The 115,343-nt window shown below is 39.7% G+C and carries 108 protein-coding genes, 1 tRNA gene, 3 riboswitches and 3 other annotated features (1 of these 115 running past the window's edge); of the genes, 74 read left to right on the top strand and 35 right to left on the bottom strand.

Annotation, left to right across the window (positions count from 1 at the left end):
- Positions 1–57: 57 nt before the first annotated feature.
- From dnaA to dnaB, 13 genes are all read left to right on the top strand, one after another.
- Positions 58–1,410 (top strand): chromosomal replication initiator protein DnaA, encoded by a 1,353-nt coding sequence (gene dnaA, locus GQR93_RS00005; RefSeq protein WP_035444178.1) that lies wholly within the window; start codon positions 58–60, stop codon positions 1,408–1,410.
- 193 nt (positions 1,411–1,603) lie between these two features.
- Positions 1,604–2,743: a DNA polymerase III subunit beta gene (gene dnaN / locus GQR93_RS00010; RefSeq protein ID WP_003550991.1), complete on the top strand. Its 1,140-nt coding sequence runs from the start codon at positions 1,604–1,606 to the stop codon at positions 2,741–2,743.
- A 371-nt stretch (positions 2,744–3,114) separates the two neighbouring features.
- Positions 3,115–3,345 (top strand): S4 domain-containing protein YaaA, encoded by a 231-nt coding sequence (gene yaaA / locus GQR93_RS00015; RefSeq protein WP_035444180.1) that lies wholly within the window; start codon positions 3,115–3,117, stop codon positions 3,343–3,345.
- Entirely contained in the window at positions 3,342–4,463 is a 1,122-nt protein-coding gene (gene recF, locus GQR93_RS00020) for a DNA replication/repair protein RecF (protein ID WP_003550995.1), read from the top strand. Before yaaA ends, recF begins: the two co-directional genes overlap by 4 nt.
- Before the next feature lie 12 nt (positions 4,464–4,475).
- Entirely contained in the window at positions 4,476–6,419 is a 1,944-nt protein-coding gene (gene gyrB, locus GQR93_RS00025; RefSeq protein ID WP_003550997.1) for a DNA topoisomerase (ATP-hydrolyzing) subunit B, read from the top strand.
- Between the two features lie 90 nt (positions 6,420–6,509).
- Positions 6,510–9,062 carry a DNA gyrase subunit A gene (gene gyrA, locus GQR93_RS00030; protein ID WP_003550998.1) on the top strand — a complete coding sequence of 851 codons (2,553 nt, stop codon included), beginning with the start codon at positions 6,510–6,512 and terminating at the stop codon, positions 9,060–9,062.
- Between the two features lie 146 nt (positions 9,063–9,208).
- On the top strand, positions 9,209–10,318 hold the full coding sequence (locus tag GQR93_RS00035; RefSeq protein ID WP_003551000.1) for a lactate oxidase: 1,110 nt from the start codon (positions 9,209–9,211) through the stop codon (positions 10,316–10,318).
- Positions 10,319–10,550: 232 nt separating this feature from the next.
- Positions 10,551–10,847, top strand: a complete 297-nt coding sequence (gene rpsF, locus GQR93_RS00045; protein ID WP_003551004.1) for a 30S ribosomal protein S6 — start codon at positions 10,551–10,553, stop codon at positions 10,845–10,847.
- Between the two features lie 35 nt (positions 10,848–10,882).
- Positions 10,883–11,404, top strand: coding sequence for a single-stranded DNA-binding protein (gene ssb / locus GQR93_RS00050; protein WP_003551006.1), 522 nt, complete (start codon positions 10,883–10,885; stop codon positions 11,402–11,404).
- A 40-nt stretch (positions 11,405–11,444) separates the two neighbouring features.
- Positions 11,445–11,681, top strand: coding sequence for a 30S ribosomal protein S18 (gene rpsR / locus GQR93_RS00055; protein WP_003551009.1), 237 nt, complete (start codon positions 11,445–11,447; stop codon positions 11,679–11,681).
- Positions 11,682–11,878: 197 nt separating this feature from the next.
- Complete coding sequence (locus GQR93_RS00060) at positions 11,879–13,891, top strand: DHH family phosphoesterase (RefSeq protein WP_187117497.1); 2,013 nt, start codon at positions 11,879–11,881, stop codon at positions 13,889–13,891.
- Positions 13,892–13,928: 37 nt separating this feature from the next.
- On the top strand, positions 13,929–14,381 hold the full coding sequence (rplI, locus tag GQR93_RS00065; protein ID WP_003551013.1) for a 50S ribosomal protein L9: 453 nt from the start codon (positions 13,929–13,931) through the stop codon (positions 14,379–14,381).
- Positions 14,382–14,541: 160 nt separating this feature from the next.
- A complete protein-coding gene (gene dnaB, locus GQR93_RS00070) occupies positions 14,542–15,921 on the top strand; it encodes a replicative DNA helicase (protein WP_003551015.1) in 1,380 nt (459 codons plus the stop codon).
- Between the two features lie 136 nt (positions 15,922–16,057).
- On the opposite strand, the gene GQR93_RS00075 is transcribed toward dnaB, so the two are convergent.
- Positions 16,058–16,130: transfer RNA gene (locus GQR93_RS00075), tRNA-Lys, on the bottom strand.
- Between the two features lie 225 nt (positions 16,131–16,355).
- Between GQR93_RS00075 and yycF the strand changes: the two genes are divergently transcribed.
- From yycF to GQR93_RS00135, 11 genes are all read left to right on the top strand, one after another.
- A complete protein-coding gene (gene yycF, locus GQR93_RS00080; protein ID WP_003551019.1) occupies positions 16,356–17,072 on the top strand; it encodes a response regulator YycF in 717 nt (238 codons plus the stop codon).
- A 40-nt stretch (positions 17,073–17,112) separates the two neighbouring features.
- The gene (walK, locus tag GQR93_RS00085) at positions 17,113–18,966 is read left to right on the top strand and encodes a cell wall metabolism sensor histidine kinase WalK (RefSeq protein WP_003551021.1); all 1,854 of its coding nucleotides are present in this window, start codon (positions 17,113–17,115) and stop codon (positions 18,964–18,966) included.
- On the top strand, positions 18,956–20,257 hold the full coding sequence (locus GQR93_RS00090) for a YycH family regulatory protein (protein ID WP_003551023.1): 1,302 nt from the start codon (positions 18,956–18,958) through the stop codon (positions 20,255–20,257). The genes walK and GQR93_RS00090 overlap by 11 nt, the downstream gene beginning before the upstream one ends.
- Before the next feature lie 22 nt (positions 20,258–20,279).
- Positions 20,280–21,116: a two-component system regulatory protein YycI gene (locus tag GQR93_RS00095; protein WP_003551025.1), complete on the top strand. Its 837-nt coding sequence runs from the start codon at positions 20,280–20,282 to the stop codon at positions 21,114–21,116.
- A gap of 20 nt (positions 21,117–21,136) precedes the next feature.
- Entirely contained in the window at positions 21,137–21,940 is an 804-nt protein-coding gene (locus tag GQR93_RS00100) for an MBL fold metallo-hydrolase (RefSeq protein ID WP_375711575.1), read from the top strand.
- 87 nt (positions 21,941–22,027) lie between these two features.
- Positions 22,028–23,290, top strand: a complete 1,263-nt coding sequence (locus GQR93_RS00105) for a S1C family serine protease (protein ID WP_003551029.1) — start codon at positions 22,028–22,030, stop codon at positions 23,288–23,290.
- A 649-nt stretch (positions 23,291–23,939) separates the two neighbouring features.
- Positions 23,940–24,419 (top strand): 23S rRNA (pseudouridine(1915)-N(3))-methyltransferase RlmH, encoded by a 480-nt coding sequence (rlmH, locus tag GQR93_RS00115; protein ID WP_035444182.1) that lies wholly within the window; start codon positions 23,940–23,942, stop codon positions 24,417–24,419.
- Between the two features lie 24 nt (positions 24,420–24,443).
- Positions 24,444–25,025 (top strand): uracil-DNA glycosylase family protein, encoded by a 582-nt coding sequence (locus tag GQR93_RS00120; RefSeq protein WP_003551032.1) that lies wholly within the window; start codon positions 24,444–24,446, stop codon positions 25,023–25,025.
- Between the two features lie 158 nt (positions 25,026–25,183).
- A riboswitch (TPP riboswitch) is annotated at positions 25,184–25,273 on the top strand.
- A gap of 106 nt (positions 25,274–25,379) precedes the next feature.
- Entirely contained in the window at positions 25,380–25,967 is a 588-nt protein-coding gene (locus GQR93_RS00125; protein WP_003551035.1) for an ECF transporter S component, read from the top strand.
- An 8-nt stretch (positions 25,968–25,975) separates the two neighbouring features.
- Positions 25,976–26,066, top strand: a riboswitch (TPP riboswitch).
- A gap of 55 nt (positions 26,067–26,121) precedes the next feature.
- Positions 26,122–27,507, top strand: a complete 1,386-nt coding sequence (allB, locus tag GQR93_RS00130) for an allantoinase AllB (RefSeq protein ID WP_003551036.1) — start codon at positions 26,122–26,124, stop codon at positions 27,505–27,507.
- Positions 27,504–28,826, top strand: a complete 1,323-nt coding sequence (locus GQR93_RS00135; RefSeq protein ID WP_003551039.1) for an NCS1 family transporter — start codon at positions 27,504–27,506, stop codon at positions 28,824–28,826. Before allB ends, GQR93_RS00135 begins: the two co-directional genes overlap by 4 nt.
- A gap of 104 nt (positions 28,827–28,930) precedes the next feature.
- On the opposite strand, the gene GQR93_RS00140 is transcribed toward GQR93_RS00135, so the two are convergent.
- Both GQR93_RS00140 and GQR93_RS00145 read right to left on the bottom strand, forming a co-directional pair.
- Positions 28,931–29,749, bottom strand: a complete 819-nt coding sequence (locus GQR93_RS00140) for a hypothetical protein (protein ID WP_035444184.1) — start codon at positions 29,747–29,749, stop codon at positions 28,931–28,933.
- 87 nt (positions 29,750–29,836) lie between these two features.
- Positions 29,837–30,481, bottom strand: coding sequence for a hypothetical protein (locus tag GQR93_RS00145; RefSeq protein ID WP_223800571.1), 645 nt, complete (start codon positions 30,479–30,481; stop codon positions 29,837–29,839).
- A gap of 155 nt (positions 30,482–30,636) precedes the next feature.
- A riboswitch (Fluoride riboswitch) is annotated at positions 30,637–30,702 on the top strand.
- A 41-nt stretch (positions 30,703–30,743) separates the two neighbouring features.
- Between GQR93_RS00145 and GQR93_RS00150 the strand changes: the two genes are divergently transcribed.
- From GQR93_RS00150 to GQR93_RS00160, 3 genes are read left to right on the top strand one after another with little or no spacing between them, the layout of a single operon-like run.
- Entirely contained in the window at positions 30,744–31,145 is a 402-nt protein-coding gene (locus tag GQR93_RS00150; protein ID WP_003551044.1) for a fluoride efflux transporter FluC, read from the top strand.
- Positions 31,139–31,498 carry a fluoride efflux transporter CrcB gene (gene crcB, locus GQR93_RS00155; protein WP_003551046.1) on the top strand — a complete coding sequence of 120 codons (360 nt, stop codon included), beginning with the start codon at positions 31,139–31,141 and terminating at the stop codon, positions 31,496–31,498. Before GQR93_RS00150 ends, crcB begins: the two co-directional genes overlap by 7 nt.
- A gap of 54 nt (positions 31,499–31,552) precedes the next feature.
- Positions 31,553–32,416 (top strand): YitT family protein, encoded by an 864-nt coding sequence (locus tag GQR93_RS00160; protein WP_003551048.1) that lies wholly within the window; start codon positions 31,553–31,555, stop codon positions 32,414–32,416.
- A 159-nt stretch (positions 32,417–32,575) separates the two neighbouring features.
- On the opposite strand, the gene GQR93_RS00165 is transcribed toward GQR93_RS00160, so the two are convergent.
- Positions 32,576–33,313 carry a glucose 1-dehydrogenase gene (locus GQR93_RS00165; RefSeq protein ID WP_003551050.1) on the bottom strand — a complete coding sequence of 246 codons (738 nt, stop codon included), beginning with the start codon at positions 33,311–33,313 and terminating at the stop codon, positions 32,576–32,578.
- 213 nt (positions 33,314–33,526) lie between these two features.
- On the opposite strand from GQR93_RS00165, the gene GQR93_RS00170 reads away from it, so the two are divergent.
- Both GQR93_RS00170 and GQR93_RS00175 read left to right on the top strand, forming a co-directional pair.
- The gene (locus GQR93_RS00170; RefSeq protein WP_003551052.1) at positions 33,527–34,513 is read left to right on the top strand and encodes an aldo/keto reductase; all 987 of its coding nucleotides are present in this window, start codon (positions 33,527–33,529) and stop codon (positions 34,511–34,513) included.
- Between the two features lie 109 nt (positions 34,514–34,622).
- Positions 34,623–35,249 (top strand): NADPH-dependent F420 reductase, encoded by a 627-nt coding sequence (locus tag GQR93_RS00175; protein WP_003551054.1) that lies wholly within the window; start codon positions 34,623–34,625, stop codon positions 35,247–35,249.
- Between the two features lie 86 nt (positions 35,250–35,335).
- Here the strand turns inward: GQR93_RS00175 and GQR93_RS00180 are convergent, their stop codons facing one another.
- Positions 35,336–35,866: a DUF308 domain-containing protein gene (locus GQR93_RS00180; protein ID WP_003551056.1), complete on the bottom strand. Its 531-nt coding sequence runs from the start codon at positions 35,864–35,866 to the stop codon at positions 35,336–35,338.
- A 189-nt stretch (positions 35,867–36,055) separates the two neighbouring features.
- Between GQR93_RS00180 and sfsA the strand changes: the two genes are divergently transcribed.
- The 10 genes from sfsA to GQR93_RS00230 all read left to right on the top strand — a co-directional run bounded on the left by sfsA (position 36,056) and on the right by GQR93_RS00230 (position 46,050).
- Positions 36,056–36,808 carry a DNA/RNA nuclease SfsA gene (gene sfsA / locus GQR93_RS00185; RefSeq protein ID WP_003551058.1) on the top strand — a complete coding sequence of 251 codons (753 nt, stop codon included), beginning with the start codon at positions 36,056–36,058 and terminating at the stop codon, positions 36,806–36,808.
- Between the two features lie 22 nt (positions 36,809–36,830).
- Entirely contained in the window at positions 36,831–37,862 is a 1,032-nt protein-coding gene (locus GQR93_RS00190; RefSeq protein WP_003551060.1) for an SDR family NAD(P)-dependent oxidoreductase, read from the top strand.
- A 161-nt stretch (positions 37,863–38,023) separates the two neighbouring features.
- On the top strand, positions 38,024–38,716 hold the full coding sequence (locus tag GQR93_RS00195; RefSeq protein ID WP_003551062.1) for a glycerophosphodiester phosphodiesterase: 693 nt from the start codon (positions 38,024–38,026) through the stop codon (positions 38,714–38,716).
- Between the two features lie 428 nt (positions 38,717–39,144).
- Positions 39,145–40,236: an ABC transporter ATP-binding protein gene (locus GQR93_RS00200; RefSeq protein ID WP_003551064.1), complete on the top strand. Its 1,092-nt coding sequence runs from the start codon at positions 39,145–39,147 to the stop codon at positions 40,234–40,236.
- Positions 40,229–41,191, top strand: coding sequence for a carbohydrate ABC transporter permease (locus tag GQR93_RS00205; protein ID WP_003551067.1), 963 nt, complete (start codon positions 40,229–40,231; stop codon positions 41,189–41,191). The genes GQR93_RS00200 and GQR93_RS00205 overlap by 8 nt, the downstream gene beginning before the upstream one ends.
- Positions 41,191–42,021, top strand: a complete 831-nt coding sequence (locus tag GQR93_RS00210; RefSeq protein ID WP_003551069.1) for a carbohydrate ABC transporter permease — start codon at positions 41,191–41,193, stop codon at positions 42,019–42,021. Before GQR93_RS00205 ends, GQR93_RS00210 begins: the two co-directional genes overlap by 1 nt.
- Entirely contained in the window at positions 42,018–43,388 is a 1,371-nt protein-coding gene (locus GQR93_RS00215) for an ABC transporter substrate-binding protein (RefSeq protein WP_003551070.1), read from the top strand. Before GQR93_RS00210 ends, GQR93_RS00215 begins: the two co-directional genes overlap by 4 nt.
- Before the next feature lie 80 nt (positions 43,389–43,468).
- Entirely contained in the window at positions 43,469–44,161 is a 693-nt protein-coding gene (locus GQR93_RS00220; protein ID WP_003551073.1) for a glycerophosphodiester phosphodiesterase family protein, read from the top strand.
- A gap of 574 nt (positions 44,162–44,735) precedes the next feature.
- A complete protein-coding gene (locus GQR93_RS15220; RefSeq protein WP_166427825.1) occupies positions 44,736–44,882 on the top strand; it encodes a hypothetical protein in 147 nt (48 codons plus the stop codon).
- A 322-nt stretch (positions 44,883–45,204) separates the two neighbouring features.
- The gene (locus GQR93_RS00230) at positions 45,205–46,050 is read left to right on the top strand and encodes a hypothetical protein (RefSeq protein WP_003551079.1); all 846 of its coding nucleotides are present in this window, start codon (positions 45,205–45,207) and stop codon (positions 46,048–46,050) included.
- Between the two features lie 84 nt (positions 46,051–46,134).
- Here GQR93_RS00230 and GQR93_RS00235 read toward each other — a convergent pair whose 3' ends face one another.
- Positions 46,135–47,109, bottom strand: a complete 975-nt coding sequence (locus tag GQR93_RS00235; protein WP_003551081.1) for a helveticin J family class III bacteriocin — start codon at positions 47,107–47,109, stop codon at positions 46,135–46,137.
- Positions 47,110–47,600: 491 nt separating this feature from the next.
- Here GQR93_RS00235 and GQR93_RS00240 point away from each other — a divergent pair, with 491 nt between their 5' ends.
- The 4 genes from GQR93_RS00240 to GQR93_RS00255 all read left to right on the top strand — a co-directional run bounded on the left by GQR93_RS00240 (position 47,601) and on the right by GQR93_RS00255 (position 51,341).
- A complete protein-coding gene (locus GQR93_RS00240) occupies positions 47,601–48,932 on the top strand; it encodes a dihydrolipoyl dehydrogenase family protein (RefSeq protein WP_003551083.1) in 1,332 nt (443 codons plus the stop codon).
- Between the two features lie 69 nt (positions 48,933–49,001).
- Positions 49,002–49,271 (top strand): hypothetical protein, encoded by a 270-nt coding sequence (locus GQR93_RS00245; RefSeq protein ID WP_003551084.1) that lies wholly within the window; start codon positions 49,002–49,004, stop codon positions 49,269–49,271.
- Positions 49,272–49,541: 270 nt separating this feature from the next.
- Positions 49,542–50,387, top strand: coding sequence for an oxidoreductase (locus tag GQR93_RS00250; RefSeq protein WP_003551086.1), 846 nt, complete (start codon positions 49,542–49,544; stop codon positions 50,385–50,387).
- A gap of 171 nt (positions 50,388–50,558) precedes the next feature.
- Positions 50,559–51,341 (top strand): CPBP family intramembrane glutamic endopeptidase, encoded by a 783-nt coding sequence (locus tag GQR93_RS00255; protein WP_035444187.1) that lies wholly within the window; start codon positions 50,559–50,561, stop codon positions 51,339–51,341.
- Here the strand turns inward: GQR93_RS00255 and GQR93_RS00260 are convergent.
- From GQR93_RS00260 to GQR93_RS00320, 13 genes are all read right to left on the bottom strand, one after another.
- Positions 51,338–51,973: an SAP domain-containing protein gene (locus tag GQR93_RS00260; RefSeq protein ID WP_003551090.1), complete on the bottom strand. Its 636-nt coding sequence runs from the start codon at positions 51,971–51,973 to the stop codon at positions 51,338–51,340. The genes GQR93_RS00255 and GQR93_RS00260 overlap by 4 nt on opposite strands.
- Before the next feature lie 139 nt (positions 51,974–52,112).
- Positions 52,113–52,820: a sirohydrochlorin chelatase gene (locus GQR93_RS00265; RefSeq protein ID WP_003551092.1), complete on the bottom strand. Its 708-nt coding sequence runs from the start codon at positions 52,818–52,820 to the stop codon at positions 52,113–52,115.
- Positions 52,821–52,832: 12 nt separating this feature from the next.
- Entirely contained in the window at positions 52,833–53,291 is a 459-nt protein-coding gene (locus GQR93_RS00270) for a flavodoxin domain-containing protein (RefSeq protein ID WP_003551094.1), read from the bottom strand.
- On the bottom strand, positions 53,288–54,913 hold the full coding sequence (locus GQR93_RS00275; protein ID WP_035444188.1) for a nitrite/sulfite reductase: 1,626 nt from the start codon (positions 54,911–54,913) through the stop codon (positions 53,288–53,290). The genes GQR93_RS00270 and GQR93_RS00275 overlap by 4 nt, the downstream gene beginning before the upstream one ends.
- Before the next feature lie 15 nt (positions 54,914–54,928).
- On the bottom strand, positions 54,929–56,620 hold the full coding sequence (locus GQR93_RS00280; protein WP_035444189.1) for a sulfate adenylyltransferase subunit 1: 1,692 nt from the start codon (positions 56,618–56,620) through the stop codon (positions 54,929–54,931).
- 269 nt (positions 56,621–56,889) lie between these two features.
- Complete coding sequence (cysD, locus tag GQR93_RS00285) at positions 56,890–57,690, bottom strand: sulfate adenylyltransferase subunit CysD (RefSeq protein WP_035444190.1); 801 nt, start codon at positions 57,688–57,690, stop codon at positions 56,890–56,892.
- Between the two features lie 16 nt (positions 57,691–57,706).
- A complete protein-coding gene (locus GQR93_RS00290; protein WP_003551102.1) occupies positions 57,707–58,030 on the bottom strand; it encodes a 4Fe-4S dicluster domain-containing protein in 324 nt (107 codons plus the stop codon).
- The gene (locus tag GQR93_RS00295) at positions 58,020–59,699 is read right to left on the bottom strand and encodes an adenylyl-sulfate reductase subunit alpha (RefSeq protein ID WP_003551104.1); all 1,680 of its coding nucleotides are present in this window, start codon (positions 59,697–59,699) and stop codon (positions 58,020–58,022) included. The genes GQR93_RS00290 and GQR93_RS00295 overlap by 11 nt, the downstream gene beginning before the upstream one ends.
- Positions 59,700–59,715: 16 nt before the next feature.
- Positions 59,716–60,795 carry an ABC transporter ATP-binding protein gene (locus GQR93_RS00300; RefSeq protein ID WP_035444191.1) on the bottom strand — a complete coding sequence of 360 codons (1,080 nt, stop codon included), beginning with the start codon at positions 60,793–60,795 and terminating at the stop codon, positions 59,716–59,718.
- Positions 60,796–60,800: 5 nt separating this feature from the next.
- Positions 60,801–61,619 carry a sulfate ABC transporter permease gene (locus tag GQR93_RS00305; protein WP_159298614.1) on the bottom strand — a complete coding sequence of 273 codons (819 nt, stop codon included), beginning with the start codon at positions 61,617–61,619 and terminating at the stop codon, positions 60,801–60,803.
- A 6-nt stretch (positions 61,620–61,625) separates the two neighbouring features.
- Entirely contained in the window at positions 61,626–62,450 is an 825-nt protein-coding gene (gene cysT, locus GQR93_RS00310; RefSeq protein WP_003551113.1) for a sulfate ABC transporter permease subunit CysT, read from the bottom strand.
- Between the two features lie 180 nt (positions 62,451–62,630).
- Positions 62,631–63,695, bottom strand: a complete 1,065-nt coding sequence (locus tag GQR93_RS00315) for a sulfate ABC transporter substrate-binding protein (RefSeq protein ID WP_003551116.1) — start codon at positions 63,693–63,695, stop codon at positions 62,631–62,633.
- A gap of 70 nt (positions 63,696–63,765) precedes the next feature.
- Positions 63,766–64,022: a binding site (T-box leader), on the bottom strand.
- A gap of 168 nt (positions 64,023–64,190) precedes the next feature.
- A complete protein-coding gene (locus GQR93_RS00320) occupies positions 64,191–65,096 on the bottom strand; it encodes a LysR family transcriptional regulator (RefSeq protein ID WP_003551118.1) in 906 nt (301 codons plus the stop codon).
- A gap of 597 nt (positions 65,097–65,693) precedes the next feature.
- Here GQR93_RS00320 and GQR93_RS00325 point away from each other — a divergent pair.
- From GQR93_RS00325 to GQR93_RS00360, 8 genes are all read left to right on the top strand, one after another.
- On the top strand, positions 65,694–66,689 hold the full coding sequence (locus tag GQR93_RS00325) for an NAD(P)/FAD-dependent oxidoreductase (RefSeq protein ID WP_003551121.1): 996 nt from the start codon (positions 65,694–65,696) through the stop codon (positions 66,687–66,689).
- Positions 66,690–66,752: 63 nt separating this feature from the next.
- Positions 66,753–66,989: a binding site (T-box leader), on the top strand.
- Between the two features lie 65 nt (positions 66,990–67,054).
- On the top strand, positions 67,055–68,464 hold the full coding sequence (gene cobA, locus GQR93_RS00330; protein WP_003551123.1) for a uroporphyrinogen-III C-methyltransferase: 1,410 nt from the start codon (positions 67,055–67,057) through the stop codon (positions 68,462–68,464).
- 29 nt (positions 68,465–68,493) lie between these two features.
- Entirely contained in the window at positions 68,494–68,952 is a 459-nt protein-coding gene (locus GQR93_RS00335) for a precorrin-2 dehydrogenase/sirohydrochlorin ferrochelatase family protein (RefSeq protein WP_035444192.1), read from the top strand.
- Between the two features lie 5 nt (positions 68,953–68,957).
- Positions 68,958–70,298 (top strand): glutamyl-tRNA reductase, encoded by a 1,341-nt coding sequence (hemA, locus tag GQR93_RS00340; RefSeq protein ID WP_003551126.1) that lies wholly within the window; start codon positions 68,958–68,960, stop codon positions 70,296–70,298.
- Positions 70,288–71,199, top strand: a complete 912-nt coding sequence (hemC, locus tag GQR93_RS00345) for a hydroxymethylbilane synthase (RefSeq protein ID WP_003551128.1) — start codon at positions 70,288–70,290, stop codon at positions 71,197–71,199. Before hemA ends, hemC begins: the two co-directional genes overlap by 11 nt.
- Positions 71,200–71,224: 25 nt before the next feature.
- Positions 71,225–72,205, top strand: a complete 981-nt coding sequence (hemB, locus tag GQR93_RS00350) for a porphobilinogen synthase (protein WP_003551130.1) — start codon at positions 71,225–71,227, stop codon at positions 72,203–72,205.
- Positions 72,206–72,211: 6 nt separating this feature from the next.
- Complete coding sequence (hemL, locus tag GQR93_RS00355) at positions 72,212–73,507, top strand: glutamate-1-semialdehyde 2,1-aminomutase (protein WP_003551132.1); 1,296 nt, start codon at positions 72,212–72,214, stop codon at positions 73,505–73,507.
- An 83-nt stretch (positions 73,508–73,590) separates the two neighbouring features.
- Positions 73,591–74,301 (top strand): uroporphyrinogen-III synthase, encoded by a 711-nt coding sequence (locus GQR93_RS00360; RefSeq protein ID WP_035444194.1) that lies wholly within the window; start codon positions 73,591–73,593, stop codon positions 74,299–74,301.
- A gap of 51 nt (positions 74,302–74,352) precedes the next feature.
- On the opposite strand, the gene GQR93_RS00365 is transcribed toward GQR93_RS00360, so the two are convergent.
- From GQR93_RS00365 to GQR93_RS00375, 3 genes are all read right to left on the bottom strand, one after another.
- Complete coding sequence (locus GQR93_RS00365; protein ID WP_003551137.1) at positions 74,353–74,751, bottom strand: hypothetical protein; 399 nt, start codon at positions 74,749–74,751, stop codon at positions 74,353–74,355.
- A 65-nt stretch (positions 74,752–74,816) separates the two neighbouring features.
- Positions 74,817–75,659, bottom strand: coding sequence for an aldo/keto reductase (locus GQR93_RS00370; protein WP_003551139.1), 843 nt, complete (start codon positions 75,657–75,659; stop codon positions 74,817–74,819).
- A gap of 22 nt (positions 75,660–75,681) precedes the next feature.
- Positions 75,682–75,999, bottom strand: coding sequence for a hypothetical protein (locus tag GQR93_RS00375; protein WP_003551141.1), 318 nt, complete (start codon positions 75,997–75,999; stop codon positions 75,682–75,684).
- 223 nt (positions 76,000–76,222) lie between these two features.
- Between GQR93_RS00375 and hemH the strand changes: the two genes are divergently transcribed.
- The 5 genes from hemH to GQR93_RS00400 all read left to right on the top strand — a co-directional run bounded on the left by hemH (position 76,223) and on the right by GQR93_RS00400 (position 81,629).
- Positions 76,223–77,206: a ferrochelatase gene (hemH, locus tag GQR93_RS00380; protein WP_003551143.1), complete on the top strand. Its 984-nt coding sequence runs from the start codon at positions 76,223–76,225 to the stop codon at positions 77,204–77,206.
- On the top strand, positions 77,175–78,500 hold the full coding sequence (locus GQR93_RS00385) for an Nramp family divalent metal transporter (RefSeq protein WP_003551145.1): 1,326 nt from the start codon (positions 77,175–77,177) through the stop codon (positions 78,498–78,500). The genes hemH and GQR93_RS00385 overlap by 32 nt, the downstream gene beginning before the upstream one ends.
- A gap of 16 nt (positions 78,501–78,516) precedes the next feature.
- On the top strand, positions 78,517–79,323 hold the full coding sequence (locus GQR93_RS00390) for a flavodoxin family protein (RefSeq protein WP_003551147.1): 807 nt from the start codon (positions 78,517–78,519) through the stop codon (positions 79,321–79,323).
- A gap of 177 nt (positions 79,324–79,500) precedes the next feature.
- Entirely contained in the window at positions 79,501–80,430 is a 930-nt protein-coding gene (locus GQR93_RS00395; RefSeq protein WP_003551149.1) for a nucleoside hydrolase, read from the top strand.
- Positions 80,431–80,435: 5 nt separating this feature from the next.
- Entirely contained in the window at positions 80,436–81,629 is a 1,194-nt protein-coding gene (locus tag GQR93_RS00400) for an oxidoreductase (RefSeq protein ID WP_446197586.1), read from the top strand.
- Positions 81,630–81,636: 7 nt separating this feature from the next.
- Here the strand turns inward: GQR93_RS00400 and GQR93_RS00405 are convergent, their stop codons facing one another.
- From GQR93_RS00405 to GQR93_RS00430, 6 genes are all read right to left on the bottom strand, one after another.
- Positions 81,637–82,326 carry a GTP pyrophosphokinase gene (locus tag GQR93_RS00405; protein WP_003551152.1) on the bottom strand — a complete coding sequence of 230 codons (690 nt, stop codon included), beginning with the start codon at positions 82,324–82,326 and terminating at the stop codon, positions 81,637–81,639.
- A 129-nt stretch (positions 82,327–82,455) separates the two neighbouring features.
- Positions 82,456–83,373, bottom strand: coding sequence for an aldo/keto reductase (locus GQR93_RS00410; protein ID WP_003551154.1), 918 nt, complete (start codon positions 83,371–83,373; stop codon positions 82,456–82,458).
- Between the two features lie 145 nt (positions 83,374–83,518).
- Complete coding sequence (locus GQR93_RS00415; RefSeq protein WP_003551156.1) at positions 83,519–83,998, bottom strand: Dps family protein; 480 nt, start codon at positions 83,996–83,998, stop codon at positions 83,519–83,521.
- Between the two features lie 149 nt (positions 83,999–84,147).
- The gene (locus GQR93_RS00420) at positions 84,148–85,476 is read right to left on the bottom strand and encodes an MFS transporter (protein WP_003551162.1); all 1,329 of its coding nucleotides are present in this window, start codon (positions 85,474–85,476) and stop codon (positions 84,148–84,150) included.
- 269 nt (positions 85,477–85,745) lie between these two features.
- On the bottom strand, positions 85,746–86,438 hold the full coding sequence (locus GQR93_RS00425) for a YjjG family noncanonical pyrimidine nucleotidase (protein WP_003551164.1): 693 nt from the start codon (positions 86,436–86,438) through the stop codon (positions 85,746–85,748).
- Positions 86,435–86,884 (bottom strand): MarR family winged helix-turn-helix transcriptional regulator, encoded by a 450-nt coding sequence (locus GQR93_RS00430; protein WP_003551167.1) that lies wholly within the window; start codon positions 86,882–86,884, stop codon positions 86,435–86,437. Before GQR93_RS00430 ends, GQR93_RS00425 begins: the two co-directional genes overlap by 4 nt.
- 116 nt (positions 86,885–87,000) lie before the next feature.
- Here GQR93_RS00430 and alsS point away from each other — a divergent pair, with 116 nt between their 5' ends.
- The 3 genes from alsS to GQR93_RS00445 all read left to right on the top strand — a co-directional run bounded on the left by alsS (position 87,001) and on the right by GQR93_RS00445 (position 91,212).
- A complete protein-coding gene (gene alsS, locus GQR93_RS00435; protein WP_187117498.1) occupies positions 87,001–88,677 on the top strand; it encodes an acetolactate synthase AlsS in 1,677 nt (558 codons plus the stop codon).
- An 18-nt stretch (positions 88,678–88,695) separates the two neighbouring features.
- Positions 88,696–89,406 carry an acetolactate decarboxylase gene (gene budA / locus GQR93_RS00440; RefSeq protein WP_003551172.1) on the top strand — a complete coding sequence of 237 codons (711 nt, stop codon included), beginning with the start codon at positions 88,696–88,698 and terminating at the stop codon, positions 89,404–89,406.
- 417 nt (positions 89,407–89,823) lie between these two features.
- Complete coding sequence (locus GQR93_RS00445) at positions 89,824–91,212, top strand: sugar porter family MFS transporter (protein WP_035444198.1); 1,389 nt, start codon at positions 89,824–89,826, stop codon at positions 91,210–91,212.
- Between the two features lie 139 nt (positions 91,213–91,351).
- Here the strand turns inward: GQR93_RS00445 and GQR93_RS00450 are convergent, their stop codons facing one another.
- A complete protein-coding gene (locus GQR93_RS00450; RefSeq protein WP_003551177.1) occupies positions 91,352–91,642 on the bottom strand; it encodes a hypothetical protein in 291 nt (96 codons plus the stop codon).
- A 21-nt stretch (positions 91,643–91,663) separates the two neighbouring features.
- Positions 91,664–92,350 (bottom strand): type 1 glutamine amidotransferase domain-containing protein, encoded by a 687-nt coding sequence (locus GQR93_RS00455; protein ID WP_003551180.1) that lies wholly within the window; start codon positions 92,348–92,350, stop codon positions 91,664–91,666.
- A gap of 263 nt (positions 92,351–92,613) precedes the next feature.
- Between GQR93_RS00455 and GQR93_RS00460 the strand changes: the two genes are divergently transcribed.
- The 4 genes from GQR93_RS00460 (at position 92,614) to nrdG (ending at position 97,301) form a co-directional block, all read left to right on the top strand.
- Entirely contained in the window at positions 92,614–93,525 is a 912-nt protein-coding gene (locus GQR93_RS00460; RefSeq protein ID WP_003551181.1) for an ABC transporter ATP-binding protein, read from the top strand.
- A 6-nt stretch (positions 93,526–93,531) separates the two neighbouring features.
- Positions 93,532–94,305, top strand: a complete 774-nt coding sequence (locus tag GQR93_RS00465; RefSeq protein WP_003551183.1) for an ABC transporter permease — start codon at positions 93,532–93,534, stop codon at positions 94,303–94,305.
- Between the two features lie 241 nt (positions 94,306–94,546).
- Entirely contained in the window at positions 94,547–96,736 is a 2,190-nt protein-coding gene (gene nrdD / locus GQR93_RS00470) for an anaerobic ribonucleoside-triphosphate reductase (protein WP_003551185.1), read from the top strand.
- Entirely contained in the window at positions 96,714–97,301 is a 588-nt protein-coding gene (gene nrdG / locus GQR93_RS00475) for an anaerobic ribonucleoside-triphosphate reductase activating protein (RefSeq protein WP_003551187.1), read from the top strand. The genes nrdD and nrdG overlap by 23 nt, the downstream gene beginning before the upstream one ends.
- 89 nt (positions 97,302–97,390) lie before the next feature.
- On the opposite strand, the gene GQR93_RS00480 is transcribed toward nrdG, so the two are convergent.
- Positions 97,391–99,094 carry an MFS transporter gene (locus tag GQR93_RS00480; protein ID WP_003551188.1) on the bottom strand — a complete coding sequence of 568 codons (1,704 nt, stop codon included), beginning with the start codon at positions 99,092–99,094 and terminating at the stop codon, positions 97,391–97,393.
- Positions 99,095–99,276: 182 nt separating this feature from the next.
- On the opposite strand from GQR93_RS00480, the gene GQR93_RS00485 reads away from it, so the two are divergent.
- The 4 genes from GQR93_RS00485 (at position 99,277) to GQR93_RS00500 (ending at position 101,962) form a co-directional block, all read left to right on the top strand.
- Entirely contained in the window at positions 99,277–99,801 is a 525-nt protein-coding gene (locus GQR93_RS00485; RefSeq protein WP_003551191.1) for a TetR/AcrR family transcriptional regulator, read from the top strand.
- Positions 99,802–99,834: 33 nt separating this feature from the next.
- The gene (locus GQR93_RS00490; RefSeq protein ID WP_003551194.1) at positions 99,835–100,287 is read left to right on the top strand and encodes a DUF3290 domain-containing protein; all 453 of its coding nucleotides are present in this window, start codon (positions 99,835–99,837) and stop codon (positions 100,285–100,287) included.
- Entirely contained in the window at positions 100,287–100,931 is a 645-nt protein-coding gene (locus GQR93_RS00495; protein ID WP_003551196.1) for a DUF421 domain-containing protein, read from the top strand. The genes GQR93_RS00490 and GQR93_RS00495 overlap by 1 nt, the downstream gene beginning before the upstream one ends.
- A 296-nt stretch (positions 100,932–101,227) precedes the next feature.
- A complete protein-coding gene (locus tag GQR93_RS00500) occupies positions 101,228–101,962 on the top strand; it encodes a helix-turn-helix transcriptional regulator (RefSeq protein WP_003551198.1) in 735 nt (244 codons plus the stop codon).
- Between the two features lie 5 nt (positions 101,963–101,967).
- Here the strand turns inward: GQR93_RS00500 and GQR93_RS00505 are convergent, their stop codons facing one another.
- A complete protein-coding gene (locus GQR93_RS00505; RefSeq protein WP_003551200.1) occupies positions 101,968–102,492 on the bottom strand; it encodes a helix-turn-helix transcriptional regulator in 525 nt (174 codons plus the stop codon).
- A 287-nt stretch (positions 102,493–102,779) separates the two neighbouring features.
- Positions 102,780–104,189, bottom strand: coding sequence for an amino acid permease (locus GQR93_RS00510; protein WP_003551202.1), 1,410 nt, complete (start codon positions 104,187–104,189; stop codon positions 102,780–102,782).
- A gap of 441 nt (positions 104,190–104,630) precedes the next feature.
- Here GQR93_RS00510 and GQR93_RS00515 point away from each other — a divergent pair, with 441 nt between their 5' ends.
- Together GQR93_RS00515 and GQR93_RS00520 are read left to right on the top strand one after the other, a co-directional pair.
- On the top strand, positions 104,631–105,806 hold the full coding sequence (locus GQR93_RS00515; RefSeq protein ID WP_003551204.1) for an aminotransferase class I/II-fold pyridoxal phosphate-dependent enzyme: 1,176 nt from the start codon (positions 104,631–104,633) through the stop codon (positions 105,804–105,806).
- A gap of 119 nt (positions 105,807–105,925) precedes the next feature.
- Entirely contained in the window at positions 105,926–106,558 is a 633-nt protein-coding gene (locus GQR93_RS00520; RefSeq protein WP_003551206.1) for a sugar O-acetyltransferase, read from the top strand.
- 82 nt (positions 106,559–106,640) lie between these two features.
- Here the strand turns inward: GQR93_RS00520 and GQR93_RS00525 are convergent, their stop codons facing one another.
- Entirely contained in the window at positions 106,641–108,077 is a 1,437-nt protein-coding gene (locus GQR93_RS00525) for a DHA2 family efflux MFS transporter permease subunit (RefSeq protein ID WP_003551208.1), read from the bottom strand.
- Positions 108,078–108,460: 383 nt separating this feature from the next.
- On the opposite strand from GQR93_RS00525, the gene gdhA reads away from it, so the two are divergent.
- Entirely contained in the window at positions 108,461–109,807 is a 1,347-nt protein-coding gene (gdhA, locus tag GQR93_RS00530) for an NADP-specific glutamate dehydrogenase (protein WP_003551212.1), read from the top strand.
- A 96-nt stretch (positions 109,808–109,903) separates the two neighbouring features.
- Here the strand turns inward: gdhA and GQR93_RS00535 are convergent, their stop codons facing one another.
- Positions 109,904–111,211 carry a M20/M25/M40 family metallo-hydrolase gene (locus tag GQR93_RS00535; protein WP_003551213.1) on the bottom strand — a complete coding sequence of 436 codons (1,308 nt, stop codon included), beginning with the start codon at positions 111,209–111,211 and terminating at the stop codon, positions 109,904–109,906.
- Between the two features lie 212 nt (positions 111,212–111,423).
- Between GQR93_RS00535 and GQR93_RS00540 the strand changes: the two genes are divergently transcribed.
- The 4 genes from GQR93_RS00540 to GQR93_RS00555 all read left to right on the top strand — a co-directional run.
- A complete protein-coding gene (locus GQR93_RS00540) occupies positions 111,424–111,975 on the top strand; it encodes a LemA family protein (RefSeq protein WP_035444201.1) in 552 nt (183 codons plus the stop codon).
- Positions 111,976–111,997: 22 nt separating this feature from the next.
- Positions 111,998–112,999 (top strand): M48 family metalloprotease, encoded by a 1,002-nt coding sequence (locus GQR93_RS00545; RefSeq protein ID WP_003551217.1) that lies wholly within the window; start codon positions 111,998–112,000, stop codon positions 112,997–112,999.
- Positions 113,000–113,383: 384 nt separating this feature from the next.
- The gene (locus GQR93_RS00550) at positions 113,384–114,562 is read left to right on the top strand and encodes a trans-sulfuration enzyme family protein (RefSeq protein ID WP_003551220.1); all 1,179 of its coding nucleotides are present in this window, start codon (positions 113,384–113,386) and stop codon (positions 114,560–114,562) included.
- A gap of 26 nt (positions 114,563–114,588) precedes the next feature.
- Positions 114,589–114,825: a binding site (T-box leader), on the top strand.
- A 57-nt stretch (positions 114,826–114,882) separates the two neighbouring features.
- Positions 114,883–115,343, top strand: the 5' portion of a protein-coding gene (locus GQR93_RS00555; protein ID WP_003551222.1) for an ABC transporter substrate-binding protein. Its footprint extends 586 nt past the window's final position; 461 of the gene's 1,047 nt are visible here — the first part of the coding sequence; it begins with the start codon at positions 114,883–114,885; its stop codon lies off the right edge, out of view.

Genomic DNA, 115,343 nt, shown 5'->3' on the forward strand with positions numbered 1-115,343 from the left:
ATGCTAGAATTAATTTGCATTTCTTATAACGACTATTTAATTAGGGGGGATTTCAAAGTGTTAAATAAAGATTCACTGTGGCAAAAATTAAGCACAGAATTTCGAAAAAATACCACTGATCTTACATATGATACGTGGATTAAACCTGTCACACCCGTTGATTTTGATGGATCAACTCTTACTTTATCCCTTCCTTCTGAATTACACCGAGATTATTGGAAAGAACAACTGGCTCCTAATTTAATTGAATATGCCTTTGTCATTACAAAGGGAAATATTGAACCAAAATTTATTCTAGACTCGGATATCAAAAAGGAAGCACAAAAAAAAGAACCGGCCAAAGCCGACTCTACAGCTGACGATCAAGATGAAACTTTTTCATTTAGTAAAGAAACTCATCTCAACCCAAATTATACATTTGATAACTTTATTATCGGTAAAGGAAATCAGATGGCACACGCAGCTGCATTAATCGTTTCTGAAGAACCTGGAAAATTATATAATCCACTTTTCTTTTACGGCGGCGTTGGACTTGGAAAAACCCACTTAATGCAAGCTATCGGTAATAAACGACTTGAGGACCATCCAGAAACAAACGTCAAATATGTTACAAGTGAAGCATTCACCAACGATTTTATTAATGCCATTCAAACCAATAGAACAGAAGAGTTCAGACGTGAATATCGGAACGTTGATTTATTAATGGTTGATGATATTCAATTCTTCGCCCAAAAGGAAGGAACCCAAGAAGAATTTTTCCACACTTTTAATGATCTATATAATAACGACAAACAAATCGTTTTAACATCAGATCGGGTACCACAAGAAATTCCTAAGCTTCAGGAACGTTTGGTATCACGGTTTGCATGGGGACTACCTGTAGATATTACGCCCCCAGATTTAGAAACCCGGATTGCTATTCTAAAAAGTAAGGCCAAACTTGATAACTTAACAATCCCAAACGAAACACTATCATACATTGCTGGCCAAATTAATTCCAATGTCCGTGAACTCGAGGGCGCGCTTTCAAGAGTACAAGCTTATTCGAAACTAAAAAATGAACCAATCACTACGGACTTAGTTTACGAAGCACTTAAAGGATTAAAGCTTGCAAAAGCAAATAACGAATTATCAATTATGGACATTCAAAACAAAGTTGCAAGTTATTTTCATGTGACTATTAGTGATTTAAAAGGAAAAAAACGAATGAAATCCATCGTTATTCCAAGACAAATCGCAATGTATCTTTCACGAGAAATGACAAGCAATTCCCTTCCTAAAATTGGAAAAGAATTTGGTGGTAAAGATCATACAACCGTTATTCATGCGTGTGACAAAATTGCAGAAGTCATCAAAATCGATGCTGACATTCGTAAAGAAATCTCAGATATCAAAACCGCACTAAGCTAAATGGTATAATGGGTTGTGGATAATTCTTGAAAAAGTCAATAAGTTATCCACAACTTTATCCACAGGATCATCCTCAATAGCATCAGCAGAATTAATAGTTATCCACAAATCCACAGGGACTACTATTACTGCTTTTTTGTTTATTGATTTATTAATTTAATTAATATAACTCTCCGGGAGGTTAACTATCAGTATGAAATTTACAATTAGCAGAACAGAATTTACAAAGGCATTAAACACAGTTTCCAGAGCAATCTCCACAAAAACAACCATTCCAATTTTAACGGGTTTAAAATTACAAGCTACACAAACAGGACTTATCCTGACTGGAAGTGACGCTGATATTTCTATCGAAACAACCATTAAAACAGACAATCCTGATAATTTATTAGCTATTGAATCGGAAGGTGCCATTGTGTTACCTGCAAGATTTTTCACCGATATCGTTAAAAAACTTCCCGAAGAAACACTCACAATAGAAGTAGGTGAGAATTTTCAGACAATGATTACATCAGGTCCTTCATCATTTACGATTAATGGTCTTGATGCTAACAATTATCCACACCTACCTGAAATAGAAACAACAAATTCAATCCCATTAGCTGGGGACTTGCTAAAACAAATCATAAGCCAAACAGTTATTGCTGTTTCAAATCAAGAAAGCCGTCCCATTCTAACTGGTGTTCACTTTATATTATCGGACACCAACTTTTTAGCAGTCGCTACAGACAGTCATCGATTAAGTCAACGTAAAGTTATCTTGGAAACCCCAATCAACGGTTCGTTCGATTTTGTCATTCCTGGAAAAAGTTTGGTTGAATTATCTAGAATGATTGACGACAATAAAGAAGACATCATTTTATCTGTTACAGAGAATCAGGCATTATTTACAATTGGAGATACTTTGTTCTACTCCCGTTTGCTTGAGGGTAACTATCCTGATACATCACGACTAATTCCAGATTCACACGATACAAGGATCTCTTTCGATGCACCGGAGTTACTCGCTTCAATTGAACGTGCTTCACTGCTATCACATGCTTCCCGGAACAATGTAGTCAAGATTACAGTTAAACCTGAAACAAAGACAGTTACTATTTATGGTAATTCGCCAGATGTCGGTAATGTTGAAGAAGATATGGAACCAAGGAGTGTGGAAGGAAATGAACTGGAAATTTCTTTCAATCCGGATTATATGAAAGATGCATTACGGTCGTTCAGTCAATCAACAATTAATCTAGATTTCACTTCATCGTTACGTCCATTTACCCTAACACCAACTGAAGATAGTGATAGCTTTGTACAATTAATTACACCTATCCGGACATTTTAATCATCAATATCTAAAAGTTGTTTTATAGTTTTTAATATAGGGACTCAAAAAGTTTCAGCATAACCCATAAAGGGTTAAGCTGGAATTTTTTTTACTTCTAAAACAAGTTGAAACGTGCTTAAGAAATACATTATCAACTAATAAATTCAATCTTTATTTAATGCTTATAATCACTTTATCTCGGTCAAAATAAAAAAATACGTATTTTCAACATATTTGCTCATATACGTGTTTCTTAGAAGTTTTTACGCTTTTTTGACAAAAGTGCCTAAAAATTAAAGAACAGCTCAGAGTGCGTATAAACAGCCGCAGCCGTATACTTTTACGTAAAAATGGCGTATAATATGTATGTGTAAAAGGTGGGTGAAATTGTGAAAAAAGAAATTTTCATTGATAGACCTTATATTACTCTGGGCCAATTACTTAAAGAGGAATCGATTATCAGTAGTGGTGGTCAAGCCAAGTGGTATTTAAGAGAACATACTGTAAATATCAATGACGAGCCTGATAATCGCCGTGGTCGCAAGCTATACGCTGGAGATAACGTTGAGGTTCCAGATGTTGGCTTATTTTTTATTCGCTCAAAGCAGGATTCTGAATGAAGTTGAAAGATATTTCGCTGCATAATTTTCGGAATTATATTGATCAAACACTGCAATTTTCAGACGGAATTAATGTATTTCTTGGCGAAAATGCACAGGGGAAAACAAATTTGCTTGAGGCCATCTACGTTTTAGCACTTACAAGGAGTCATAGAACGTCAAATGAGAAAGAATTAATTAATTGGCAAAGCCAAACTGCTCAATTAAAAGGTACAATTCAGAAACAATTAGGAAAAGTTCCAATAGAACTGGATTTAGGAACAAAGGGCAAACGTGCCAAGATTAATCACTTAGAACAAGCAAAATTATCAAGTTATGTTGGTCAATTGAACGTTATTTTGTTTGCTCCCGAAGATCTTTCAATAGTAAAGGGTGCACCACAAGTGCGACGTAAGTTTATGGATATGGAATTTGGCCAGATGAGTAATCGTTATCTATACAATTCCACCCAGTATAAAAAAATTTTAAGACAACGAAATCGATATCTACGGGATCTTCAACATAAAATTCAGTCAGATAGGGTATATTTAGATGTTTTGTCGGATCAATTATCAGCATATGGTGCTGAAATTATTTATCAGCGGATACAGCTATTAAAAAAACTTGAAGGATTTGCAAAAAATGTTCATACAGAGATCTCTCAAGGAAAAGAAGCACTGACGTTTCTTTACCAGACTGCCGTACCTGACGAACAATTAACATCTATTGAAAATATTTATCAAAATCTACTAAAACAATTTGCAGATATCAAAGAAAAGGAAATTCAGCGCGGTACCACTCTCTTAGGGCCACATCGAGATGACCTTAAGTTTGCTATCAATAAAAAAGAAGTTCAGTCCTTTGGCTCACAGGGGCAACAGAGGACAACCGCACTTTCAGTTAAACTTGCAGAAATTGATCTTATGAAAGAACAAACAAATGAATATCCAATTTTGCTATTGGATGATGTTTTGTCTGAATTAGACGATTATCGACAAACACATTTATTAACAGCAATCCAAGACAAGGTACAAACATTTTTGACAACGACAAGTTTAAGTGGTGTTCAACAGGAACTTCTTAGCAACCCAAAGATATTTAGAATTGCAAACGGCAAAGTAAATTTAGAAGAATCGTAAAGGAGACAGAACATGGCTGATCAAAAAGAAACAAAAAAAGAACTTGCAAATGAATATGATGCCAGTCAAATTCAAGTTCTTGAAGGACTGGAAGCTGTTCGTAAGCGTCCAGGTATGTATATTGGAACCACATCTTCTCAAGGCCTTCACCATCTTGTTTGGGAAATCGTCGATAACGGAATTGATGAGGCTCTAGCTGGATTTGCGACAAAGATTACTGTAACAGTTGAAAAAGATAATAGTATTACCGTGACTGATGACGGTCGTGGAATTCCTGTGGATATCCAAAAGAAAACAGGTAAACCTGCTCTGGAAACGGTGTATACGATTTTGCATGCCGGTGGGAAATTCGGCGGCGGCGGGTATAAAGTTTCAGGTGGTCTACACGGTGTTGGTGCTTCCGTTGTTAATGCCCTTTCAGAAGAATTGGACGTTGCTGTTACACGAAATGGGAAAGTCTATTATATGGACTTTTCACGTGGACATGTTACCACTCCAATGAAAGTGATCGATCATGTGTCAGATGATTTACATGGTACTAAGGTTCACTTTTTGCCGGATCCTGATATTTTTAGGGAAACAACGACTTTTGATATCAAAGTATTAACAGCCCGTCTTCGCGAACTGGCGTTTTTGAATAAAGGACTTCGGATTATTGTCCGAGACATGCGGCCTGAAAAACCAACAGAACAAGATTTCCTTTATGAGGGAGGTATTCGACACTATGTCGAGTATCTTGATAAAGATAAAGAAACATTGCTTAAAGAACCAATTTACGTTGAAGGCATGGATAACGGGATTACCGTTGAAGTGGCCATTGATTATTCTGAAGATTATCATAGTACACTTATGACCTTTACAAACAATATCCATACTTATGAGGGAGGTACTCATGAGGAAGGATTTAAGCGTGCTTTAACACGAGTTATCAATGATTATGCTCGTAAAAACAACTTGCTTAAAGACAATGAAGCTAACCTTTCTGGGGAAGATGTTCGTGAAGGAACAACTGCCGTTGTCAGCATTAAGCATCCTGATCCTCAATTTGAAGGACAAACTAAAACTAAGCTTGGAAATTCAGATGCTAGGACTGTTACAGATCGAATCTTTAGCGATCATTTTTCAAAGTTCTTAATGGAAAATCCGAAGTTGGCACGAAAGATTATTGACCGTGGGCTTTTAGCTTCTAAAGCGAGATCTGCTGCAAAGCGTGCTCGTGAAGTCACTCGTCGTAAAAGTGGCCTTGAAATTAGTAGTTTGCCCGGTAAGTTAGCTGACAATACCAGTAAGGATCCGAAAATATCCGAGTTGTTCATCGTCGAGGGTGATTCTGCCGGCGGTTCAGCTAAGCAGGGGCGTGCACGATTAACGCAGGCAATTTTACCAATTCGAGGGAAAATTTTAAATGTTGAAAAAGCAAGTATGGATCGAATTCTTGCTAACGAAGAAATCCGCTCCTTGTTTACTGCAATGGGAACTGGATTTGGTGACGATTTTGACTTATCAAAAATAAATTATCATAAGTTAATTATTATGACCGATGCGGATGTTGACGGTGCGCATATTCAGACGTTGTTATTAACCTTGATCTATCGTTATATGAGACCATTAATTGACGCAGGGTATGTATATGTTGCGCAGCCGCCATTGTATCAGGTGCGTCAAGGAAAAATGCAACGTTATATTGATTCAGATGACGATCTGAATCAATTCTTAGGAACCCTACAGCCATCACCTAAACCAGTTATTCAGCGATATAAAGGATTAGGCGAAATGGATGCTGAACAACTTTGGGATACGACAATGAATCCCGAAAATCGTCACCTTCTAAGAGTTGAGTCTTCGGACGCAGCAGAGGCCAACCACGTATTCTCAATGTTGATGGGAGATAAGGTTGAACCACGACGCGAGTTTATTGAAGATAATGCAACGTTTGTTGAAAATCTTGATATTTAATTAATCATAGAAATGTCCGTTCTTAACGATGATTGCGTGACATTTACTAAGATAATGTTTCATGTGGAACATTACTGCTCTTAATTTTGAATGGAGGTAAAAAGTTTGGCTAACGAAACTAACCAAGGTGGGGATTTTCCGGGGAGAATCACGAATGTTGATTTGTCCAAAAAGATGCGAACATCATTTTTGGACTATGCAATGAGTGTTATTGTTGCCCGGGCACTTCCGGATGTCCGTGATGGATTGAAGCCTGTTCATCGAAGAATTCTTTACGATATGAATGAATTAGGCGTTACTCCTGATAAGCCATACAAAAAATCAGCCAGAATTGTTGGAGATGTTTTGGGTAAGTATCATCCCCATGGTGATACGGCTGTTTATGAATCAATGGTCCGAATGGCACAAACTTTTAGTTATCGATATATGTTGGTTGATGGTCATGGAAACTTCGGTTCTGTTGACGGCGATGGTGCTGCAGCTATGCGTTATACTGAAGCCCGGTTAAGTAAAATCGCAATGGAAATGCTACGCGACATTAATAAAAATACAATCGATTTTGTTCCAAATTATGATGGTACCGAAAGAGAACCAAGTGTTTTACCATCACGTTTTCCGAACCTCCTTGTAAATGGTGCCTCCGGAATTGCAGTGGGAATGGCAACGAATATTCCGCCACATAATCTTTCTGAAGTTATCAGTGCTATTCATGTATTAATGGATAATCCGGATGCTACAACAGCAGATTTAATGGAAGTGCTGCCAGGACCTGATTTTCCTACCGGCGGAGTTGTCATGGGTAAGTCTGGTATTCGAAAAGCTTATGAAACTGGCCGAGGTTCAATTATTTTACGTGCAAAGGTTGAAATTGAAGGTGAGGCGAGTGGCAAACAACGGATTATCGCTACTGAGTTGCCTTATATGGTTAATAAAGCCAAATTAATTGAACGAATTGCTGAATTAGCAAGAGATAAGCGAATTGAAGGTATTACAGATATCAATGATGAATCTGACCGAGAAGGAATGCGGGTTGTGATTGATGTTCGAAGGGATGCCAGTGCCGAAGTTATTTTAAATAATTTATATAAATTAACGTTGATGCAGACATCTTTTAGTTTTAATATGCTTGCAATTGTTAAAGGGACACCAAGAATCCTGAGCCTAAAAGAAATTCTTCAGTATTATCTGGAACACCAAGTTGAGGTTATTACAAGGCGAACAAAATATGAATTGCAAAAGGCCCAAGCAAGAGCTCATATTCTGGAAGGATTACGAATTGCCCTTGACCATATTGATGAAATCATCAAAATCATTCGAGGATCTCAGACTGGTGAAGTTGCTAAAAATCAATTAATTACGGGTTTTGGCTTAAGTGATAAGCAGGCCCAGGCTATTTTGGATATGCGATTGGTTCGTTTGACTGGCTTGGAACGCGAAAAAATTGATAAAGAATACAATCAGTTAATGAAAGACATCGAAGATTTTAAAGCGATTTTATCCAGTCGTGATAGAGTTAACCAAATTATTTATGAAGAATTGTTAGAAATTCAGAAGAAATTCGGTGACGAACGTCGAACCGAACTCTTAGTGGGTGAAGTTCTTAGTCTTGAAGATGAAGACTTGATCGAGGAAGAAGACGTCATTGTTTCGCTCACTCATAACGGATATATCAAACGATTACCAACGACAGAGTTTAAAGCTCAAAATCGCGGTGGTCGTGGTGTTCAAGGAATGGGTGTTCATGATGATGATTTTGTTGAACAGTTGGTTTCAACTTCGACACATGACGTACTGTTGTTCTTTACCGATGCAGGTAAAGTTTACCGTATGAAAGGGTATGAAATCCCTGAATATGGTCGTTCTGCAAAAGGAATCCCAATTGTTAATTTATTGAATATTAATTCTGGAGAAAAGATCGAAGCGGTTATTAATGTTTCTGATCGCAAAAATGATGTCCAAAAAGATCTTCTCTTTGTGACATTGTATGGAACAGTTAAGCGTACGCCTGTTTCTGATTTTGCAAATATTAGAAGTAATGGTTTAATTGCTATTCACCTTAAAGAGGGTGATCAATTAATTAATGCTTTGATTATTGATCAAAATCAAAACGTCATTATTGGAACCCATCTTGGATATGCAATGAGCTTTAATGCATCTGATGTTCGCTCAATGGGTCGTTCAGCTACTGGGGTTCGGGGTATTCGCTTGCGTGAAAATGATTACGTTGTCGGTGCCGATGTTTTGAATCCTGACAGTGAAGTCTTTATTATCTCTGAAAAAGGGTTTGGTAAACGAACGCCAGCTGCAGACTATCCGATTAAGGGTCGTGGCGGAAAGGGTGTCAAAACTGCCAATATCACAGAAAAGAACGGACCTCTTTCAGGATTAACAACTGTTAGTGGCAACGAGGATATTATGTTGATCACTGATAAAGGGGTTATGATTCGATTTGGAATAGAAGACGTTTCACAAACCGGTCGTTCTACTTTGGGGGTTCATTTAATCAGAATTGATGAAGATTCAAAAGTATCAACGATGGCCAAGGTGGAGAAACAAGAAGACGAAGCTAGCAGCGATGCTTCGAAGGGCAACCTTATGAGTAGCAATGGTGATACATCTGAAGATTCAGATTCAACTAACTAAATTAATAGACCGTTTTTAAGAAAGCAAAGTAAGTATTGGGATAATTCCATTATTTACTTTGTTTTTTTAGATAAAAATCATTGACTTACTTTTTGTAAGTGATATTCTGAAATCAATAACTTTACGAAAAAGCGGAGGATTTTAAAATGGTTGTTGTAAATGGATACAAACAAAATGAAAATGAAAAGAAACTGAATGTTTTGAATTTAGATCAGTTGGAAAAACAGGCAAAGGAAATAATTCCAACCGGTGGTTTTGGTTATATATCCGGTGGCTCTGAAGATGAATGGACATTACGAGAAAATCGTCGTGCATTTACACATAAGCAAATTGTGCCACGAGCATTGACAAATATTGAGAAACCGGAACTGGAAACAAATGTATTTGGAATTCCACTAAAGACACCTCTTTTCATGGTACCGGCAGCTGCTCAGGGCCTTGCACATGCAAAAGGAGAAGTTGATACTGCTAAAGGTGTTGCTGCTGTGGGTGGACTAATGGCGCAGAGCACCTACTCTTCAACCTCAATTGCTGATACTGCCGCGAGTGGAAATGGTGCGCCTCAGTTTTTCCAGCTGTACATGAGTAAGGATTGGGATTTTAACGAGGCGCTTTTGGATGAGGCGAAAAGAGCAGGGGTTAAAGGCATTATTTTGACAGTAGATGCAACTGTCGATGGGTATCGAGAAGCTGACATTATCAATAACTTCCAATTTCCAATTCCTATGGCTAATCTTACTAAATACAGCGAAGGTGATGGTCAAGGTAAAGGCATTGCTGAAATTTATGCTTCAGCTGCTCAGAAAATCGGTCCGGATGATGTTGCACGAATCGCAAATTATACGGATTTGCCTGTTATTGTTAAGGGAATCGAGTCTCCAGAGGATGCACTTTATGCAATTGGTGCAGGTGCATCAGGCATTTACGTTTCTAATCATGGTGGCCGCCAATTAAATGGTGGGCCGGCATCGTTTGATGTATTGGAAGATGTTGCCAAAGCAGTTAATGGGAAAGTACCTGTTATTTTTGATTCCGGTGTTCGTCGCGGATCCGATGTTTTTAAGGCACTTGCTTCCGGTGCAGATTTGGTTGGAATTGGGAGACCAGTTATCTATGGATTAGCACTTGGTGGTGCTCAGGGCGTTCAGTCTGTATTTGAACATTTGGATCATGAGTTAGAGATTATTATGCAGTTGGCGGGTACCAAAACGATTTCTGATGTTAAAAATGCTAAATTGTTAAATATTCGATATTAACTCAACAAAATTTTTACGAATTCAAGTTCACATCTGACTTGAATTCATTTTTATTTATTTGAAGAAACAAATTCATTATTGCCGTATATAATTAATGTATCGTAAATCAATTTAGGCATATTGATCTTTTATCGGAAACATGTTACTATTCTTATTTGTGAGTATCTGAGTAAAAACAGAAACTCTCCTTGCTCTCGGGAAGGGAGCCATAAGTCCATAAGGAGGTGCAATCATGGAAGAAAAGAAATACGAAATCACTTACATCATCCGTCCTGATATCGAAGAAGCAGCAAAGTCTTCACTTATCGAACGATTTGACAAAATCGTTACTGACAATGGTGCTAAGATTCTTGACTCAAAAGACTGGTCAAAACGCCGTTTCGCATACGAAATCGGTGGCTACAATGAAGGAACTTATCATATTATCACATTAACAAGTGATAATGATACTGCCTTGAATGAATTTGACCGTTTATCAAAGATTAATGACGATATTTTACGTCATATGATCGTTGTTCGCGATGACTAATAAATCATTCTAACTATGAGAGGAGCAGATTCAGCATGCTTAATCGTGCAGTTTTAACGGGACGCCTAACCCGTGATGTTGATTTACGATACACACAGAGCGGAACGGCTGTTGGTACTTTCTCGTTAGCAGTAGATCGGCAATTCACTAACCAAAAAGGTGAACGTGATGCCGATTTCATTAACTGTGTAATCTGGCGTAAATCCGCTGAGAATTTTGCCAACTTTGTTCATAAAGGATCTCTTGTTGGAATTGATGGTCGTATCCAAACTCGGAATTACGAAAATCAACAAGGACAACGGGTCTATGTGACTGAAGTTGTTGTAGAGAACTTTGCTTTGCTTGAACCGCGTTCAGCACGGAACAACAATGCAAGTAATCAGCAAAACGGTAATGCTCCTCAACAAAATAACGGAAATAGTAATCCATTCGATAATAATAATTCGAACCCTAATAGTAGCAGTAACAATAATGGTGGCAATAAGAGTAATCCTAATGACCCATTTGCTAACTCAGGGGACTCGATTGATATTTCCGATGATGATTTGCCATTCTAAACTAGAAATGGTGAAGAGACTTTCATGAGGAGGAACTAACATGGCTCAACAAAGACGTGGCGGCCGTCGTCGCCGTAAGGTCGATTTTATCGCTGCTAATCACATCGAATACATCGACTATAAAGATGTTGATTTGTTGAAGCGTTTTGTTTCAGAACGAGGAAAAATTCTTCCTCGTCGTGTAACTGGAACTAGCGCTAAGAATCAACGTAAACTTACAATTGCTATTAAACGAGCACGAATCATGGGCTTAATGTCCTTCGTTGCTGAAGACTAATAGTGTTTTATTAGGAGGTCTGGATAAAACTTCGGTTTTATTTGGACCTCTCTTTTATATTCATAAAGAAATACCATGCAACCATTATTGAAGATAAATGCGATAGATAATTGCATTTTGAAATTCTTCAGAAAAATTTAATCTTTATTTTATGGTAAAATAAAAATATTAAGCATAGTAATTCAAGAGGATAAAAAATGAAAAATTGGTTTTCTCGTAATAGTGGTGAACTACCACCATTTGTTCATAATCGCCGTTTGCGACGAATAATGTTATTTATCGCACTTATCGTAATCTATGGTGTGGTTATCTCATTTTTATATAATATCGTGGCTTCAGCCATTCTTGTTATCATTAGTATTATGGGACTCATCTATACAATTGTGATGATGAATGAGATGAGCACGGATACAAATAGATACATTTCGGACTTGTCCTATCGGATTCATCGCGGTGAACAGGAAAGTTTGTTGGAAATGCCTATCGGTGTCATGATTTTAAATGAAAATGGATTGGTAGAGTGGACAAATCCATATTTTACTAGATATTTTAATAATGAAAATATTCTTGGAAAACGAATTGAAGATGTAGATCATGACCTACAACAGTTAATGATGAAGTATGGAGATTCTGATGAATTTCATACTGTTACTTGGCGTGATCATAAGTTTACAATGCTGATTCAAAGTGAGTATCATTCTATTTATATGCTTGATATCACTCGGTATGCAAATTTGGAGGAACGATATGAAGAAGAACAGATTTCAGTTGGGCAAATATTTTTAGATAATTATGATGAAATAACCCAGTCAATGACTGATCAGGAAATTTCTAATTTGAGTAATTATGTGACAAACGAATTAGCAACCTGGTCTAAAAAATACGGTATGTATTTGAAACAAATTGATGATGATCACTTTTTCTTATTGGCATATGCCAAATCGTTGACCCAGATTGAAAATGATAAATTTAATATTTTGGATATCGTTCGTGAAAGTACATCTAAGCAAAATTTCCCATTAACACTTAGTATCGGAATCTCGTATGGAGAAGATGACTTAAATAGTTTAGCTGATCAAGCACAAAGCAATTTGGACTTGGCACTTGGCCGTGGTGGTGACCAAGTTGTCGTCAAATCTTTGGATGGTACGGCTAGATTTTATGGTGGTAAAACCAACCCAATGGAAAAACGGACTCGTGTCCGTGCACGAATGATTTCTCAAGCGTTAAATGAATTGATGGGGGATGCTGACCAGATATTCGTTCAAGGCCATACACGTCCCGATATGGACTCTTTAGGTGCTTGTATGGGGATTCGCCGAATTGCTCAAATGAATAATAAAAAATGCTGGATTGTTTTGGATAAAGAAAAAGTTCATTCTGATATTCAGCGACTTCTTGAGGCAGCAAAAAAATATCCGGAAATCAGTGATGCCATCATCACGCCAGCTGAAGCACTTTCCAAGGTGACAGATAGTAGTCTTTTAATTATGGTTGATCATTCCAAACCATCAATTAGTATTTCTCCGGATCTGTATCAGCGTATGACCCAGAAAGTGGTTATCATTGATCATCATAGGCGGGGAGAAGAATTCCCTGAAAACCCAATGCTGGTTTACATTGAACCTTACGCTTCTTCAACTTGTGAATTGATTACCGAAATGTTTGAATATCAACCACACGAGGAAGAACCCATTAACCGTATTGAAGCAACGGCTATGTTGACTGGGATCTTTATTGATACGCAATCATTCTCAATGAGAACTGGTACCAGAACATTTGACGCTGCTAGTTATCTTCGTTCAGCTGGAGCTGACTCAGTGGAAATGCAGCAATTAATGAAAGAAAACATTGATAACTATTTGCAACGTAATCACCTTATTTCAATGGTTGAATTCTTCCATAAAGATATGGCCATGATTGTGGGTGAAGAAGATCGGGTTTATGATCCGGTAACGGCTGCTCAAGCTTGTGATTCATTGCTTACGATGTCAGGTGTTGATGCATCATTTATTATCACTAAGCGTTCAGACGATAAAATTGGTGTTTCAGCTCGGAGTACCGGCTCAATAAACGTTCAAATCATTATGGAACGAATGGGCGGTGGTGGCCATCTTTCAAGTGGAGCTACCCAGATTGAAGATAAATCGATTGCGGAAGTCAAACAATTACTGCTTGAAACGATCGACTATATCGATGATAATGAATAGAGAAACCAAATTTTGAGGATAGTAGGAGTGATCTGTTGTGAAAGTTATTTTTCTAGAAGACGTCCGTGGTAAAGGTAAACGCGGTGAAGTTAAAGAAGTTCCAGACGGCTATGCTCAAAACTTTCTGATTAAAAATGGCAAAGCAAAAGCAGCTTCCCGTCAGGCAATGAGTCAGTTGAAGGGTCAGCAACGGGCTGAACAAAAGCGTGAAGAAGAAGAGCTTGAAGAGGCTAAGGCCGTTAAAACAAAGTTGGAAGATGACAAGACAGTCGTTGAATTAAAAGCCAAGTCGGGAACCGATGGCCGTTTATTTGGTTCAATTCCAAGTAAGCAGATTGCATCGGCTTTGGATAAACAGTATGGCATTAAGCTCGATAAACGAAAAATTGAGTTGGGCGAACCAATCAAGGTTGCCGGATATACTAATGTGCCGGTAAAATTACATTCTGAAGTAACTGCACGAATCAGAGTTCATGTATCAGAAAAATAATTGATAGGTTTGCAAAATGGGCTGGGAGCAAAACGATTAACATCATTTGTCTCCAGTCCCTTTTGTTTGGACAGTATTTAATTTTTATGTTAGAACAATATGATTGATGTTTTTAAAACTACTAGAAAACCTGGGTTTAAGATTAAATTGGTGACTATTAATGAACAATGATTTAGTAAATCAGGTGCCACCTCAAAATATTGAAGCTGAAAAAGCGGTACTGGGATCAATCTTTCTGAGTACCGACGCTTTAATAGATGCGATGGAATACCTTGATCCAAATGATTTTTACAAGCATTCCCACCAGATTATCTTTCAGGCAATGGTTAAGCTAAATGATGATGACCAAGCCGTAGATGGTATTACGGTGACGGATACGCTTAAAGATCAAAACAATTTAGATGATGTTGGTGGATACCAATACATTACAGAACTGGCAAATGCAGTGCCAACAGCGGCAAACGTCACTTATTATGCAAAGATTGTCAAGGACAAAGCCATTTTAAGACGTTTGATTCAGACGGCTACAAACATTGTGACAGATGGTTATAATACCGATGAAGACGTTACAACTGTTTTGGATAACGCTGAACGTGATATTATGAATGTCGCGGAGGATCGTAATCAGTCCGGTTTTAAAGCGATTAAAGATGTTTTGAACTCGGCGTTTAATAAGATTGATGAATTATCGCAGGAAGGTGAAACCGTAACTGGGCTTTCTACCGGATATCCTGAACTTGATAAAATTACGACCGGACTGCACAATGATGAATTAGTCATTTTAGCTGCTCGGCCGGCCGTTGGTAAAACGGCGTTTGCATTAAATGTGGCTCAAAATGTCGGAACCAAAACAGATAAAACTGTTGCTATTTTTAGTTTGGAAATGAGTGCGGAATCCTTGGTAGACCGGATGTTATGTTCTGAGGGCAGTATTAATGCAAACCATTTGAGAACAGGCCAATTAACCGAAGATGAATGGCAAAACCTTGTTGTTGCAATGGGGAGTTTATCACGAGCCAATATTTTTATCGATGATACTGCGGGCATTAAAATGTCCGAAATTCGTGCTAAGTGTCGTCGGCTGGCTAAAGAAAATGGTAACTTAGGACTTATTGTAATTGATTATCTTCAGTTAATTGAAGGTGGTCAACAAGAAAACAGACAACAAGAAGTTTCATATATTTCTCGGCAACTAAAAAAATTGGCTAAAGAATTACACGTGCCGGTTATTTCTTTATCACAGCTCTCTCGTGGTGTCGAGCAGCGTCAGGATAAGCGACCAGTACTATCGGATATTCGTGAATCGGGTTCTATCGAACAAGATGCCGATATTGTTGCTTTTCTTTATCGTGATGATTATTATGAGCGAGATGATGATGACGATAGTGATTCTCAGGGTGCTGACGATGAAAATGATGTTGGTGAAGTTGAGGTCATTATTGAAAAAAACAGATCGGGTCCACGGGGAACGGTTAAACTATTATTTGTGAAATCTTATAATAAGTTTTCTTCCATCTCTTATGCACAAGATGGCGGATAGTTATTTTGTCGTTGTTAGTCAAAAACAAAGAAAGACCGGGGCGAGCGTCCCAGTCTTTCTTTATCATCAGTATAAAAAAATAACAACCACGGCATTGAAGCGGCGTGGTTGTTATTTAGTGGTTTATGTAATATAGTGGGCAGTCAGGGGTTCGAACCCTGGACCCACGGATTAAGAGTCCGTTGCTCTACCAACTGAGCTAACTGCCCATCACTAACCGACTTAAATATAATAACATGGTGAAAAAACTTTTGCAATAGCAATTTTAAAAATTTACTTACAAGGCAGTGGTAATATTGATTTAAAGGCAGAGTGGTTTGGTCTTTTGAACCAATCCGGCCCACTTCATACACTGTGTTATAATAGCATCATGTTGGCGTGTGCAAATTTTGAAATAATAACAATATTAAAATCCATGTTAGGAGAAATTGTTAATGGCTAAAAAAATATTGGTAGTAGACGACGAAAAACCGATCGTCGACATAGAGAAGTTCAATTTAACCAAAGAAGGTTATGAAGTTTTTGTAGCCTATGATGGTGAGGAAGCTTTAAAACAAGTAAATGAAGTTGATCCAGATCTCATCATTCTGGATTTAATGTTACCGAAGATTGATGGTCTCGAGGTTGCTCGAGAAGTTCGTAAAACAAAAGATACCCCAATTATTATGGTAACTGCAAAGGATTCTGAACTCGATAAAGTTCTTGGACTTGAATTGGGAGCCGATGATTATGTTACCAAACCGTTCTCTAATCGTGAATTAGTAGCGAGAGTAAAGGCTAATTTACGTCGTCAGGGCACTTCAAGCGGAAACTCAAGTGAAGGCGACGAAAATAAAGATATTAAGATTGGCGATTTAGTTATTCATCCAGAGGCATATTCAGTTTCTAAACGCGGTGAAAATATTGAATTGACACATCGTGAATTTGAGCTTTTGCATTATTTAGCTCAACACATCGGTCAGGTTATGACGCGGGAACATCTTTTACAAACTGTTTGGGGTTATGACTATTTTGGCGATGTTCGAACCGTTGATGTAACGGTCCGAAGACTTCGTGAAAAAGTTGAGGATAGTCCTAGTCACCCAACTTGGTTAGTGACACGACGTGGCGTAGGGTACTACCTTAGGAATCCTGAAAGTGATCAACAGTAAGTTTGAGAGAAGATAAGAATGTAAGGGGTATTAACTGGTTGTGAATAACCGAATCAAATTTTACCAATCAATTAAATTTAAAATAGCGCTGGTTTTCGCCCTCGTTTTGTTAGTAACTCTGGAAATTGTTGGTGCCGTATTTGTGAGGCAATTGGAACACCAAAACCTCTCAACCTTTACCAACCAGGTGCAGTTACAGTCTTACGTGAAGAACTCATTGATCACTGAACTTTCCCGTTCCAATAAGACGTTGGCTAATAGGCGGATCAAAACAATTTTAAATGATTCTGACAGTAGCAACGCTGCACAAATTCAGGTTATTGATAATAAAGGAACCATTCGTGGAACCAATCAAGTTAATAATCAAGCAGTAGTTGGTCAAAAAACGACTGATAACGATGTTAAGAATGCAATTTATAACAGTCATAAAATTGAAAAGAACACTTATGATTCATCGAGTAATACGAGATATTACACGTTGATCTCACCTTTGATAAAAAGTTCGGGAAATAGCAGTACGCTTGTGGGTGTCGTTTATACTAAAGCCAATTTGGACACAGTATACCGAAACATTAATAGCATCACTGTCATCTACTTGTTTGCGGCCTCAATTGCGATCATCTTGGGCCTTTTAATTTCAATCGTGATTTCTCGAGCAATTACGCGACCGATTGAAGAAATGAAAAAGCAAACGATTCGAATTGCACGTGGTGATTATTCAGGTCAGGTTCATGTTTACGGAAATGATGAATTGGGCCAACTTGCCAGTGCCGTCAATAATTTGTCCGTTAGGGTTGAAGAATCCCATGAATCAACAGAATCCGAGCGTCGCCGTTTGGACTCTGTTTTGGCTAATATGACAGATGGCGTTCTGGCAACGGATCGTCGGGGTAACGTCATTATTATTAATGAAACGGCTGCTAGTTTCCTTGATCTTGATGAAAATCAGGCAATGGGAAAATCAATTTTAGATGTTTTGGATATTCGTAAAGATTATAGTCTGCGGGATTTGCTTGAAAAGCCGGATGAACTGATTCTTGATTTTTCAAGTGATGATCACAGTCTCATTTTGCATGCCCATTTTTCATTAATTCAAAGAGAATCGGGGTTTATCAGTGGATTAGTCTGTGTTCTGCGGGATATTACCGAACAACAGCGAATTGACCAAGACCGGAAACAATTTGTTTCCAATGTTTCTCATGAGCTGAGAACGCCGTTAACAAGTGTTCGATCATACATCGAAGCATTGCACGATGGTGCTTGGAAAGATCCTAAGTTGGCACCCAAGTTTCTAAAAGTCACCCAGGATGAAACTGATCGAATGATTCGAATGATCAATGATCTATTGACATTATCACGAATGGATTCAGGCACTCAAAAAATGGAAGTTGAACTTGTTAATATTAACGAGTTGTTCAATTACGTATTAAATCGATTCGATATGATTCTTAAAAAAGATGAACATCCTGAAAAAATGTACACCATTAAGCGTTATTTTACCAAAAGAGATCTATGGGTCGATCTGGATACGGATAGATTCACGCAAGTTCTTGATAATCTAATGAATAATGCGATTAAATATTCTCCAGATGGCGGTGTGATTACCTGTCGGTTGTATGAGACACGTAATAAGGTCATTTTAAGCGTCAGTGATCAAGGCCTTGGAATTCCACGTAAAGATATTCCACATATTTTTGATCGTTTCTACAGGGTTGATAAAGCTCGTTCTCGCCAACAAGGCGGAAGTGGTCTTGGCTTAGCAATTTCTAAAGAAGTTGTTGAAGCATTGCATGGTCAATTATGGGCGGAAAGTGTCGAAGGAAAGGGATCGACTTTCTATATTGCGTTGCCATATGAACCGCTAGAAGAGGAGGACTTATGGGATGAGGTTTAGTAAATACTTGATACCAATCGCACTAACCATTGCGGTGATCATTAGTCTGACGCTTTCAGTTGTCATTTGGACAAACCCTGCCAATTATAAAAATCGGCAGAATTCATCACAAAATACGCAAAATGAAGAAATTACTAAGCCGAAACGTTATGTTTACGCACCAACTCAGGCTATCCATACTGATAGTAATGGCAATCAAACCATTTTAGTTAATCGATTGGTTAATTCGGTAGCTGAAATTCAAAAAACGATGCATGGCTATAAAAATGTTCATTTAAAAACACTGAGCATTAAATCTCAGGATAAGTATTTTCAGATTGCTAATCGGCCCAATTCGATTATGTTAAATTACGTAAGTCCGGTTTCGATTAGAGTTATTAGTGATGTTACAAACAAATATTTTGAAAAATTACCGAATCATCAAGTTTCACGAATTGTCTTGCCGACAAATAATTCAACGAGGATCTATTTGCTGAATGATAAAAATTTTGCGGTTTATCAAATTAAAGTTAAAAAACATAGTTTGAAAAACTTAAACAAGGTTTTGAATATGAATATTCGGCGAGTACCTGCCTCTCTTCAACTATTTAACGGACAGCCAATGATTTACGTTAAAAGTCAAATTCAGATGCAACCCTACAAGTACCTAATTGATCGTCAGTCTGAAGATTATTATGTAAGCCGACTATTAAATAATAGAGATTCACAAAGTAATGTCACCGTTAAACGCCGGAAAAACCTAGTCACCTATAGTGATCAGAATACGCTTCAATTGGCATTTAATTCGCGAACCAGAATGGGAACCTTTTCTGATTTTAGAAATAATAGTGATCAGCAAAGTGTGACTTCAGTACTTGATGATTCATACGAGCAATTAGTGGATTTGGGATTGCCATTGGACAGTGTTCGATTTTTCAATTATGATACAAATTCGCGAACCGTTTCGTATAGAACCTTTGTTGAAGGATTTCCCATTTATAGAGCAAATGGGTTTGGGACAATTTCCACTCAGACCTTGAATGCCAACGCTAAACGGTTGCAGTTTTCACTGGATAACCCGGAAGTACCAATTCCAAGTAAACAGGGGTATAGCACATTGCCAGCAACTGAGACTGCTATTCGGCGTTTGATTGCAAAGGGATATCATGCAAAAGATATTCGTGATTTACGAATTGGCTATGGTTGGCAAAAAGATAAATCATCACAATTGCTGATTAATTTGATACCGGATTGGTACGTTAATTATAAAGGCACTTGGCGCAGTTATTCATCGTTGATTAACCGATATTGATAGTGAAAGGAGGGGGAGCCGTTTGAATTTTAGGCGAATAGAGATCATTTTCCTGGTAACGTTTATTGCAATTGATATTTTTTTGTTTGGAATGTTTGAGCAGAATATGAATATGCAAACCGAAAACGTGTCTCAGGGTGATTCTGATTCAAAAATTATCAAAGAAATGAAAGATGACCAGATTAAAGTGGGTAGCCTTTCTAAAAAGAAAAATTTTGCGTATTACCTTTCCGGTACGCAAAACGATACCTTACGTAACCAGATGGGTCAGCTGTTAAATCAGACTCCCCACTATGTTGGCTATGAACTGGATAGTGAATTTAAGGATCCTGTTAAAGTTAATAAGGATAATCCACAGCAATCTATTAATAAGTTGTTGATGGACCCAACCTTCGTTGCTTTTGGCGATCAATATCAATATAGTAAAGACTTATCGACACCGCGAAGTATCGTCTATATTCAAAAGGCAATGGGTGGTTTAATGTATTCGACTGAAGCGCAAATCAGGTTTACGCTGAATGGTCGTTATCAAATCGTGAGTTACACACAGTCTTACTTGCAGGATATTAAAAGTTTACGTGAAAAATCGGAGACAATTTCGGAAACTCGTGCTTTAATATGGTTATACCAATACAATGAGATTCCAAATAACACAAAGGTAGCCTGGGCAAAACTAGGTTATACTAAATTGTTATCCATTGATGATGATCGCGTTTTTATTCCGACTTGGATTATCGCAATCAAGCCCCAAAACTCACCACAGGTTCAGCTTAAAAAGATTAATGCCTTTACCGGTGGTATCATAAAAGAAACGAATGAAAACTTGAAAAACAGTCAAAGTATCTCTGGAGTTAATTAATGTTGGAAAGAAGAAGCACTATGGAAAATGATGATATGCAAATCAGTGTACTTGCCAGTGGAAGCACCGGCAACGTTACATATGTTGAGACTCCGCAGCATAAAATTCTTTTAGATGCGGGATTGAGTGGTAAAAAAATTGCAAACCTGATGCGTTCAATTGGACGTGACATTAACGATGTCGATACACTCTTGGTAACTCATGAACACTCGGATCATCGGCAAAGTGTCGGTGTTTTAGCACGAAAATATGATTTGAATGTGTATGCTAATCAAGGCACATGGGATGCTATGCGATCACGAATAGGCAAAATTCCAGAAGAAGAAATTAATATTTTTCCACCAGACACAGTTATGGATTTTGGTGATATTGATATTGAGAGTTTTTCAGTGTCGCATGATGCAGCTGAACCACAGTTTTATGTTTTTCATCATCGTAACAAGTCATTTGTTGTTTTAACCGATACCGGATACGTTTCAGATCGGATGGAGGGGGTTATCAAAGATGCAGATGGTTATCTTTTGGAGTGTAATCACGACATCGAGATGTTAGAGAATGGTGAATATTCATGGCCGTTAAAACAGCGGATTTTGGGTGATCAGGGTCATCTTTCAAATGAAGATGGTGCCAATACGATGCTGGATGTGATTGGTCATCGAACAAAGAAGATCTTTCTGGGACATCGAAGTCAGCATAATAATATGAAATCACTTTGTCATTTAACTGTTGCGTCAATTTTGGCTGATCATGATTATGGTGTAGGTAAAGATTTTAAATTGTATGATACGGAACCGGAAACGGCATCTTCTTTAATGATTATTTAGATTTCCTTTAGAATTTTATAACTTTGAGAACACACTTTTTTCAAGAAAAAAGTATATACTTTAAAGAAAACGAAGGGGGAACACTCATTGGCACAAAAAAATGGTTTTGGAAAAATTATTGTAACAGCTGTTATCGCCGGTGCTCTTGGCGGTGGAATAACTTATGGTGGTATGTCATACTTCAACAATAGTGATAGTGGCACTGGCACATCTTTGGTTTCGACCAATAAAAATGGCAATACCAAGATCAGTAATGTGAAGGTGAACCTCAATACACAAGCAGAGAAAGCTTTTAATGCAACTAAAAACACGGTTGTTTCCGTTATTAATCTTCAAAGAGAAAGCTCAAGTGATAATACGCTGGCTGGTATTCTTGGTGGCCTTGAGGGTGGATCAGGAAGCAGTGGAAGTAGTAAGAAGAGTGGTGAACTTGAGGCTTCTAGTGAAGGCTCAGGTGTCATTTACAAAAAGAGTGGCAACACAGCTTACATTGTGACTAATAACCACGTTGTTTCCGGTGCAAACGCATTGGAGATTATTCTGAGTGATGGTTCAAAAGCGTCAGCTAAAGTGGTTGGTAAGGACGCTGTTACTGATTTAGCAGTTATTAAGATTACTTCGAATAAGGTCAAGGATGTCGCTCAATTTGGAGATTCTGATAACATTAAAGTTGCTGAACCTGTTCTTGCGATTGGCTCACCACTTGGTTCTCAATATGCAACTTCTGTTACTCAGGGTATTATTTCTGCTAAGAAGCGTGAAGTACCACAAACTTCAGAATCTGGTGCTCAAGTTGGCAATGCAACGGTTATTCAAACGGATGCGGCAATTAACCCCGGAAACTCAGGTGGTCCTTTAATTAATTTTGCGGGTCAGGTTGTTGGTATTAACTCTATGAAATTAGCACAGGATCAACAAGGAACCAGCGTCGAAGGAATGGGATTTGCCATTCCAAGTAATGAAGTTGTTACAATTATTAATCAATTAATCAAGAGCGGGCAAGTTGTTCGTCCGGCTTTGGGAATTGGCTACACTGATCTTTCCAATATTTCAGAAGAGCAACAACGCTCAGTTCTAAAATTACCAAAGAGTGTTACCCAAGGTGCGGTAGTCTTGAAAGTGAATAGTGGCTCTCCTGCTCAACGTGCCGGTATTAAGAAGTATGATGTTATCACCGAATTGGACGGCACTAAGATCACACAACAGAGCCAATTACGTGATGTCTTGTACAAGCATAAGATTGGTGATAAAATTTCTGTTACGTATTATCACAAAGGAAATAAGGAAACAGGATCCATTACTTTAAGCCAAAAGGCAACGAATAAAGTGTTAAGTGAAGCAAGTAAATAGGAACAATCTCTAGCTAGCAACACCGATAGTTAAAGATGTTATCTATTGTATGAAAAGAGCGAGTAATCGTAAGGTTGCTCGCTCTTTTGTTAAATACTGGTTAGAAGGATACACAGATAAACTGAACGATGACTTAATGTAAATTAGTGGGTTTAATGGGTTTCCGAACGGTAAGCGGATTAAATAAGAAAAATAAGGATAGTTAACGGATAAATACGAACTTCATGAAGATTATTTTTTAAAAGATTCAGTACTGATAAAAACAAACCAATTTTGTACACATTTCTCCTGTGGATAAACCTGTGGACAATCCACAAGGTGAATTGAATTCACTGGTATATTACCGTTAATAAGTTATCCCCAGATTTTAAAAGTTATCCACACTTTCTGTGGATAACTTTTTTTAGAAATAAATTCTTGTTTGTTCGGTTTCCAAAATGCTGATATAATAGGGTTTGCGAAGTGAATTTGCGAACGGGTGTTGTCCACAATTATGTGGACAACTAAAAGGGTACTTGACATATTTTAAAAAAATGCTGTGGTAGAAGAAACCGGTTTAAGTTATCAACCTGTGGATAACTATGTGGACAACTTGTTTATAAGCCTCTTTTTTTACACAGGCTAAAAATGGAATTAGGAGAAAATGAGATTGAATATTAAATTAGTCGTTGTAGGAAAATTAAAGGAAAAATATTTTAAGCAAGGGATTGCTGAATATGCAAAACGTTTATCCCGTTTTTGTAAGTTTCAAATTATAGAAGTTTCCGATGAAAAGGCACCTGAGTCGTTAAGCCAAGCCGAAATGAATGAAGTTATGAATAAAGAAGGTTCGCGAATTCTAGATAAAATAAAAGATCGTGAGTACGTCTATGCGCTTGCGATTTTAGGAAAAGAGCGATCTTCTGAACAGTTTGCAAAGGAAATTGCTGATCTGACGACCTATGGTCATTCCGATATTACGTTTGTGATCGGAGGCTCTTTAGGGTTATCCAAGCATGTTTTGGATCGCGCAAACACGCAAATTTCGTTTGGAAAGTTTACGTTGCCTCATCAATTGATGAGATTGGTTTTGACTGAACAAATTTATCGAGCATTTATGATTAATGAGGGAAGTCCATACCATAAATAAGTGTAATCGAAAAGAGGCTATAGAATGCAAACGGCAATCGATATTTTCAATGCTATCCAACGTGATCCGCAAAATAAGATTTATACTGACAAGGGTGTGTTGCCGCTTTATCATATTGAGCCAAACGCCAAGATCCTTATTATTAGTCAGGCACCAAGTCGGAAAGCACAGGAATCGATGGTCTTTTGGAATGATCCAAGCGGCGATCGGTTACGCGACTGGATGGGGATTGATAAGGATCGGTTTTATCATTCAGGTAAAATTGCCGTGATGCCTTTGGATTTTTACTATCCAGGTAAGGGAATACATGGTGATTTGCCACCCAGAAAAGGGTTTGCGGATAAATGGCATCAACCCTTATTATCATTGATGCCAAACGTCCAGTTAAAATTGTTAATTGGTCAGTATGCGCAAAAGTACTATCTTCAAAAAAATCGACAAAAAAATTTAACAGAAACTGTTCGCTGTTTTGAAGATTATTTACCGGAGTATTTTCCATTGGTGCATCCCTCACCTTTAAACTATGGGTGGATGAAACAGCATCCCTGGTTTATAAAAGAAGTCGTGCCGGAATTGCAAATTCGAGTTAAGAAATTGATGAATTAATCGGGTTTATTATAGTGTTAAACAGGGATGCTACAATGTATAGCCTGATTCTTTTGATTATTAAATTGCGATTACGCTGTTTAGCCGGTTTAACATGAACACTTAATAATCAACTTGCTTTTCTTCACCATTTAAGTAATAATTAAGATGTCAAAATCGAATATTGTCTGGGGTGCCTCTTTGGCTGAGAAATACCCATTGAACCTGATGCAGTTCGTACTGTCGGAGGAAGACAACAAGCAATTACCTATCTCGTGCACAGTTAACTATGTAGGTAAAGACTCCTCTCTCTGTAATTTCAGGGAAAGGAGTTTTTTTGTTGTTTCACAGATAATTCCCTTTTGAATACTTTAGATGTTGATCATCATATGGAAAGGAAGAAATATTGTGAAAAAGAAATTTCATTTGCAGGATGTTATTTTGATCGCATTAATTGCGATTGCGTTTGGTGCTATTTTTGTTGGAACGGACTGGATATATAATGCTTTATATCTGGTAATCGGGCCCTTTGCCAATGAAGCTTTATTTGGGCTTTGGATCATGGCTGGACCGTTGACGATGTATTTAGTACGGGTTCCCGGTTCCGCGATTATCGGTGAAACCTTGGGAGCTGCAGCTGAGGTTTTATTTGGAGGCACGTTTGGTGCTGCAGCGCTAATTTCCGGGATTGTTCAAGGCTTTGGCAGTGAGTTGGGCTTTACATTTTTACGCTATCGCAATTGGGGATGGGCAAGTCTTCTGACATCTTCCATTACGACAACCGTTGTGGCTTTTGGCTACGAGCTGTTTAGGTTAGGCTATGTTAAATATTCGGTTCCGATGATTATTGCATTATTTACTGTTCGTTTGATCTCTGATATTGTTTTTGGTGCGGTTTTGGTCAAAATGATTTTCTCACTTGTTGAGCGATCATCAGTCCTGCATTTTAACGTTTCAAAGTAAAAGCTTAATAAAGATGTCTGGGGTGCTTTTATAGCTGAGATGATACCCATTGAACCTGATACAGTTTGAACTGTCGAAGGGAGACTAAGCCGGTTATTCTGAATAAGAAGCCGTTTGATCTTTTCTTCGACTGTTTTGAAGGAAGGATTTTTTTATGGAATATTCGTTAGTCATTACAAATGGTCATATTGTGACACCAACTAAAGTTGTAAACGCCGATTTAGCGATCAAGGGCGGAAAAATTGCCGCCATCGGAAGTGGTTTGGCCGATCAAGCGGATAAAGTAATCGATGCCAATGGCCAAATCGTGTTACCGGGGATGATTGATTCACACGTTCACATTAATGAACCCGGAAGAAGTGACTGGGAGAACTATCATACCGGTTCACAAGCATTAGCGGCCGGTGGGACGACCACAATGTTGGTTATGCCTTTGAATGCCTTACCTGCTCGGACCACAGGGGAAGAATTTAAACGACAAAAAGAAATTGCCGAGCATAAATCCTATGTCGATTTTGGATTATATGGCGGCCTGGTTCCGGGAAATCTGACTGAAATTCAAAAAATGGCAGACGAAGGTGCAATGGGTTTTAAAGCATTTATGGCAACGACCGGCTCAGATCTTCCCGGGGATTTTAAAAACGTTGATGATTATCAGTTACTAAAAGGGATGCAGGCTATTGGTAAAACGGGATTGCCTATCCTGGTACACGCTGAGAATGCAGCCATTACTGATGGTTTAGCTGCTGAGAAGATTGCCGAGGGGAAAACAGACATTCAGGACTACGTCGATTCAAGACCACCATTTGTTGAAGTCGAAGCAGTTCGCCGAGCCATTTATCTTGCCAAACAGACTAATGTTCATTTGCACTTTGTCCATTTGTCTACACCTGAATCCGTTGATCAAGTGACCCAGGCTCGACAGAATGGGCAGAATGTGACGTGTGAAACTTGTCCACATTACCTGATATTGGATCGTAATCAATTTGAAAAAATTGGACCGTTGGCTAAATGTTCACCGGCACTGAGAGATCCTGAAATTGTTAAAGGACTTTGGAAGAAAGTGTTTGCCGGCCAAGTTGATACAATTGGTTCCGATCATTCGCCGGCTCCAATGTCGATGAAGGAAAGCCCAGAGCATAATATTTTTGATATTTGGGGTGGTGTGAGTGGCTGCCAAAATAATGTCGATTTGCTTTATGATGAAGCAGTTAAGAAACGGGGGTTGCCTGTTACAGATTTCGTGAAGCTCACGGCTGAAACGCCGGCAACATTATTTGGAATTGTCAATAAGGGAAAGTTACAGGTTGGCTATGATGCTGATATCACGCTTTTAGATCCTAATCAAAGCTATGTTTTGAAAACAAAGGATTTGTATTATGAAAACAAAATTAGTGCTTATACCGGTTTTAAAATTAACGATCGAGTCACAACGACCATTCTTCGGGGCCAGATTATTTACACTTTGAAACAAGGCTTTGTGGGGCAACCAACCGGCCGGTTTTTAACAAAACAGCGTGCTGGAGTTGAGTCATTATGAACACATCAAAGGCGCTTTCAATTTCACCCGATTTAAAGCCTCGAACCCAAGCCGATAGACATATTGGCCAACTTTCGTATATGGCAATGTGGCTGGGAGACGGGTTTAATATTGGTAACGTCACTTTAGGTTCATCGATTGTTGTAGCTGGTGTCGCAACGATGAATCTGCTGCAAACGATTCTTGCTGCGGGAATGGCGATCGCAATTATCACCATTATTTTTGTACTGAACGATCATTTTGGGTACTATACCGGTTCGCCATATGTCATACAGTTACGAATGACATTTGGCATTTTAGGATCAAAATTAGCCAGTTTATTAAGAGGGATTCCCGCAATTGTATGGTATGGGTTTCAGAGTTGGACCGGTGGGTTAGCATTAAATCAAATTTTTAAAATTACTAGTGGTTATGATAATCCTGCTACGTTTTTTGTGGCGTTATTAGTTGTGCAGACTTTAATTTCCATACGAGGGTTTAAGTCAATCAAGGTTGTTGCAACCTGGATCTCTTTAGTCATGGCTGTTTTATTGATCGGAATGCTAATTTATTTAGTTACTCAGAGGACAGCAGCTTTTTCCAATCGGATGATTAACGTCAAAGGCACTTGGGGCCCAATTTTTTGGGGATTCGTAGTTGCATTTTTAGGAAATTATACGGCTGTGTTTGAGTCTGCGGCTGACTATTCACGAGAATTACAAGCGGGTTTGTCAAACAAGCGTCGGGCAGCACTTTATTTTCTGCCAATTTTCATTGCCTATGGCATTACAGTTTTAACCGGAGCATTATTGGCTGTTGTAACCGGTATTTCAAGCCCGGTTCATGCAATGGCGCATCTATTTAACAATAATCTGGTTACCGTTGTGGTGTCTGCATTCATTGTTTTAGGAACAATTACGACAAATTTGGTTGCAAATATTATTCCGCCGACTTATGTATTAAATGCATGGTTTAATTTATCGGAGCGTAAATCGTTAATTATTGTGGCACTATTGGCCAGTTTAAGCTTTCCCTGGTTACTAGTTCAAGATAGTTCTTCTACGGGTTTAACGCTGTTTATTAAAACTTATTCCGCTTTTTTAGGTCCAATGACGGCAATTATTTTGAACGAGTATTATGTCAAACGACGTAAAAGAGTTGATGTGGCTGATTTATATAATAATCAAAAGGTAAAGGCCTCAATCCAGCCTATTATCGCACTGTTTGTTGGAGCAGCTCTGGCATTGATGGGAGTGAATCTTAGTTGGCCGATTGGGTTCGTCACGTCATGGCTAGTATTATGGTTGTTAGGTTATGATAAGCGACGAATACAGGAGTGAATTTTTTAAAAGGTTTAGGGAAATAGTTTAAGGCACCTCCCAAAGGTAAAGTCTTTTTATCTCCGGGGAGTGCCTTATTTATGTTCTTACCATTCTTAATTTGGTTAATTTTTAATGCCCATATAGACAAGATCTAAAGACAGTGTTCCATTGGATGCACTGCCTGATAAGTTAAACCATAATCCGTATCGAGTTGTGTGGTTAGCCTTTAGAAAGTTTTCGATCTGGGCTGTAACAGTATTTCCCAATTCACCATTTCCAGTGTCTTCAAGTAAGATATCACCTGTATTAGGATCAATCATTTTTGTGAGATCAGATACAGGATATTCAAAAATGCCCACTAAATTAGTCGGGTCCAAAGTCATATTTTCCGACATGATGGCATCTTTGAATGGTGTGTTTAAATTATTTGTGTGTCGAGTGCCATAATATTGTGTCAATTTCATTAAATCCGGTTGAGCCAGGTAACCATCAGCGGAAAGTTTACCGTAAATATAATTCCCCAACATTGAAAAATCGCGTGTATTAGCCGGATCAGACAGGTTCAAGCCGTCAGCATTTGAGTCTTCATGGTATTGATAAGGGCCGCCCTTTAAGAAACCATGCCAAACCCAACCGCTAAATTGACCGGTTCTGTCTGTCACATTGAAATATACGGCTTTTTTACCATTGTGTGAAAGGATTGCAACCCGCTCTAAAGTCCAGGTTGTCGTAGAAAAATTCTCTAAATTATGTAATTTTATTGTATGAGAAAGATTCCATATATAGTGCGACTCGTTATTTGCGTTGTGGTACGGAGCCACCCGACTTGCCGATTGATTTGAGATAACCTGATAGCCAGTTGTTTGGGCGTTTGCTTTTATCGTTCCAAACAGAAAAGCAGAAAATAAAGATGTTGTTACCAAAATAACCATTTTATTCAATTTACTCACCCTCTTAAATTGAGTATAGCACTTATACAATTAATGCGGTTAGAGGATTTATGGTTGAGTCGAGTCCTTTCGATCATATTAAGAATCGGTTTTAGATGAGTCTTGGTCCAGCGTTTTAAAATTATGCTTAAGACCCGGCCAAATATATTTATCTGCAGTTTGAATGATTAAGCCGTTAAAAAGTATTGAAAAAATTGTGCCAATATTAACTGCGTACAAATTCTTTGTGACAGCAAATGAAATAATCATTGCGGCAATAGGCGGCACAAAGTCGAGCAATTGAGCTGCAACCGCACTTTTACGTAAATAAAAGAATCTCAAGATGTTAGTGGTATCGTCATTTGGATGCATAAGAATGTTTGCACGTTGATACAGTGAAATAGCTGTGCAGAAGAATACAATTCCCAGACATGATAAAACGGCCCGAATCACAATTGGCAGAGTCCCGATTCCAAGTGAATTAAGTAGGTTGACAAATAGGCTTACAAAATAACTAAAGAAACAAACATAAGCGATTTCACCAATAAATCGTGGCCAATCCCAGTATTTAATTAGAATCTGGTTTGTGACTGTATTAAGAAATCCAATAATGAATAGCAGGACTCCGACATTTACGTTGAACCAATGACTGTAGTTAACTGCAGAAGCAGTCCAGACCGCACTTCCCATGTTTGCTGAAATGGTTAGTGCGTTTCCGAAGGCGTTTAATATAAGACCTGATATGAGACCAATCCAGCGTTGTTTGAGTGAATTTTTGATAGTAATGCCCCCCTTAACACCATTAGTGTATCATAGTCATTTATATTGAATCATGAAAAGAATGAAAATAATTGAAAATCAGAATTGTGCTCTTTCATCATTTTTGATATACTTTCTTTAATTAATATGGCGATGACGTTCGCCTATACTCGTTTAATAAAAGAGTTGATGACGTCTACCTTTATTTGGAAAGGTAGGCGTTTTTTCGTCGAGAGGAGGAAAGGTCATGAAAGTAGATTGGTATAGAATAGGGCAATTTTCTTCGGTTTTTATTGGTGGCATGATTGGCGGGGTTGCCAGATATGAGGTTGGTAACTGGTTAAGCGCGAATACATTTGCAGGGACAACTTTTGTGAATGTTGTCGGGTGTTTCTTTTTGACAGTCACCATTTATGGGTTGGACTTAGTGATTGATCTTCCAGAATGGATAATCTTGGGATTTGGAACGGGGATTATAGGAGCGTTTACGACCTTTTCTACTTTTGCACTGTTGTTTGCTCAAAATATTCAGCAACAGCCTATTGAAACATTATGGTTTTTAGCGATTAATTTGATTGGTGGTTTTATCACAGCCATTCTTGGTTATTTGACAGCACGGCTAATGGATCGAGGTAAAAAGATATGGTAATTGTATGGGTGGCACTGGGTGCTGGAATTGGTGCAATAGTACGATACTTGATTACAATAATTGGTAAACACTATTGGCCAAAATTACCTCTTGCGACATTGATCATTAATGTAGTCGGGGCCGTGATTGCCGGCTTCTTGGGTGGTGTTCAAATTTCGGGAACCGGTTCATTATTCTTGTTAACGGGGATTTGTGGTGGTTTCACAACTTTCTCGACGTTTACAACCGATACATTTGTTTTATTACGAAATAGGCGCTGGCTGACTGCGTGCGCGTATTACTTTGGGACGATTGGACTTGGCTTTTTAGCCGTTTACTTGGGATTGTGGTTGGGCCAGCTTATGGTCTCTTAGGGCTTTCACTTAAAGTGCGTTAAAATAAATAAGTTACGTTTGTAGGTCATATATTTGAAAGGAACGATTTTAATTACATCTAAACAATTAGTGATTTTAAAAAATGGCAGCTTGATTATACTGGGCGCTTTTATATACGCAATTGCAATTAATGATTTTCTGATCCCGCATCAAATTGGTGAGGGCGGTGTGACAGGATTAACGACGATTGGTTACTATGCATTACATATACCACCATTTTTGACTAATTTGTTTTTAAACGGTTTCCTGCTTGTAATCGGGTTTCGATTTCTGGATCAAAAAACGGTCTGGTATTCACTGTGGGCTGTATTATGGATTTCAATCTTTTTGAAATTACCAAGATTATTGCAATATCATACATCACAAACAATTATTCCGGCAGTCGCTGGCGGTGTCTTAATGGGGGTTGCCATGGGGATTATTTTTCGCGGCGAAGGCACAATTGCCGGCAGTACTATTTTGGCAAAAATTATGAATCGTTATTTTGGTATGATGACCGGGACTGCAATGCTACTGTTTGATTTAATTGTCGCAATTCCCTCCGGCTTCGTTATTGGATTACAAAATATGATCTTAACGGTCATTGAACTATATGTAAGCGCAGTTGTCCTAAATAACCTTCTATCCCGATTCGGGGCTAAAAAATCGGTCACGATTATAACGAATCAAACTGACAGAGTAACAGCTATCCTGTCGGAAAAACTCAAACAGGGTATTACCCTTGTTGATGCAAAGGGATATTATCATCAAGAAAAACGGCCAATGATTTATATCATTTGTACAAAACCCCAATTAGCTGAAATCGTACCTTTGATCTCTGAAATTGATCCAAAAGCTTTTGTTGTAGTTGAGGATGTTCATAGTGTGAACGGCAAATTATTGGATAAAATCTTGTAGATTGGGCATTATAAATGTTTCACGTGTAACATTTAAGCTAATGACGATAAAACTAATGTAGACCATTGTAAAATAAAACGCGTGATAGGAAGTAGTTCCATGACTTCTTACCACACGTTTTTTATTAATTTTTAAAGCTTGCTTTTGTTTCCCCTAATTTTATTGAGCTGTATAACCGCCATCTACAACGAACTCGCTTCCGGTTGAAAATGATGATTCATCGGATGCTAAATAGAGTGCCATATTAGTGATTTCTTCCGGTTCTCCTAATCTGCCAACCGGATGAAGTGCTTCCAGAGAATGTCTCATTTCTGGGTACTTATCAACCATTGGTGTGTGAACATAACCTGGGTGAATTGAATTGATACGAATCTTATAGCCTTTTTCCGCACAATACAAAGCGGCAGATTTAGTCAGCATCCGAACGCCACCCTTTGCGGCATTATAGGCATAAAGATTTGGAATCCCAATTAAACCTGCGATTGAAGAAATATTGACGATTGAACCACCATTTTTTTTCATTGCTGGAATTGCTTGCTTAACGCCCCACATAACGCCGTCTAAATCGACCGATAGGATTTTATGCCACATATCCCCGTCTATTTCTTCGGCATTATTAAATTCAAGAATCCCCGCATTATTCACAAGGATGTCGACTTTACCAAAACGTTTTTCAGCTTCCGCAAATACTTTTTTCCATTCTTCTTCTTTTGAAACATCGTGACGAATAAAGATAGCATTATCCCCGAGTTTGGAAATGTTTTCTCTCCCCGTTTCTTCATCAACGTCGGTTCCAATCACTCTGGCACCTTCATTAACAAATCGTTGGGCACAGGATAAACCGATTCCTTTTGCAGCTCCAGTAATAATAGCAACTTTGTTGTCCAGACGACCCATAAGTCATTTCCCCTTTCATAAGTTCAAGGTGAAGAAGCAATTATCTATACTTTAAGTATAACGCTATGTGAAAAAAATAACAGCGTAAATCAGTTATTTTTGTTTGCGCTTACAAGCACTGAAAAACATTGATTTAATTCGTGAATGAAAGGTCTTTATTTGATATAATATTAGTAGTGTTTGTTCTGAAATTCACAATCAGTATGGAGGTAAATGATGACTCAAAAACTGACTAAAATTGGTAAAACTGATATTTTATCTACGCCGCTTGGATTGGGAACTAATGCCGTGGGTGGCTACAACCTTTTTCCGGATTTAAAGGATGAAACCGGGTTGGAAATTGTCAGAGCAGGATTGGAAAACGGTATTACGTTACTGGACACAGCTTATGTATATGGATTAGGGCATTCCGAAGAATTGGTTGGACAGGCGATGAAAGATTTTGATCGTAGTCATATTATTTTGGCAACCAAGGGTGCCCATGATTTTTCGACAGGTGAAGAAGTCATTAAGAATGATCCGAAGTTTTTGACTGAACAGGTTGAAGCCAGTCTTAAACGGTTGAAAACGGATTATCTTGATATTTATTATATTCATTTTCCGGATAAGACAACACCTAAAGCTGAAGCAGTGGGTGCGCTTCAAAGGCTTCGTGAGCAAGGGAAAATCAAAGCAATCGGGTTATCAAATTTCAGTTTGGATCAAATTAAGGAAGCTAATGCAGATGGGTACGTTGATGTTGTTGAAGATGAATTTAGTTTACTCCATCAGGATAATACTCAAACAATGATGCCTTATCTAAAGGCAAACCAAATCAGCTTTGTGCCATATTTTCCACTTGCATCGGGACTGCTCACCGGCAAATATGACCAAGCAGTTTCGTTTGCAGGTGATGATATTAGAAGCCAAATTGCAGATTTTAAGAAACCGCGTTTTGATGAGGCGTTAAAAGCGATTGATAGAATTCGACCAGTTGCACAAGCATATGACGCAACGGTCACACAAATTGTGTTGGCATGGTATATGCAGAATCCACTTATTAGTGTTGTTATTCCGGGAGCCAAACGCCCCACACAAGTTATCAACAATGCAAAGGCAATGGCGATTGATCTTACAAAAGATGATTATCAAAAAATCGATGATGCTTTTTCTTGGTTCAAAGATGAAGAAAGCGGTAAATCCTTGGCAGATCCTGATTAACTGTTTAATAACCTCTTTTGACTGATCCTTCATGTTACTTGAAATAACCTGGACAATTAAGTTATGCTGTTGGTAACTTAAGATTAGTCGAGAGGAAGGGTTGGACGAAATGAAAATTGGATTTATTGGATCGGGGAATATTGGCCGTAATCTTGCCAGGTTAGCCGTTAAAAATGGTTATGATGTTATCATGAGCAATTCTCGGGATCCAGAGACACTTAATGATTTGGTTTCAGAGCTTGGTCCCCACGCAAAAGCTGCTTGGGCAAAAGATGCTGCAGAGCAGGGAGACCTTGTTGTCGTCACAATTCCGTTGAAAAATTATCGTCAGGTACCCGTTAGGCCACTAAAAGGCAAAACGGTTATTGATACAATGAACTATTATCCTTCTAGAGACGGGCATATTTCAGAGCTCGATAGTGGCAGTACAACCACAAGTGAACTTTTACAGGCTCATTTACCCGAATCAAAAGTTGTCAAAGCGTTTAATTCGATCATTGCCGGTGAATTGATTTCAACGTCGTTGTCGGAGAGTAACCCAAATAGGCGGGCGTTACCAATTGCTGGCAATGATTCAAAGGCAAAAGAAACGGTAGCATCATTAATCAATCAGTTTGGATTTGATGTTTACGATGCCGGGTCATTGCACGAAGGCTTTCGTTTTCAAAACGGGACACCTGCTTATGTTATCAGGGCAAATAAGAATCAGCTGATCGCAGCTTTAAAGAAAGCTTAAAGACAACTATAAAACAGTTGAGGTAAATATAAAATTTACTTCAACTGTTTTATAGTTGTCTTTTTAAATTTTAATAACGCATTTTTTTATGCTCGCCATTTCCATGCACCCACAACTTCAACAATTGCAGTTACAACCAGCATAGCACCAAAGAGTTGTAAGACAAACAGGACGGTACCAAATGGATGAAATACCAGCACGCTTCCCAGAACGATTAGCACAAGGCCATACATGATAAATGGTAATGGGGAAACATTGACAAATTCGCGATGCCCGATTGCGTCAATAACTTGGATAAGCCCAACTAAGATCAGGACAATTCCAATGACTAATGGTAATGCTGCCAAAATTGGTTTTGCAAAAATTAATATCAGAATTGCCAAAATAAGCTGAAAGATACCAACGGGTAAACTATAATCGAGTTCGTCTCCTTTATGACGTTGAACAAACCATGAAATGAGATTAATAATACCAAATAACGCAAAAAAGCTTGAAAGAACAGCAATGAAAACGTTAATCGTCGCTTCCGGTTCAAATAGGAAGAATAAGCCAAAAATAATATAAACGATACTCTCAAGCCAGATATATTTACGAATTTGACTAATAAATTGATACATACGATCACCCTCACAAAACAGATTAGTAGAATGATAAACCTATCTTTATCATACAAGGAGAAATGCCAAAGCAACAGTATTTGAACAGATATTTGGCAAATACATTAAAATAGCGTGTTTTATGACTAATGATGTATGTTAAGATGTCAAAAAAAGGATAATAATTAATTTTGAAGGGAAGGTATTCCGATGCAATATCCAAATTTTCATCTTGCACGTTTTATTGACCGGCCTAATAGATTCATTGCTCATTGTCGACTAATTGAGACCGGTGAAATTGTGACAGTGCATGTTAAGAATACCGGGCGGACAACCATCTTACAGCCGAATGTGACAACATCCTTGGTTGAAAGCCATAATCATGCTCGGAAAACAAAGTATGATTTAGTGGCAGCCAAAAAGTATGACCGATTTTGGATCAACATCGATTCCCAAGCACCTAATAAAATAGTTAAAGATGGATTGGCCAACAATGATATTAAATTACCCGGAATTAATCAGATTACACAAGTTACGCCCGAAGTGCCGTTTTTAGATTCAAGATTGGACTTTTCAGGAATTGGTGATCATCAAAAAAACTTTTTCTTAGAGGTGAAAGGCGTTACATTGGAAAACGGTGGTATAGCAGCGTTTCCAGACGCACCCACAACTCGGGGACTAAAACATGTGAAAACTTTGCAAAAAGCGCTTGACAAAGGGTACCTTTCCTATCTATTATTTATTATTCAGATGGAGAAAATAAAAGCTATGACAATTGACATAGATATTTTTGAACCCCTCGCGTTTGAGATTTCCAAGGCTCAAAAAAGAGGGGTTCATGTTATAGCCTATGATTGCAGGATAACGCCGGATTCATTGACGCTGAACCAACCGGTTCCATTTGATTTAAACCAAAAATTCATTAGTGACGGATTGCCATCGTCAATCCAAAAGAGAACTTGAAACTATAAGAGGTAATAAATTAATGCTCCAAACATCAAAACAAGAACCAATTGATAGCCCATTTAATCGTACAACCACTGCTGAAAGAGTTATGAAGGGCGTTGATCTTAAGGGAAAAAACGTGATTGTAACGGGTGGCTATAGTGGCATCGGATTAAAAGTAACGGAAATGCTGACACAGGCGGGTGCACATGTTATCGTACCGGCCAGAACTGTATCAAAAGCATTACCTGTCGTAGAACATCTAAAGAATGCCGAACTCGGATTATTGGATTTAATGGATCCTGATTCGATTGATCGTTTTGCCAAGGGTTTTTTAGCTTCTAATCGACAGTTGGACTTGTTGGTTGAATGTGCCGGTATCATGTTTCCACCATTAAAGCGTGACAGTCGTGGAAATGAATCCCAGTTTTCAACTAATTTTCTGGGACATTTTCAATTAACTGCTAAACTGTATCCGGCTTTAAAGAAAGCCGGTCATTCGCGTGTCATTTTAATGTCGTCACGGGCACAGAGTTGGAATGGCGTTGACTTTGGGGATCCAAACTTTAATCGGCGTAAATATGATCCCCGTACAGCCTATGCCCAATCAAAGGCGGCTGATGCTCTCTTTGCCGTGGAACTTAATAAGCGCGGTCAAAAAAATGGCGTACATGCTTTTGCGGTTCACCCAGGACTAGTCCCAGGAACTGAACTCAGTCGATATGTTAATCACGAGCCTTTGAAAAGAGCCTCTTCTTTTGCATTGAATCAACTTGAATTAACACACATTATTAATGCAGGACACTCCATTAAAGCACGTTTTCACCGCCAGTCCGAATATGATTATTTCAAAACGGTTAGTCAGGGCGCCGCAAGTACATTATGGGCAGCTACCAGTGATCAGTTGACTGAGCGGGGCGGCGTCTTCATAGAAGATTGCAATATTAGTCACGCTGTTTCTGCTGACAGTCAATCAAAAGTCGGTGTCCGACCATGGTCGATTGACACCGATGATGCTGCTAAACTCTGGCATTTGGGTGAGAAATTAACCGAAACGGTTTTTCCCATTTAAATCTGTTCATTTGTTATAATTAGTAAACAAAATGTTACAAACAAATTCTTATTTAAACTTGAAACTTTCAGATAAGGTGCTAACATGTACCGTAACAACGTGAAAATCTATGAAAATGATTAATAAAACTTGTTTTTGGAAGGAAGCAAATTATAAATACTATGTTAAAGAAAACATTGATCTTCGGTCACCGTGGCTATCCCCACAAATTCCCGGAAAATTCATTAGCCGGGTTTAAATATGCGATTAACCATGGAATTGATGGGTTGGAATTTGATGTCCATTTAACCAAGGACAACGTTCCTGTCATTATGCACGATGAAAAGATTGACCGGACCACAAACTGTGCCGGTGAAATTCGCTCATATACATTCTCTGAATTACGTCAGTTCCAACTTAGTGATGGCCAACGGGTTCCAACCTTAAAAGAGTTGTTGGATCTTGCTGATAAGCAACCGGTTCATCTCAACTTGGAATTTAAGACCAATGAAATTCATTATGAAAACATTGAAAAAATCGTGTTGGATATGGTGAAAAACTATGATTTGGTATATCCGGTTATTTATTCATCGTTTAACTTGGATTCACTTAAAATCGCTTATAAGATTGATCCAACTCAGCAGTATTGCTTTTTGTCAGAACATGACATCAAGAATCCTCGTGAGCTGGTCACTAAGGAACACTTGGTGGGTCTTCATTTAAGCCATTATGTGCCAATGAAAAATATTAAAGAGCGGATCTGGACTGTTGATGATCCAAAGATTCAAAAGCATTTGTTCGCGCAAAACGTTGCCGGGATTTTTACCAACAACTTTGAAGCTGCTGAAAAAGTACAATCGGGCTCACTTGCTTAATTGAATAATGATTTTAAAAAAGCTAAGGCAAATTAGATTTTTGCTTTAGCTTTTTTGTGTCATTTGTTTTGCTTTACACACTGGATTAGGACTGTTCCTCAAAGCAGCATTCTGCACGTAAGGGATTCCTTCCAGAAATCCAAACCCGGGATTTCCGAAAAGAACGCCTTACGCTCCGAATGCTAACCGCTTTGTTGCACACACTGGATTAGGACTGCTTCTCAAAGCAGCATCGCTCCGCATAAGGGATCAAATTGAAAAATCCAAGTTCAGGATTTCCCAATTTGACGCCTTATGCTCCGGATGCTAACCACTTTGATCCGCACACTTGTATATTTACATCACTTTTACACTCCTTCAACACAGGTTTTACATTGAACTGCCACAATAGCTGTGTAGTCAAAATAACTAAGTTGAGGTGAGCGGATGTGTCAATTTCGTTAAGAAATGTTCGAAAGGATTATGATCAACAAACCAAGGTGTTGGAAAGTGTTTCAGCTGAAGTACAGACCGGCGAGTTCTTCGTGATCGTTGGTCCCTCCGGCTGTGGTAAAAGTACATTGTTACGGATGGTTGCCGGGTTAACCCCAATCACGGATGGTGAGGTTCGAATAAACAATCAAGTTGTCAATGAATTACCACCGAAGGCTCGTAAATTAACGATGGTTTTTCAAAACTACGCATTATATCCATTTTTGAGTGTCTGGGACAATGTTGCTTTTGGGTTAAAAGCCCGTAAGCTTAGTCAATCCGATATTCAGCATCGAGTCGATAATGCCTTAAAAATGGTTAGTCTATCTGATCTTAGTAAGCGTAAGCCACGTGAATTATCCGGTGGGCAACGACAGCGTGTTGCCTTGGCCCGTGCGGTTGCCAGTGATGCAGATATTTGTTTAATGGATGAACCATTATCAAACTTGGACGCACAACTAAGAATTAAGATGCGTCAGGAAATTTACAATTTACAACGCAAATTAGGTCTCACATTGATCTATGTTACCCATGATCAAGTTGAAGCAATGACCATGGCTGATCACATTATGGTTTTAAACGACCAGCATGTTCAGCAAATTGGTACGCCGTCTGAGATTTATCAACATCCCGCCAATGAATTTGTGGCACAATTTTTTGGAACACCGCAAATTAATATTCTGCCCGCAAAACGTTCCACTCAAAACAATCATATTTTGACCTTTGCGACAAATAATATGCAAGTTGCTTTAAACGAAGAGATCCCGATTGACAGTCTGCGGATCGGTGTTCGCCCTGATGAACTAACCGTTGCGCGAGCAGAATCCGTTGATTCAAATGCAGTTGTTAAAAATACTGAATTTTTGGGTAATGAAACAATTATTTACGCAACTTTAAATAGTGGGGATGATGTTCGGGCCGTCTTGCCCGGACAGGTTAGTTTCAGAGGATATGAACCAATTAAAATTGGGATTGGGTCGCATCTCTTATTCTTTGATAATGATGGGAAACAAATTGCTTTAACAAAGGAGGAAGCTGTCCATGCTTAAATCACCAGCAACGCACTCTTCCACAGCGCCAGTCGCTGCAGATCATACAAAGTCAAAAGCTGAAAAAAGCGAAGCCGGTTTTTGGTTAAATGCAAAAGATAAATACTATGCTTGGATTTTTCTTGGTCCGTCATTATTGATTCTGAGTGTTTTCATTTTTTATCCAATGTTTCGGACACTCTACCTAAGTTTATTTTTAACAAATACGGTCGGTAAGCCGACAGTGTTTGTTGGCTTGTCAAATTATATCAATCTGCTTACTTCAGCTGACTATCTCTCCAGTCTAGGAGTAACGATGGTTTATGTATTAGCAGTGACGGCTATTACCATTGTACTGGGATTGGTTTTAGCTAATTACGCCAGTAAACAATTGGCAGGAATTGGTATTTTTCGAACGTTATTCTCGGCTACAATGGGTGTCTCGGTATCGGTTGCCGCAATCTTTTGGTTGTTTATTTTCAATCCTTCTACTGGATTCCTATCACTTGTCAGCACCTGGCTTCATCTACCACAGATTAATTGGTTGACGGATCCTGTTTGGGCCATGCTGGCTGTGATTATTACGACTGTTTGGATGAACCTGGGCTTTACCTTTTTAATTCTACTGGGCGCGATGCAGTCGGTTCCGACAACTTTATATGAAGCGGCCAGCATTGAGGGTGCGACACCTCGCTATCAGCTATTTCACATTACGATTCCAATGATTTCACCAACGCTATTCTTTGTATCAATTATTACTTTAATTGAAGGGTTTAAGAGTTTTGGATTAATTGACTTGATGACTAAAGGTGGTCCAACCAACGCTACCAACATGCTGGTTTACCGAATTTATAAAGATGCCTTTTACAGTGGTAACTATGCACAAGCAAGTGCCGAATCACTCATACTAACGGTTATCATTGCAATTTTCACCTTGATTCAATTTAAAGTATTGGAAAAGCGGGTGAACTACTAATGGAAATTGTTGCCAAACAAAAATTGTCACACAAAATTTTAAATTATGTTTTGCTAATTATTTTGACCGTGGTCGTGTTAGGACCGTTCTTAATCGGGCTTTGGACCAGTCTGCTGCCGACGATGGATATTGCAAAAGGGAATTTCCTAAGCCTACACATTTCCCTGACAAATTACGTTGACGCATTCACACAAACACCGATTTTACAATATTTGGGAAATAGTTTATGGATTTCAATTGTGACAACCATTGCGCAATTAATTTTTTGCTCAATGAGTGCCTATGCTTTTGTTTTTTTGAAATTTAAAGGCCGAAAAGTATTATTTATTCTGTTTTTGGCAACCATGATGCTGCCGTTTGAAGCCGAAATTATTCCCAACTTTATGACCATTAAGGCGATGGGCCTTCTAAATACGTATTCTGCTATGATCGTTCCTTTCCTGACATCGGCATTTGGCACGTTCATGCTTCGCCAATCTTTTATGCAGATGCCAGATGAATTAAAGGAAGCGGCCGACATTGAAGGATTGGGACATTTTCAATTCTATTGGAAAATTGTCATGCCATATAATCGAATCAGTCTCATTACCTTAGGAGCCTATAGTTTCTTGGGAGCCTGGAATCAGTACCTATGGCCAATGTTAACCACATTCAGCAATGCCTTTCGACCGGTTCAAAATGGGCTTCGGCAGTTGCAATCAGAAGAAACTTTTAATGATTGGGGCATGATTCAGGCAACAGCTGCAATCGTCGTGATTCCAACTTTGATTGTGTTATTTGTTGGTCAACACTACTTCAAGTCCGGTATGAATGAAGGTGCTGTTAAATGATTAAGAAACTCGCAGCCTTTTTACGCGCTCACATTTTACCGGCCATTGCAGTTGTGGTGGTTGTGGTTGGTGCAGTTGTATTTACATCGGCTCATAAACAAACCTCAGCCAAAGCCGGAAGGACCCCCGTTGTTTTATGGCACGAAATGGGCGGGCCTGCAGAGGTTGCTTTGGATCAAATGGTGGATAAGTTTAACAAATCGCAAAGTAAGTACGAAGTTATTCCGCAGTATCAGGGTGCCTATGATGAAGCGGTTCAAAAAATCATTCAAAGTCATGGCTCCAGTGCATCACCCGCGTTGTTCCAGTCCTTTGATATTTCAACCGCTCAGATGATGCACAGCAAGTACACAACACCTGTCCAGAAATTTATCGATGAAGATAACTATGATGTTAGTGATATTTCACCGGTTGCTCGTTCCTTCTATTCTAATAAGGGGAAACAACTGGCAATGCCGTTTAATACATCACAACCGGTTCTTTATTACAATGCCAGTTTGCTGAAGAAATATCATATTACCCCACCTGCCAAATCACCAAGTTATAGTGATGTTACTCGGGTAGCTGAACAGCTATACAAACGATCACATCACCAGGTAAAGGGAATGACAATGGAGATTTATGGCTGGTTAATGGAAGAAGCGTTAGCCAATGCTAAAACGTCATTGGTTAATCACGGGGATGGCCATGTCGGTAACCCAACTAAAATTGATTTAAATAATCCGACAACTGTTAAATATCTAAAATGGATCCGAACGAATATTAAGTCTGGTGATTTTGTCAACTATGGTTCCGGTGCAAGTGCCGAGACAAATGAGATTGCGGCATTTTTGGCCGGTAAATTGGGTATCTTTGTTCAGTCATCAGCCTATATTGGTCAATTAACAACCGGTAACAAAAATAAGTTGGGTATTTCATACTTCCCACATCCAAATGGTCAAAAAGCCAATGGTGTGGGAATCGGAGGAGCCGCATTATGGATTTCCAATGATAAACCGACAAAAGTCCAAAAGGGCGCATTTGAATTTATTAAATACGCTGAGAGGCCGGATAGCCAGGCCAACTGGCAAAAAGCGACCGGGTATTTGGCGTTGAACAGTCAATCTCAGAGTCAGCCTGCTTTGAAGAGTTTATATGCGAAACAGCCTGAAGCCAAAGTGCCCGGCGAGCAGTTGGCCGCTGCCAAGCCAAATGATACAAACTCGGGAATCTTAATGGAGGGGATGCAACTTACTCGGGAAATGGAAGAAACAGCGATGGAGACGGTTTATGACGGCGGTAGTATTCCAAAGGCTTTATCAACAGCGAGTCAAGGGATGAATACAAACCTGAAGACAACAAATAGAGCAAACGGGGATTATAAGTAGTGTGCGAACCAAAGCGGTTTACGTTCGGAGTGTAAGAGAGAAATTGAGTAAAGGTTGATTAAAAAAGGAGTATCCTCAAAATGACAAACGAAACTTTGATTTTTGGACATCGTGGTTATCCATATAAATTTCCGGAAAATTCGTTGAGTGGTTTTGAATATGCGATCGAACATGGCGTAGATGGACTGGAATTTGATGTTCATTTAACAAAAGACAATGTGCCTGTTGTGATGCATGATGAAAAAATTAATCGAACAACTAACGGTCGGGGGAAAATCCGGGAATATACCTACCAGGAATTACAACAGTTCCAATTGGAAAATGGTGAAGCCATTCCTAGTTTGAAAGACTTGTTGTCACTGGCAAGACAGAAACCGGTTTATTTGAATCTGGAATTTAAAACCAACAAGATTCATTATCCAAATATTGAACAAATTGTTTTGGATATGGTCGGTAATTATGACTTGGCCCATCCGGTGATTTATTCCTCCTTTTCTCTACAAACTTTAAAGGACGCTTATCGAATTGATCCCAACCAACAATATTGCCTGCTTTCCAACCATATTCTGAGACATCCAAGGGAACTCATGATTGATGCTCACCTATCAGGCCTGCATCTTAGTCACTACCAACCACTGAGAAATATCAAAGAGCGAATTTGGACGATTGACGATCCTAAAAAGCAGCGTGCGCTTTTAGCGGACCACGTTGCTGGAATTATTACTGATAATTTTGAAATGGCCCGGGATGTTAAATCTAGTGTGTTGGTTTAGAAATTGATAATTAGGTGTTGAGTTTTTGTTAATTTTAAATTCCCTGTCAAAAATCTGATGTAGAAAAACTCATTCTTCTTAGTGTAGGAGGTCTGGACAAAAGTAAAAACAGTATTATAATATTCTTACTCCAAAGCGAAAATCCGATAAAATCAGCGTTCTCTGTAAACTGATTTTATCGGACTTTTTAAAATAATGTTTTTTCGACTTATATTTCAGTCTGTTTTGCTATACTGTTGAATCTGAGCCATCAAAAGCATATTCTAAAACAAAAGAGCGCTTTTAATTGTATAAAATTAATAAGTTTGACAAAATAAAGGGCTTTTATAGGAGTTCAGAGGATGGAAAGCAATTTTCATACTACCTACAAACGGAACTACAAAAGCAGTTAAAGAAACATGCTACCATGGAGGACAAATCATTTAGCAAAGCTTTAGAAGACCTATTGCTAGATCACTACTTAATTGATCAGGAAATTAAGCAAGCGTACAATGAAGGTTATGATAAACGTAATTTGTTGAAGTGATAGAAAGCACTGATAACACTGGTGTTTTAGTGGTTAAGGAGAATGAAAATGCCAAACAAAGAAGAGTTGAAAACAGTTAGAATTGCCAGTTCTATTCTTAAGGATATCAAGATCATTGCAGTAAATGATCATAAAACAATTCAAGAAGTAGTTGAAAAAGCATTAACCAGATATATTAAAGAGAATGGATATTAAATTCCTAACACCATCTTTTTTTGAAATACGTAAAAAAGTAAAAATCGATTACGGTAGCTTTTACTGCTTTCTAGAGAACGTTTGTTGTCTATAATGTATCAAAACATGGTTTTGAAATATTTACTTTGTCTCAACCAGTAATCAAAATCATGAGTGATTGCCTGAAATAACATTGACTCAAAGATAATGTCATTTTTGCTCTTATGTGTTTTAAGAGATCAATTAAATATTTATATACGTATTTTATTGGTTTGAAGATATATAACTCCAAGGGATTTTTTATCAGAAATGCAAAGAGTATCGAAAGAAGGAGGAAATTATTTTGAAAAGGACAGCAGGTTTAATTGCGATATTTAGTTTTACTTTATTCGTAACCTTAGCTTTTTCATCAAATAAATTAGCTTTGGCTAAGGAAATCGGACTTCGCAGAGTTACCAGCAGCTATATCAATAGAATCGGTGAACAACATCAGTATTATCGATTTAATCAAAATACAACGTTTAAGTACGGAGGGAGAAAAGTTACACTGCCCAAAGGAACGATTGTTAATGGGGAAGTCGTTTTGGGGAGTACAAAGAAAGTTTTAATGTCTGGTTGGGTTGGGGTCAGCTATGCTTTAAAGAAGAAATTAAACCTTAAAGAACCAACCAAAGAGTTCGGAGTTTATCTTTCATATTCGCCGAAGAAGTATACACTGATTAAGCGGCCTGCCTATACTTTACCGTATGGCAACAACATTCTTTATTCCGGGGGTGTAAGCACTTTTAAGGATCGGGCGGTTAAATATTATCACGATTCATCGTTTCCTAGTAATGCTTTAAGAGTTACATCAGATGGATATCTGGAGTTTTATAAATATGGTCATACCCCTTTGGGCGACGGAGGACTTGAGTGGAGTTACGTACAAAAACCAACAAGTTACGTCAAAATTAATTATGTACTGAATAAGGGGTCAAAAAAGTACTTATATTTTCAACGAAAACTTTCAGGAGTTAAGGCAACTCGTTTAAGTGGCGGTAGATATCGTTATCGCTTAACAATCAACAATCTGCATACCCCATACAAATATACTGGTAAATCATATGATATGGTAGCCAGTTTTTATACGGTTGGAGGCGTTAAGTATTTCGAAGCACCCGCACAGTCAAATAATTATGGTTCTGATTAGAAGCTAATAGTTGTTTGCTTTCTGATCATGAAAAAATCCCATAAGGGTAGTGGTGTACTATCCTTACGGGATTTTTTAGCTAATTTACTCAGCTGAAAATTTAGTGTTTTCTTTGGTTATTAATTTAATTAGTGAATGATTTTTTGGAATACTATAAATGTAATGTTCATTCAGTTTTCCACTATCGGGAGTCTTTTCTTCAACACCAAAATAAACATAATCTCCATATAACTGAGGGGACTCGGTTTCATGCTTGTGACCACCTAAGTCGTTAATGGATGCTGTTATGTTTTGAGGTGCCGGAGATTGGAAATTCCAAGGGGCACGAGCAATAACAGTTGGGTCCTCAGATTGACCACTAGTCAGATAGACCCAGTTATAACCTGCATTGGTCCGGTTAGATAGTTCCATTCCTTGCCATGATCCTTGGGGGTAAGAATAACTATTAATTGGACGGCTTGATACATAGGCCTGACCACCCTTTGCCAGGCGATCATCAGTACACTTAATATTGCCTTGGGCGTCCATGATCTGATTTAGTTCATCGGTCTTAAAAGCTGTCACTCTTTTTTTGGTCCCAGTTTGACCCTCTTGAGTCCAAACTGCTAGGCGAGTTTCATCAGCCCGATATAAAGTCATATTTTTATCCTTACCGGTTCCCATATAGTTTAGATAAGTGATGGAGTTTACATCAGCTGGTGTCTTGGAGGTGCCATCAATTGGTAAACGAGCGACTCGAGTGGCCCAGTAATCGCCATCAGTACTAGCGTTTGATCCAGTGTAAGTCATAACCCAAGCATACAACTGATTATTCCAAGTAAACAACTCAAAGGTTTGACCATGGCCGAAATTAGTTAAATGCATCTGAGTCGAATTATTAGAGAGATTAATTTCGGATTCATCGGGGTCAAAGCCACCATATGTTAAGGTCATGTCCTTGTGACTGCGAGCGGTCATTTGAAGAAAATAAGCTACCTTGTTATTAAAGTCTAAATAAAATTTTTGAATTACTTTACTACTTGGTAAAGTAACGTGATAGTTACGTGTTGCAGTTGTCATAATAATTACCTCTTTCTGAATTTAAAGTTTTTTGATTTGAATCTTCTAACTCCGGAATTAAAATATTTTTTTGTATCAAATCGATTTGACGCTTATAGCTTATCGTGAAATTCAATATAAAAACTGCCACTTAGCTGTCAATTTAGTGCCAATTTACTGACAGGTTTTTAACGCAAAAGTCCCATTAATCATTAATACTAAGATTAACGGGACTTTTGTATTGTTTTTTGGAATTAACAATAAATAGGCAGTAAAGTGGAGGCCATTCTTTTATATGGTTAATTTAGGGAACTATGGAACCTTCCTCACAAAAATAGTGGTAGGAAATCAAAAAAATCAGAAACGCTGATTTAACATGGATATAATTTAGATATATTTAATTTTTGTATCTTACTCTTCAATAGCTTACAATTAAAGAGTAAATTAATTGTGTGCAATAGAATGGTACTTATATTTGATTGATTTTTAATTTTAAGACTGGAGGCAATTTTATGGCAAATCAATACGATTATGATGTTTTATATCTCGGCAGTGGTCATGGGACTTTTGATGGAGCGATCCCCCTTGCGCATTTCGGTGTCAAGGTTGGTATCATTGAAGAAGATATGATTGGCGGTACCTGTCCGAATTATGGCTGTAACGCAAAAATCACATTGGATGCACCTGTGGCATTGACTAGGGAAGTTGAACGGCTTCAGGGCGTTGTTGAAGGACAATTGTCCATCAATTGGACCAAGAGTGAGGCTCACAAGCAGGATGTCATTAAGGGCTTGCCAGGAATGATTGGCGGCTTACTTAAGGATTCCGGTATTGACGTGATTCATGGGAAAGGGACCTTTAAGGATTATCATACGGTATTAGTTGACGGGCAACCGAAGACAGCTGAAAAAATTGTCATTTCAACCGGATTGCGTCCACACCGTTTAGATATTCCAGGAACCGAATTGGCTCATGATAGTCGTGCATTTATGAGTTTAACCAAATTGCCGAAACAGATTGCTATTATTGGTTCCGGGTACATTAGTATGGAATTTGCGACTATCGCCAATGCCGCGGGCGCCGATGTTACGGTTCTCATGCATGGTGATCGGGCACTTCGAAACTTCTATCACCCTTATGTTGCCCAAGTTGTCAAAGATTTGGAGAAACGAGGGGTTAAGTTCGTAAAAAATGCCGGCGTTTCTTCGTTTAAGAAATCCGGTGATCAAGTTGAAGTCCATTACGGGGATGATCATGCCCTAACTGTTGATTGGATTCTGGATGCAACCGGCCGAATGCCAAATGTTGAAAAAATTGGTTTGGACGAAATCGGGGTTAAATACAACCGACACGGAATTGAAGTCAATGATTATTTACAAACCAGCGTTGATAACATCTATGCTTCAGGAGACGTGATTGATAAAGCACAACCTAAGTTAACGCCAACGGCCATTTTTGAATCGACTTACTTATCTAAGCGTTTTTCAGGGCAAAGCAATGATCCGATTAACTATCCGGTTATTCCATCCGTTGTCTTCACGTCACCGCGAATTGCCAAGGCAGGCCTTTCCGTAGAAGATGGTAAGGAAAAGGGTTATCAAATTGAAACTAACTACTTACCGGATGATTGGTATCGTCAAGTTGATAATGAGACCATGGGTGATAATTCATTGGTCTTTGATAAGCAACATCATTTGGTGGGCGTGACAGAGGTTAGCGAACAGGCTGAAAATGTCATTAATACGTTATTGCCGGCAATTGAATTTAAGTTTGGACCGGCAGAACTGGGTAGACTGGTCTACTTGTTCCCATCAATTGGTTCCTCTGCATGGGCACAATTGTAATGAGGTTGATGTCAACTACAAGAGGAATTAGTTAGGCCTTTTTCTTAACTTGGAAAGGAAGTTGTGGCGATGGCACTATTTGATAATCGTAGGGTTGATGGGATCATGGCAGATCGTGGATTAAGCGATCTGAGTGAAGAAACTGAAACTCATGTTGAAGCGATTTTAAGCGAACTCGATAGTAAAAAATTATTGCGAGACAGTGACACTGCTAATTTTACCGATCGCTCAAATCAAGAAAAAATTGGTTTTTTACGTGCAATTATGGAACAAAACTGGATTTTGATTGCGCAGAACGAAAAGCTTTTGAAAGTATTGAATAAAGGTAAAACAAGTTAATAAAACCAGAACAAAAAGCTGCCGGTGATTAACGCCAGCAGTTTTTTGATTGAAAGACTGATGATTATAAGAAATAGTGGTTATTAGCGGACTTCTTTAATGACATATAACAGTTTCCGCCCTTTGATAGTAAATTAAACTTAGAGATAAAATATGACGGGCAAAGTAAGGGATTACCCTCAACCTCTTTTCTTTTGTTTAAGCCTATAGGCAGTTCTCACAATATGCGGTACACTTCTTTTAACTTATTATAGAGGGAGTTGGCAAGTCTTGGCACAAAAAGTGTGGTTTATAACCGGAACTTCAACAGGTTTTGGAAAGAGTCTGGTGGATGAGTTGATTGCTCAAAATGAATTGATTGTAGCGACTGCTCGAAATAGTCAAAAAATCGATCAGTGGCAGGGTAATCCAAATGTTTTAATCGCTCAATTGGATGTGACCGATCAAGCATCTATTCAACAGGCAGTGAATAAAGTAGTCTCAAAATGGGGTCATATTGATAATCTGGTTAATAATGCCGGGTGGGGTTATTTCGGGTCTGTGGAGGAGTCCAATGAAGATGATGTTCGCCAGATGATGGAAACCAATTTCTGGGGAACGTCGGCGGTTACTCATGCGGTCTTACCATTAATGCGAAAACGGCATAGTGGCCATATTTTCAACATTACGTCCATGGCTGGCATCACCGGTGTTCCGGGATTCGGCTATTATTGTGCGACTAAACACGCAGTTGAGGGTTTAATGAAGGCGTTAAGTCAGGAAGTTGCACCGCTTGGCATTAAAGTAACCAACATTGAACCGGGTCCTTTCAGAACCGATTGGGCCGGTCGTTCACACAAGGCTGCTACTCGGCATATTAAGGATTATGACCAAACAGCCCATGCCAATGACGAACAAATTGAAGAAAAGTCCGGAAAACAAATTGGATCACCGGAATTATTGGCAAAAGGGATCGTGACATTAAGTCGAACGGCAAATCCGCCACTGCATTTTTTAGCTGGTGAAAAATCAGTTACTCGCGCATTGGCTGAAGTTGCTGACCAACAGCATGATTTTGAAACGTGGCAACAGTTATCTGCCAGTTTGGATTATGGCCACGAGGATGATTGGAAATAACTTAAATTTTGCGATTCGTGGGTTAATGGGTTATGACTAGCGGCAATTAATTTGCGGCCCTTTTTGTAATTTCAAATCAATTTGAATAAGAAAATACTGTTACTTATTTCTTAATTAATCACAAAAGCGGTAAAATTTAAGCAAGTAAATTAGAAAAGAATGTGACTCGTAGTGAAAAAAAAGAATTGGGTTAATATCATCATTATAATCGGCATGATGTCATTGATAATAATCGCTTTACCAATATTAACTCGGCCGTTAATGCACCAACTTCAAGCTTTGGATTGGTTTTGGCTGGTAGGTTTACAGGAGATGCCAATAGTTATTATTGCGTGGATACTTAACCGATTCTACATAAAACAGGCTGTTTTTTATCGGCCTTCCGGGTCCCTTAAAAGTCTCACTTTTATTTCAAGTCCCATTTTGATCCTTCTTCTAGCCATTACTTTGTCAATCACGTTTTTCTATCAAATCTCTTTTAAGTCTTTAATAGCATTGTGGCATATTCTAATCGGGACCACCTTTATTGGTATTTCTGAAGAATATCTCTTTAGAGGACTCATTTTTCCCCAAATTCTTAAGGCAATCGGCACTTGGACACATAAGGATCTCTATTCAGCCATTGGTATCTCCAGCCTCTTGTTTGCCCTTATCCACGTTTTGAATTTAACGGGTCAGGATCTAACTGCCACGGTTATTCAGATGGTTAATGCTTTTTCGATAGGGTGTCTGTTTTGTGCCATCTATATTCGATCGGGTTCACTATTATTGCCGATTATTTTTCACAGTCTTTGGAATTTTGGTATTTTCGGTTTAGACGGCGCGATATTGACACCGAGATCTATTTTCTGGATGATTATCTTTAACACCATTTTATTAGCCATTACGGCATATGATTTGCGTGAACAAAAGTTGAGTCAACGTGATATCTGGATTGAAAAACTGGTGAGTTAATGATTCTTTATATGATAAGGCTTAATATCTTCAGAAAACTGATCCAATAAGCGGTCATGATACTGTTTGGACCCTGTAGAATGCTTAACGTGATGCCAAAGAATGGCTGCAACTTTCATTTTTTTATTAAATTCATGGCTTTTCGAGCTGTTACAGAAGTCCTTAACAAAATTATTCCATTGATAAGTCTGTTCTTCTGGAAGGTCCTTTAACCAAGTTTGTTTTGAATCCGTCATTTCTTTAGCCCGATTAATCAGGTCACCTACTGTGATTGATAAATTGTGATCCGCTTCGGCTTTTCGTTTAATAACAGCCATTTCTTTTGTGAACGAAAATTTTTTGACATTAAAGTAGGTCGCAAAAAATTGTCGAGCCTCATTGTTAAATGAAAATCCGGACCCAACCAGTGGTGTATCCAGGCTGATTTCAGACATTTTAAGCGAAGGCGCTTTTTGATAAGTTCTTGCTGGCTTTATCTGGTTAGCAGGGATGCCAGATAAGAAGCAATCAATGTAGTGATTTAGTTCAGCCTTAGTTCCTTGGGTCGGCAACCCGTAGTTTCGACAAATCCTCACCAACTCAGCTTTATAAAAATAAGTCTCTTTAAATTTTTTGTGTGTGAGTTTGGTCATAATATCCTTTCAACTAATGATTGGCTTAACAGTGTTGATACCCTATTATAGCTTTTTCAACAGCACAAAAAACCAGGAATCCGAATAAAACGGGTTCCTGGTTTTAACACAAATTGGATAATCTGATTGATAAAGTAGACTATTTTTGATTAATAATCGGACGGGTTTCGTTTAAGCGTTCTTCAATGGCTTCTGTGATAACGGGGTGGTCCTCAAGCGTTGGCAGAAAGGTACTATCCGGTTGTGCTTTTAGCACGTTGGTTTTGATACGATTAGCCAGACGGCCATCGGTCAAGAAAAGTCGTTGCACAATTAACGCTGCCGATTCATCTGCTAAAACATCGGGTACCAAGTGATGACCAATATGATTGGCGCAAATAATCGGTACCTTAACGACCTCCTGTAATCGCTTTGCCAGTGCTGTCAGCTGTTCATATGGTTCAGGAAAATGGGGAGTTCCATGAGCGACAATCAAGATTTTTCGATTTGGATAAGTCTGAATTGCCGATTTGAGCGTTTGATTTAAGTAATTAAAAACAGCTTCGGTTGTTGCCAACGGTTTTAATACTGTAAACGAGACACCCGCTTCAAGCACATCATTAATTCTGCGGGGAATATCCCAACGAATGTGGGTCGCTGAAAACAAGAGAACCGGTACCACAATAATATGCTTGGTTTTTGATTGTAAATACTGAATACCTTCCTCGAGTGTCTGTTGCTGCCCCTCCAGAAATCCGATGATTGACGGGTTATCTGAGCGTTTCATATAAGTGTGTAATAAGTCAATATTTGATTTTGGGATTTTTCCGCGTCGACCATGCAACACGTAAATAATACCTTCTGTCATAATGATTTCCCCTTATTCAGTTACTTCGGTCGTCAATTTCTGAGCCAGCTTTTCAAGGTCGGCGATAGCGTCATCGTCTGGTGAATTTTCAATTTTTAATGACGGGGCGATAAGCGTTGCATTGTCATCACGGATCTGTTTTTCCAAAATATCAACGGCACCACAGAATTCATCGTAGCTTGAATCACCGGTACCGATAACAACCACTTTCTTACCGGATAGATCATAATCATCGAGATCATCTGAAAAGTCAATAATCCCGTCTGGCAATTCACCATTATCACCGTCACTATAGCTTGCAAGCACGTAAGCATCTGCGTCAGTGAAAAAGTTATCAACTTCAATGCCGTCTTCACTGTCCAAAACCTCCACGTCAGCCCCTAAATCTGTTAGGGAATCTGTCAGGATATCGACGGCCTCTTGGGTGTTACCGGTTAAACTGGTATAAATAATTTTAATTTTAATTTTCATTTTAATGCCTCCTGTAGTTGTGAAAGATATTGGTCAACCAACTCCTGAAAATGAAACCTTCCCTGACGTGAAAAATAGTCATAGAAAGTTTCTTCAAGCTTTTTTTGGTCCTGGTAATCTTTCAAAATAACTGCCAATGCGTCAGCTAGCTGATCTTTTGATAATTTTCCCTTTAATGCTTCGGTAAAGTGACCGCCGTTTAACAAACTACCACCAACGGATAAAACATAGCCTTCAGCGTGATCACCGGTCTGGGTTCTGGCTTTAACACCTTCGATACCGATATCGGCAATACTTCGGTGGGCGCAATTATTACCGCAGCCTGTCAGGGTAATTGTGACAGGCTTTTCAAAAGTGAAACGCTGATCCAGGTTATTCAGTAACGGTTTGAAAATTTCCTTTGTGTGAGCGTTGGCTAAATTACAGTATTCGGCACCGGTACAAGTCGTTCCGAAGTCCAATAATTGATGGGGGGTTGTTGAAAAACGATTGAAAATATCTGCCGATTTAACGGTTTCCAAATCCTTTTCAGCGATGTATGGAATGATCAGATTTTGTCCATGATCAAAACGAAGTTCATCTTTACCGTATCTCTTTGCAAGATCGACGAAAGCTTGAAAATCGTCTCCGGAAATCCTTCCTGCCGGTATACTAACGCCAATGTAGTAATACCCCTTTTGACGTTGAGGGTGAATGCCAAGGGCAGTCCCATTTGACCAACCAACAATTTTACTATTGCCCGCTGTTTGAAGCCCAGGTACTTTTTCACGAAGAGCATTTTCAAACTTTTGAACACCCCAGTCCTGAATCAAGAACTTTAGCCTGGATTTCGATCGGCTTCGACGGGGACCGTTATCACGATATAAAGCGACAACAGCTTCGGCAACGTCAGCAACTTGACCCGGTGTGACGAAGATGTTCATTGCAAGTCCCAAATAGGGTAACATGCCTAAACCGCCACCGATTTTAACGTTAAATCCCTGAACGCTTTGGCCATTTATTTCCTTGATTGCCGGTGTAAAAGCCAAATCATTAATTTCAGCATTTCCTGCGTTATAGATATTACTGTTAATTGAAATTTTAAACTTTCGTGGTAGGTTTGAATAATCACGGTTGCCTTGGAATCGTTTGTAAACATCCAAGACAGTTTGGCGAGTATCAAACAGTTCATTTGCGTCAATACCGGATAATGGATTATCTACCACGTTTCTTGTAATATCTCCCTCGGCACCGGCCGTTGTGAGACCGACGCTAGCAATACCGTCAAAAATATCGGGTAGTTTTTCAAACGGAATCCAGTGATATTGGACGGCTTGACGTGTTGTTAAATCAACGATTCCGCGGCCATATGTTTTGGCGATCCACGCAATATGGTCGGCCTGTTTCAAATTAATCCGACCACCGGGAATCTTAATTCGCATCATAAAGTATCCTTTATCTTGGGGCTTTTGAACCGTTAAGCCAGCGAATTTAAAATACATATAGTAGCTTTTGTCGATTTCTGAGAAAGGGTGCTTGACCAATTCTGGAAGATCTTTAAAAACATCCAGTCCATCTTCTTTTAATTTTGCCTTTTCGTTTTTATTAATCCGTTGGTCGGCCCACGTTACTTTATAGCTCATTATCATCCCTCAATTCTAGATATTTTCAATCAAAACCTGATGATAAGCATTGAAATCAAGCCATTTCTGGTAGAAAGCAGCTTTGGTCTTATCATTTAAAGTTTCCTGCTCATTTAAGAATTCTTGTAAATCTTCCGGCTGGTTAATGTTGACTTTGGCACCGATATTATTAATAGTAGGGATCTGCCAATCCAAATCATCGTCCAACGCTACCACGTCTCTAAAACGACCGTCTTGGACAAGTAAGACCCGATCCTGACGCGGCAGAATGATGTTGAAGCTACTTGGATAATGGTAACCTTTGCCTGCCAACGGTATTTTTTCGTTCAGTGCAAATTTACCTTGGTATTCGTCCGTTTCAATTCGGCCGCCGCCCGTTAAGCTATAAGAATCAAAAATATTAATTTGGTAATGATTCAGATTATCAGTGAAATCGCCACCTTTTAAAGCAACTTCTCCCTGATAATTTTCGGTAATGGTGCCGCCACCGGCCACATCATAACCATCAACGACTACAAATCGCCCAGTAACATGTTGTTGATCAAAGAAATCATAGACCAGAGGCTGTTCGGTTTGAAAAACAACTTCTGCCACGTCATTTAAGTTAACCTGGCTGGCATCTTCTTTTGCTGCTAAAGTGCCGGCATCCGTTACCTTTAAAATTTTAAGAACTTTTGCGTTCACTTGTTGGGTCGCAATCTTAAGTTTATAAACTTTTCCGGGTACCAATGGCGCCTGGCCCATCCAAAAGAGGTTGGTTTGTAAGATATTGGTAACAGCCGGAGCTGCTGTTTGGTCCTCTGTCTTGGTAATAATTTCACCGCGCTGGTTAAAGAACTCATCTTTGACCATGACACCAACGGACTGGCCGGCAGCAGCCTTGGTTTTTGCATCTTTGGGCACCCAGTTGGCAAAAGCCGTTACTTCTGTTTGCCGGCCACTGGGATAGATCGTAATTTGATCACCGATTTTAAGTGTGCCGGCTTCGATTCGACCAGCAATAATTCGCCGGTCATCGAATTTAAAGACATCTTGAATCGGTAATCTGAGTGGCTTATCTACAGGTTGATCGGCGGCTTCGATACTATCCAGTGTTTCAATGAAACTTTTGCCATGGAACCAAGCTAATTTGTCAGAAGCCTTAAGTAGATTTTCGCCATAATAAGCGGAAATCGGCAAGTATCCAGATGGCTTAACGTGTAATGTATTCAAGAAATCGGCTACTTGTTGTTTAACTGCTTCAAACTTGGCTTGTTGGTAATCAACTAAATCCATTTTGTTAATCAGGATGTATATTTTTTTGATTCCCAACAATTTAAGGATGTAGGCGTGACGTTTGGTTTGTTCCTCAACACCTCTAGCGGCATCAACAATCAAGAAAGCTACTTCTGCATTTGAAGCGCCTGAAATCATATTCTTTAAAAATTCTTGGTGTCCCGGTGCGTCAATGATGACATACTCACGTTTATCGGTTTTAAATTGAAGTTGAGTCGTATCAATTGTGATACCCTGCTTTTGTTCTTCTTCAAAGGCATCCAATAGATAAGCATATTCAAAAGGTTTTCCGGTTTCTTTTGCAATTCGCTTAACTTTATCAAAGGTACCTTCCGGCAATGCCTTGGTATCATATAACAGGCGACCGATGACGGTTGATTTACCGTGATCGACGTGACCAACCATGACAATGTGTAGAGCTGGTTCTTTCATAGTGAAACTCCTTTCGTGCTTTTGTGTTGTAGGACCGCTTCTCAAAGCAACGTTCTGCATGTAAGAGATGCCTTTCAAAAATCCAAAATCGGGATTTCCGAAAGGAACGTCATACATTCCGACCATTAGCCGCTTTGATCCGCGCACTGATTAGGACAGCTACACAAAGCAGCATCACGCCACATAAGGGATCAAATCGAAAAATCCAGACCCGGGATTTCCTGATTTGACGCCTTATGCTCTGGATGCTAAGCGCTTTGTTTCGCTCACTACATATATCCCGACTGTCTCAATTTTTGCATTGCGTACGCGTCTTCTTTATCTTGTGCCCGTCCGGCTCTTTCACTGACCTTGGTTTTCTTTAGTTCTTCTATAATTTCAGCCACGTTTTTTGCGTCTGATTTTACCGATCCGGTACATGGTGCACATCCTAAACTTCGGTATCGCCTATGATTCTTTGCGAAGTACAGATCAATAATCGGGACATTTTCGCGTTGAATATATTCCCAGATGTCTAATTCGGTCCAGTGAAGCAGGGGATGGACTCTAATATGATTTCCCTTTGGAAAATCGGTTTTGAATTCGTCCCATAATTCTGGCGGCTGATTGGTGTAATCCCACTTATCTTGTTTAGTTCGTTCAGAGAAAATCCGCTCTTTTGAACGAGAGCCTTCCTCATCTTGACGGACACCGACAATGAGGCCGTCAAATGAATATTTGTGGACAACTTGATTCAACGCAACAGTTTTTAATGCGCCGCAACAAAGCAATCGTCCCAACTTGGGATTCATCCCCTCATCAAGGGCTTTTTGATTTGTATAAACGATTAAATCAAGTCCCAATTCTTTTGCAATTCGATCCCGGTAATCGATGACTTCCGGCATTTCAAAGCTGGTATCGACGTGAATAAACGGAAAAGGTGTCTGACCGTAAAATGCTTTTTTAACTAACCATAAAAGTACAGTTGAATCTTTTCCAATCGACCATAGTAATCCTAATTTTCCTAAATTTTTGTAGGCTTCGCGGAGAATATAAATACTTTCCGCTTCCAGTTCATCCAAATGATCCATGTAAGCATCCCTTCCACTAATATTTATTAGCATCTTTTCGTGACGTTATGATTTTTTCCAAAATACAACCTTCCTTGCAGGCAGTCCAATCAATTTCTTTATGGTTGGTTTCAGCGATTAAAACCGTTCCTTTACCGCCAATATCGTCTCCTAAATAAAATTCGATTGCGTGCTTTGGGCAAATTTTGACACAAGACATGCATCCCCAACATTCATCAGGATAGGCCATTTCTGCTTTGCGATTTTTTCCTTTGCCAACCATTTTAATAAGGTTTCCCGGACAAATATCTGCACACAGGCCACAGCCATTGCATTTTTCCTTGTCAATTTTAATGCTCATAGTACTCATCTCTTTTCACTAATTCCCGATAAATTATATTGACTTGACCATTCCGGTAAACTGAATTGATGTATTTTTGAAAATGTTGATTATCCGGTTCCGGATAGTCCAAATTTTCAGCGAAGCTATGCCACCGGGTTTCTTTTCGTGCTCCCAAGTGCGCGATGACACATTGGCAAACCAATAATCGTTCCCGCACTTCATACAGACTCATCAGTTCATGCATGTTATGGGCACATGCAAGTTCAATCTGCTTTTGAAGCTCCTCAATCTTGGTTTCGGCGATTGCCAACTGCGCAGTTGTATAACCATAATATTGTGAAATACCACCGGCATCTTGATCCATTACCGTTTGCATGGTAGTTTCAATCTCTTGGATTGACGGTTGATCATCGGTATGATTTAAATACTGTTCGGCTTGTTTAACAATTGCTTTAGCCTTCGCATCAACACTGGTCGGAATTGAATCGGGGTGCTTCTGGATTTGTTTAACGGCAGCTTCCGCCGCAATTTCACCTTCGGCTAATGCACCCGTCACATATTTTTGTGGCGCACCACCGGCAACGTCACCCGCTGCAAATAAATGATGAACCGTTGTTTCGCGATCGGTATTAACCCAATAACCGCTTGCTGAATGACCGCCAACGATATAAGGCTCGGTTCCTTCGATTTCAACGTTTTGCTCACGAGGACCGCCATTTTCCAACCAACGCAGCGTTTGTCCCGGTGCCATATTCAAGTAAGCATGATAAAGATCTTGTTCCTGCTGCCGGGTAATGCCGGTTGTCTTTAAATAACATGGTCCGCGGCCCTCTTGATTTTCTTTAACGGTTCCATAAACCCGTTCCGAAGTTCGCAGGCCGTACTTGGTTTCGTAAACGTCACCCAAAGCATTGACCTGCTTGGCACCGACGCCTTGTGCAATGGTTCCGGTGGGCGCAATCGTGTCCTTACAGCGAAGCGCAATGAACCGCATTTCAAAAGTCGTCATTTCTGCACCTGCTCGCATTCCCATTGCGTAACCGGCGCCCGTGTTAAATGGGGAATACCACATTTTGTGCTTGGAAAATCCGGGATTGTTTGGTTTGTAAAGTCCCGAAGCACCACCAGTTGCGATGATCACGGTCTTTGCGTGAAAAACGTAGGCGGCTGATTCCAAGAGACTGAACCCCACTGCACCATATATGCGGTTATGATCAACCAAAAAATCAACGATATTGACGTGATTGATGATTTTGACGTGTCGTTGACGACGAGCGGCTCTTGCCAGTAATGGTTTGATATTTTCACCGTTAATTTTGATGTTTCGGTTACCGCGTGCAACATAGTCACCATTTTCGTCCTTAAGGATAACCAAACCCATTTTTTCCAAATCTGCTGTGACTTTATTTAATCGTTGACTCAGTGTCAGTAATAAATCTCCGCGGACAATTCCGTCAGCGTCATTCGTGGCATAATCGACGTAAAAATCCGGAGTCTTTCCTTTTGTGATATAGGCATTTAGGGCATTTACACCGGATGCCAGACAACCACTTCTTCTGATATCCGCTTTTTCGGCAATGACAATGTTTAAATCAGGATTTAATTTTGCTGCTGTCTTTGCTGCGTAACAGCCAGCCGTGCCGCCACCGATAATCAACAGGTCGGCTTCAACTGTATTCTGTTCCATTGAGTATGCCCTCCCTTCAATTAATGGCGTACGATTTTAAGGGTGCTGCCGTTGTTGCAGGAGACTGATTTTTCTTAAGTGTACTGGTATCCTGCTTAAAGAGAACAAGTTGTTCAATCAGCACTGAAACGTGTTCGCCAATCACCAGTCCAGGTTTAAGTGATGACCGATTGGCCAGTAACGACTGACCATGTAAATCCAATGTGACTGTTGTCGTAGCACCTCTGAAAACAACGTCTTTAACCGTTGCAGATTCCAAAGTACCGGGGGTAGTAGTTGACTCATCTTTTTTAAGTACCTGAACACGTTCGGGTCTGATTTGCGTAACAAATGGTTTCTCCGGTAACATAAATCCGGCCAGGTTGGGGGAACTTAGGACACTCGAACGACCAATGAATTCGGCGACAAATTGACAGTTGGGTTGATTATATATTTCATTGGGTGTGCCGATTTGTTTAACATAACCCTCATTCATGACGACAATTTCATCAGCCGTTTCTATTGCTTCTTCGTGGTCATGGGTAACGAAAATGCTGGTGATTCCCAGTTGATGGATGAGCCTTTTGAGCCATATACGAAGTTCTTGGCGAATCTGCTTATCCAAAGCCGCAAATGGTTCATCCAAAAATAAAACTTTTGGGTGTGGAGCGATTGCTCTTGCAAAGGCTACCCGCTGTTTTTGTCCACCCGATAATTGGTTAGGATATCGGTTTTCGAGGTCGGTTAACCCGGTTAGTTTAAGTAGTTCTGTCACGCGTTTTTTAATTTCATTGGCGGGCTGATGCTGGGTTTTTAGGCCGAAGGCGATGTTTTGATAGACATTCAGATAGCGGAAAAGGGCATAGTTTTGAAATACAAACCCGATGCCGCGATTCTGGGGAGCGACCGATTCAATTGCGTGCCCGTCAATACTGGCGTTTCCCGATGTAGCTGTTTCAAGCCCTGCTAAAATCCGAAGCAGTGTCGTTTTGCCACTGCCACTTGGACCGAGTAGCGCAGTTAAACTGCCTTTTTTGACACCAAAACTAATATCGTGAAGGACATTTTGACCTTTCTTTTGAAATGCTTTTGAAATGTGATTGATCTGAATATACATAAAAGTCATCCTTTCTGAAATTGCTTTGGACCAATAAGAAGTCGTTGAAGAAATACGATTAAGAAAGTGAAGATTAATAAAATGGTTGCAACAGCGAATGCATCAGGAAATTTGAATTGGTCGTATAAGGACTGGACAAGTAGAGGCAGCGTCAATGTTTTTCCGGGAATATTACCTGAAACGACTGCGACAGCGCCAAATTCACCCATTGCCCGAGCAGTTGCCAATACCATCCCTGTCAGTAAAGGGGTCTTTATTGCAGGAAATGTAATTTGCATGAAAATATCTTTTAAGTTGGCACCAAGAAAGGCAGCCGTCTGTTCTTCCTCCCGGCCCCTTGCCTCAAGAACCGGAATCAATTCCCGGGCGACAAACGGAAAGGTAACAAAGATAGTTGCCAGAAAGATTGCCGGTGGTGCAAAGATAATTTGAATATTCAATGATTGAAGAACCGGGTAAAACCAACCGGTTCGGCTAAACGTTAAAATAAAAATCAGACCGGCAATAACGGGCGAAACTGAAAACGGTAGATCAATGAGTGTGTTCAACAGCCGTTTTCCCGGGAAGTCGTGAAAGGCAATAATCCAAGCAGCGGAAACGCCGATGATTAAGTTAACAAAGACTGACACAACTGTGGCCGCAATTGTTAAATTGATCGCGTGAAGTGTATTTGGACTGGCCAAAACAGTTAAATAATGGGAAAATCCGGTTGAAAAAGCCTGGGTGATAACTAGCGCAATTGGCAGAATGAGCAAAATGATCATGAATCCCCAAGCGATCAGGACTAAAGGCCATTTAATTTTTTTTGATTGAAATAGTTGCATTAAAATCTATCCTTTCTGTCGCTGAACGTGACGCTGAAGTGCGTGAATCGCAAAGATAAAGCAAAAGGAAAATACCAACATGACAAGCGCAATGACGGTAGCACCAGTGTAGGAGTGGGCTTCCAGTTGAAACATGATCATCAATGGCGTGATTTCGGTTTTAAAGGGTTGATTACCCGCGATGAAGATGATACTGCCATATTCACCGATGCTTCTGGCAAAAGCTAAGCCAAAACCTGAAATCAGGGCTGGTAGAATTTCAGGGAAAATAATTTTCCGAAAAACAGTCCATGGACGAGCACCCAATGTGAGCGCTGCTTCCTGATACGTACTATCAAGTTGCTCCAGCACGGGCTGAACCTCTCGAACGACAAAGGGGATTGTGACGAAGACCATTGCGATGACGATGCCGCTGAAAGTATAGGAAATTTGAACGTGCATAGGGGCTGCCAACCTACCAAGCCATCCTTTATTTGAAAACAGGTAGGCGAGGGCAATTCCGGCGACGGCTGTTGGTAAGGCAAATGGTAAGTCCAATAAGTAATCCAGTAATTGTCTACCCGGAAATTGATAAAATGTCAGTACCCATGCAAGGATTAAACCTAATAAGGCGTTAATCAGGGCAGCTAACAAAGCCCCTTTCAAACTGACGGCATAGCTGGCTAGAACGCGGTCGTTTGTTGCTTGAAGCCAGAATTTCTTAAAACCAACATCCAAGCCTTGCACGAGTAAGGAACAAAATGGAATGACCACAATAAGAAGCAGGCCGACAAACGTGATGCTAAGGCCAAGTCGATAGCCGGGAACAAGTCGATTGGAAACTTTTTGCATGGTGATACCTCCTTTTATATAAGTGTGCGGAACAAAGCGGTTAACATTCGAAATGTAAGGCGTCTTTTTCGGAAATCCCGGGTTTGGATTTTTGAAAAAGATCCCTTACATGTAGAATGTTGCTTTGAGGAGCAGTCCTGAAATAGTGTGCGGAACAAAGCGGTTAACACCCGGAATCATCTATTTTTGATATATTTGATCAAAAATGCCCCCGTTATCAAAATGTTTCTTTTGAACTTTGTTCCAGCCGCCAAAGATTGGATCATTAATTGACACGCGCTTAATGGTTGGGAATTGGTGCTTGTATTTTTTGGCGACCTGTTTATTGGTTGGGCGATAGAAGTTTTGAGCTTCAATTTCCTGAGCCTTTTTTGAGTAAAGGTAGTTAATATAAGCTTTTGCGATTTTGGTTGTGCCACGTTGTTTAGCAACTTTATTAACAATGGCAACTGGTGGTTCGGCCTTCATACTGATACTTGGGGTTACAATTTGATATTTTCCGGGATGTTCTTTCATGGCAAGCAGTGCTTCATTCTCCCAAGCCAGTAAGACATCACCCTGACCGTTTTGAACGAAGGTCGTTGTTGCATCCCTGGCACCGGAATCTAAAACCGTGACGTTATGATAAAGTTTCTTAAGGAAGGCTTTATCAGCGGTTTGACTATGATGGTATTTCTTGTCCGCAAAAGCCCATGCCGATAAATAATTCCATCTGGCGCCGCCCGAGGTTTTAGGGTTGGGCGTGATAATTTTGACACCCGAACGGATAAGGTCGGACCAATCTTGAATATGTTTAGGATTGCCCTTTCGGACGAGGAAAACAATTGCTGACGTGTAGGGGGCAGAATTGTCAGAGAACTCTTTTTGCCAACCAGCGTTTATTAGGCCGGCTTTTTGAATACTGGTGATATCCGATGCGACAGCCAAAGTCACAACATCGGCTTTGTTTCCTTCAATAACTGAATTGGCTTGTTTACCGCTACCGCCATTTGAGACATCAATGTTGACCTTTTTACCGGTTTTCTTTTGCCAATAAGTTTGAAAGGCTTTGTCATAAGCGGCGTAAAGCTCTCGGGTCGGATCATAAGAAACGTTGGTTAACGTGACTGTATGATCACTGCTGCCACTGGCTTTCTTAGATTGACTGATTTGATGTGAGTAAAATAGCCAATAAGCAATAATTAATAATAGAAAAATGCCAAGTACAATCCATAATTTCGTGTGGTGACGTGGTTTTGTGTCCATGTAGGTCCCTCTTTTCTTCCTAGTAAACAATATTGCTAAATAGTTAAAAAGCGTCCTCTCCCGGTAATCGGGAAAGGACGCTTTGCGTGGTACCACCTTTTATCATTTTAGCCTTACAGTTAAAATCTTATGGACACCATTAATTAAACATAGTGCCCGCACGTTAACGAGTGCTGTCGTTGATTGCTTACACTTGAACTGATCATTATCAAGGCTCACAATCAAAGCTCAAAGACCATCTTCCAAGCTTTCAATTGATCCCGTTTCATCAAAGGGGGACTCTCTTTACAATCGAAATACCTGTACTCATCTTTTCGTTGCTGAATTCAGTTATTAATGTCGTATCATAGAGGCTATTAATGCGACTGACAAGGGGTTTTACATAGTTATTCTTTATCAATTTTTTTAAAATTAGGGGATTTCCCCTAAACAAAATTGATGATCATTCCTGCAACAACGCGGTTAGAGGATCATAGTTCTTTTCTATCAGAGGCCTTAAAATGTGACTTGCTGATGAAGATGCGATTTAACCTCTTTAATAAAATACTGAGCAATTTCCGACAACGAATGATTGGTTCGCTTTAGTAGAATCATGCTGTTTTTAGGTGAGTCCTTAAGTGGGCGTGCAATTAATCCCTGTTGCTCCGGCTTTTCCAAAATGCCGGATCCTGAACCGTAGGCGTCAGTTTGATTAACGATTTTACTAAGCGTTGCTCGGTCACTGGTAGCAATGACCGGTCCGTTACTAGGTGGTGCCAGTGGATCCTCTGCTAGTTCGGAATAGGTTGCTTCTTGCGTAAAACGAACCTGTGGGTAAGGCGCCAGATCTGCTAATGTAATGACTGTTTTAGATGCCAAAGGATGGTTGGTTCGCATAAAAATATGGGTTTGAAAGTTCCCGAGTTCTTCATAAATTAAATTGTTTTGATCAAAAAGACTGAGTAGACGGGATTGATTAACTTCGTTGATAAAAATAATCCCAATTTCACTACGAAACTCTGCAACATCTCGAATAACCTTCATGGTGGTACTTTCAAAGGCCCGAAGGTATTGGTAATCAGGATATTTCTGCATGACTCGGCACAGTGCACTGGCGATAAAATCATAATGTTGCCCGGCAATTGAAAAATAACGGGTATGCAAAGGTTCATTAGTAAAGTAGCGATGAAGGTTTTCAACATCACCGATGATTTTTCTAGCCTGGCGAACGAAGGCAACTCCGGAATTAGTCAAAAAATTACCTTGACGGGTTCGCTCAAAAAGCTGGGTACCGAGTTCGTGTTCGAGCTCCTTGATACCATGAGATAAACTCGGCTGTGAAACATACAATTTCTTAGCGGCCTCGTGGAAACTACCGTTATCCGCGACTGCAAGGACATAACGCATTTGTTGAATATTCATGACATTCACCTGATTTCTATTTATTGCCAATTGCGTGCAGAAGCCATTCGAAGTGATTACCGAAATGTGTACAAAAAAACGCCCCTTCACAGTTTTTACCGTAAAGGGACGATTACCCGTGTTACCACCCAAATTTGTGCCATAAAGAATGACACCTCTTATTCGGTACCGATTGATACCTAGTCATGTAACGATGACAATCGTCCAAATAGCGTGAACCATTCGGCTACTCCGAGCTCATTTTCTCTGTCGTGATGATGATCCCTTTTCCACTGACCGGGTTCGCTGGCATCTGTTTTGACAGTTACTTATCTCTTCAACATGTTTGATTATTAGAATTGAATTAAATTGTTGTAAGTTTACAAGCGTTTACTAAGACTTGTCAAGATTTTTTTTACAAAAATCGTGTTAATTAAGGTAAAACTGATTCACCATAATCCCATCATATTAAAAAGTGTTCTTGACAGATAAAAATTATGATGGTACTTTTAGTGAAATCTTGTTTGAAAATAAAAATTATAAAGTTGATATGCGTTTTCAGTATATTAGAATAGCATGACAACTGAGAAATAAACATACTGGGAGGTACTGATTAATATGGAATTTGATGAACATCTTTACGATTTAACAGTGATTGGCGGTGGTCCCGTGGGGATGTTCGCCACTTTTTATGCGAGTATGCGGAATTTGGATACTCAATTAATCGAAAGCCTACCAGAGTTGGGCGGCCAAGTTGCCGCTCTGTACCCTGAAAAAGTTATTCACGATGTTGCGGGTTTTGTGCCTGCCAAGGGTGCGGAGCTAATTTCAAACCTAAAGCAGCAGTTATTTGAATTTAAGGATAAACTGGTGATTCGTTGTGATGAAGAAGTTTTAGAATTGGAAAAACAGCTCGATGAGACGTTTGTCTTAAAAACGTCAAAAAGAATGACCCATACCAGAAGTGTATTGGTAGCAATCGGTAGCGGTGCATTTGCCCCACGACCATTAGCAGTCGGTTATGATCATGGTTTGGATAATCAAAAAGTTTTTTACTTTGTTAAACAAGTCGCTGATTTTGCCAATAAAGAGATTGCAATCGCTGGTGGCGGCGATGCAGCGATTGATTGGGCATTAACGTTGGAACCCGTTGCTAAGAGGGTTCACCTTATTCATCGTCGTAATAAGTTTCGTGGACTTGAAGCCAGCGTCGATAGACTAAAAGCTTCTTCAGTTGATCTGGTAACACCGTATAATATTAAACAAGTCATTGATGGACCGGATACTGGATTGAATTTAAACCTGCAGTTGGCAAAAAGTGAAGAGGTACGAACGTTGACGGTCGATTCCCTGTTGGTAAACTACGGTTTTACCTCTGACAATCATATTTTAAAAGAATGGGGATTACCGCTTGAACGGCGATCACTGGTTGTTGATGAAAATATGGAAACAGCTATCTCAGGTATTTACGGAATTGGTGATGCAGTGACTTATCCGGGGAAAGTGAAATTGATTTCAGCGGGTTTTGGAGAAGCGCCCACGGCCATTAATCATCTTGCAGAAGCACTTTATCCGGAACGAAAGCAACCGTTGCATAGTACATCAATTGCTTAAGATTGGGCAAAACCCTAATTGACAATCCAAAAAAAGTAAGATAAATTTTTGAGTAACTTTATAAATATCGCGTTGATGAGATGAGTAGCTGATTTTAATGACTAAAGAGAGTGTCCGGTTGCTGAGAGGACATAAAGTTAATGTCAGTGAAGATGAGCTCGGAGTATTAGACAGGTTAAGGCTATGTCTACGATCAGCATTCGTTACGATGCTCGACTTCCTTGATGGATTCAAGTGAGTTTTGAGGCAATCCTTTTCGATTGTAAACATAGGTGGCACCACGATTAAATCGTCCTTGTACAAAGATTATTTCTTGTACAAGGGCGTTTTTAATTCTTAAAAGGTTTTGAAAGGGGTTATTAAAGATGGGTGGTTTTGTATCTTTGGTTGGTGCAGGTCCGGGGAATCCCGAGCTATTAACTATTTTGGCAAAAAGGCGGTTGTCAGAGGCGGATGTTGTTGTTTATGATCGTTTAGTTAATCCGGCTTTGATGGCACCCTTGGCAGCAGAAAAAATTGATGTTGGTAAACTGCCACAGCACCATAAAGTGAGCCAGTATCAGATTAATGACCTGCTGGTTGAACAGGCACGAAAGGGAAAACGAGTGGTTCGGCTAAAATCAGGGGATCCCTATGTTTTTGGGCGTGGCGGTGAGGAAGGCCAATATTTGCAACAGCAGCGGGTCGCCTTTGAGGTCGTTCCTGGCATTACCAGTGCCATTGCCGGTTTGGGTGCAGCAGGGATTCCGATTACCCACCGCGATTTTGCCTCCAGCTTTCATGTCATTACGGGTCATCACAAAGCAGACGGCACCCAATTGGATTGGGAAAACATTGCCCATCAGGAAGGTACTTTGGTTTTTCTAATGGGAATGGGTGAACTAGGCCACATTGCTGAACAACTCATTAAAAATGGGCGAGCAAGTTCAACGCCGGTGGCGGTCATTCAATGGGCAACCCATTGGAATCAGCGGTCGGTTAAAGCAGATTTAGGTACGATCGAAACGGTTGTGGAGACACATCACATTGGCTCACCGGCCCTAATCGTCGTTGGAAATGTGGTTTCGCTTATGGATGAGTTAAATCCAGAGTTACCACTTCAAGGATTGCATCTTTTGATACCGTTTAAAGACCCCTCCAAATTGTTTTCAAAACTCCAGGATCAGGGTGCGGCCGTTAACTTTTTCAAACGCCGGACTCAGGTACCGTTAACTTTTGACTTACCAGATATGTTAAAAGGTGGCACGCTTGTGATCAGCGATCAAACAGCTTTTGACTTTTTTGAACATCGACTGTTGGACACCGGCTACGATCAACGGGTACTGTCAAAATGGCGGGTATTGGCATTAAATCAGGCAATTGCCGGTCATTTAAAGAGGCATGGCCTTCTGGTAGATGGCTATTTTGAATCAGATAACAGTTTATTTTCAGAACCGGAAATTGTTATTGGTGAGGAAACGGCCCTTGGACGCTTTAAAGAGGTTAAAAGTCAAAAAATTGCGACTTATCGGGCAATTCCTGTCAATCAGACAATTGAAGTTGGCTGCTTTCACGGGATCATTTTTCCGAGTTCAGCCTCGGTTGACGATTTAGTCAGTGGTTGTCGGGATTCTCAAAAGCGTCAGTTAGCAAGCATGCCGTGTTTTGCGATGGGAAAACAGGTGGTCGCCAGATGCCAAGCATCAGGGATTCGTAATGTTATTTCGGTTAACCCTTCAATTGATGCAGTTATGCCCGCAATTCAATCTTATTTCAAATGTCGATCAGTGATTTGATGCAATGTATTAATTGGAGGAATAGCATTTTGGATAATCCATACCCGGTCATTTTAAATTTAGCAACTAAATCGGTTGCGGTCATCGGTGGTGGTCATGTGGCCGCACGAAAGATTAAATCGCTTCTTTCAGCCGGGGCAAGTGTGACGGTCATCAGTCCCGACCTGTCTTCACAAATTGATAAAAAAGCCGTCTGTTGGGTAAAGCGAGCTTATCTATATGGTGATATTACTGACATGGATATTGTGATTGCCTGTACCGATGATCCGGTCGTGAATCAGCAGGTTACTGCGGATGCAACCCATTTTCAATTAGTGAACAACGCAAGCAACAAAGGGCAATCGGATTTTTTTAACGTTGCTGAAGTCGAAAACAATCATTTTTTATTCACTGTCTCGACAAAAGGACAATCACCAGCAATGGCCAAGACTATCAAAAAGAAATTGGCTGCTTGGTTGGAGAGTCAAGAGTGGTTTAGAAAGGAGTAATCAATATGTTTGTGATTTATGTAAGTTTAAATTATCAGAAGTTGCCAATCGAAATCCGGGAACGATTTGTGCTTTCAAAACAGGAGTTAATTCGAGCTAATCGACTATTGAACAATGAAAAAAGTATTTTAGAAAATGTTATTTTGTCAACTTGCAATCGAACCGATGTGTATGCAGTCGTTGATCAGTTACATACTGGCCGATATTACATTAAACGTTTTTTGGCCAACTGGTTTCACATGGATTTGGAACAGATTAATCAATGGGTTCAAATTGGCGTTAAAGCAGATGCCGTTTCTCATTTATTCCGGGTAGCGACAGGATTGGAATCGCTAATGGTTGGTGAACCGCAAATTCTTGGACAAGTAAAAGAGGCTTTTTCTCTTGCTTATGAGAAACAAACGACCGGTGTGATTTTGGACCATCTCTTTAAACAAGCGATTACTTTCTCTAAACGGATGCATACCGATTATCGTGTTAGTGAGTTGGCTCAAACTTCCGGTCAAGCCGGCCTTCATCAAATTAAGGCAACGTTAAAAACACTTGATGATAAAAAACTGGTCATTGTCGGTTTGGGTCAGGAGGGGGCACATGTTCTAAAAAATGCCAGCACAATGGGATTTAACAGAATTTTGATTAGTAATCGAACAGATATGAAGGCCGAAAAAGCAGCGTCCCAGTATGGATCGGTCGTCCAAATGATTCCTTGGCAATTTGTTACAAGCGCGGTTAAAAATGCGGATGCGGTTATCTTGGCAACTTCGGTCGAAAGGGCCCTGTTCAAGGGAAACATATTTAAAACGCAAGATGACAAGCCAAAAATTCTGATTGATTTGGGTGTCCCACGAAATGTTTCTAAAATTGGCCTGCCATCAACAATCATTTATTTAGATATTGATCATATCACTCAAATTATTGAACAAAATCAACTTTACAAACAACGAATGCTAGATCAAATTGCAAAGAAGGTCCCAAAAGTAGTTGAACAATTTTATATCTGGCAAAAACAGCTTCATGTTGCCCCCGTTATTCGTGAGTTGCGAGAATCTTCATTGAATATTGAAAAAGAGGTTTATGATAGTCTATTGAGGAAGCTTCCCGAGTTGGATGCCCATGAACGAAAAGTGATCAGTAAACATATGAAAAGCATTATTAATCAAATGATTAAGGGACCGATTAAAACGATTAAGGAATTGTCGGTTCAGGCAGATGCCGATTCTGATCTGGTCTTTTTCTGTAAACTTTTTGGGTTATCGATTGATGAAACAATCTTGGAATCACTTCTGCTCAGGGAAGCCGATCATTCTCAAACTACTACCGAACAGGAGAAAATTTATGAAACCTGAATTTGTTGTTGGGACTCGCCAAAGTAAATTGGCAATGCGTCAAACGAATTTAGTTGTGGATGCATTAAAAGAACGTTTTCCGAAAATAATTTTTAAAGTTGAAAAAATAACTACTCAAGGTGACCGTAATCGGAAGGATTCTTTACGTAAGATCGGTGGTAAAGGGATCTTTGTAAAAGAAATCGAACAACGGTTAACAGACAAAAGAATTGATTTTGCTGTCCACAGTCTTAAAGATGTGATGCCGAGTCTTCCTAAAAACCTGATAATCGGGGGTGTCCCGAAGCGCGACTCGCCATTTGACTGTTTGATTTCAACCAAGCCGTTTTCCGATATTGATCAATTACCAAAGGGTGCCAGAATTGGAACAAGCAGTTCAAGGCGTCAAGGACAATTTTCGCATTTGAGACCCGACGTTGAAATTGTATCGATTCGGGGGAATGTCGACAGTCGTATCCAGAAACTTCAGCGTGATCATTTGGATGGTATTATTTTGGCCGAAGCCGGTCTAAACAGATTGGGCGTTGATCTGACAGGCCTTTATCGTTTATCATTAAAAAATGATTTGTTGCCGGCAGCCGGTCAAGGTGCAATCGGTATTGAATGTCGGGCAGATGATCACGACACGTTAGCACTTTTAAAACAGATTGAAGATGCCGATACGCGTCAAAGTGTCACGATCGAACGTGATTTTTTGCGACGTTTAGGCGGCAGTTGTAATTTTCCAATTGGCGCTTTTGCCAGTCAAACGTCAATGGGCGTTCGGTTTGATGGACTGGTTGCATCAATTGACGGTAAAATCTTCTTTTCTAAAAGTAAAACCGAACAAACGGGTGGAAATCTTGGTGAAGAGGTTGCCGACGAATTGATCAGTGAGGGAGCATTAACGTTAATTCAATAATTTATATAAAAAGGAAGTCAGTGTAATGGTAATTTTTGATCGTCACCGTCGACTCAGATCCACTGCATCAATCCGTGACCTGGTCCGTGAGAATCACTTGATAAAAGATGATTTGATTATGCCCGTGTTCGTAGATGCAACGATTAAAGATAAAGAAGAAATTGCATCAATGCCCGGTATTTATCGCTTTAGCTTAGCCGCCGTACTTGATGAAATTAAAGAAATTGTTGATTTGGGGATCCAATCAGTCATTATTTTTGGAATTCCGGATCATAAAGACGATGTTGGTTCCGGCGCCTGGGAAGAAAATGGGGTCGTTCAGCAGGCCATTCGAAAAATTAAGGCGGCCTATCCTGATTTAATTGTGATTGCGGATACGTGCTTATGCGAATACACATCAACCGGACATTGTGGTATTGTCAAAGATCATCGGGTATTAAATGATGAGTCATTGGTTTATAACACCAAGACAGCCGTTAGTCAGGTCAAGGCCGGTGCCGATATGGTAGCACCTTCCAACGCAATGGATGGTTTCGTTGCTGCAATTCGGGAAGGATTGGATAAAGCAGGTTTTCAGAACACGCCGATTATGTCTTATTCTGTGAAATATGCTTCCAGTTTTTACGGCCCATTTAGGGATGCTGCTGATGGTGCACCACAATTCGGTGATCGTAAAGGGTATCAGATGGATCCGGCAAACCGCTTGGAAGCATTGCGTGAAGTTGCCAGTGATGAAAAAGAGGGCGCTGATTTCGTCATGGTCAAACCCGCCATGGCATTTTTGGATATTATGCGGGATGTGAGGAATCATACGAATTTACCTTTGGTTGCTTATAATGTTTCGGGTGAGTACGCTACGATCAAGGCCGCTTCGCAAAATGGCTGGATAGATGAGGACCAGATTGTGAAGGAAACGTTGGTCGGTATGAAACGGGCAGGTGCGGATTTGATTATAACGTACTTTGCCAAAGACGCCGCACAGCGAATTAACAAACAAAGGTGGTAAATAATTGTGTTAAGCTTTGAAAAGTCCAAACAAGCTTTTAAAGAATCAAGTCAATACATGCCGGGTGGTGTTAATAGTCCGGTGCGGGCATTTAAAAACGTGGGTGGTAATCCCCTGTTTATTTCAAAAGGAGCAGGATCACATATTTTTGATATCGATGGTAACGAGTTTATCGATTACGTCCTTTCATGGGGACCGTTAATTTTGGGACATGCTGATTCCAAAGTAGTGACAGATTTGCAAGCAGCTGTCGCTCGGGGAACCAGTTACGGTGCACCAACTGTTTTGGAAACCGAATTAGCAAAAAAAATTCAGGCTATTGTTCCTTCGCTGGAAATGATGAGAATGGTATCGTCGGGTACCGAAGCAACAATGAGCGCGATTCGACTGGCTCGCGGTTATACCCATCGAGATAAAATCGTAAAATTTGTTGGAAATTATCATGGCCATAGTGATTCGCTTCTGGTAGATGCCGGATCAGGCGTGGCAACGTTTAATGATATTCACGAAGCACCCGGAGTTCCCGAAGATTTAGCTTACGATACACTGACCGTACCGTATAATGATATTGAGGGTATTAAAGATCTTTTTGCTGCACACGGAGACGAAATTGCCTGTGTCATTGTTGAACCTATCGCTGGGAATATGGGTGTTATCCCAGGGACGGCCGACTTCTTGAAAACGTTGAGGAATTTAACAACCCAGGCAGGATCGCTTTTAATTTTCGATGAAGTGATGTCCGGGTTTCGAGCTGCCTTTCATGGCGCTCAGAGTATTTATGAGATTACACCGGATTTAACGACCCTTGGAAAAGTGGTTGGCGGCGGTCTTCCGGTTGGTGTCTTTGGCGGTCGTAAAGAGATTATGAAATTCATCACGCCTGACGGCCCGGTTTATCATGCCGGGACATTATCCGGAAATCCATTAGCCATGACGGGTGGTATTAGTACGCTGGATCAGTTGGATGATGCGCTTTATACCCAAATGGTTACCCGTACGGATCAATTAACGACAGGGATCAAAGATGCAGCCGCCGCACACAATGTACCAATCACGGTTCATCATGTTGGTACGATGTGGAGCTATTTCTTTAATCCGGGACCGGTCAATAATTTTGAAGACGTTCAAAAAAGTGATGTCGACTACTTTGCAAAATTTTTCAAAGGATTGCTGCAAGAGGGAATTTATACGGCGCCCTCTCAGTTTGAAACCAACTTTATGTCAAGTAAGCATACAGAAGAAGACATTGACCAAACTATTGCGGCATTTAACGCCGTGTTTGATAAAATCGAAGTGGGTTAGGTATTGTACTGTTAAAACGGATATGGTGGCGGTAATAATCGCTATCGTGTCCTTTTTTAAAATTAAGAAAAGATGTGATTGCTGTGAATTTTTTGATTACATATCCTCAAAAAAGAATGAGCGAAAGTTTAAAGGAAAAGTTGGCTGATGTGTCAGATCCGCTATATTGTCCGTTACGTTTATTGCAACCTGTGACGCTCACCGTTACCGAAATACACACTATTCAAGAAGCGGATTATTTCGTTATTACCAGCCAATTTGCTTTGTCCATTTACTTGAAAAAGCTAATCACATTTAATCGGTCTGCAGGCCTTATTGTGTTAAGTAAAAAGATGGCACAAAGAGTTCGAGCGATTGGAAAGCAAGCCGTCATAGTTGCCCCGGAAGAAAATCAAAGAAGCCTAGTGCCGATATTAAAGTCTTTAACCGGTTATATCATTGTTTTAAGTGGCAATTTAACCTTATCAGGGAATAGTCTTCCAAAAACTGTTGAAACAGTGCGGATCTATGAAAATAAGTGGGATTTCGCCATGCAGGAAACTGTTGCGAAAAAGCTGGCCAATAAGCGAATTAATAGAGTTTTGGTAACAAGTCCTTCCGGTTATCAGCGGCTAAAGGAAGTTGAAAAGCTGCAGCCGACCAGCTTTATACAACCGACTTATTATGTATTGGGAGAACAAACAGCGGGTATTATTTATAAGGATCATAAACGAGTGGTAAAACCGGATAGACATATTGATGTGTTAAAGCAGATGATTGATAAAATGTGCCAAGATGAAAGAAAAAATAACTAGAAAATATCAAAAAAGCCTGGGCATAAAATTGCCACAGACTCAAGATCTTTCTTATTTGGCTCTCGTTAAACTAACTGTTAACACATTATTTTTAGTCGTATTGTAACTTGCCAATATACCGTTAACGACATCGGATGCCGGTCCATGGGTCGAAGTTGAACGGTGATACGTATTAATCCAAGTTCCCAATGCATCAAGTCCAAACTCGAATCCTTCGAAGACCTGCATGTAGGTTGAAGATTGAGGAGCGGGTGTGATAATCGTGATCTTTTCAACCCGTTGTTCTTTAATTTCCATAGTAAGATTGATTTCATCCGTATCAAAGAAAATTATTTCCCCATCACCGGACGTGGTTGGCAATTTATAATTTTCAAGCCGCATGTTTTCATTATAAACACGTGAAACGTATTCGTAAGTTCCGAGGTCGGTTGTTCCTAATTCCTGTGCCATTATAAAGGCCCCCTTTTGGTGATTATTATAAGGGAGCTAAGACAAATTAAGGGATAAATCGACTTCTATTCAAACTCTTCATAGACATTTGGATCTTGTCCGTCAACTCGACCGTCCTGCTTATTCAGACCATTGATTTCCTTGACTTCTGCAGGTGTTAATTCGAAATCAAAGATAGCCAAATTAGCGCGTTGATGGTTTAAATTTGTTGATTTTGGAATTGGCACAATTCCCCGCTGAACGTGCCATCTTAAAATGATTTGGCCAACATTTTTATTGTATTTTTGAGCTAATTTTTGAATGATTGGTTCCTTTAGAGCGGCACTGCCACGACCTAACGGACTCCATGCCTCAGTGAGAATGCCGCGTTTTTTATCTTCTGCAAGCATTCTTTCCTGAACCCAGTAAGGATGAATTTCAATTTGATTAACCGCCGGTGTGACACCTGTTTCCTTGATAACACGATCAAGATGTTCCGGCTCAAAGTTTGAAACGCCGATTGAGCGAATCAAGCCCCGCTTTTTTGCATCGATCATTGCTTGGAAGGCTTCAACGTAATGATCACGTTTAGGTAGTGGCCAATGAATCACATACAGATCAAGATAGCCAACGCCTAAGCGATAAATTGATTCCTGGATTGCCTTGGTGGCCTCATCATATTCATGGTACTTGCCCGGAAGTTTTGATGTGACAATGAATTGCGAACGGGGAATACCGGATTCACGGATCGCTTCACCGACAACGCCTTCGTTATCGTAATTAGTAGCTGTATCCAAAGCACGGTAGCCGTCTTTAATTGCGGTAAGAATCTGTTGGACGCCTTCACCGCCACGGATTTGGTACGTTCCCAATCCAAGTGCCGGAAGCTTGTAGCCATCGTTTAATGTAATATCTGGAATTTTAGCCATAAATGATTTTCCTCCTAATAAGTTAATGTGTGTTTTTTGGATGATTATTCGAATTTGGATCGTTGTGGTCTTCTGATGACTGATCGTCTTTTGATGGATCGGCTATTTTTCTAACAGTCAAATACCAGCCAACCTGCATCGATTGGTTTGGATTAATGTATTCAGCGCTCAAGTGATAGTATTTGGCATATGGGCTTTGATCTTCTAATAAGCGTTTAACGGTTAGCGCATCTGAGCGACTATCGAAACGTAATTCGCTATTAGTGCTGTAATTACTATGCTTATCGGGTTCGTTATAAGCCTTGTTAAAAAAGTCCAGGAACTGTTCGGATTTATTCACAATTGATCACGTCCCCCCTCTATATCTACCATTGTACTCAACAATTCAAGTGAATGCGATGGATAGGTCATGATTCTTGAAAACAATCTTGGAAATTTTCACTTCCCGGCTAAAATAAAATTGTAATCGTTTTTGCTTAAGCATAGAATTCAAGTATGCAATAGAATTCATAAAAGCGTGTTGAAGCAGTACCACATATACTATACGAAAGGGGCGTTTGATAATGGTTAAAAAGGGGTTGCTATTGGTAAACTTGGGATCACCGGTTTCGCCCTTGAATAAGGACGTTAAAGCCTATTTACAGGAATTTTTAAGTGACCAGCACGTTGTTGAATTGCCGAAATGGTTTTGGCAGCCTTTATTAAGGGGGATTATTTTACCAACCAGGACTTGGCGTTCAGCTACCTTTTATCAGCACATGTGGCGAAAAGGCGGGTCGCCGTTAGTGATTTATACAAAGATAATGTGTGAGAAAATTCAAAAAGAGCTTACTGATTGGGATGTTCAGTATGCGATGACGTATGGAAAACCGGATATTGGTCAGCAGTTACATAAAATGAAAGAAGCCGGTGATGACCAGATCGTCGTCCTGCCGTTGTTCCCCCAATATACAAAAAGTACGCATGGTGGCATTATTCAACAAGTGGCCGATTCTGGGATTAAGGCAACAATTATCAAGAGCTTTTATCAATATCCGCAATATCAAAAGCTATTGGCCCATCAAATCGATCAATCCTATCAGCAAAAAAATTACGATGCAGTGATTTTCAGCTATCATGGCATTCCTACAGCCATGGTTAAACATGGAGATCCCTATTTAAAAGAGTGTCGTGAAACAACGGCGGCAGTTACAAAATTTTTACAGTTACCTCATGAAAAAATCAGGATGACTTTTCAGTCCAAATTCGGACCAATGCCGTGGCTAAAACCATACCTCAAAAATACGTTGATGCAACTAGCGGCGATGGGAAAGCGAAACGTTTTGATTGTGACACCGTCATTTGTTGAAGACTGTTTGGAAACAATCGAAGAAAACAATGTTCAGAACTATCAAACCTTTCGGGCAAGCGGCGGTCGGGTATTTGATGCGGTGCCACCCATGAATGCCAGCGATGCATTTTGTAGCTTCCTTGCAGAAATCAGTAAGAATCAGTTAGTGCAGGATGGGGGTGGCTATGATGAACGAGCAAAAGAAAAAGAGTCTTGATGAAATTAATGAAAGTGTCGATGTCCCTAGTGTTTATGAAACATCTTTTGTGCAAAAGTTTTTGGCGTATAGTGGTCCCGGCGCGTTGGTTGCGGTTGGTTATATGGATCCCGGTAATTGGCTGACCTCATTGTCAGGAGGCAGCCAGTATCGATACAAACTGCTGTCTGTCCTATTGTTATCAATTTTAGTGGCGATGTTTATGCAAACGCTGGCCATAAAACTTGGTGTCGTAGCTCGGCAGGATTTGGCACAGGCTATTGCGGTAAAAGTACCGAAGCTTGTCAGATACGTTCTATGGATTATTAACGAAATTGCCATGATGGCCACTGATATGACCGGAGTCGTCGGAACTTCAATTGCGTTACGGCTTCTTTTCGGCCTGCCATTAGTTTATGGTATTTTATTGACTATTTTGGACGTTTTAATGGTCTTGTTATTCTTAAGGTTTGGTATTCGACGGATCGAATTTATTGTGCTGACAGCTATTATGATTGTCGGCGTTATTTTTGGTATTGATGTTTTTCGGGCGCATCCGGCGTTTGCTGGCATTTTAAATGGTCTGATTCCAAGTCCACAAATTTTAACAACTCACCGTGAACTGATCTTAAGTCTTGGTATTATTGGGGCAACGATCATGCCCCATAATGTTTATCTGCATTCGTCACTGGCTCAGAGTCGCCGTTACGATCACAATAACCCTAAACAGGTTAATGAAGCATTACGGTTTGCAAAATGGGATTCCAATGTTCATTTGGTAGCCGCCTTTTTAATTAATGCTCTGTTATTAATACTGGGAGGGACGTTATTCTTTAATAAAGGTAATCAGTTGACTGCTTTTCGCGATGTTTATGAGGGGTTAAAAAATTCAGCTATTGTCGGTTCACTGGCCAGTCCACTGATGAGTACCTTGTTTGCGTTTGCACTTTTAATTACCGGAATGATTTCTTCGATTACCAGTACGTTATCAGGCCAAATTGTTATGGAAGGCTATTTAAACATTCGCTTGCCGCTGTGGGAAAGACGGTTAATTACCCGATTTGTGACATTAATTCCGATTTTGGTGATTGGTTTTATTGTAGGGTTCAGTGAACAAACTTTTGAGGCAATGATTGTATTTGCCCAAATTGCATTATCGATTGCACTGCCATTCACGCTTTATCCAATGGTGGCATTAACGAGCAATCGAAACCTTATGGGAAGCCATCGTAATCCGGCATGGATAACAATATCAGGATATGTATTAACAACGATCATCACGGTTCTAAACGTTGAGTTTATGTTCAGTATCTAACAGGTTTACTTTGTAATTGGAAACTGAGAGAATTGAAATAAGTGACTGGGGGGATTGTTTTTTGAAAGTGTTAGGAATTCTGGGTGCCCATCGAAAGGATGGTATGACCGAGAAAATGTTGGCGACTGTATTGGCTGGTGTTGAGGCCCCGAACCAAACAGACATTATTTACTTAGAAGATTACCCGTTTAAACCGGATCGAAAGGACCAGCAGGATCCGGTATTAAATGAGTTGGAACAAAAAATGCTCAATAGTGATGTCTGGGTTTTGGCGGCACCGACTTATTGGGGTGGCCTGGCAGGAAAAATGAAAGATTTCTTTGATTGTATGAGAGAACGACTGGTTCGAATTGATCATTTAGGCGGGACGCATCCTGACCGATTTAAGGACAAACATTATTTAAGCATAACGGATTGTTACACCGGCGCATTCGAAAATTGGGTAACAGGTGTGACCGATCAAAGTTTTCGGACAATTGACAAGGTCATGTCGGCGGCCGGTGTCATTAAATTACATGAACTGGTGCTGACAAACACGTATGGCATGTCAGAACTGCCTGAAAGTAAAAAACAGACATGTCTCGAATGGGGAAAACGTCTGAATTCTGTTAGAAAAAGAGATGATAGCACTGTGAAAAGATACATTGAATTATTCTTTATGATTGCATTTATGGCATTTGTCACGATGGGGATCCAGTTTGGGTTTCATTTAGTTCCACGTCATGGCTTTTGGATAAGTTATCTGTCATTTGTGTTGATTTTCTATGTTTTGTTAGGATCAATTCTGCATTTCTTCACGGTCGTTAAGCATCGGCGCCGATAACAATAAGTTAACTGTATGAACGGTTACATTCAGCTTGAGAACTGTTAGGGGGCAGACGATGCTTTCCAAAATAACAGATTCTCAGGCTATTTATTTATCGCTTGGAAACTGGGCATAGGATAAGGTATGATTCTCATAACGGGATGTTACTGGATTTAACAACTAGGAGGGGTTCTTTTGAAAAATGTTTATTTTGATCATGACGGTAATGTTGACGACCTTGTTTCACTATTGCTATTGCTTCAGATGCCGGATGTTCATCTGACCGGTGTTGGTGTAATCGATGCAGATGGTTATATCGAACCGGCTGTTGACGCTTCTAGAAAAATAATTTCCAAATTTGGCCGTCATTCAAACGTTCGGGTGGCGGCTTCGAATTCTCGAGCGGTACACCAATTTCCAAAAGAGTGGCGGTTGAGTTCATTTTCATTTGATGCGTTTCCGATTTTAAATGAACACGGTTCTGATAAGGCACCGATTGCCGATAAGCCTGCACATCTGGACATGATCGATAAGATTCAGCGGGAAGATGAAAAAACAACTTTAGTTATGACTGGACCGTTAACGGACTTGGCTCGGGCTTTGGAAGTTGATCCAACAATTGTTGATAAGATTGAGCGACTTTATTGGATGGGCGGTACAATGAGAACCCAAGGAAATGTTTTGGAGCCTAAGCACGACGGCAGCGCAGAATGGAACGCTTACTGGGACCCTTATGCTGTCAAAACAGTCTGGGATTCAAGGATTAAGATGCAGATGGTAGGTCTCGAGAGTACCAATCAGGTGCCACTGAATGCCGATGTGCAGCAACACTGGGCTAATTTGCGTCGATATCCGATGATGGACTTGATTGGTCAAGGATATGCACTGGTTTCGTCTTATGAAGCTAATTCAACTTATTATCTATGGGATGTTTTGACAGCCGTTGCCAGTCAATATCCTGAAATTGTCCAGACTAAAGATGTTAAGGGCGACGTAATTGTTAATGGACCAAGTGCGGGTAAAACGTATGAAAGCCAAAACGGCCGACCGATTAATTTAGTAACCGAGGTTAAAGCCAAAAAGTTTTTTGATAAGATTGATGCCTTGTTAACACGGGAAGCGTGATGTTAATGAACTATTTACAAGTATCAAAAGTCATTACCTTACCGTGTGGTGTAACGATTAAAAATAGATTTGTAAAAACGGCTTTAAGCGAGACAATGGCAACGGATGACCATCAGCCTAATCACCTATTTAATCGTCTATATCGTCAATGGGCTATTGGTGGTGCCGGTATCGTTATCACAGGAAATGTTATGGTCGACCGGCATGCATTAGCAGAACCGGGAAATATCGTGGTAGATAGTGACCGGGTATTACCCAAATTGCGTCAATGGGCGGCAGATGGAACGATCAATGATACACAATTATGGATGCAGCTAAATCATCCAGGACGGCAATCTCCTAAGATGTTTTCAAGCCGGCCGGTTGCTCCAAGTGCCATTCCCATTACCGGAAAGAACCGGCGTGCGTTTGAGTCGCCGCGGGCGTTAACAGCAAATGAGATAAAAGAACTGGTTCAAAAATTTGTTAAAAGTGCTGTTATTGCACAAAAAGCGGGTTTTACCGGTGTTCAACTTCACGGTGCATTTGGGTACCTGATTAATCAGTTTTTATCGTCAAAGATGAATCATCGAACGGATGATTATGGTGGTTCAATTGAAAATAGAATGCGATTTTTGACCGACATCTATCAAGGGATCCGTAAGGCCTGTGGTCCAAAGTTTCCTATCAGTCTCAAGCTGAGTTTAACGGATATTGATGTGACCGGTTTTACTCAAAGGCAATTCGAAATGGTCATTAAGAAGATGGCAGCTTTGGGAATTGATATGATTGAAATTGCCGGTGATGACTATGAAAATTCTCAAATTGGGTTTTCCGGTCAGGCCCACTTTATTAATCAGTTGGTAAATGTGCCGATCGCATTAAGTGGTGGCTTTCGGCACATCTCGGCAATGGAGGAAGCATTGGGGAGACAAGATGCCTCATTAATTGGTGTATGTACGCCGATGGCCTTTATGACGGATATGCCAAATCAAATCCTTAGGTCAAGGTATCAGCCATTTGTGCTGCCGCTGTCAACGGGAAGTAATCGGCTGGATGATAAATTAAAGTCCATAATTGTGACCAGTTATTGTGAAGAGCAAATTAGACGCATTGCTGAAGGAAAGCAACCGAAACTTTATCGAAATGCTTGGTTATCAATGTTGGCTGGTATTCAATTACACGGAATAAAAGGATTGAAGCCAAGACGCGCACAATAAACGACTATCAATGACTTTGAAGATCGCGAAAAATAGACTGCATACGAATTTCAATATCGTTTAATTCCTTTGCATAATCTTTTAAGTTATTAGCATGTTCTTTAACTTTTTTAGGATCGGCATCTGTTTTATAGCTGAGTTGGTGCTCCAAACTTGCCCACATATCCATACCGATCGTTCGAAACTGAATTTCAACCGGTACGTCAAAGACACCTTTGGATTGGAAAACCGGTACAGAAACAACAAGATGCAAACTCCGGTAGCCGCTTTCCTTTGGGTTTTCAATATAATCTTTGCGTTTTAAAACCGTTACATCAGACTGTTCGGACAGTGCTTCTTCAACGGTGTAGATGTCGTCAATGTAATTGGTAACAACTCGAATACCGGCAATGTCGCGAATGTGGTCGCGAACGTTTTCGATTGTGAGCGTGTACCCTTTGCGTTTTAATTTTTCAAATAAACTCCCTGTTGATTTCATGCGTTCTTCCATGTGATGAATGGGATTATGATCGTAGTTCATTGAATATTCGTCGTCAAGGTTTTCCAGTTTAGTACCAATCTCATTTGCCCCGGAATGGCAAAGCTGATAGATGTTGACCAACTTTTTTAAGTCAGGAATCTGGTCTTCGAATTTGGTTTGTTTGAGCTGAGCTTCAATTTGTTTAACATCCATAAAATTTCGTCGTTCAAGAATCATTTGTAGACCACCTCATTCATTTATAGTTAGTATTTATTTATTAGTTAAACAGTTGATATGACAGAAGCGAGGCTGGACAAAAGTAAATTTTGTCCAGCCTCGCTCTTTTGTCATTATGGATTTATAAATTTAGAACTGTTTAAATAATTGGTCGATTTGTTTGAACTCATCATCGCTTATTGTAATGTCCATGGCTTGAGCGTTGCTGTGAACCTGATCAGCTACTCTGGCACCGGGGATGACGACACTGATATTCTGATTCTTAATATACCAAGCCAATATCGTTTGTGCAACCGTTGCTTGGTGGGCAACCGCAATTGCCTTTACCTTTTCCAATGCAGCCATGATTGCTGTATATTGCCTGCTTGAGAATCGACTGAATTTGCTGTTATCGGCCGGTGTATATTTACCAGTTAGTAGACCGGATGACAACGGGAAGTAAGGAACAAACGAAATTTGATGTTCCTTTAGATATGGGAATTCTTCCCTTTCAGCTTCGCGATGAACGAGGCTGTAGTTATCTTCGACGATATCTACTTGATTGTCGGCATTAGCTTCTTTAATTTGATCTAATGAAAAATTTGAAACACCAATTGCTTTAATCTTACCGGCTTTTTTCTCTTCAACCAATGCTTGAACAGCCTCAGCCTTGGGTGTCTTGTCATCCGGAAAATGAATATAGAAAATATCAATATAGTCTGTTTGCAGACGCTGCAATGCATCATCAACCGACTTCTTTAAGAACTTTGGATCATTGTTGGGTTTTAAATCATTATTCGGATCTTGAGCAGCTTTGGTTGCGATCACGAATTTTGAACGATCGTAATCTTGGGTAACGTTGCCGATAATCTCTTCTGATTTGCCGAGTCCGTACATGTAAGCCGTGTCCAATAAGGAAATACCATCTTCCAAAGCGGCTTTAACGACTTCAACACCATCTTCGTCCTTTAAACCGTCAAATAAATTATGACCGCCGACTTTGTTGGTACCTAAGCCAAGGGGCGTTGTGGTAACTGTACTTTTACCGATTTTAATTCTTTGAGCCATTTTGGTTCCTCCTAATTTATCTGAAGAATTAAAAATAAAGAGACCACATTTGAAAATGCCAGTCTCTTTAGATTGTAAGCCAAATTGATATTAATAGCCAAAATTATTAATAGTTTCTGCTAATTATGATCATTCGAAACGGAATTTATTCATCGTAAGGCCCCTTGCCCAAATAAGCATTAATCATCCAAATGTTTTTATCAATCGCTTCTTTAAACCCATTTAACATATCTTGAGTTGGAAAGTCTTTTTCAATGTCAGTTATTTCGATTCCCTTTTGATACTGATCACGCAGGTACTTAAACTGATCTGATAGTCGTTGCATAAAGTCACGCATCGTTAATTGATCCCAAGTGACTTTCTCGTCAGGAAGGCCGGTGTGTTCAATAAATTCATGGGTGGTTGAATAGGGTGATCCGTTAATTGCAATTAATCTTTCAGCGATATTGTCCAATTGGTCAGCTAACTGATCATTATAATCGTCCATTAAAGGATGTAACCTGAAGAAATTTTCGCCACGCATATACCAATGGGTTTGCTGAATATTGGTTTGTAACTGACTTAAATCAGCTACCAATTGATTGAGTTGTTCACGGGTCTTTGGAAAATCGTAATTGCTTGCCATAGATAAAAACCTCCTATAAAAGTAAGTCAATAATAAATCCGTTTACATACCTAGTTTATCTATTATTGGAAGTGTTATGCAAGTGAAGTGATTACCAATTTTAAATCGCTTCTGATCAATGCCGCTAGTGTCGGTTTATAGCGTTAGAATTAATCAGTAATGTGTTCAGAGTCATTGCTGGTTTCTGCCGGTTGTTTAGTTGGTTCATTCAAAGTTGAATGCTTTGAAGTTTCCAACATTCGAACATAGACCAATAGGCTGACAAAAGCTGCCGCCGAGACGTAGTAAAAGAACCAATTTTCATGGCCGATATTTTTTAACCAGAGGGCAACGTATTCAACGGTTCCACCAAAAATTGCGACTGTTAATCCATAAGGGAAGCCAACGCCCAACGCACGGATTTCAGTCGGAAAAAGTTCTGCTTTAACAACGGCGTTAATTGAGGTATAGCCGCTTACGATTAATAACCCGGCCATCATGAGCAGAAAAGCACTGAATTCATTGTCAAAGTATTGAAGCCCCAGAAAGATTGGAACTGTGAGCAGGGTTCCACCAATCCCAAACCAGTAAAGTAATGGTTTGCGGCCTATTTTGTCTGAAATATGACCAAATAATGGTTGCAGCCCCATAAAAATCAGTAGTGCCAAAAAGTTGATCAGGGTAACAGATTTCGTTGGTAGCCCTAACGTGTTGATCATGTATTTTTGCATGTAGGTTGTATAAGTGTAAAAGGCAATTGTGCCGCCAAAGGTAAGTCCCATTACGGTTAAAACCTGGCCGGGATACTTTGCCAATTTACGAAGCGTACCACGGGTGGTATTTGTTTTTTCAGCACGTTTGAATTGGTTTGTCTCATCCATTGATAATCGAAGATAAAGCACAATCAAGGCACCAACAGCACCAAGTCCAAATGGTATTCGCCAACCAAAGCTTCGGAGTTGAGAATCCGTTAGAATGGCTTGAAGACCGATTTGAATAATCAAGGCCAGTAATTGCCCACTAATCAGCGTGACATATTGAAATGAAGCATAGTAGCCGCGTTGATTGGACGTTGCCATTTCGGAAAGGTAAGTTGCCGAAATACCGTATTCACCGCCAAGTGACAACCCTTGAACCATACGAATCACGATTAATAATAACGGAGAGAAAATGCCAATGGTGGCATAGGTTGGGATCAATGCAATCAGTAACGAACCACCGGCCATGATACTGACGGATAAGGTCAAAGCGGCTCTTCTACCGCGTTGATCGGCGTATTTTCCCATAATAAAGCTTCCAAATGGTCGCATTAAAAAACCAACCGCAAAGACGGCCGCGGTGCTTAGGAGCTCGACAGTCTGATTACCATCAGGAAAGAATGAACCAGCGAAATAAATTGCAAATGATGCATAGATATACCAATCGAACCATTCGACCATATTACCAAGTGACCCTTTTATAATATTGCTTGTGATTCGCCTTTGGCTTAATTCCTGCATAAAAAATCAACTCCCTTAATGGTAATGTAACGTCATGATAGCGTTGTCAATGATTTCAATGCTATATCATAATCAATAAATTTGAATTAAAAATCGTTATTAGCATAAAGTTTGTGAAAATCTCATTGTTCTCATATTATAATTTAATGAAATCTTGTGTGCAAATATTATTGTTATTTATTTTGACCACAAGTTAAAAAACCGCCAATCAGGCAACGTGTCTGATTGGCGGTCATATCGTATTTAAATAGGTATTAAAGGGGATTAAGTTAATTCACAATTGTTTTCAGTGTCGTCAGTGAATCAATTTCAAAGGTGGGTTCAGCAGGTGTTGAATTATGAAGATGTGCCGGATTGAACCACACAGAATCCAGTCCGTAAGTATTTGCTCCGAGAATATCGGAGGTCAATGAGTCACCAATAACAAGTGTATTTTGCTTGCTGAAATGGTCAATTTTTTGAGAAACAAAATCAAAAAATGCCTGTTTGGGTTTTTGAAAACCAATCCGTTCAGAGATAAACATCTGACGAAAATATTTGGCAATCCCGGCTTCCTGAACACGGCGTTCCTGAGTTTTGGCAATTCCATTGGTGACAATATACAGGTCGTGGTGCTGACTAAGATCTGTCAGTAACTGAGTTGCACCGGGAATTTGATCATGCCCCTCGGCTAGGAAACTTCGGTATTGCTTTTCGATTGATGCACCGTCGATATCTTCACCAAAATGTCGAAAAAGCAGTGTAAAACGGCTGTTTAATAACTGATTTCTAGTTACGTTACCCTTTTCGTAACGTTGCCAAAGAGTCGCGTTTAATTGACGGTAATAATCAGCAATCTCTGATGTTAACGGTCTGTTCAGGTGCATGAACAGTTTTTCTAAAGCCCGTTTTTCAGATGCCTGAAAATCCAAAATGGTATCGTCTATATCAAATAATAGTGTTGAGTAGGGCAAAACGATCACTCCAAACTTTCGCTTACAATTGAATCAACGACTTTTTCTATGGCGGAAATGAGTGGGCTGTCAGGCTTGATTCCTGTTTCACTAAACCGGGTTTCCCACCATTGTTTACGGATATTTTGAATAACGGGCACAATTTTTTGCCCAGTATCCGTCAAGTTTAAAATAATTGATTTACCAACACCAGCTGTTTTTGTAAGATAACCTAAATTCTGCATTTTTTTTATTTCGCGAGCTGCAAGCCCTTTATCAATGACTAAAGATTTTGCGACTTGATTTTGGTTAATGTACTGGTTGTCTTTAATTGTTAGTAGAATACAAGCCGCCGTCGGATTCAACTGATGTTTTTTAAATAATTCACCGGTATCTTTATAATACTGTCGATGGAGTATTGAAATGTCTTGTGCAAGGTAACCGATATCTTTCAATGTTTTTATCCTTTCAAACAAAATGATCTATTCAAAGTGAAACTTTAGCATTTTTAAGTTGACAATTCAACGTAAGGGCATTAACCTTTGAAAGTAAGTTGAATTGTCAACATAGAAAAATGAAGAGGTGTCAAGCTATGGCTACTAAAAAACGTGGTTCTCAAGCTTTAATTCAATCAATGATCAATCAAGGAATCAAGTATGTTTTTGGTATTCCTGGTGCAAAAGTCGACCAGTTATTTGAAGATTTACAATATAGTGATGATCCAAATGCACCAAAGTTAGTGGTTGCCCGGCACGAACAGAATGCTGCATTCATCGCGGCAGGTATTGGCCGTCTTACTGGTAAACCGGGAGTTGTCGCAACAACCTCCGGCCCCGGTGTTTCCAACTTAACGACTGCTTTAATGACGGCTACTGCTGAGGGGGATCCGGTTATTGGGCTTGGTGGTCAAGTGCCCCGGGATGATCTTTCCAGATTGACACATCAAAGCATTCCCAGTAAAGAACTGATGAGTTTTGCAGCAAAAAGCAGCGTTGAGGTTCAGGATGCTAATAATTTATCTGAGGCATTCATGAATGCTTATACAGCTGCTGTTTCTCCAAAAGCGGGCGCTGCTTTTATTTCTTTACCTGCAGATGTTTTAAGCGATGATGTTGATCGGCCGGTCATTAAGACTTTAACAACGCCGCAAGCCAGTCAGGCATCTGAAAAAACACTGGATAAAATTGTCACGTTGCTAAAAGCTGCAAAGTTACCGGTTATTTTAGCTGGCATGAGAGCCTCTTCCGAAGAAGTAACAACGGCCTTGCATCAATTATTGGCAAAGGTCTCACTGCCAGTGGTTGAAACCTATCAGGGAGCCGGGATTATTTCCCATGAATTTGAAAAGGATTTCTTCGGTCGGGTTGGTTTGTTTAGAAATCAAATTGGCGATACATTATTAAAGCAGAGCGATCTGGTTTTGGCGATTGGCTATGACCCTGTGGAATATGAGGCCAGAAACTGGAATATTGAGCATAATGATGCCGTTATTAATTTAGACAGTGTGGCACCGGAATTAAGCAATGATTATCAACCCGACATGGTCATTGAAGCAGATATTGCAGAAACGATTATGGCTTTAACAAATAAGATTCCTGATGATTATCGACTCTCAGATCAATCAATTGCACATTTAAACACGTTAAAGGAAGAATTCGAAGATGAGAAGTTGGTTGAAACGGAAGCAAAACCCGGCACGGTCCATCCACTTTCGATTATTAATGAATTGCAACAACGAGTTGATGATGCAACAACGGTTACGGTTGATGTTGGCAGTCACTATATTTGGATGGCGCGCCATTTTAGGAGTTATCGCCCACGTCATTTACTATTTAGTAACGGTATGCAAACGCTGGGTGTTTCACTTCCCTGGGCAATTGCCGCAAAACTTGTTCGTCCAAACGAAAAAGTGGTTTCCGTTTCTGGTGATGGTGGTTTTCTTTTTTCCGGTCAGGAACTTGAAACTGCGGTTCGGTTAAATCTGAATATTGTACAATTAATCTGGAACGACGGTTATTATGATATGGTCAAGTTTCAAGAAGAGGCCAAGTATGGTCGATATGCAGGGGTTGAGTTTGGACCGGTAGATTATGTGAAATATGCAGAAAGTTTTGGCGCTACCGGATTGCGGGTTTCCGATCCAACTGAGTTGGGAAAGACGCTTGATCAGGCGTTTTCAACAGAGGGACCGGTAATTGTTGACATTCCAGTGGATTATAGTGATAACATTAAGTTGAAGTCTGCGTTATTAAAAGATAGTTTAAACTAGGAATAAGGAAGTTATAATATGGCGAAACATACAACTTTATACCAGCATGGAACGCTGGCGTTACTGGTTCCCGGCCTTTTAAAAGGAACAATGACGATGGGGGAACTTTTAAAACACGGTGATACTGGAATTGGTACAGGTGAGGGACTCGATGGTGAGTTGATTATTTTGGATGGCAAACCTTATCAAATAGATGCCAGTGGGAAAGTTAATGTCGTTTCCAACTCATTTACGATGCCTTTTGCAAACATTCACTACGCACGTTATTCACCATTGGCCGAGTTGGAAAATGTTTCCCAAGATGATCTCAATGAACAAATTGTTTCTCTGAGTAAAGCGGAAAATACTTTCTTTTCGGTTAAAATTACCGGTACTTTTTCAAATATTAAAACCAGAGCTGTCAGAAAGTCGGAACCACCATTTCACACACTTGCTCAAACGGCCAGTCATCAAAGTATCTTTACAAGGGATCAAGTTGATGGAACCTTAATCAGCTATTATTCTCCCGAACTGTTTGATGGTGCAGCGGTGGCCGGCTTTCATCATCATTTTCTGTCCGACGACCATCAATTTGGCGGTCACGTTTTGGATTTCCAATTGGATAAAGGTGATGTTTCCTATCAGCTGTTTGACACGTTTGAACAACACCTGCCTGTTAATGATAAGGAATACATGCAGCACGATTTTTCGTCCGACGATATTGTTGGTAGTATTCATACAGCTGAGTAGAATCGGCTATGATCATCAATCTGACTACTTGATTATTAAAAGGAGTCACTCGATTAATGATTACTAAAATACACTAAAAATTATACTAATATTACTAAAAAATAGTTTTTGCCTTAAACGTTGAGGTGAAAGCTTTTTTTCTATATCAAATAAAATATTTGTCAGATAATAATATCTTATGGTTGATTTATCCGTATAAATGTTATAATATACCAACATGTAAACGCTACAAGTTTATTAAATGCATAAGAGAGAAGCAATGATCAAATTTGTAAGCGTTGTTATAATAAGCTCTGCTTCAGAAAGCCTATTATAAAAATAGTTAACAATTTATTTGATTTGTTATGTAACCCCTTTCAACATTTGAGATGGGTTGAGATTGCTAATTAAGGAATTTATATGTTAAGGAGAATGAGAATGGAAAATGCTGCTGCTACAGAAAAGAAGATCTCAAGCAAGTTCATCTATTTCTTTGGTTCGTTTGGTGGAATCTTGTTTGGCTACGATATTGGTGTGATGACGGGGGCGTTACCATTCCTACAGATCGATTGGGGGCTTCAAAATGAAGCCGGGATCGTTGGATGGATCACTTCTTCGGTTATGCTTGGTGCTATTTTTGGTGGTGCAATCGCCGGTCAGTTGTCGGATAAGCTTGGTCGTCGAAAGATGATTTTGCTTTCAGCTATTGTTTTCACGATTGGTTCATTACTTTCCGGTATTTCTCCAAATCATCAAGGTGAGTATTATTTAATTGCCGTTCGGGTATTTCTCGGATTGGCCGTTGGAGCTGCTTCGGCACTGGTACCGGCTTATATGTCGGAAATGGCACCTGCCAAGGCACGAGGAAGCTTGTCCGGCCTTAATCAGACGATGATTGTGAGTGGTATGCTTCTATCTTATGTGATCGACTTCCTGCTAAAGGATTTGCCTGAGAATTGGGCATGGCGATTAATGCTAGGGCTCGCTGCAGTACCGGCCATTATTTTATTTTTTGGTGTTTATAAGTTGCCAGAATCACCACGTTTCCTTGTTAAATCAGGACGTGAGGCGGACGCACGGCGTGTTTTAAGCTATATTAGAACAAATAATGATGAAATTGATGATGAATTAAATCAAATTAAGCAAACTGCAAATGAAGAAAAAACGGCTGCAAAATCAACTTCATGGGCAACTGTTTTCAGTGGTAAGTATCGTTACTTGGCGATTGCCGGTATTGGAGTTGCTGCCTTCCAGCAATTCCAAGGTGCTAACGCAATCTTCTACTACATTCCATTAATTGTTGAAAAAGCAACCGGTAAAGCTGCCAGTTCTGCACTGATGTGGCCAATTATTCAAGGTGCTATCCTGGTTATCGGCTCATTGGTTTACATTGCAATTGCTGAAAAGTTCAACAGAAGAACCTTGCTTGTTCTTGGTGGATCTGTAATGGGACTTTCATTCCTGTTGCCAACAATCATTAACTTGTTAATGCCTAATGCAAGCCCAATGATGATTGTTGTCTTCCTGAGTATCTACGTTGCCGCTTACTCATTCACATGGGCACCGTTAACCTGGGTACTTGTTGGTGAAGTTTTCCCATTAGCAATTCGTGGTCGCGCTTCAGGGGCAGCATCATCTGCTAACTGGATTGGTTCCTTTGCAGTTGGTTTACTGTTCCCAATCATGACGGCACATATGCCACAGGATGCCGTATTCGCGATCTTCGGTGTCATTTGTCTCTTGGGTGTCTGGTTCATTCTTCGGGCCGTTCCTGAAACTAAGGGCCGCACACTTGAAGAGATTGAAGAACAAGGTACGCGTAAGTAAACGATCATTTTGAAAAAGTTTTCATTTTAATAATTGCAAGAACGAGGCCGTTTCTGACATTTTCAATGCCCTCGTTAAGATTAAAAAACAAAAATAAAGTTAATTGGATGCAAATGAACGCGTTTGCTTCCAGTTAACTTTATTTTTTTCTTTGGGAGAACATAAAAACCGAGAATAAATAAAAGATACCAATGATAATTGCCAGGGTACTGATAATGATTGAAATCACTAAGTCATAGAATGGTTGGATCAGGAAATAAACGCCTAGTCCATTAGAAAGTAGGCCGATAAGTGCCAGGACAATGATTAGAAAATAATATAAAATTTGATGACTAAAATAACTGACTCTTTTAAGCAGACCCCAAAGAATAAAGCCAACAACAGTTATTCCTATCAATAAAAAGGAACGGTGATCATTCCAAATAGTCACAAGAATACCCCCTGGTTCTGATTATTTGAGCAGGTCTTTAATAACGGCTTCGCCAACAGCGGTTGCGGAATTTGGATTTTGACCAGTGATTAAATTTCCGTCGATAACGACATTTGACTTGAAAGGATCACCCTTTATAAAATTTGCGCCAGCTTTCTTCAGCTCGTCTTCCGGTAAAAACTTTACCTCGCTGGTTAACCCGTTTAAGGCTTCTTCGTCATTAGAAAAGCTGGTTAACTTTTTGCCGGCTGTAAAGCGTTTGCCGTCTTTTGTACGCATTGCAAGAAGTGCGGTAGTGCCCACACAGTTTGCTGATACAATGCCATTATTTGCGATGATTTGCTGTGCAATTTTAGCAAGATTCTTATTTTCAGGGAAGTCCCACATGGCACCGTGGCCGCCTGCAAAATAAATAACTTGATAATCTTCGGCAGTGACTTCTTTCGGGCTTAATGAGGTTGCCAAGTAGTGATTTCGAAAATGATTATCCAGATAAAAATCCCAATCAATATTGTCCATACTATCACCTGAAAGGCATAACGGATCAAGGGGGATATAACCACCCGTCGGGCTTGCATAGTCGATGTCGATTTCGTTATCCTGCATCACCTTATGAAAATGGGTTGCTTCGCGTAACCAAAGGCCTGTCGCTCGATTCACATTATTAAATTTAGGTACATTTGTTGCTACAATTAAAGCTTTTGTCATAAATTATGATTACCTCACTTTGGAATGGTAATAATGAATTTGAACATATCACATATGTATTTTAGACCTTCTGAGTAATAGAGCAAGGATAGTTTGTCTACAACCAAATTACGAAAGGGCATTGGCGATTCTTGTGAAGATATGTTACTATCAACACAGCTTATCGTGATTGATTATAGAAAGTTAACTAATAATCAATCACGGTGAGCCAATATTATACTATCCAGGTGCGTGTATAAGTATGATCTTGATTGGAGGATAACATGGCAGATACAATTTTAGATGTTGAGGGACTTACAAAGAACTTTGGATCCAAAAAAGTCTTAAAAAATGTCTCTTTTTCTGTTGAAAAAGGACATATTGTTGGCTTGGTTGGACCTAACGGTGCCGGAAAGTCAACGATTATGAAGGCAATTTTGGGGCTGTTTAATTATCCAAGCGGTAAAATTACGCTTGATGGCCAACCGGTTTCACAAACAAGTCATCAAGCTTTGGAAAAAGTTGGTGCGCTAATTGAATATCCGGGTATTTATCCATTTTTAAGCGGGCTGCAACATCTTGAACTTTTTTCAAATGACGGTGTTTCTAAACAACAGATTATGGACGTTGTTGATAAGATGAAAATGGGGTCGTACATAAAGAGAAAAGCTAAAACGTATTCTCTTGGAATGAAGCAAAAGTTGGGAATCGCATTGGCTTTGGTGAATCATCCTGCCTTAATTATTTTGGATGAACCAATGAACGGCCTTGATCCGCAAGCGAACAAAGATCTACGAACGATTATTTTGGATTTAGCCAAACAAGGAACGACGTTCTTAATTTCCAGTCATATTCTAAGCGAATTGGAAAAATTAATTGATGATTTAATCGTCATTGATAAGGGACAAATCGTTTATCGTGGTGATATGGCGACTTTGGAAAGCGGCAGCACGAGATCAATGGTTCTTCAGACCTCTGATGATGCTAAAGCCAAGGATATCCTATCTCAAAACGGATACAAGTTAATCGATTCTGATCATGTTAGTGTTGTTGAGGATGAAACGACCAAAATGGCCGATATTATTAAATTATTGTCAACTAATAATATCGAAATCGAGGATGTTAAACACGTTCATAGTGATCTTGAGACTTCACTGCTTGATTTATTGAAGAATGACAAAGTGAAGGAGGGCTAATCTGATATGGTAACGTTAGTTAGACAAGAAATATTTAAATTGGTGCACAAAAAAAGTACGTGGGCAACATCAATTATCCTGCTGGTGATAATGACTATCTTTGCTGTGATTAGTCGGAATCATCCAAACACAATTGACCCCAAGACAATATTTGTCAGTTTATTTACTGGTTTTGACTGGATTGTATTATTTATGATTGCTGCTGCCAGTTCAATTATTTCGATGGAGTTTCAATATGGAACAATTAAAGAATTGCTTTATCGAAAGTACTATCGGGGAGAAATTCTTGTTAGCAAATGGCTTGCAATGGTTCTTTACTCAATCTACTTTATTGCATTGGCATTTGTTTATTCGTTGATTTTAAAATTAATTCTTTTTAACGGAACATTTCAGCTCAGCGAAACATATGGCAATAAGCATAGTATCTTAGTTACGGCCCTTTACACGTCTTTATCAGGATTTGTGGCATTGTGGTTGGTTTTAAGTCTGGTTTTGCTGTTGGCAAATCTGTTTAAGAGTTCTGCCGCAGCTATTTCAGTTGGTATTATTGGCTACTTTGCAATTAATGTGGTTTCTTCAATGTTAATCATAGCTATTAAGAAGTGGACTTGGTTAAAGTGGAATCCGTTAAACATGATGAATTATCCTAATCAGGTCATTAGCCCAAGCCTAAAACACATGACGCTTTTATCAACAAATGAATTACTCATTGGCAGTCTGGTTTATATGGTCATCTTTTTGGGAATAAGCTACTCTGTCTTTAAGCGTCGAAACGTTTAGTCAAAGGAATTGGCCGATAAAAATTAATAATTGATTGAGCACTTAAACCGTCAGACATGTCCTTGGGATGTGTCTGACGGTTTTATTATGAAATTGTTGGCAATTTTATGGCACAACATGTAGTGCGTTGGCAATGCATAACACATATATATTGTGTTTTAAAGTCTTTTTTTCAAATAATTTTCAGCTATACTAAACAATGTTAACTATATTTTCGAGTTTACCCAAAGGAAGGGATTCTATGGATTACATTAAGACTGAAGCAACAAATCAAAACGATACTAAACTTCGCAGTCTAACTGTGATCAAGGCTGACGGGGAAAAGTGTTCTTTTTACCCGTATAAAATTAATTTGGTCATTGAGGCACTTACCGATGAGACGGATGTGCAGGAGAAATTAAAACAGCAAATTTTTGAACGACTTTCATCCTTCGAAGAAGAACTGACGTCAAAGGATATCAGAGATAGTTTTAAAGCAGTTCTTTCAGAAATGGACCGTGGTGATTTGGTTGCCAGTTATGACCAATATCGCTTAAAAGATGAAGCCAAGTGGCAGGCAGCGATTAATCCTTCAACCAAGCTTAACCAGTTATTTGATAAAAGTGACACTGTTGTTCACGAAAACGCAAACAAGGACAGTAATGTGTTCAGCACCAGGCGAGACTTGACTGCCGGAATGGTCGGTAAATCTCTTGGTCTCACGCTGATGCCTGAAACTGTTGGTAAGGCGCATTTGCGAGGGGATATCCATTATCACGATCTGGATTACTCACCGATGACTGAAATGACTAATTGTTGTTTGATTGATTTTAAGGGCATGCTGAACAATGGATTTAAAATCGGAAATGCCGATGTCGAGCCACCTAAGTCGATTCAGACAGCAACCGCGCAAATGTCTCAAATTATTGCGAACGTTGCTTCCAGTCAATATGGTGGCTGCTCAGCAGACAGGACAGATGAGCTGCTGGCACCATTTGCTAGATTGAATTTTGAAAAACATCTGGCAGATGCCAAACACTGGATTGCCCCTGATAAGCAGGAAGCTTTTGCAAAAGAAAAGACTAAAAAAGATATTTATGATGCTATGCAGGCACTGGAATATGAAATTAATACATTATTCTCATCGAATGGTCAGACGCCGTTCACAACGGTTGGATTTGGTCTTGGGAGATCATGGATTGAGCGCGAAATTCAAAGTGCTATTTTGAGAGTCCGGATTAAAGGGCTGGGAAAGCAGCATCGGACAGCTATTTTTCCGAAATTGATTTATACCCTAAAAAGAGGATTGAATCTCAAACCCGATGATCCCAATTATGATATAAAGCAACTCGCCATTGAATGTGCCACCAAGCGGATGTATCCGGATATCTTGATGTATGACAAGATTATTGAATTAACAGGTAGTTTTAAAGCGCCGATGGGCTGTCGAAGCTTTTTGCAGGGATGGCATGATGAGAACGGAAAAGAAGTTAACAGTGGCCGAATGAATTTAGGCGTTGTCACAATCAATTTACCAAGAATTGCGATTGAATCCCATGGGGATAAAGCTGTTTTCTGGGAAATCCTGCAAGACCGATTGGAGATTGCTAAAAAGGCTCTTCTTAATAAAGTTGATCGTTGTAAGCAGGCAAAGCCCAAAAATGCGCCCATTTTGTATCAGTACGGTGCCTTTGGTAAACGGTTAAAAGATACGGATTCCGTGGATGAGTTATTCACGCATCGGCGGGCTACGGTGTCATTGGGCTACATTGGATTATACGAAGTCGGAACTGAATTTTATGGACCGGATTGGGAACATAATCAAACAGCCCACAAGTTTACCGTATCGATTGTAAAATGCCTACATGATTATTGTGCAAAGTGGGAAGATCAATACGACTATCATTTCAGCGTCTATTCAACACCGGCTGAATCATTGACAGATACCTTCTGTGAGCTGGACACTAAAAAATTTGGGAAGATCAATGACATTACATCTAAAGAGTACTACACAAATAGTTTTCATTATGATGTACGAAAGAATCCAACACCGTTTGAAAAGTTGGCTTTTGAAGAGGCTTATCCAAAATACGCGGCCGGTGGTTTTATCCATTACTGTGAATACCCTAATTTGAAACAGAATCCGGCTGCTTTGGAGGCCGTTTGGGATTGGGCATACGATCATGTTGGCTACCTTGGAACCAATACGTCAATTGACCACTGCTATAAATGTGGATTTGATGGTGATTTTAAACCAACCGCCAAGGGATTTGAATGTCCGGAATGCGGAAATCGTGATCCCAAGACCTGTGATGTTGTTAAGAGAACCTGTGGCTACCTTGGTAATCCGCAAATTCGACCAATGGTACACGGGCGACACGAAGAAATTGCATCCCGAGTTAAAAATATGAGGTTAGGTGATATGAACGATGGCGGAAACTCGAAAAATTAGGTTACCAAATGACCCGAAGCCCAAGCAGTGGTTGGCAAAGGATCGCAGCCAGCAATACATCGCCAGTTACAAGCCCTTTAATATGGTGGATGGTGAAGGTGTTCGCTGCAGCCTGTATGTTTCCGGCTGTCTATTCAACTGTCCCGGTTGTTATAATAAAGTCGCCCAAAACTTTCACTATGGTCACCCGTATACTAAGGAATTGGAAAATCAAATCATTAAGGATATGTCTGAAAGTTATGTTCAGGGATTGACATTACTTGGTGGAGAACCCTTTTTAAATACTCAGGTCTGCATTAAGTTAGCAAAAAGGATTCGAGCAGAATTCGGGCATACAAAGGATATTTGGTCCTGGACAGGCTATAAATGGGATGAATTAATGAAGGAATCTGATGACAAGCTGGAATTGCTAAGCTATTTGGATATCTTGGTTGATGGGCGTTTCTTATTGGCTAAGAAAGACCTGACACTTCAATTTCGTGGCAGTTCAAATCAGCGAATCATCGATGTACCCAAATCATTAGCAGAAAAGAAAGTTGTGATTTGGGAAAAATTAGTTAAATAAAAGCAGCAATCGGTCAAAAACGCCATATGATAATCAACACTATTCGTTGATGCTCATATGGCGTTTTATTTTCTATGATAAATGATCATCTATTTGAGATAATCCCGCTTTCTTTCAAATAAGAAGACAGAAAGTGCGGCAATCATGGTAAAAGGAAGTGCCATTTTGTATCCTTTCGTAAAGGCATCCGTCATGTGTTGTTTAGTATCTGACCTAATGACTTTAGCAACTGCTTTGATTTGAGTATTTTGTTCCGCAACTTCTCTTTTAACAAGTTTAGAGATTTTAGCATGAATCAAGGCTTTTTGCTTTTGCAGCATCAGTTTGGTATTTGGCATTTTTGCAATCGTTTTTTGATAATTAGCTTGAATCAGTTGATTGGTTTTTGCAGGAGTAATCCCCTGTTTACTGGTTGAATCGGTTGTTTTTCCATTGTCCGAAATGGCTTTTCTAACATTAATCGCAACATCCGTTTTTGCTTTGGCTGATAGCTGGGTTGTCTCTATTCGGGTGTTTGCCTGAATAATGGACTGATGTCTTGCGGTAGCCAGGTTGGCCGTGAGGGCAGAGACAAATATCGCTACTGCCAGCAACGTACCGATTTGACGAAATACGTCAAGGACGCTTTGGGATGCAGAAAGCAGCTTTCCGGTAAAGTTTGATGCACCCAAAACAACGAGTGGTCCGGCGATAATTCCAAAGCCACCACCGATTAATAGTAAACTGATAATGGTTTGGCCATAATGGGCGGGGTTAACAATCGAAAGAATCATATAGCCGGCAATTATTTGAAGGAACCCCACGGAAACAAGTAGTCGTGGCCCAATTTTATCATTTAATATACCGCCAATTGGTGAAAAGATGAAAATCATAAACGAGGTTGGCGTGATCATAAAAGCAGCAGTTAGTTCAGATTTATTGAGGATATTAGTGAAGAAGGAGGGCATGATGACTAAGACAGCTACCAAGAAGATTTCTGTCAAAATAGTAACTAAGGAAGCACCGGTGAATTGACGACTTTTGAATAAGCCTAATGGCACCATCGGATCTTTAGTGACGTGTTCAGCGACAATAAAACAGGCAAGTGACACGATAACTGTCGTGAATAGTCCAATGATAAGGCGGCTGGACCATCCCCAGTCATTACCCTTAACCAAGGCTAAAGTTAAAGCTAATAATGTGCTCATTGAAAAGAGCATGCCCCAAAGATCAATTCGAGCTTTAAAGCGATGTTCATTTTTTAGTGGCAATAGTCCGCAGCAGAGAATGAGGACAATTAAAATTAAAGGCAAGTTAATTAAGAAAACATAACGCCACCCCAAATATTGAGTGACAATACCACCGATGGTTGGCCCAAAGGCTGAAGCAAATCCTTGAGTCACACCCAAGGCGGCCAAGACACCGGTCCGGTGTTTAACATCGGTTGTTGAAATACCGATGGTCATACTTGCGGGAAAAATAATTGCTGCGCCCAGGCTTTGAATCCCTCGGCCGATAATTAAGAATTCAGCACTGTTGGCTGACCCGGATAGTAGGGATCCCAGTGCAAAAAGCACTAGTCCAACCAAGTATGTCTTGTTTCTCCCGATAATATCGGCAATTCTCCCAAACGGGATGGTAAAAACCGCAAACGTGATGGTGTAAATATTTAAAGCCCATGATAAAGTTCCCAAATTTACATTTAGACCGCTTTGGATTGCAGGCAGTGCGATATTCATGACGGTTGTATCCAGCATACATAAGAAGATACCGATCATCATGGAAAAGATGATTAATTTTTGTTTGATACGCATGATAAAAACTCCTTTTTTAGTTTAAAATAACAGTGCAGGTGATTATGTTGGGCTTGGTTATTGTCGACAAATAACCCGGGCCCCAGATGTTTTCATTACCCTTCAATCGCTTGCTTTGTAGATTATCATGGGGTATCTTAATTAAGAATCTTTTGTTGACAAAAGGAGGGATTTTGTAAACGATGTCACCTAAGGAGTTAAAGGACCAGAAATTGACCGATATCTTTAAAGCTTTAATGGGCTTGCTAAAAGGTCAGTCATTCGAGGAAATTTCAATTACGGAACTCGCAAAACGAGCAGGCGTGTCCAGAGCGTATTACTACAAAAATTTTGTGACACTGGAGGATATTGTCAGCCAATATGAAATGTTGCGAATCATTAGCTATTTACGTCAGCTCCCGGATGGATCGAGATTAACGCTGCAAACGTTAATGACACATTATTTTCAGCTCGTTTTGGATGATCAGCGGGACCAGCTGATCTTAATTTCTGCCGGTAAAGAACAAGTTTTAATTAAAACATTTCATACCGTTTTGGTATATCTGCTTAAAAACAAACTGATTCCATTAACTGATCGAACGACTGATTCTTATTGGGGTGACTATTTTTCCGGTGCAGTTATTAACTTATCAATTAGCTGGCTTAAGCAGGGAGCAGTAGAACCACCAGAGTATATGGGTAAAAAGGTTGAAACCTTTGCTAATTAAATTAAAAGAGGCTTCTAGGGGGATTTTTCAAAGATGATTTTTTATACTTATGATTATTTACATACATCACAAAATACTTGGCAGTATGCGCGAATTGTGATCACGTGTGTACTGGTTTTGGCTTTTCTCTTATTTTTGATTCAGTATTGGCGGCATCGGTTCGATATAAAGTATAAGGATCTAAGTATCATTTTTGGGACGTTGTTACTGTTGATTTTGGGGATGCAATATAACGATTTTAGTAATATTCAAAATTCGATTAAGCAGTCTGGTCAAATGACAACGGTCGTTAAAGCTGTTGCCAGACAACTGAAAGTATCCAAACAGGATATCAGTGTCAACTCAACAACCCCAAATGATAATGTGTTGGTTAAAACACCAAAAGGGTTCTTTCGAGTTGACTATAATACCGATGGTTCTCAATTCGTTTTAGAGCAGGTAATTCTGCATGATTCAGATGCTGTTAAGGTTGAGGGGGAAAAATAATGTTTACGTATTCTGATGTTATGTTGAAATTAATAGTTGGTTTTGTTTTTATTACGCTACTGATTAATTTGACTGGAAAAGGGAATTTAGCACCTACTTCGGCAATGGATCAGCTTCAGAACTATGTATTAGGTGGTATTGTCGGAGGCGTTATTTACAACCCGGCAATTACAATGGCCCAGTTTATTGTTATTTTGTTGCTGTGGTCATTATTGATCATGGTTACCCGATATTTAAAAACACATATTCACTGGTTCGGTAAGTTTGTGGAAGGTGATCCGATTACAATTGTGAGAAATGGGAAATTACTTGTTGAAAATTGTTTGAGGGCAAATCTGTCAGCAAAAGATGTCGATTTTAAATTAAGAACCGCCGGCGTATATGATATCGCCGAGGTTAAACGGGCAATTGTGGAACAAAACGGCTCCGTCACGGTCCTAAGATTTGGGGCGGGAAGCATTCGATATCCTGTGATTATTGACGGTCAGGTTGATCCGGATGTCCTTGATATGATGGATAAGGATCAGTCTTGGTTGGATACTGAATTGAAGCAACATGGGATTGATAACATTAAAGATGTGTATATGGCGACGTTTCGGAATAGTAAGTTGGAAATTGTTAAATATGATCAAAAGGATGAGTGAACGTGACAATCAGTTGCTTTAACTCTAGGTGTTTCACATGAAACAGTGAAGAAAGCATTTATTAAATAAGGAACGGAGCGCCTTAACAAATAAAACGCTCTGTTCCTTTTTTGAATAGTGACTAGATCTTATTGGATATTTAGTTAAGAAAAATAATTAAAAACTCAACCATTACACGTTATAGTTGATGATAATCAAGAAAAAGAGACGTGAACCTAGTTGATGTAACAGGACGGTTGCTCGACAAAAGGATATTCCCACATTAAATTTAAGTGTATAGACGAAAGGAGAATTAAATGGATTTTGGAGAGCAGCTTCAAATACGACGCAAACAATTAAATTTAACTCAGGCACAATTAGCACAAAAATTACATGTTACCAGACAAACGGTTTCACGTTGGGAGAACAATGCAACGTATCCTAATTTGGATATTTTAGTTGAAATGAGTGATTTTTTGGACCTTTCGCTTGATAAATTATTGAAGGGATCTGATTCAAAGATGGTTGAAACGATAAGTAAGGATGTCAGGCTGAAACAACGTTACCGGAAGTGGTTGATCAGTATTGGAATCTTGTTTTTGCTACTTCTAGTGTTTCTCGGTGTATTAAGCTGGGGGCGTCATAGTCAAAATGAAATGATCGACCGGTTTAATCCATTTTTGAAAACAACATATGGATATGCATTGTTACCGGAGAAAACGCCACCCAAACGGGAAAAATCAATAATAACAGGGTCAGATGGAAAAAGACACCAAAAGTGGATGAACGTTCCACAACCTGTTAATGCTCGTGTAGTAACAAATCCATTTGGTGACGGTGAATGGCTGAAATTTCAAGTAGGGGCGATTCCGGAAAAAGGGATGAATTACGCTGTGGTCTTGCACAAGGGATCATATGTAAAGCGGGCAAGGCTGGTAACCAGGTCGGACATTCCGAGTCTGATTCGATCAATCATGGGACAGAACGATCAGTATATGCCATATACTTATAAACTGTTCGGTCCCAAAGGTTCTTGGAACCCATTTCACTAGGTTGGTTAACTGATACTAGGAATCAAATTGAACCAATGATGACTTACGGTCAAATAAATTAAGAGCATACTAAGGATAATTGAAATTGCTAAGGAAATAAGGCTTGACCACCAAAGAGGACTTTTGAACGTTCTGTGTGATTGCTGCCATACCACAAAAAAGGATGGTATAATCCCCAAAATGGGAATTAATCCAAGTATCATGATGATAATCGAGAGGTACAGATCTATTCTTTTTATTTTTTCAAGTTCTTTTTGTTGAAGAAGATTAAAAAAGTGAAGAAATTCCTCTCGATCTGATTCGATTTGTAGATCAAAAGAATGATTATCTTTTACAAAATTATCAAGGGGTTCATCATAAACTTTACTTAAAAGGGTTAAGTTGTAAAGATCAGGACGGGAATGCCCGTTTTCCCAGCTGGAAATCGATTGGCGTGTCACTCGTAGTTTATCAGCAACTTGTTGTTGTGAATACCCTTTTCTTATGCGGGCTTTTTTCAGTTGACTTGGAAGTTGATCCAAAAAAGTCATCTCCTTATTTAGGGCTAATTGTTGGTTTGATAAAGCGGGGGATTTTATGATCTTGGTGAAACCCTACAATTATGTATATACGGATTTATCGCTTCATTTTTTTCGACATATTAAATAAGAGTGGCTGGGACATAAGTCCAAAAAACATTACTTTTTAAAAAAATCCCGTGAAATCAGCGCTTTTTGTAAGCTGATTTCACGGGATTTTCACTTTGGGGTAGGAACGTTGTAATATTGATTTTTGACTATTGTCCCAGCCTCTTATTTAATGAAAGTTTGGAAAAATGTTATAGTTCAGAATCTTTGCTTTCAGTATTAGGAATTGAGACAGATGATTTTTCCCTTGACGACCAAAGGCCAAATCCAATACACCAGATTAAGCCAGCGATTGCCGGTATGGTGCCATCGCCATTGAAGAACAGGCTTAAATAGATGATAATAAAGAAGCCGATTAATGCCGGATCAATCCATTTATAGCCCTTTAGAACAAATCCATTGGGGTCGAAGTCGATGGATTGACGATATTTGTAATGGGCGATCACCGTTAGAAGATAAACAACCAGTGCCAAGTCACTTGTCGCCGAACAAATGAGGGTAAAGGCATTTTCAATTCCCGGGATACTGCTGATAACCGGAGCCAACATGATTAGAGCAGCCGAGAAGACGATAGCTTTTGCCGGTACGCCACTTTTAGAGACAGATTTGAATTTTGGCATTAGCGTTCCTTGGGACTCCGAAGCGAGTTGATAAAAATGTCGACCTGCTGAATAAAGAAAACTATTTAACGAAGAGGAAGCAGACGTTAACACGACGAAGTTAATGACGCCTGCCGCTGCCTTTAAGCCAGCCAATGCGAAAACCTGAACAAATGGGCTTTGATTGGCACTTAAACTGTGCCAGGGATAAATCGCCATAATCACGATGATGGCACCAATATAAAATAATAATATTCGGTAAATTGTTTCATTAATAGCTTTTGGGAGTACTTTATGAGGATCTTTTGTTTCAGCCGTGGTAATGCCCACAAATTCCATTCCTTGAAAAGCGAAGAAAACCATCGGAAAGGCACCGATAAAGTTTACGATCCCATTAGGGAAGAATTTAAAGCCTTCGAAAATATTATTCAGACCGGCGTGTCCAATCGGTGTTTTAAAGCTGGTTGTTACCATAATAATTCCGGTCACAATCATCGCAATGATGGCAATAATCTTAATCATCGCAAACCAAAACTCTGCTTCGCCGAATAGTTTCACGGCAATAAGATTGACGGCTGCCAGAATCACCAAAATAGCGATTTGAATCATCCATGCATCAATATTTGGAAACCAAAACCGAACATACGTGGAAATGGCGGTTAGTTCAGCCATTCCAATGAATATTAATTCCAGCCAATATGACCAACCGGCAAAATATCCCATTTTAGGGCCCAGGTATCGACTGATGAACGCGATAAAAGTATGTTCTGATGGATCCTTGTATAACATTTCACCAATTGCTCGCATCATTAGAAAAAAGAAGATACCAATAACCGCATAAATAAAGATAATTGATGGGCCGGTTTTTGTGATGGAAGTTCCTGCACCTAGAAATAAGCCGGTTCCAATCGTGCCACCCAACGCAATCATTTGAACATGGCGGTTGGATAATTCCCGCTTTGTGCCATCGGCATTCATTCGGATCTTAGATTTTTCTTTCATACAACATAATTTCCTTTCTTTGACCACTTATGTCAGTGACGCTTTGCAAACTGAATGTTAATGAATAACATATAAATAAGTGCTTAACCTTATCAAAAGTGACAATTTCATGTCAACATGCGAACATTAAAAGCAACTATTAATTGGATTGTTTTGATATAAAGCTTTGTTATAATTTATGCCATAATTAAATAAAATGCAAGCGAAAGATTAAAATTATCTCATAAATTATTAATTATAAAGCAGCCTTATAGGTTGCTTTAACACTGTTTTGTTAGAATTACACAATATTTATTCAGGCGGTCCAATATTATTAATTGACTTCTCATAAAATTGTTATATTATTAACAATAACATTCACTCAACTGGATGCTGATTTTTAATCGAGTGTTGGTTGTTGAAAGGCTGTCACACTTTTAAACTTCTCGGAGGTGTACCATCATGGAATTAAACGATATTAATCCAAATGTGTTAAACGTCAAACCCTCTTCTATGCGAGAATTTGACCATGAAATTAGTGCTGACCCGCAAATTGTTAAACTAACTTTGGGTGAGCCAAACTTTGATGTGCCTGCCCATATTAAGCAGGCTGCTATAGATGCGATTAACGATAATTATTCGCACTACCCATACTTTTGGGGCTATGCGGAACTCCGAGAAGCCGCGGCGAAATATTATCAAGAAAAGTTTGGCTATCACTATACTGCAGATCAAATTGTTGTGACAGTCGGTGCAACTGAAGCTGTTGCTGATGCGGTTGCAACCCTGTTTCAGCCAGGTGATGCGGTTATTTTACCATCACCTGCCTACCCGTTATATGATGCTTCAATTGCAATGCATGGCTTAAAGCAGGTTCGCATTGATACCAGCAAAACGGATTATATTTTAACACCTGAAGCTGTTCAGCAAGCAATTGATGACAATCCCGGTTTAAACATTCGGGGGTTGATTATCACTGATCCAAACAATCCAACGGGGGTTGCCTATACTGAAGAACAACTCAAGGCCTTGGTACCGGTTTTGAAAGAGAATCGGATTTGGGTCATTAGTGATGAGATTTATGGTGAATTGACGTATGGGCAAAAACACTGTACGCTTTCAACGTGGTTACCAGATCAGACTGTTATTGTGAACGGGCTTTCGAAGTCCCATGCGATGACCGGATGGCGGTTGGGTTATGTCTTTGGACCAAAAGGGTTTATCGACGAAATTGCCAAAGTTCATCAATTTACAGTAACAACACCGACCTCAATTGTTCAATATGCAGCTATTGAAGCAATGAAGCATGGCCAAAATGATGCAGAAGTCATGCGGAAGCAATATGAAAAGCGTCGGGACTTTGTCGTTAAGAATATGAGAGAAGCCGGTTTTGATGTCGTTCATCCAGGCGGTGCCTTTTATGTTTATGCTAAAATTCCAGCCAGCTTGCATATGGATAGTTGGACCTGCGCACGTACGTTGGCTAAAGACTACCATATTGGTTTATTCCCGGGTGCCTCGTTTGGCGACGATGCGTCTATTCGAATTAGCTATGCTGCCAGTGATGAGGCCCTGAAAGCAGCCATGACGGCTATTAAGAAATTAGTGGCTGATAAGAGTGTTGTTGGCGATAAATAAAAAGAAAATTCTTAAAAAAGTAAGCAAGATTTAAGCTCTCAATTTTAATTTTGAGGGCTTTTTATTATGGTATGATGAATTTAAATCATTAATTGGATTACGAAAGGTTGTTGACTATCATGCCATCCGAAGAACAAAGAATGCTTTCCGGTAAACTATATAATGTCTATGATAAAGAGCTTGGCAAAAAATATGAGCGAAAGGATCAACTGCTTCATCAAATTAATTTCCCGATACCTGATGTGGACCCGCAAGCTAAATTGACAGAATTGATTGGAAAAATGGGGCAAAACTGTTACATTGAACCACCGTTTTTCTGCGATTTTGGTGACAATATCACATTGGGTGACGATGTTTATTGTAATACAAACTGTATTTTTCTTGACTCTGGCAAAATTAGTATTGGCAGTCGAGTTTTAATTGGACCACGGGTAAACTTATTTGCGGCCGGTCATCCCATTGATGCCGGTGTTCGAAATAAATGGTTGGGATTTGGCAAACCGATTACAATTGGCGATAACGTTTGGATTGGTGGCGGCACAACGGTCAACCCTGGTGTGGCGATTGGTAAAAATGTTGTTATTGGATCGGGATCTGTTGTAACAACGGATATTCCGAATAATGTCGTTGCTGTTGGTAATCCTTGCCATGTTTTACGCAAAATCACCGAGCAGGATAAAATTTATTGGCAGGCTGAAGAAACCGATTATGTAGAAGATAGAGGGCCACTTGGAAGCCCGGATATTCAATGATTATAAAAAACGAAAGAAAAGTTGGACAAAAAAGTTGCCCAGCTTCTCTTTCGTTTTTTAGTTAGTTTCAGCGAAAAAAAGACTAATTTATTTTTCTTTCCTTCATCGTTAATGACAATAATAAAGCTGCAACCGCAATAATCAAGGTAAAAATAAACCCTAAATGAACGCCATTGGTAAAAGCAATTTGATGAGTCGTTGCAGACAACTGTTGGCCAAATCCCAACAAAGCTGTGGCGATTGCGGTGGCAATGGCGCCAACAATTTGTTGGAAGGTGTTCATGATTGTACTGCCGTCGCTGGAAGTGCGTTGATCAAGAGCACTTAATCCAAATGTTTGAGATGGTGACATCGAAAGCGGCACCCCAATCATCATCACGATGTGTGCTAGAATGACATACCAGATCGGTGATGTTGAATTGGCGAATAAGAATAGGACAATTCCAATGATTGTCATTGCGAATCCGGAAACGCTTAACAGACGTTTACTGATTAAATCGGAATAACGGCCCGCAATGGCTGAAACAGCTGCATTGACGATACCACCGGGCAGCATAACGATACCGGTTAATACAACCGGTATTGCAAGGCCATTTTGCCAGAACATTGGGAGCAGGTACATAGACGATAAAATGATACCGAAATCCATCATCACTAAAATGGCACCGGTCCGATACTGGCGATTTGCGAAAATGTGAAAATTTAAAATGGGCTCAGTCGCTGATAGCTGACGTTTAATGTACCAAGCTAATAAGATGATTGCTGCAATTAACGTCGCAATAACGGTTGGCGATCCCCATCCCTGATCACTGGCAAGGCTGACACCGGTAACCAACCCACCAAAACCTAAAGTCGAAAGGATAATCGAAAAGACGTCAATTTTGGGTTTTGTGATGTGACCAACGTTTGGTAAATACTTCATGACAAGAATCAAGGCAATAATTAGAAATGGGACGAACATCCAAAAAATCCATTGCCAAGATAAAACACCTAGAATCATACCGGACAGCGTTGGACCGATTGCCGGTGCAAACATGATCACTAAGCCAATTAATCCCATTGCTGCACCAAGTTTATATGGTGGGAAGATTAAAGTAGCGACCGTAAACATCAATGGTAGGATCAAGCCGGTCCCAATTCCCTGAATCATGCGACCGATTAATAAAACCGGGAAACTACTTGCTAAAGCTGAAATAATGGCACCGACAATAAAAGCAATGATTGCAAAAACAATGATCTGCCGCGTTGAAAAAATACGAGACAGTAAACTTGAGAGTGGTAGTACAATTCCGATAATAAGCATATAACCGGTTACCAGCCATTGAATGGTACCAATATTAACGTGCAAGGCAGTCATTAAGCTTGGCAGTGCAATGTTCAAGGAAGTTTCGCTTAACATTCCGACAAAGCCGCCAATGAGCATACCCAGCATTGCAATAAACGGATGTGTGACGGGTTTGGCAGCCTGATCTTTCTTTTCTTGCGCCAAAGCGTCACGAGTTTCTAAAGATTTTTCCATAAGTAAAAAACGCTCCTAATTCTAATTCTCTATATCGTTATCGTGTCAACAACCCCTTAGGGCATTTGATCATGGTAGCATAAATAAAAGATTCTCGTAAGTTTTATTTTCAAACATAGGTGAATTAACAAATAATTTAGAAAGGAAAAAACCGATTTTTTCGTGTTTAAAGTAGTTCTCATAAATCAAAAACGAAAAAACCGTTTATTGATCGTGTGATATGCTTAAAAGTAATAAAATGTTTTATAATAATTTCATAAAATGTGACCATTTATCATTAAATTTCTGGTAGAATGTAACATAACGATGTAATTTTAAACAGCTTTTCTAGTGCTGAGTGGATTTATATCAAAAAATATTTTGACAGAAAGTGGGTCGTTCTTGTGAGTAATGCAAAATCTTACATTGAATCAGTTAAGGATACAATTCAACGTCGTGATCCAAATCAAACAGAGTTTCAGGAAGCGGCTTTTACCGTTTTGGATACTTTGGAGCCGGTTTTAGATAAACATCCGGAGTACATCAAAGCCAATTTATTGGAAAGATTGGTTGAACCTGAAAGGGCAATTCAATTTCGGGTGCCTTGGCAATCTGATGATGGTCAATTCCATGTTAACCGCGGTTTTAGAGTTCAATTCAATTCTGCAATTGGTCCTTATAAGGGCGGCCTAAGATTACACCCTAGTGTTAGTTTAGATGTTGTAAAATTTTTGGGGTTCGAACAGGTTTTGAAAAACAGCCTGACTGGTTTGCCAATCGGTGGTGCTAAAGGTGGCAGCGATTTCAATCCGAAGGGTAAATCAGACTCTGAAGTGATGCGATTTTGTCAAAGCTTCATGACCGAATTGCAGCGCCATATTGGTCCGGATTTGGATGTGCCGGCTGGTGATATTGGCGTTGGCGGACGCGAAATCGGTTTCTTATTTGGTGCTTATAAACGTTTAAACGGTTACCAAAATGGTGTTTTAACAGGTAAAGGACTGACTTTTGGTGGAAGCCTTGCCCGACCAGAAGCAACCGGATTTGGCCTTCTGTATTACACGCATGCGATGCTTAAGGCGTTGGGAGACACGCTAACTAATAAGAAAATTAAAGTGTCTGGCGCTGGAAATGTTGCGACCTATGCGATTCAAAAGGCAACTGAATATGGGGCAACCGTTATTACCTGCTCCGATTCTGATGGTTATGTGTACGATCCAAACGGTATCGACTTTAAGCTTGTTAAGCAAATCAAAGAGGTAGAAAGAGGGCGCATCAAGGAATATGCGCAACGGGTTGAAACGGCTGAGTATCACGACGGATCTGTCTGGGACTTTGATATCAACTATGACATTGCCCTGCCTTGTGCAACTCAAAATGAAATCAGTAAAGATCAGGCAAAATTAATTGCCAAGGATCGGGTAAAGTATGTCTGTGAAGGTGCAAATATGCCAAGTGTTCCCGATGCAATTGCAACATATCGTGATAATAATATTTATTACGGGCCGGCAAAGGCTGCTAATGCGGGTGGTGTTGCTGTTTCAGCTTTGGAAATGAGTCAGAATAGTGAACGGCTCTCGTGGAGCTTTGAAACCGTTGATAATCGGCTTCATGATATTATGGACAATATCTTCGAAATATCTGAAGCTGCAGATAAAGAATATCAATTAAATCAGGATTACCAAGCAGGTGCGAACATTGCCGGCTTTGAAAAAGTGGCACAAACAATGATGGCTCAGGGGCTTGTTTAAGGGTACTTTTTTCCTGCATTCAAAGTTTGGTGCGATAAAATAATAGCGGTCAGGCAAGTTTACTATTTGCCTGACCGCTATTATTTCGCTGACTATTTAGTTAAGATAGGCTATCGCGACTTGTTTGAATAGTTGTTGCATATTTAAGAATGTTGCAATTTCAACATATTCGTTTGATTGATGGGCAGTTGTGTTACCGGGACCAATAATTAAGAATTCGCCAGTTGAATTATGCCGGCGGAACTCTGAAGCATCAGTACCCATTGATGATCCAATAGTTGGTAAAGGGAGTGCTTCACGAAGCGTGGCTTTTGCGTGTGCTTGCAGTATAGTCGCTAACTGGTTCGTGCCCCTGTTTGCAACGGGGTTTTCGCTTTGCTCCACGTCCAGCTTCAAATCAAAGTTAGGCTTCTTATTGAGTTCACGAACAAGTTCTTGAAGTTTGTGAACCAACTTTTCGTTTGGTAGTTCCGGAATTGTTCGAACCTTAACTTTTTCGTAAGCAAGATCCGGAATACTATTTACCTGCTTGCCGCCTATAAAAACATCGGGTGCATAAACTGTTTTTCCCAAGTTTGGATTTCGTTCGGTTAGGGAATGATAAAGGGCTTTTTCCGCAATATAGTATTGAACTAGATTGTCAATTGCGTTAATGCCCAGTTTTGGCATTGAACTATGTGCCGCTTTTCCGTGAGAAGTAACCGTATAACTCATCCATCCCTTATGGGCGTTTATAATGAAGTGCTGTTCAGGTGCACTTGAATCTTCAAGCGCCGTGTATAACTCATCAAGCTTTTTGGGAGAGATTATGGCAGCACCGCTCGAAAAATAAGTATCCAACTGATCAGTCGGGACACCGGTTGGTTCTGAAAAAAGCATGGCATCGAGATCATCGCCATATCCTTCATTAGATAAAAAAGCGGCCCCTTCTTCGGTTAATTCTTCTGAAATTGTTGCAAGAAGTCGGAGTGTTCCGTGCTTAGGAAGGTTCTGATCGTGAAGGTCAATCATTGTGATGATAAATTGAGCCAGCCCGGCCTTCATATCAGAAGTGCCCCGCCCGTAAATCCGTCCGTCCTTAAGTGTTGCCTCAAAAGGCGGTGTTTTCCAAGTACTTAATTGGCCTTCGTGAACGGTATCCAAATGACCACTGAAACCTAATTTAGGATGTTGACCATCACCAATTTCGGCGACAACGTTGCTTCGCCCAGGGAATTGGATAATTGATTTGGCGGCGATTCCGTGTTTATGAAGCAGGCTAACTAAATAATCAGCTGCTTGTTGTTCATTATCATTAACGGTGCGAATGGCAATCAGGTCACGGACAATTTGAATTTTATCTTTTTCTTTCATAAAAATATCGACTCCATGCTTTCTATGATATGTGTCATCGTTAAGTGGCATATAATATTAGGTGTTATTAGGCATAAAAATCTTAGAATTTGATTAGAGAACAGCTTTCGATCATTGTCCCAATTTCTAACCGGAATGTCAATTAAGAAAGTCAGACAAAGACCATGCGGCGTTTAAATTAATGTAACAATCGTCCGTGCAACGTTGCATTCTGGTTAGGGTATGGTATGTTTATTAGCAAACAAACACAAGGAGGAATTGCGATGACATGGATTATACTGGGTGTCATTTTAATCATTATTATTTTAATGATTGTAGTTTTATATAACGGCATCGTTTCTCAGCGAAACTTGGTCGATGAAGCAGCAAGTCAAATTGATGTTCAATTACAACGACGAGCCGACTTACTACCCAATCTGCTTGAAACGGTTAAAGGTTATGCTAAACATGAACGGGAAACGTTAGCAACAGTTACTCAAATGCGAGCTGCTATTTCGGATCCAAGTGCCAGCTTGTCAGATAAAGTTAAAGCTGACAATCAATTAACCGGTGCTTTGAATCATTTGTTTGCGGTCTCTGAAAATTATCCGGACTTGAAAGCAAATCAAAACTTCCTATCGTTACAGGAAGAATTAACGAATACCGAGAACAAAGTCGCCTTTTCTCGTCAAAACTATAACAGTAACGTGATGGCCTACAATAATAAACTACAGACTTTTCCAAGTAACCTGGTTTCCAAATTCGGAAACTTCCCGGTTCGTGATTATTTGGAAGCACCAGAGGGCTCTAAAGAAGTTCCTAAGATGAAATTCTAGGTTTTAAGAGGGGTTTCATAAAATGGAAACGATTAATCAACAAATTATACAAAACCGAAGACGCACTTGGCTGGTACTCGCAGGGTTTATCTTTTTAATTGCTGTGATTGGCTTTTTACTTGGTTTGATTTTTGCTTACCAAAGCGATCAAGCTGATATAATGGTGCCAATATATACCATGCTGGGGTTTCTGGTCGGTGCTGCTATTTATACATTTTTCGTCTATATGAGTGTCACAAATATCTTGATGAGATCCAGCAAAGCCCGTCAGCTTCAGGAGTCAGACGATCCAACGTTGTTTAACATTGTTAGCGATCTTTCATTGGCTGCTCATATTCCGACACCCGATATTTACATGATGGATGAACAAGCGCCCAATGCGTTTGCGACCGGTCGTGATCCGCAGCACGCTGCCGTAGCTGTGACAAGCGGATTGCGAGAAATGATGAATCGAGAGGAACTTGAAGGCGTTTTGGCGCATGAAATTTCTCATATCAAAAATTATGATATTCGAGTTTCATCGATTACAGTTGCATTGACGACTTTCATTGCCGGTGCCGGTGCCGTTATGATCATTGCCGGCATTAGTATGATGCGGGGTGGCAATTGGCTTGGATTCTTTGGAGGTGGTAGTCGTGATCGGGATTCCAAAGATTCCAGTTATTTTTGGTTGGCTGTTTTGGCGTTTGGATTTATCGTGTGGCTTGGTGGTTGGATTGTCAAAATCATTGGGGTTCCAATTGCTCAAATCATGCAATTCGCAGTTTCCAGACAGCGAGAATCGTTGGCCGATGTTTCAGGCGTCAACCTTACCCGGGATCCTCAAGGATTAATTGACGCTTTAGAGGCGTTAAAGGATGATTCAACACCGATGAAAAACCCTGAAGCCAAAGGTGCCGCTCTTTATATCAATGAACCAACCAATAAACATGGGCAAACACCATTTTTAGTTAAACTATTTGATACCCATCCGCCACTAGATGAGCGGATTGATCGGCTTAAGCGGCTATTAGGTGAACATTAACTCGATTTTATTTTTAAATCTTTTTTCAATTTATCTTGACAGTCTCTCTTTGACGCGGTAATATTCATGGCAAGAAATTTAATTAAATTCTAATACTTACTTGCGACGAAGAGAAGAGTAGAGAAATTAGTAGTGTTGTAGAGCGACCACTGTTGGTGAAAGGGTGGACAGGAACATTTCTTGAAGATGAACTCTGAGCAATTATCAAAAGTGAAAGCTTGCGGTACGTGGGAAACACGATAAAATTCCGGGCATGTTTGTGCCTTAGAGGCAGCGATGGTAACATCGATGCGAATAAACGGGTGGTAACACGATTAAAAGTCGTCCCTGTGCAGATTATTCTGTACGGGGACGACTTTTTTGTTTGGAAAGCGAGGAAATCATATGTCTGAATTCGATACAAAGTTAGTTCACGGTCAATCGCAGCATGATAATCAAACCGGTGCGGTTAATGTGCCAATATACAATTCATCTACTTATATTTTTCCAAAAGTTGATTCTAAAATAACCTGGGATTATGCACGCTCTGGCAATCCAACACGAAACTACCTGGAGGATCAGTTGGCAGCACTTGAGAATGGTACTCAGGGATTTGCATTTTCATCTGGTTTGTCGGCAATTCATGCCGTTCTGTCAATCTTTTCTCCTGGGGATCATATTATTATTGGTAACACGATTTATGGCGGTACATTTCGGTTAATTAACCAGTTTTTTAAACGTTGGGATCTGAAGTTTACCGAAGTTGACACGCAAAATTTGGATGAGGTTGAAAAAGCGATTCAGCCGAATACCAAAGCAATTTATTTTGAAACATTTACAAATCCATTATTGAAAGTTACTAGCGTAAAGGCTATTTCCAAGGTTGCCAAGGCACATCATCTGCTGACGATTGTTGACAACACATTTCTAACTCCTTATCTACAGCGTCCATTGGATCTTGGTGCCGATATCGTGGTTCATTCTGCTACAAAATATTTAGGTGGCCATTCGGATGTGGTTGCTGGAATCGCGGTTGCTAAAGATAAAGCCATTGCCGATCGGATTTACTTTAACCAAAACGGGGTTGGTGCTGTGCTTTCCCCTGAAGATTCGAATTTAATCCGGCGAGGGATCCAAACCTTGGCCGTTCGATTGGACCGCCATTTGAGTAATGCTGCCAAAATTGTTGCGTTTCTTCAAAATCGACCAGAAGTTTCTAAGATTTATTATCCAGGGATTGAAGGGTCAAAAGATTATGAAATTGCGACCGCTGAAACGAATGGTTATGGTGGGATTGTGTCATTTGAATTGAAAAAGGGACTAAAGACTACTGAGTTTGTCGAGAATCTGAATTTAATTCAACTAGCTGTTAGTTTGGGCGCTGTTGAAAGCTTAATTGAGCTTCCTTACAAAATGACCCATGCGGAATTATCGCCGGAAGAACAGTTGGAGGCGGGTATTACCCATCAACTGGTCAGACTATCTGTTGGTATTGAAGATCCAAAGGATTTAATTCACGACTTATCACAAAGCCTTGATCAGCTGTCAAAAGACAAAGTCATCGAAGAATCATCCGGTAGATAGTTGATGCTATTTTGCAGAAAAGATTGATTGACGTGTTGAGCGAATGAGTAAGTTTTTATTGGTTTTAAGAGAGCCGGAGTTGCTGAAAACCGGTATCTGATAATGACTGAATATGGTTCGTGAGCGTATACACCATATCGACTAGTTTAGGTATGATCGGCTGCCGCCGTTATCCGGTTTGAGAAAGTTAATTTCTTACTGAGGGGTTTCTTTGTGAAAAGGAACCCGAACAAAGGTGGCAACACGTGAAAAACGTCCTTATGTCGTGAAGACAGAGGGCGTTTTTTAAAACATAAAATGAGTTGGGGAGATCGTTAGTCATGAATTACAAGAAAGTATTGGGAAGTATCGTTGGTGTATTGGCAGTGACATTAACTTTGGCAGGATGTGGGAGCAATTCTGCTAAACAACAGGCAACTAAAGATTACAAATATGGATCAGTGACGATTCCTGCAAAGGACGGGTCTATCTGTAATGCACCAAATTACATTGCTTATGAAAAGGGATTTTTCAAGAAGAATGGATTAAAAGCAAATTTGGTTGCCAATCCTCGAGATATTAGTGATCTTGAAGCTGGTTTTGCCAGTGGTAAGTATGATGCTCAAAATGGCGATTTTCAGTATTTGCCGGCTATTCAAAATGGTGCCCAGATTAAGGCTGCCGGCGGGATTCATCAAGGTTGTATTAAATTATTGGTACCAAAGAATTCCAATATTAAAAGTGTCAAGGATTTAAAGGGAAAAACCATTGGGATTCCGGCACAAGGATCAACACCACAATA

It is taken from the genome of Lentilactobacillus hilgardii, from assembly GCF_009832765.1.
GTDB classification, from domain to species: domain Bacteria; phylum Bacillota; class Bacilli; order Lactobacillales; family Lactobacillaceae; genus Lentilactobacillus; species Lentilactobacillus hilgardii.

Excerpts from the sequence above, each read along its gene's own strand:
- dnaN (WP_003550991.1), top strand. The coding sequence starts at position 1,604 with ATGAAATTTACAATTAGCAGAACAGAATTTACAAAGGCATTAAACACA.
- recF (WP_003550995.1), top strand. The coding sequence starts at position 3,342 with ATGAAGTTGAAAGATATTTCGCTGCATAATTTTCGGAATTATATTGAT.
- gyrB (WP_003550997.1), top strand. The coding sequence starts at position 4,476 with ATGGCTGATCAAAAAGAAACAAAAAAAGAACTTGCAAATGAATATGAT.
- gyrA (WP_003550998.1), top strand. The coding sequence starts at position 6,510 with ATGGAGGTAAAAAGTTTGGCTAACGAAACTAACCAAGGTGGGGATTTT.
- GQR93_RS00035 (WP_003551000.1), top strand. The coding sequence starts at position 9,209 with ATGGTTGTTGTAAATGGATACAAACAAAATGAAAATGAAAAGAAACTG.
- rpsF (WP_003551004.1), top strand. The coding sequence starts at position 10,551 with ATGGAAGAAAAGAAATACGAAATCACTTACATCATCCGTCCTGATATC.
- ssb (WP_003551006.1), top strand. The coding sequence starts at position 10,883 with ATGCTTAATCGTGCAGTTTTAACGGGACGCCTAACCCGTGATGTTGAT.
- rpsR (WP_003551009.1), top strand. The coding sequence starts at position 11,445 with ATGGCTCAACAAAGACGTGGCGGCCGTCGTCGCCGTAAGGTCGATTTT.
- GQR93_RS00060 (WP_187117497.1), top strand. The coding sequence starts at position 11,879 with ATGAAAAATTGGTTTTCTCGTAATAGTGGTGAACTACCACCATTTGTT.
- dnaB (WP_003551015.1), top strand. The coding sequence starts at position 14,542 with ATGAACAATGATTTAGTAAATCAGGTGCCACCTCAAAATATTGAAGCT.
- yycF (WP_003551019.1), top strand. The coding sequence starts at position 16,356 with ATGGCTAAAAAAATATTGGTAGTAGACGACGAAAAACCGATCGTCGAC.
- GQR93_RS00090 (WP_003551023.1), top strand. The coding sequence starts at position 18,956 with ATGAGGTTTAGTAAATACTTGATACCAATCGCACTAACCATTGCGGTG.
- GQR93_RS00100 (WP_375711575.1), top strand. The coding sequence starts at position 21,137 with ATGGAAAATGATGATATGCAAATCAGTGTACTTGCCAGTGGAAGCACC.
- GQR93_RS00120 (WP_003551032.1), top strand. The coding sequence starts at position 24,444 with ATGCAAACGGCAATCGATATTTTCAATGCTATCCAACGTGATCCGCAA.
- GQR93_RS00125 (WP_003551035.1), top strand. The coding sequence starts at position 25,380 with ATGTTGATCATCATATGGAAAGGAAGAAATATTGTGAAAAAGAAATTT.
- allB (WP_003551036.1), top strand. The coding sequence starts at position 26,122 with ATGGAATATTCGTTAGTCATTACAAATGGTCATATTGTGACACCAACT.
- GQR93_RS00135 (WP_003551039.1), top strand. The coding sequence starts at position 27,504 with ATGAACACATCAAAGGCGCTTTCAATTTCACCCGATTTAAAGCCTCGA.
- GQR93_RS00150 (WP_003551044.1), top strand. The coding sequence starts at position 30,744 with ATGAAAGTAGATTGGTATAGAATAGGGCAATTTTCTTCGGTTTTTATT.
- crcB (WP_003551046.1), top strand. The coding sequence starts at position 31,139 with ATGGTAATTGTATGGGTGGCACTGGGTGCTGGAATTGGTGCAATAGTA.
- GQR93_RS00165 (WP_003551050.1), bottom strand. The coding sequence starts at position 33,313 with ATGGGTCGTCTGGACAACAAAGTTGCTATTATTACTGGAGCTGCAAAA.
- GQR93_RS00170 (WP_003551052.1), top strand. The coding sequence starts at position 33,527 with ATGATGACTCAAAAACTGACTAAAATTGGTAAAACTGATATTTTATCT.
- GQR93_RS00175 (WP_003551054.1), top strand. The coding sequence starts at position 34,623 with ATGAAAATTGGATTTATTGGATCGGGGAATATTGGCCGTAATCTTGCC.
- GQR93_RS00180 (WP_003551056.1), bottom strand. The coding sequence starts at position 35,866 with ATGTATCAATTTATTAGTCAAATTCGTAAATATATCTGGCTTGAGAGT.
- sfsA (WP_003551058.1), top strand. The coding sequence starts at position 36,056 with ATGCAATATCCAAATTTTCATCTTGCACGTTTTATTGACCGGCCTAAT.
- GQR93_RS00190 (WP_003551060.1), top strand. The coding sequence starts at position 36,831 with ATGCTCCAAACATCAAAACAAGAACCAATTGATAGCCCATTTAATCGT.
- GQR93_RS00195 (WP_003551062.1), top strand. The coding sequence starts at position 38,024 with ATGTTAAAGAAAACATTGATCTTCGGTCACCGTGGCTATCCCCACAAA.
- GQR93_RS00205 (WP_003551067.1), top strand. The coding sequence starts at position 40,229 with ATGCTTAAATCACCAGCAACGCACTCTTCCACAGCGCCAGTCGCTGCA.
- GQR93_RS00210 (WP_003551069.1), top strand. The coding sequence starts at position 41,191 with ATGGAAATTGTTGCCAAACAAAAATTGTCACACAAAATTTTAAATTAT.
- GQR93_RS00215 (WP_003551070.1), top strand. The coding sequence starts at position 42,018 with ATGATTAAGAAACTCGCAGCCTTTTTACGCGCTCACATTTTACCGGCC.
- GQR93_RS00220 (WP_003551073.1), top strand. The coding sequence starts at position 43,469 with ATGACAAACGAAACTTTGATTTTTGGACATCGTGGTTATCCATATAAA.
- GQR93_RS15220 (WP_166427825.1), top strand. The coding sequence starts at position 44,736 with ATGCCAAACAAAGAAGAGTTGAAAACAGTTAGAATTGCCAGTTCTATT.
- GQR93_RS00235 (WP_003551081.1), bottom strand. The coding sequence starts at position 47,109 with ATGACAACTGCAACACGTAACTATCACGTTACTTTACCAAGTAGTAAA.
- GQR93_RS00240 (WP_003551083.1), top strand. The coding sequence starts at position 47,601 with ATGGCAAATCAATACGATTATGATGTTTTATATCTCGGCAGTGGTCAT.
- GQR93_RS00245 (WP_003551084.1), top strand. The coding sequence starts at position 49,002 with ATGGCACTATTTGATAATCGTAGGGTTGATGGGATCATGGCAGATCGT.
- GQR93_RS00260 (WP_003551090.1), bottom strand. The coding sequence starts at position 51,973 with ATGACCAAACTCACACACAAAAAATTTAAAGAGACTTATTTTTATAAA.
- GQR93_RS00265 (WP_003551092.1), bottom strand. The coding sequence starts at position 52,820 with ATGACAGAAGGTATTATTTACGTGTTGCATGGTCGACGCGGAAAAATC.
- GQR93_RS00270 (WP_003551094.1), bottom strand. The coding sequence starts at position 53,291 with ATGAAAATTAAAATTAAAATTATTTATACCAGTTTAACCGGTAACACC.
- GQR93_RS00275 (WP_035444188.1), bottom strand. The coding sequence starts at position 54,913 with ATGAGCTATAAAGTAACGTGGGCCGACCAACGGATTAATAAAAACGAA.
- GQR93_RS00280 (WP_035444189.1), bottom strand. The coding sequence starts at position 56,620 with ATGAAAGAACCAGCTCTACACATTGTCATGGTTGGTCACGTCGATCAC.
- cysD (WP_035444190.1), bottom strand. The coding sequence starts at position 57,690 with ATGGATCATTTGGATGAACTGGAAGCGGAAAGTATTTATATTCTCCGC.
- GQR93_RS00290 (WP_003551102.1), bottom strand. The coding sequence starts at position 58,030 with ATGAGCATTAAAATTGACAAGGAAAAATGCAATGGCTGTGGCCTGTGT.
- GQR93_RS00295 (WP_003551104.1), bottom strand. The coding sequence starts at position 59,699 with ATGGAACAGAATACAGTTGAAGCCGACCTGTTGATTATCGGTGGCGGC.
- GQR93_RS00300 (WP_035444191.1), bottom strand. The coding sequence starts at position 60,795 with ATGTATATTCAGATCAATCACATTTCAAAAGCATTTCAAAAGAAAGGT.
- GQR93_RS00305 (WP_159298614.1), bottom strand. The coding sequence starts at position 61,619 with ATGCAACTATTTCAATCAAAAAAAATTAAATGGCCTTTAGTCCTGATC.
- cysT (WP_003551113.1), bottom strand. The coding sequence starts at position 62,450 with ATGCAAAAAGTTTCCAATCGACTTGTTCCCGGCTATCGACTTGGCCTT.
- GQR93_RS00315 (WP_003551116.1), bottom strand. The coding sequence starts at position 63,695 with ATGGACACAAAACCACGTCACCACACGAAATTATGGATTGTACTTGGC.
- GQR93_RS00320 (WP_003551118.1), bottom strand. The coding sequence starts at position 65,096 with ATGAATATTCAACAAATGCGTTATGTCCTTGCAGTCGCGGATAACGGT.
- GQR93_RS00325 (WP_003551121.1), top strand. The coding sequence starts at position 65,694 with ATGGAATTTGATGAACATCTTTACGATTTAACAGTGATTGGCGGTGGT.
- cobA (WP_003551123.1), top strand. The coding sequence starts at position 67,055 with ATGGGTGGTTTTGTATCTTTGGTTGGTGCAGGTCCGGGGAATCCCGAG.
- hemA (WP_003551126.1), top strand. The coding sequence starts at position 68,958 with ATGTTTGTGATTTATGTAAGTTTAAATTATCAGAAGTTGCCAATCGAA.
- hemC (WP_003551128.1), top strand. The coding sequence starts at position 70,288 with ATGAAACCTGAATTTGTTGTTGGGACTCGCCAAAGTAAATTGGCAATG.
- hemB (WP_003551130.1), top strand. The coding sequence starts at position 71,225 with ATGGTAATTTTTGATCGTCACCGTCGACTCAGATCCACTGCATCAATC.
- GQR93_RS00365 (WP_003551137.1), bottom strand. The coding sequence starts at position 74,751 with ATGGCACAGGAATTAGGAACAACCGACCTCGGAACTTACGAATACGTT.
- GQR93_RS00370 (WP_003551139.1), bottom strand. The coding sequence starts at position 75,659 with ATGGCTAAAATTCCAGATATTACATTAAACGATGGCTACAAGCTTCCG.
- hemH (WP_003551143.1), top strand. The coding sequence starts at position 76,223 with ATGGTTAAAAAGGGGTTGCTATTGGTAAACTTGGGATCACCGGTTTCG.
- GQR93_RS00385 (WP_003551145.1), top strand. The coding sequence starts at position 77,175 with ATGATGAACGAGCAAAAGAAAAAGAGTCTTGATGAAATTAATGAAAGT.
- GQR93_RS00400 (WP_446197586.1), top strand. The coding sequence starts at position 80,436 with ATGAACTATTTACAAGTATCAAAAGTCATTACCTTACCGTGTGGTGTA.
- GQR93_RS00405 (WP_003551152.1), bottom strand. The coding sequence starts at position 82,326 with ATGATTCTTGAACGACGAAATTTTATGGATGTTAAACAAATTGAAGCT.
- GQR93_RS00410 (WP_003551154.1), bottom strand. The coding sequence starts at position 83,373 with ATGGCTCAAAGAATTAAAATCGGTAAAAGTACAGTTACCACAACGCCC.
- GQR93_RS00415 (WP_003551156.1), bottom strand. The coding sequence starts at position 83,998 with ATGGCAAGCAATTACGATTTTCCAAAGACCCGTGAACAACTCAATCAA.
- GQR93_RS00420 (WP_003551162.1), bottom strand. The coding sequence starts at position 85,476 with ATGCAGGAATTAAGCCAAAGGCGAATCACAAGCAATATTATAAAAGGG.
- alsS (WP_187117498.1), top strand. The coding sequence starts at position 87,001 with ATGGCTACTAAAAAACGTGGTTCTCAAGCTTTAATTCAATCAATGATC.
- budA (WP_003551172.1), top strand. The coding sequence starts at position 88,696 with ATGGCGAAACATACAACTTTATACCAGCATGGAACGCTGGCGTTACTG.
- GQR93_RS00445 (WP_035444198.1), top strand. The coding sequence starts at position 89,824 with ATGGAAAATGCTGCTGCTACAGAAAAGAAGATCTCAAGCAAGTTCATC.
- GQR93_RS00455 (WP_003551180.1), bottom strand. The coding sequence starts at position 92,350 with ATGACAAAAGCTTTAATTGTAGCAACAAATGTACCTAAATTTAATAAT.
- GQR93_RS00460 (WP_003551181.1), top strand. The coding sequence starts at position 92,614 with ATGGCAGATACAATTTTAGATGTTGAGGGACTTACAAAGAACTTTGGA.
- GQR93_RS00465 (WP_003551183.1), top strand. The coding sequence starts at position 93,532 with ATGGTAACGTTAGTTAGACAAGAAATATTTAAATTGGTGCACAAAAAA.
- nrdD (WP_003551185.1), top strand. The coding sequence starts at position 94,547 with ATGGATTACATTAAGACTGAAGCAACAAATCAAAACGATACTAAACTT.
- nrdG (WP_003551187.1), top strand. The coding sequence starts at position 96,714 with ATGGCGGAAACTCGAAAAATTAGGTTACCAAATGACCCGAAGCCCAAG.
- GQR93_RS00480 (WP_003551188.1), bottom strand. The coding sequence starts at position 99,094 with ATGCGTATCAAACAAAAATTAATCATCTTTTCCATGATGATCGGTATC.
- GQR93_RS00485 (WP_003551191.1), top strand. The coding sequence starts at position 99,277 with ATGTCACCTAAGGAGTTAAAGGACCAGAAATTGACCGATATCTTTAAA.
- GQR93_RS00490 (WP_003551194.1), top strand. The coding sequence starts at position 99,835 with ATGATTTTTTATACTTATGATTATTTACATACATCACAAAATACTTGG.
- GQR93_RS00495 (WP_003551196.1), top strand. The coding sequence starts at position 100,287 with ATGTTTACGTATTCTGATGTTATGTTGAAATTAATAGTTGGTTTTGTT.
- GQR93_RS00500 (WP_003551198.1), top strand. The coding sequence starts at position 101,228 with ATGGATTTTGGAGAGCAGCTTCAAATACGACGCAAACAATTAAATTTA.
- GQR93_RS00505 (WP_003551200.1), bottom strand. The coding sequence starts at position 102,492 with ATGACTTTTTTGGATCAACTTCCAAGTCAACTGAAAAAAGCCCGCATA.
- GQR93_RS00510 (WP_003551202.1), bottom strand. The coding sequence starts at position 104,189 with ATGAAAGAAAAATCTAAGATCCGAATGAATGCCGATGGCACAAAGCGG.
- GQR93_RS00515 (WP_003551204.1), top strand. The coding sequence starts at position 104,631 with ATGGAATTAAACGATATTAATCCAAATGTGTTAAACGTCAAACCCTCT.
- GQR93_RS00520 (WP_003551206.1), top strand. The coding sequence starts at position 105,926 with ATGCCATCCGAAGAACAAAGAATGCTTTCCGGTAAACTATATAATGTC.
- GQR93_RS00525 (WP_003551208.1), bottom strand. The coding sequence starts at position 108,077 with ATGGAAAAATCTTTAGAAACTCGTGACGCTTTGGCGCAAGAAAAGAAA.
- GQR93_RS00535 (WP_003551213.1), bottom strand. The coding sequence starts at position 111,211 with ATGCCACTTAACGATGACACATATCATAGAAAGCATGGAGTCGATATT.
- GQR93_RS00540 (WP_035444201.1), top strand. The coding sequence starts at position 111,424 with ATGACATGGATTATACTGGGTGTCATTTTAATCATTATTATTTTAATG.
- GQR93_RS00545 (WP_003551217.1), top strand. The coding sequence starts at position 111,998 with ATGGAAACGATTAATCAACAAATTATACAAAACCGAAGACGCACTTGG.
- GQR93_RS00550 (WP_003551220.1), top strand. The coding sequence starts at position 113,384 with ATGTCTGAATTCGATACAAAGTTAGTTCACGGTCAATCGCAGCATGAT.